Raw genomic sequence first — 115,343 nt, forward strand, 5'->3', positions numbered from 1 at the left:
GTCAACGGCGTCGCAAACGTCACCACCAGCTTTGCCTTGCGACCTGTCATTTACAAAACCGCGGTACCGACGCTACAACCCCTTTGAAGAAGGGGGATATTTTGATGGAATCAAGCATTGCGGCACCGAACGAGCTGAGCCGGTCCTTAAAATCGCGCCATGTGTCGATGATCACATTTGGCGGAATCATCGGCGCAGGGTTGTTCGTTGGCTCCTCGACCGCGATCGGCAATATCGGTCCGGCTGCGGTGCTGAGTTATGCCATTGCCGGGTTTCTTGTGCTGCTCGTCATGCGGATGATCGCGGAAATGTCGGTCGCAATGCCGGGAACGCAGACCTTCCCCGATTTCGCGCGGCAGGGCGTCGGCGACTGGGCCGGCTATATGGTTGGCTGGCTTTACTGGTATTTCTGGGTCGTGGTGATCGCAATCGAGGCGATTGCCGGGGCCAAGATCATCCACGGATGGTATCCGCAACTGGAGGTCTGGGAAATCGGTGTCGCGCTCATGGCGGTGTTGACGGCGATCAACCTGATGTCCGCAAAATCCTATGGCGAATTCGAATTCTGGTTTGCGTCGACCAAGGTTGTTGCAATTCTCGTCTTCATTCTTGTGGCCGGGGCTTATGCAACTGGCGTAACCTCGCCATCGGGATCGACGTTCGCGAACCTCACAGCACATGGCGGTTTTGCACCGGCAGGCGTGGCCGCGATTTTTGCAGGTGTTGCAACCACCATTTTCTCGCTTTGCGGGGCCGAAATCGCGACGCTTGCGGCGGCGGAATCGGAAGAAGGTTCCAAGACAATCGCGAATATGACCATCTCGGTTTCCTTGCGGATCCTGATCTTTTTCGTGCTTTCCATTTTTCTGATTGTCTCGGTCGTTCCCTGGAACGAGATTGAGGCCGGCACCTCGCCTTTTGCCCATGCGCTGCGGGAAATGGGTTACCCGGGTGCCGACCTGATCATGGAAGCCATCGTCCTTGTTGCGGTACTGTCCTGCCTGAATTCAGGGATTTACATCACATCGCGCGCGATGTTCGGCCTCGCCCGAAATGGCGATGCGCCGCAATCCTGCATCAAGCTGAGCCGGGCACGCGTTCCGGCACGGGCGATCCTGATCGCCAGCCTCTTCAGCTATTTCGCCCTTGCGGCATCCATCCTGTCGCCGGACCAGGTGTTCAACTTCCTTGTCACATCCTCGGGCGCCATCATGCTGTTCATCTATATGCTCGTGGCATTTGCCCAGTTGCGCCTTCGCGCCCGGTTCGAGGCCGAAACGCCGGAGCGGTTGCAGGTTCGCATGTGGCTATACCCCTTTGGCACATGGTTCGCGATTGCCGGGATGGGCGGCGTGCTTGTGATGATGGCCCTGTCCCCCACAAGCTCAAAGGAATTATGGGCCAGCCTGATCGTAACCGCCGCTTTCCTGCTGGGTTATTGGGCGAAAAACCATTTTGGTTCACGGTCAAAGGATGTCTGACCGAAAGCAAAAATTTTCCAGTCGGAATAAAGATTTGAGTCGCGCCAAATTCACTGACCATTGCATAAGCGGCAGACGCGTTACGCCGGAGTCCGATTATGAAACTTGAAAATGATCCTTTAGCCGCATTCTGGATGCCGTTCACGGCGAACCGGGCCTTCAAGAAAACGCCGCGGCAACTGAAGTCGGCGAAGGACATGCACTATACCAGCGACGACGGCCGGCAAATTCTGGACGGCACCGCCGGGCTGTGGGCGGTCAATGCAGGTCACTGCCGCGCGCCCATTGTGGAAGCCATCCAGAAGACCGCTGCCGAACTGGACTATGCCCCGCCCTTCCAGCTCGGCCATCCGCTGGCGTTCGAGCTCGCCTCGCGTCTCGCGACGATCATGCCCGAGGGGCTGGACCGGATATTCTTTACGAACAGTGGGTCGGAATCGGTTGATACTGCACTGAAAATTGCGCTCGCCTATCAGCGCGCCATCGGCCAGGGCAGCCGCACCCGCCTGATTGGCCGGGAACGGGGCTATAATGGCGTGGGCTTTGGCGGCATTTCGGTGGGCGGCATCGTCAACAACCGGCGGCAGTTCGGAACGCTGCTGACCGGCGTCGACCATCTGCCGCATACCCATAATCTGGAACATAACGCTTTTACCAAAGGGCGTCCCGAATGGGGCGGGCATCTGGCGGATAATCTGGAGGCGATTATTGCCCTGCATGGCGCGGAAACCATTGCCGCCGTCATCGTAGAGCCGATGGCCGGATCGACGGGCGTGCTCGTGCCACCTGTGGGCTATCTTGAAAAGCTGCGCGAAATCACCCGCAAGCATGGCATTGTCCTGATCTTCGACGAAGTGATCACCGCCTTTGGCCGTGTCGGAGGGGCGACGGCTTCGGGAACGCTGGGCGTAACGCCCGACATCATCACCATGGCCAAGGGCCTGACCAACGCCGCTGTGCCCATGGGTGCGGTTGCGGTCAGCCGCCATATCCATGACGGCGTGGTCGAAGGCGGCCCGGACGGTATCGAGCTGTTCCACGGCTACACCTATTCCGGCCACCCGCTCGCCGCCGCTGCGGGTCTTGCAACACTTGACCTCTATAAGTCGGAAGGCATTTTCGAACATGCCACATCGCTCCACGGCTATTGGCAGGACGCTGTCCACAGCCTGAAAGGCAAGCGCCACATCATCGACATCCGCAATATGGGTATCGTCGCCGGTATCGAGCTGGAGGCGCATGCCGGCGGTGTGGGCAAACGGGGAATGCAATTGTTCCACAAATGCTTCGATAACGGCCTGCTCGTCCGCGCAACCGGTGATATCATCGCCCTGTCGCCTCCGCTGATATTGGAAAAGGCGCATATCGACGAGATGATCGGCCGGATCGGGGAATTGGTCGAAACCGTAGACTAGGCCGGGTAAAAACACCGGTCAATGTGGACGCATTCATCCCAAAGAAGGCGCTAAAGTTCGCCCCTAAAATGTCGTTAAACCAGTCCGGTGGGACATGGCGACACGAACTTTCTTCCTTTGGTTTTGCTTGTGGCAAATAGTGCTTACGGGCAGCGCACATGCCCAGTCCATAACGACCTATTCCAATTCAACCGACTTTAATGCCGCAATGCCGACCACCGGCGTTGTCCAGAAGTCGGAAAATTTTGCCGCCGTCACATCCAATTATGCGGTATCCCAAACCACTCCGAACAACTGGAACGGTTTGACCATTCTGGCCTCCGGATTTTCGCCCTGGGGTTCCTCGCAATATTGCACAAGCCTCAGGGCCTGTCTTAACTGGACAACATCGCCGCCCACTACGCCCGGAATTTATGTCGCTATCGGTACGCCCGGCATAGACAATGGCACCGTGCGCTTCACACCCACCGGCCGCGCATTTGCCTTTGCGTTCAACTATTGGGACTGGAACGATGGCAGCCAACGTTCGGAGTTGCTTGTAACGCTCAGCAACGGGTCAACCTTTGTCATCACCGGCCCCACCACCGTATCCGGCAGCCCGGGCGGCTTCATGGGTTTCCGTATCGATACGGCGTCCATCTATTCCGGCATAACGATATCGCATGTCACCTGGCGCGGCATCGGGTTCAATTCCGAAATCATCGGCATCAACAACATCCAGATCCGCGAAGCCGCCCCTGTGGTTCAGGTCAGCAAAAATTCCACCATATGGGACCCGAACCCGTCCAACGCAAAATCCCTGCCCGGCAACGATGTGCTGTACGAAATAAGCATCGCCAATGCCGGTCTGTCCGCGCCGGATGCAGGATCGATATTCATCGTGGATGCCCTGCCGTCGCAGCTGTCCTTCTGGAACGGCGATATCGACCAGGGCGGTTCGGAAACCTACGCGACCGTTGCACCCATCGGTTTCAACCAGACAGGCGGCGCAACCTTGTCCTTTGATCCCAGCACCGACCTCAGGGTCGCGTTCGGAGCAACGGCGCCGACCACATTCAGCCAGTGTTCAACCCTGCCGATGGATTCAAGCTACCGGTCCGATGTCAAATTCCTCTGCATCCGGCCCAGCGGCACCCTAAACGCAGGCCCCGCCGTCCCCCAAATGAAACTGAAATTCCGCGCCCAGATCAAGTAGGCTGGTTGAGGGTGTGCAGGCGCGAAGTTAACGTTCAAACTTCACCGCAAATCCAATTGATTGGAGCGACACCCTGCCCCCTGTCGCCAACAGTTTAAGCTCGTCACATCGGAAAAACGAGATACCGACATACCCCGCAATTTTGTCACTATATTCGGGAGGCTTTTTGCTCCTAAAAAAATCTTCCAACTCCACTACCAGTTTTCCAGACCGATCCCGAAGTTGCAGATATTGTGTTGGATCATAACTGGTGTCTGCCCGGTAACTTCCCTTCTGGAACTCTTCATATGTCACATTACCGGTTTCGGTGATCAGCAATTCATCCCCGCGCCACGGCAATCGTTCGGAGATTCGCATGCTTGGATTGAAGTGCAGGCCAGCGCGGTCGACGCAAATTGGCGAACCATCCTGACGGTAATGAATGACCAGCTTCTCCCTTTTGCGTAACAACTGTTTCCCAAGGAATATCGTACTTCCGTCGGAGAAACTGGCCTTCTGAAAACCGATCCCGTACGGTTCAATATCGGCCTTGGGATTGAAGTCGCTGCAACCCGAAAGGAGGAGAACAATTGTAATAATTGGACTTCCTACTTTCATGATCAATCCCCGCCACTTGGCCTGTTAGATTTGTTGGCACCAGTCAGAACGTTTGGAAATCGAAAATTCCAGAAATGTATCGTGTAGCAAGATAGCAATATTCATCGCTCGCGTAATGTTTGCAATGTTGCCGGACCCAACGGATCAAATTTGGCAGCTTTGTTGAGAGAAGCGGACGTCAAAGAATTACATAACAGTCAAAATGTGATGTTTGTCTTGCTCATACCGATGCCATCTACCCAGATTAAATAGGTTTTACCGCGTACCGCAGAAAGGGCAGCGACCTCCTGCCAACCTGTAGGTGTCTCACCCACGCGAACAGAGGCGAGGTCGAGACACTGAATGTCGCCTTTCACCTCAATAAGCCAAACTGCGTGGTCCCGCTCCCACGATTCAGGTTCGTACAATCCAACTTCGCGGACACACGGGGCCTGCTTATCGCTGAAAATGAATCCCCAGTCTTGGGATAACTTGATATGTTTTCGACCAGCAACGTCCACCACGGAGACATCAATGTTGGGTGGCGAACACGACAATAGCAAACCCAAAGCCCCTAGGATTATGGTATATCTGGCGCTGGTATTCACAGATCTAACCTACCTTTAACTGAAAAATGCGTAAGTTTATCGTCTCCGGAAAACCCGCTTTAACTGCTGAATGCCCCAAAAGCCGACCTCTATTCAACTGATGAACGAACGTCAGGTAACGATAGCTGGAGCTTATGAGACGAAAGTCCGCAATGTTGTGGAAAGCTGCCCTCAGTCCAAGCCGTTTGGAAGCTTAGTCGCGCACCAAGGGCAGTATGAAATTGTGATGACCGAGTGGCCCCCGTCATGGATAATAAGCCCGTAGCTATCCTCAGAATAATCGATGAGGCAATCAGGGCAATCAAATCGGTCTGGATGCATGTCACAAATATTCTCGACATTAGAGTGCATCATTTCACAACAGTGTTTGGTCATGTTGCCATTTTCCCAGATTTATTGATTGACCGCAATCTAGTGCTATCGTGGCCATCAGGCCCGATTAGCCAGTGCTCTTTCCAACCAGTGTATGCGTTTAAGCCATTGCTTCGACATTTTAGCTGACGGAGCGATGCTTAATCGCATGCGCGACCTCTCGATCTCAGACAGCAGTTCTTCATAGCTGAGTTTATCAAGCTCATCGTCGCGATGGGGAATGGCTGACCTTTTACCCATGGGACAAGTGTATGCGACGGATCAAACGTCCGCAATGTTGTCGTTTCCGGAAAGTCCGGTTTAGCAGCTTTGTTGTGGAAAGCGGACCTAAGCGTTGCGACTATAAATCGCTTCGACAGAGGGGTCTTGTTCCATCTGGAAGATCAGATGACACGGATGATTTCGCTTTTGCCACCCCGGCAACTGAAGCACCCAGACAGTGATGAGTTCGAACACCCACGATCTGGGATCGGTGAAAAGATTTGCCGCGTTATTGACGACAATGACCATGCCCGACTCACGCTGGCTCAACGTTTCGAGGTCATCCATGAATCGATACCACCCCAATATCCCCGTAGGAGGGTGTGGTTCATAAGGCGGATTGTCCGTCCGCAGTTGCCGCCCAAGTGAATTTAGCGCTTCATATTCATTCACTTTGGTAGCATCGAGATACGCCCACACTATGCCCCGCTCCGCCAGCGTCTCGGGGCCTACATAGTCGGCCGGATCATCGTCCGACGCGGCGCGCCGGAAATGAACGCGTCCGCCAAAGTCAGGGTGATCTAGATACTCGTATGCCATCGATTACGGCTGCTACAGCATCTTCAGAACATCCGCTACGTTATCGTGTCCTGACAGTCCGACTGTAACATCCGCCCTCACCCAAAGCCGCCAAAGGCAACTTGCCCCCTAGAAATGTAGGAAAAGATTTGAGAGCATCCCGCGGCATTCGCGAAAGCGGGTGCGGCTCTTTGAACTGTTGACACTTCGTGCATATTCGGACGACCGGGCCGCGTTAATTTAAAGCAACAAAGGATACATTTTCACGATGCGTTTGCGTGTCTTTTGTATCTTTAAGTCTGGCTGGATCAGAGGACCAGAACGATTTTCCCCACATGGCGCTTTGTCAGGAACGCCTCCTGCGCTGCGGCGATGTCGGTGATGGGATAGGTGGCGGCGACCAGCGGTTTGATTTCGCCGCGTTCGATATAGCCGACAAGATTGGGAAACACCCCGGGCTCCAGCACGGTACAGCCGATGAGGCGGAGGTCTTTCAGGTATAGCGTCCGCAAATCAAGGTCGACCACAGGGCCGGAGATAGCGCCCGAAACACCGTAACGCCCGCCGCGTTTCAGGCTGTTGAGTATGGGTCCGAACTGTTCCCCACCGACGATATCGACCGCGGCATCGAAATATTCGGGGCCGAAAAGCGATTCCAGATCAGCATCGCGCGGGACGACCTGGTGCGCGCCGAGGCCGCGCACCGTCTCTGCCTTTGCATCGGCGGCCATGGCGGTCACCTCTGCACCGCGCCGCTTTGCAAGCTGGACTGCGGCCGATCCGACACCGCCCGATGCCCCTGTGACCAGCAGGCGTTCGCCCGCCTGCAAACCGATGCGGGTCAATATGTTTTCGGCGGTGGCATAGGCGCAGGGAAAGCTTGCGAGTTCCACGTCGGAACAGGCGGATTCGATGCGGTGGGCGTGGACAGAGGGAACCCGTGCATAGTCGGCAAAGCCGCCGTCCACTTCCGAACCGAAATAGCGGATATCGAACGGGCTGCTGCCCCTGAATACCGGTTCGACCAGCACCCGCTGCCCTATTCGTACCGGATCGACGCCTTCGCCCACGGCGACGAGTTGGCCGCAGGCATCCGCGCCCTGTATGCGAGGAAAGGTGAATGCGGCGCCCGACCAGCCATCGTCGCCGGCGCCTTCGATACCGGTGGCCGCGCCCGCATCGGTCGCTTCGGCAACGGCCTTTGAATACCAGCCGATACGGGTGTTGATATCGGTATTGTTCACCGCCGCCGCGCCTATGCGGATCAGGACCTCGTCCGTACCGGGTTGTGGGACGGGAACATCGGTTCGCCATTCCAGCCTGTCATAACCGCCATAGCCGGTTAGCAAGACGGCGCGCATGACGGCGGGGACGGTCATTCGGCCCGCTCAAGCCCGAACTGGTTCAGATACCATTTCTGGAATTTGATGACGCTGCCTTCCTGATCGGAATAGCGTCCGGGACGGTAGCGGGTGGACATGATGCCGGTCTGGTTATTCTCGGTAATGACCTTGTCCTGCGTCGTGGTGGCATGATAGCCCCAGGTCATCTTGGGAATATCGACCTCGTCCTCCCCGGCCCGGCCATCGACAATCCAGATCATCTCAACATCGGTTTCCAGCGCGCTGCGCGGCGTGAACTGGAACAGGATCGCAAAATGATCGTCGGCGACAATCTGGCTGAAGGGGCTGAAACTCAGGTGCATCCGCCCGCCATCGGCTTTGGTCCGCTTGCCCATCAGGGGTGCCGGTGCCGACCCGTCCTGCGTTTCCGATGACCAGCCGTCTTTGTTCATACGCTGCATCATCAGGCGCAGATGGCTGCTGTCGGGGGCATCGTCGATATTGCCGATGGGACGCCCGGCGGCGGCAGCGCTTGCCTCCCATGCCTGTAACTTGGGGGTGAAGCTTGCAATGGCGTCGGCGGGTCCCGAACTTGGCCCTGCCCCCACCGCCACGATCGATTCCGCGGCATGCATCGAACAGAATTCGGGATGCGACGGGACGCAATGATAGCATTCGAAGAAATTCTCGACGACCAGCTTCCAATTGGCGGTGGTGGGATAGCTTCCGGCATGGGCGATACGGGCGGTATCAAAGCCGTGATAGTCAAGGATCGGGCCCATATCCCCAAAGGTCGCGTCGAAATCGACCGGCTCGTCCTCGCTCATATTGATGAAGATCAGGCCGTGGAATAGCCGGATATGGCACGCAAAAAGGCTGTTTTCCGCCTTGTCGAAATCCTCCGGCATAAGGCGCGCGGAAAGAAGCTTGCCATCCAGACCGAAGGTCCACGCATGGTAGGGGCACACCAGCCGCGGTGCGTTGCCGCTGTCCGCCTGGCAAATGGTCGATCCGCGATGGCGGCAGACGTTGAAAAAGGCGCGGACGCTGTCGTCATTTTCGCGGATGACGATGATCTGTTCGGCCCCGACGCGGAACAGGAAATAATCGCCCTTGTTCGGAATGCGGGAGATATGCCCGGCCAGCAGCCATTTCCGGCTGATGATGGTATCCATATCGGCCTTGAACACGGCATCGCTGCAGTAAAATTCCTGGTCGAAACTATATCCCACCCGGGTATTGGCGGCGAGCCTTTGCATCAGTTGGCTTTGCGTTTCAGTCATCAGATTTTTATCCGTGCGTTGCTGGGGTCGTAAAGGGGTTTGAGCGAGGCGAGAGCGGGATAGCGCACACCGGCAATCTCGATTTCATAATCATCGGCACCGATGGTACCGACGACGCCATTATCGGGGGCGGTAACATAGCCAAGTCCGCAGGCGCCGCCCAAGCTATGGGCATACATGCCAGACCGGATATAACCGGCGATCCGGTCACCCTGCCAGATGGGCTCATTATGGTAGAGCATAGGTTCCGGCGATTTCAGCAGGAACTGGACGAGCCGCTGTTTCAGCCCCGCCTCCTTCTGCCGCAACAGGGCTTCCCTGCCGATAAAGCCGCCGGCCTTGTCCATCCTGACCGCAAAGCCTAGCCCAGCCTCAAGCGGCGTGTCTTCGTCGGTAATGTCATGCCCCCAATGGCGGTAGGCCTTTTCCATCCGCAGCGCGTTAAGGGCATGGTATCCGCAATGCTTCAGCCCGAATGCAGTGCCCGCCGCGACAATCTCGTCATAGACGCCCGTCATGAATTCGGTCGGAATATAAAGTTCCCAACCCAGCTCACCCACATAGGTTATCCGCGACGCACGCACGAGGGCGTATCCCAGCTCAATCTCCTGCGACGTGGCAAATGGAAACGCTTCATGCGACAGGTCATTGGGACAGATCGACTGCAATAGATCACGCGCACGCGGACCCATGATCGAAATCACTCCCATGGCCGAGGAAATATTGGTCAGGACAGCATGGGCGTCTTCCGGAATTTGCCGCTTCAGCCAGTTGAAATCCTTGACCTCTGTTTCGGCGCCCGTGACAATCAAATAGGCGGTTTCAGACAGGCGCGTGACCGTCAAGTCCGCCTCAATCCCGCCCTTTTCATTCAGCCATTGGGTATAGATCAGGCGTCCGGGGGCGACATCGATGTCATTAGCACACACCCGATTGAGGACGGCCATCGCGTCCCGCCCTTCCAAGCGGAACTTGGCGAAGGAACTCTGGTCGAACAACCCGACGGCCTCGCGGACCGCCTTGCACTCCGCGGCGTTTGCCTCAAACCAGTTTTGCCGCCCATAGCTATATTCATAACGCGGTATACTACCCGGTTCGCCATACCAGTTGGGCCGTTCCCAGCCAAAGGCTTCACCATAACAGGCACCCGCTGCAACCAGGCGGTCATGAATCGCAGACCGGCGAACACCGCGCGCGGTTTCATATTGTTTGAACGGATAATGGGTTGCGTAGAGCAGCCCAAGGCTTTCGGTCACCCTTTCGCGCAGATATTTGCGGTTGATCTGGAAAGGCATGTTCCGGCGGATATCAACCGTCCACAAATCGGCAGGCGGGATGCCATCGCGAATCCAGTCGGCCATCACCTTACCGACGCCCCCTGCCGATTGAAGACCGATGGAATTCAGTCCTGCCGCAACAAAACAGCCTTTCAACTCGGCACTCTCGCCCAGATGGTATCGGACGTCCGGAGTAAAGCTTTCAGGACCACAGAAGAATTTCTGGATGCCGGCTTTTTCCAGGGCAGGCACACGGCGCATCGCATCCATCAAAAGCGGTTCGAAATGTTCGAAGCTGCCCGCAATTTCGTCGAAGCAGAAATCTTCGGATATGCCGTCCATCCCCCATGGCCGTGCATTTGGTTCAAATGCTCCGACCAGAAGCTTCCCGGCGTCATATTTGTAATAACCGCAATAATCATAGTCGCGCAAAACAGGCAGGGTGGAATCGATCCCCTCCACCCCTTCGAACAACACATAATAATGCTCGCAGGCATGCAACGGCGCAGTTACTCCGACACTGGCTGCCAAATCCCTGGTCCACATGCCGCCGCAAATGACGACATAGTCGGCGTCGATTGATCCCGTCTCGGTATCAACTCCCGTTACCCGTTCGCCATCGTGCCGAATTTTGGTGACTTTGGTATTCTCGAAAATGCGTGCACCGCCCGTTCTCGCACCTTTTGCCAAAGCCTGCGTAATATCTACAGCATTGGCATAGCCATCGCTGGGAATATGGATGCCGCCGACAACATCGTCGACATTAACGATTTTTGCGAGATCTTTGATCTCTTGCGGCGTGACCACATGGACCGGCAGATCAAACACCTTGGCCATAGAGGCGCTGCGCTTCAGTTCTTCAAAGCGCTCGGCATTGGTGGCCATCGAAATAGAACCGCATTGGCGATATCCGGTCGCCTGTCCCGTTTCTGCCTCCAGCCCACGATAAAGTTCGCCGGTGTATTTGGCGAGCTTCGTCATGTTAATGGAAGGCCGCAATTGCCCGACAAGACCCGCGGCATGCCATGTGGTACCACTCGTCAACTGTTTACGTTCGAGCAGGACCACATCGTCCCAGCCGATTTTGGTTAGGTGATAGGCAATTGAGCAGCCGATGACCCCGCCACCTATAATGACGACACGTGCCTTATTGGGTAGTTCCGCCACGTCTTAAACCTTCATTTTTGCATTATCGGGATCATAGGCAGGATGCTCCAGCACCCTAGCCGAACGGCGCTCTCCTTGAAGGTAGATATCGAAGGTGGAGCCCGGCGTCGCATGCTCCAGCGGCACGCATGCAAAGAACAGGCTTTTGCCCACGCGATGGCCATAGCCCCCCGATGTCGTCAGCCCGATGCAATTATCTCCAATCAGACAAGGCTCTGCACCGCGCACATCGACATTGCTGGCATCCACAGCGCCATAAACAATACGGAACCGGTCCGGGGCATCTATCGTAGCCTGTTTGCCTACGAAATCTTCTTTTTTGAAGTTGATAAATCGCGGCATGTCAGCCTCAATCATCGTCAATTCGTTAGTCAGCTCGCTCCCCCACGCCTTATAACCCTTTTCCATGCGCATCGTGTTAGCGGCGTAGAGACCGTAGTTTACGATGCCATATTCCTGCCCAGCTTCCCAAACGGCATCGTAAAGCGCGGGGAGTTTATCCATTGCCGGATGCAATTCCCAACCAAGTTCGCCCGCATAGGACACTCGAAGCGCCCGCATCTGGTTGCCTGCAACGATAATTTCTTGTCCGCTCAGCCAACGGAAACCGTCATTGCTCAGATCTGCATCCGTCAACTTAGCAAGCACATTTCGAGACCGCGGGCCATTCAGCACCAACACGCCAAGATCCATTGTCACATTGCGGAATGCCACATCTTCATGCGGCAACTTGCTCTGGATCAGAAAATCCCAATCGCGTTGTTCGGCAGCCGCAGCAGACAGGCAGTAGAAGTGATCATCGGCGAGGCGCGTTACTGTCATTTCGCCATAGATGCGGCCCTGCTTTGACAGCAGGTGCACAAGGCCGATACCGCCCTGCTTCTTTGGCATGCGGTTGGCACAAATACGATTGAGAAATGTTTCAGCGTCCGGTCCGTTCACTTCATATTTGGCAAATCCGGAAAGGTCGAGCACGCCGACCTTTTCCATTACAGCCCTCACCTCAGCCGCCACCATATCGAAGCTGTTGGTGCGTTGATATCCGCCCTGCTCTGCCGCGCCGTCAAGCGCGAAATATTTCGGCCGCTCCCAACCATAGGTCTCCCCATAAACGGCACCTGAGGCCCTTAGCTTTTCATATAGCGGGCTGGTTTTGCATGGTCGTCCGTCCGGTTCTTCCTCACCCGGCAAACGGGTCGTGAAGGTCATGCGGTAATCGAGAAATACCTTGTCCCGACTATAGTCCTCGTCCGCAAAAGGCCCGTAACGGCGGGGATCAAATTCGGTCATATTGATGTCGGAGTCGCCATAGACCATCCACTGTGCAAGATATTTTCCGGACCCGCCGCCTTGCGCAATACCGAACGATGTGCCGCAACAATGCCAGAAATTTCTGAGTCCAGCAGCAGGTCCAAGCAGCGGTCCACCATCCGGTGTATGCGGGATGGCTCCATTGACGATCCTGCGGATTCCAACCTCGCCGAAAACCGGCATGCGTTCAATGGCACGTTCTAGCCATTTCGAAATACGATCCAGATCGTCAATGAACAATTCGCTCGTCGACTCCCATTCGGGATGCCCTTTGGGCGCCCAAGCCTCGGCAAGCCCCACATTTTCATATACGCCAATCAGACCGCTTTTCTGTTCCTGCCGGAAGTATCCAGAAACATAGGGACAGCGCATAACCGGAATTTCCTCGTCCCGCTCCAAAAAGGCAGGAATAGGATCTGTGACAATATAGTGATGCTCCATGTTCGTCACAGGAATATCGATGCCCGCCATTTGCGCGACTTGGCGGGCATAGCAGCCAGCGGCATTCACCACGATCTCGGCGCGTACGATACCCTGTTCGGTCACAACATTCCATTCACCCGATGGCAGTTGGGTCAGTCCGGTTACGCGGTTTTTGCGGACAATCTTAGCGCCCATATTCTTAGCGCCGATAGCAAGTGCGTTACAGATGCCGGACGGATCCGCATGCCCATCACCCGTTGTCCGTGCACCAGCAATAACACCATCAGTTGTCACAAAAGGATTTATCCTGCGAATTTCTTCGGGATCGATAATTTCCATGTCGAACCCGACAATTTTGGAAAATCCGTGAATATATTTAAACCACGCCAGTTCACGCTCATTGGTTGCAAGGCGGATACCGCCCGACTTGTGCCAACTCACATATTGGCCTGTCAGACTTTCGAGGCGCGGATAAAGCTCGTTGCTATACGCATGGATTTTGGCGAGATTAAAGCTACCGGTGATACTGGGGCACTGACCCGCTGCATGCCAGGTGGAACCCGATGTCAGCTCGTCCTTTTCGATTAGCAAGCAATCCGTCCAGCCAAGTTCGGCAAGATGATACAACAGGGAAGCCCCCATGATGCCGCCACCGATAATGACAACTCGTGCGTTGGTCTGCATTTAAACTCCGTCTCTCCAGCGACATCCGACTTTTTCGATATGTGAAGACATCCCGGAGGAATGACAAATGTGCAATTCGCCGCGACTGGTTCAAAAAATTTCATCGTTGCATGCTAAGCCCCTACCGAAATCAATGCAAAACGTCACAGCGGAGTCATAGTGCTGCTCCATCATTCGATTGATAGCTTATCAATCCAGCGTTAGGGCCGACTCGAATGTCTACAATATCCATTTCGCTTCCGAAGGCTGATCCGCAGGCCTATTTGCTTTGCGCGATGCGTGCCGTCTGGATCGCAGTCCCGTTACTGTTTCTCTTGCCCTTGCACCTCGTCTGGCACATTCTTAAGCTGCCCTCTCCTTGGGCAATGCTTTTTTTGCGAATTGCTGCGCGCGCCTTGGGAGCACGAGTTAAAGTATACGGAACCCCGTTGCGCCGGGATGTTTTCTTTGTTGCCAACCATCTTTCCTGGCACGACATTCCGATATTGGCTGGGATTACTGGCACGGCTTTTGTCGCTCAGGACGGTGTTCGCGACTGGCCGATTATCGGCTGGCTCGCTACGCTAAACCGCACCATTTTCGTAAGCCGGACCGAAAAGCAGAATGTCGCTGGACAAGTAGCCGAACTGCGGGAGGCAATTGCGGAAAACTGGTCTGTTACCCTGTTCCCGGAAGGCACCACCTCGGACGGTCGGCAATTGTTGCCTTTCAAACAGTCGCTTTTTGCAACTCTCGCACCACCGCCTAAGCCGATGCTCATCCAACCGGTATTACTCGATTTCGGCGATGCTGGCCCGGATATTGCGTGGCTCGGCGAAGAGACCGGTTGGGAAAGCGCTTGGCGTGCTTTTACGCGACCCGGCACCTATGAGGTCGGCGTCCATTTTCTCGAACCATTTGATCCGGCAGAATTGGCCGATCGCAAAGCGGTATGCGCCCTTTCAAGGGCACGCCTGGCGTCGGCTTTGTCTTCAACGCTGGGATACACAGTTACGTGACACGCCAGGAAAGTGGCGGTGCAATAGTTGTCGGAATTGAAAAATAATTCACCCGATAAGCCAAATTTTTCAATTGTTGTCCGCGACCGCTGCGGCTCTAACTTCCTTCCAAATTATGCAATTGCCGTGCCGTCCAGCGCCTAATTCTAATGGTGGTCTAGGACGACATTTTGGGGGATGGACGGGACGCTCACATGAAAATTGGATTTATCGGTCTTGGCAATGTCGGTGGGAAATTGGCGGGCAGCCTCATCCGGAACGGCCATGACGTCACCGTCCGTGACCTCGATGACCGTCTGGTTGCAGAATATGTTAGTCGCGGAGCAAAGTCGGCCTCGTCTCCTAAAGAACTTGGGGAAACAGTCGATCTGATCGTGACATGCCTGCCTTCACCCGCAGCAAGTTCCGCAGTTGCCGAAGGCGCAGACGGCTTTCTTCAGGTCATGCAACCGGGTCAGGTTTGGCTGGAAATGAGCACAACCGACTACAGCGAAATTATACGCTTAGGTGCCCTGGTCGAAGCGCGAGGCGCGATGTTTATGGAATGCCCCGTCTCGGGTGGCTGCCATCGTGCCGACACCGGAAACATCGCAATATTTGCAGGCGGTCCAAGGGAAGCTTTTGAATTCGTTCTACCCGTCCTAACCACCATGGGACGGAGAATACTTCATACCGGGGCGCTGGGAACGGCATCCCAATTGAAGGTAATGACCAATTATCTGTGCACGGTACATCTGGTGGCATTGGCCGAAGCTTTGACGACCTGCAAAGCGATTGGACTTGATATGAACACGACCTATGAGGCGATCCGTATCTCCTCCGGGAATAGTTTCGTCCATGAAACCGAAAGCCAGGTCATCCTGAATGGCAGCCGCGATATCAACTTCACTATGGACTTGGTAAGCAAGGATGTGGGCCTGTTCGACAAAATCGCCCATGAAGCGAATGTGCCGGTGGAGCTGTCACCGCTGATTGTCAAAATCTTCAAGGAAGGCGAAGCCGCCTATGGTGCACGGGAATTTTCACCCAACATCATCCGTCGGTATGAAGAGCCGTTAGGTATAAAGGTTTTGGGCACAGGTTTCCCCGCCGAAATGGTTGATGATGAACCCGAAGAGCCGGGATATGAAGTGGTGCCGAAGCGTTAAGCTGCGGCCGTCCCAAGGCTCGCTTCAACATTTTTCGTAATCCAGTCCATAAATGTCCGGATTCGCAAATTTTCTTTCATATCGGCGCGGCAAATCAATCCCCATGCGCCAGGACAGATAGCTTTGTGATCCACAGGCTGAACCAGGCGGCCAGTCGCCAGGTCCTGATCAACAAATGGACCATTTACCAACGCCACGCCTTCACCATTTAACGCCATTTCAAGTGCGACAGCCAAGGTATCGACCATGAGATATGGAGCCGTCGGCTCAAACTTCTCGCCCGCTGATACAAACCAAGTTTCCCAATTCTGAACCTCAGTGTAAATCGCAACCAGCGGTTTTGACATCAGTGCGCCCGCACCAGAATTGGGACCCAATGTCTTGGCGACATCCGGGCTACACACTGGGAACAGCGCATATTCGTAAAGCGGAACCCAGTGATATTTGGCGGGATCCGGTACAGTTTCACAATAAACGAGCCCGACATCGGCATGCACATCATCGAATTCCCACTCGACCGCACATGTATTCAGCGTCAGCTTAATTTCTGGATGATCGGCCAAAAACTGCGGAACACGTTTTGCCAGCCAGCGAATGGATGCCGTTACATATGTCTGCACCCGTAAGGGTTTGTCCAAAGCGCTCCGGTGAACTTCTTCGACACCTTCCAAAAGGGATTCAAAGGCGGCACGGACATAAGGATAAAGCACCCTGCCTTCTTCAGTCGAAACAATATGTCGCCCTTCTTGGGCAAAGAGACTTACGCCTAAGGCATCTTCAATCAACTGAACCTGATGACTGACAGCGGGGTGTGTAAGACAGAGCTCATCCGCAGCATCCCGGATACTCTGGTGTCGTGTCGCCGCCTCGAAACCCTTGAGCGCCTTCAGCGGCGGCAATTGTCGAAGATCTATCTTTGGATGCATCGCCCTTCCCTCCCCGGACTCGCGTTGCATCGGAATTAGCATAGCCGGGGAGAACTGGTAAATTAATTTAACGCATCAATTTGCGTCCGCGAGGACCATTTCTGCACCTTTTTCTGCCACCATGACAGTCGGCGCATTTGTATTGCCCGAGGTAATCGTCGGGAATACGGATGCGTCGATAACGCGCAAGGCAGACAAACCATGCACTTTTAGGCGCGCATCAACGACTGACGAAATGGGATCTGGCCCCATCATGCAGGTGCTCGTCGGATGATAAACCGTATCGGCTCGAGCGCGAAAATCGGCGAGCAGAGCTTCGTCGCCCTCTACATGGGCGCCAGGGATGAGTTCTTCGGTAATGATGTCGGCCAATGGGCGCGTTTTCACAAGCTGGCGCAGCAATCGGTTGCCCGCCAGAACATCGTCGATATCGTCCTGCGTAGCGAGATAATTGGGATGGATCATTGGATATGTTTGCGGATCGGGGCTCGCGAGTTCAAGATGCCCCCTGCTCGTCGGGCGACATGGATTGTGCGAGAGCAAAAAGGCCGAAAAGGGATCGGGGTTCAATAGCTTTCGTTCAGACAGCGGCGTCTTGGTGTAGCTGACGGGGCTAAAATAAAGCTGCAAATTGGGGTGAGCTTTCTTCGGATCACTGCGAACGAAGCCGCCACTCTGATTAACACTAAGTGACAGCGGACCGGCACGGTCGGCCATGTAGCGCAGGCCAGCGCGTATCTTTCCCATCAGGGGATGCAGCAAGTCGTTCAGCGTTGCGGTGCGCACTTTGTAGAAATATGAGACCGCAATATGGTCTTGCAGATTTCGACCGACTGCAGGTGCGTTCACAACCGGCTCTAATCCGAGATTTGCAAGGTGTTGCGCGTCACCCACGCCCGACAGCATGAGCAATTGAGGCGAGTTAATCGCGCCACCTGACAAAATAACTTCCCGGCGCGCCTTCGCCTCGCATACACGCCCCTTATGGGCATATTCAACGCCTACTGCACGGCGACCGCTAAACAGGATGCGGTGCGCATGCGCGTGAGTAAGGAGCGTCAGCGAACGTCTTTTCCGTGCTGGATGCAGAAAGGCATTGGCAGTTGATGCACGCCAACCGCCTTTGGTATTGATCTGGTAATAGCCGACCCCTTCGGGCTTTCCGCCGTTAAAATCGCTGCTGGCCGGAAAGCCAAGCGCCTGCGCCGTTTCAACGAAGCTGTGGCAAACTGGATGCACATAGGGCGAAATATCGGTCACATGCTGCGGGCCACCTCGTCCGTGGTGTGCGCTATGCCAGTCAAAATCCTCCGATTTCTTGAAAAAGGGCAAGACATCGTCCCAGCCCCATCCGGGATTTCCAAGAGCTTTCCAGTCGTCAAAATCTCTGGGTTGTCCGCGCACATAGACCATTGCATTGATCGACCCTGACCCGCCAATCACTTTGCCACGCGGCCAATAACTTCGCCGTCCGTCTAATGCCTCAACAGGTTCGGTATCGTACATCCAGTTGATGCGCCGGTCAAAGAAGGTCCGGCCATAGCCAATGGGCATTTGTATCCAGATGGAGCGGTCGCTACCTCCGGCTTCTAGGAGAAGAACCGTAAAGCGCCCGTCTTCGGTTAAACGGTTGGCAAGGACACAACCCGCCGTCCCAGCGCCTACGACAATATAATCAAATTCTTCGGTCACCGGACTGGATGCTGCGTCATTTCGAGATGGAGCATGGTACCGGTGTAAGGATTTGCATTGGCCACATCCTCGTTCAATTCGACACCAAGACCCGGCTCGGATGAGGGGATAACATGTCCATCTTCAAAGCGGATGGGTTTATTCAATATCGCACTATGGAAGCCACCCCATGATTCAATGCTTTCCAGAATGAGGAAATTGGGCGAACAGGTCGCAATCTGGATGTTCGCAGCGCCTACGACCGGACCGCAATAGAGATGCGGCGCAATCTGCACATGATCAACTTCGGCCATGGACGCGATTTTCTTTGCCTCCAATATTCCACCAACGCGTCCCAGATTCATTTGCAGGATCGCAGCCGCCCCCACCCGGAGCAAACGCGCAAAATCATATTTGGTCGTCAGGCGTTCGCCGGTTGCGATCGGGATAGACGTTGCACGCGCAACTTTTGCCATTTCCTCTGGCGCATCAGGCGGAACGGGCTCTTCCAACCATAGAGGATCATGCGGCTCCAGACGCTTTGCAAGGCGGATAGCTCCGGCAGCAGTCATCTGGCCATGCGTCCCGAACAAAAGGTCCGCTTTTGTGCCAACGGCCTGACGCAATTGACAGGCAAATCGCTCACACAAATCAAGCGCCTCGAGCGACAACTGCCGTCCATCAAATGCCGAATAGGGTCCGGCTGGATCGAACTTAAGCGCTGTGAAGCCCTGTTCGAGATATTCCGCCGCCCGTGTCGCGGCCAGATCGGGATCATGATAGACGTCGCTCTTATCACCGGGTCTTGGGTAGATATAGGTGTAGGCACGCAGCCGTTCGTGCACTTTCCCGCCCAGCAACTTGTAAACCGGTTTGCTGGCCTCTTTGCCGATAATGTCCCAACAAGCCATCTCGAGCGCGGACAAGACACCCATTAATGTCAGGTCCGGATGCTGGGTAAAACCGCTGGAGTAAACACGGCGCCACATGTTTTCGATATCGTGCGGATCTTGGCCGACTACATAGCGCGCAAAGACATCCTCAATCATCTGTGCAACCAGATGCGGATCAAAAGGAACGCAATAGGCTTCGCCGATACCGGACACGCCGCTGTCCGTCGTCAATTTTACAAAAACAAAATAGCGTCCGCCAAAATGGGGTGGCGGATTGCCGACGACGAACGTCTGGATGTCAGTCAGCTTCATCCTTCAAAGCCGTTTATGACTTTAATCTCGAGAAAGTCATGAAGACCCCACTCTCCCCACTCCCTTCCGTTTCCGGATTGCTTATAGCCTCCGAATGGCGATGCATAATCCTGGCCGGCACCATTAATGCTGACCCCGCCCGCGCGCATCCGGCGGGAAACGCGTCGAGCACGTTCCAGATCGCCACTCTGCACATAGGCAGCGAGGCCATACGGCGTGTCGTTGGCTATCTCGATCGCGTCAGCCTCATCCTTGAAAGGGATCATTACCAGCACGGGACCAAATACTTCTTCCTGCGCGATCGTCATCTTATTATGGACGCCTGCAAAAACGGTCGGCTTCACGTAATAGCCACGGTCGAAGCCCTCGGCACGTCCAACGCCGCCCGCGACGACCTGTGCACCTTCGTCGATACCAATCTGTATGAGGCGCTGTATCTTATCGAACTGCAGCTTACTGACGACGGGACCGAAATGGCGTCCCTTTTCCATAGGGTCGCCAAGTTTGGCTGCCTTGGCAACTTCAGCCGCTATCGCAACCGCTTCGTCATAAACCGATGCCTCCACCAGCATACGCGTTGGCGCATTGCAGGACTGTCCAGCATTTTCAAAACAATGCAACACACCCCGCTTAACCGCAGCGGGCAAGTCGGAGTCAGCAAATACGATGTTGGCTGACTTACCACCGAGTTCCTGAGACACGCGCTTGACCGTATCGGCAGCCGACTTGGCAACTTGGATTCCCGCCCGGGTAGACCCTGTGAAGGAGATCATGTCGACTTCAGGATGACTGGTGAGTGCATCACCAATAGCAGGACCAGTGCCGTGCACCATATTGAAAACGCCTGCCGGAAAACCTGCCTCGTCGATGAATTCAGCAAAAAGCTGGGCCGATAGCGGAGCAACCTCGCTGGGCTTCAAAATCATCGTGCATCCGGCAACCAAGGCCGGGCCGATTTTTGCAGCGAGCTGGTTTACAGGCCAGTTCCACGGTGTGATCAAAACGCATACGCCGATGGGTTCACGGACGAGCCGGGCGTTACTGCCGATCTTGCGCTCCCATTCCATTTCGCGCGCGGCAATGATTGTTTCTTTTAGGTGACCTGGGCCACATTCGGCCTGAGCATTGTAGGACAGGTCATAAGGCGCGCCCATCTCGGTCGAAATCGCCGTTACCATTTCATCATAGCGACGTTCAAATATCGCGATCAGCTTTTCGACTAAGGCGATACGCTGATCCAACGTAAGTGCTGCATAGTCATCAAAGGCGGCACGTGCGGCACGGGCGGCCCGATCCACGTCATCATGCCCGCAGACCGCTACCGTCGCACAGATTTCTTCCGTTGCCGGATTTATTGCCGTCACCAAATCGGTCGACGTGGCCGGAAGAACCCATTCGCCGTCTATATAAGATTTCAACACTGCTTCAGACATAGCCGCATGCTCTCTTCTGATCTTCGATAATATATTTCTCGGCACGCCAATAATGCCAAGCGGCCCACAAGCCGGTAGGCGCCAAAATCAGTTGGGCCAAACGCAACGAATCGGCATCGGCACCCGAGGGTCCTGCAAAAAAGTCACTGAGCGACCCGACGATCCAGGGGGCAACAATGAGGTTCAGTAGATTTGCAATCAGAAGCGAAATCGCGATCGCCATTGCCCGCATTTTTGGTGCTGCAAGATTTTGACATAAAGCCATTGCCGGACCGATGTAGAAATAGATCGCGGGGATGAAGAGCCACCACATAAACTTTGCGAAAGCTAGGTCATGTGTATAATATGCTAGAAACGATGGCAGGGTAGCAACAGCCGTCACGACAGCCAAAAGTCGGGAGATTTTGCGTGGGTCCGTATAGCTGGGCCGTGCAACAACATAGGCTGTAATTAGCGAAGCGCCGATCCCACCGACGAGATAGATTTCACCCAGCAATGACCCGGCCGCGCCCTCGTCCATTCCATAGGTGCGTTGAAGAAAGAGAGGCGTGAACCACATTAGCCCCCAGCCCCAAAACGCCGAAAGTCCGGCACCGGTCATGGCATGTACTGCTGATTTTTGCGACCATATGAACTTTAACGTTTCCATGACGGTCGGCGCTTTTTCTTCATCAACAATATCCAGTCGGCCACGCTTGGGTTCTTTAATGGTCACCATGATGATAAGCGCCAGCAAGATACCGGGAATTCCCAGAACCATAAAAGCCGAGCGCCAGCCGTGAATTGTTGATACCATACCTGCGATATCGGTTCCTAACCACGCTCCGATAGGTGCACCCAGTGCGAATACCGTCATAGCCATTGAACGTCGGTTTGCTGGAAAATAGTCGGCAATAATGGAGTTGCACGCAGGTGTGCCGCCCGCCTCACCAATGCCCACACCAATCCGTGCCAACAGCAAATCAATGTAACCACGGGTAAAACCAGTCAGAGCTGTCATGAACGACCATACAGCGACCGATGCCGCCAGCAGGTTTCGGCGATTTGTGCGATCACAGAGCCAGGAAAGCGGTATCCCCATGGTAACATAGAACAGCGCCAGAGGTATCCCCAACGATGCTGCTCCTGTGTCTGTAAGGTTCAGTTCATCGCTGATAGGGCCAAGTAGGGTCGACAGAACATAACGGTCCGCGATACTTATCGTATAAACCAGCATCATGATAATGAGGACGTACCACCTCTGTCCCAATGTCGAGACTTCGTCGGCATTGACCGGTGTGGTCGGTGCATTACTCGCCATTATTCTCTCCCCCTCAGGTAGATGCCAATTGCGGCCCTAATATTGTACGTAATGGGTCAAGGTGGTTGCTGAAATGCTCCCATTGATCCACGCCGCTTTTAAAAATCGGTTGGCGCACCTGTTCCGAGCTCGCTGTACGGACAGCACGCTCGGTCTGGTGAAAATTGATGCAAGCGTCTTCGAAGGGAAGCTCGCAATAATTGAGAAGTCGGCGGACTTGCGTTTCAAGGTCGGCGACAACATCTTCGTAACGGACACGCAGGATTTTGCCCGGCAGAACTTGATCCCAATGGTCCATCAGGTCGACATAGTCCCGATAATATTGCCCGACTTCATTCAGACCGTAAGTGAACTCCTGTCCTTCTGCGAAAAGCTGTTTGAAACCCGAAAAACAGCACCCCATGGCACCGCGCCGCGCATCAATGATTTTCGCATTGGGCAAAATCATGTGGATCAGCCCTATATGACGAAAGTTGTTTGGCATTTTATCAATGAAATAGGGTGTGCCTTCCTTGCGATAAACGCGTGTATCGCGGATAAACTCTTCACCAAATTGAAGTAAATTTTCTGGCGTCAGGTTGCCCAGATTACCTGGATATTCGGGTTCTTCGCCCACCAACCGTTGCCGATCCAAGCGATAGGCAAGCGCGAAAATGTTCGGTAACTCCATCGTGCCTTCGACCTGACTATGTGAAGCCAATATCTGCTCTAGCAAAGTCGAACCAGCACGCGGCAATCCAACGATGAAAATAGGATCGCGCGCCGGGCAACCTGCGCCGGAATGGCGTTCCAGCAGTTCGGCAGTTACCAAGTCACGCTGCAATTGCATTTCTTTGGTCAGCCGCGCGGGATCATATTTCAGCTCTTCGCGTTTCAGGCGGTTTCCACGTTCATAATATTCAAATGAACGGTCATATTCGCCCCTGTCTTCCAACGCCTTTCCTAAGGCAAAGCAAAGGTGGTAACGGTCATCCAATGCTGTCACGGGTGACGCTTCGCGTGCCTGCATCTGTGCAATTTCATCGTCGGTGAAACGGTAAGTTTTAAGATTGGCCAGACTCCAGAATGCATCTCCGCAATCAGGCCTAGCTTCATAAGCCCGGCGATAGGCCGAAATAGCATCCTCCTGCCGGCCGACTGTTTTTAGCGCATGTCCATATGTCAGGTTGATTCCAGGATTGTTCGGCATGGAACCTAGCAGTGCTTCATAAACGAGCATCGCTTGGTCGAAATTGCCCACCGCCAGATTCTCGTTGGCGAAAAGCATTTCAAATTCCGGATTACCCGGCTCTTTTTCCCGCAATTCCGAAGCTTCGGCGAGAGCCTGTTCAAACTTCTGCCGTTTGCGTAAAACCTTCACATAATCGAAATGCGCGCTGACATTTTCAGGCTCCAGAACCTTGCATGATTCAAGCAGGAACTCCGCTTCGTCATATGCATTGAATTTCATGCCAATCTCGGCGAGCAACCGCATTGCCTCAATATGATGTCCGTTGCGTTGCAAAAAAGCACGGCAAAGCTGTTCTGCTTTGAAAATGCGCCCTTCCTGAATGAAGCTGGCCACGCTCAACAATTCAGGTGGCAATTGGGAAAGATGCGTAAATTGTGCACGAGCAAAATCAGCCGGACCATCGCGACCCGCAGCACCGTGCATCTCGCTCAGCATTCGCCAACTCGCCACCAGAGCACCATTGTGCGTTACTGCGCGCTGGTAGGCCGCGATGGCATCTTCACGCCGCCCGCTGTCCCGCAGACAATGTCCCCGTTCCTGCCAGGCCCGGCCATAGGTCGGATCGATGGCAATAAGTTGATCCAGCGTCGCAAGCGCCGCCGGGATATCCCGCGTCATCCTCTGGGCCACTGACAAAGTATATAGTGCATCAATATTTTCCGGCGCGGTGCCGAGCACCTGACGGCATGCAGCCATTGCTTCTGCCATCCGAGCATTTTGCAAATGCGTTCGCGCTTCGCGCAAAGTCGCGTCGATTGTTTCCGGCGAAGCCTCCGCCAATATTGTCACACGACCTCCTGTGTAGTGACGAACAGTGGTGGGATTACTGCCGCACTTCGTGCATCGGACGCAATGCCGAAATGGGATTGTGACGGGGCATCTGCATTTTTAGCAGATGCCCCGACCTTGTCGTCAGATCTTGTAAGAGAAACGAAGACCAATTGTACGTGGCCGTGACGTTGTTGTCCGCAGCTCACCGTCATTGCCACTCTTATAAAGTTCGGGCCGTTCATCGGTCAGATTGTCACCAAAAAGCTCAATCCTCCATTCATCCTTCGACACGCCGAAGGCGGCCGAGAAGGTAGCGTAGGAATCAAGCTCCTGTGCCGCCTGAATGGGCGCAATCACATCACCCGGACGGACGAGGACGCCGTTATAAGTTACCGGAATCGACGGGGCATATCCGAGTGTAGGGTTGGATGCCTGATACCGGATGTCGACATTGTCGATAACGTCCGAGATGCTCTTGCCCACATAATGGAACCCGACTTGCGCGAACGGAGCGAGGCCTGATGCCAGTTCCTTCTCCCAGAAAAGCCGGGCATTGAACTGGAACTTGGGGCTCAGTGCGAGCGGTCCGCCCAAAGGACGCAAGACCTGCGTATTCTTGCGATATTTGGTCAACTCGGAGTCGTTATACGAGAATGCACTGTTCAAAGTGAGTTCGTCGGTTGCACGCCAGGTAATATCGCCTTCAAGCCCCCGAATACGCGCATCAACCAGGTTGGTGGTGAATGTCTGGTTCGAGATGTTCTGGTCGAATACGGTAATCTGGATGTTGCTCCAGTCGATCTGGTATGCGGCAACATTAACCTGCAGACTACGATTCAGCAGCGCAAACTTACCACCGATTTCGTAGTTTTTCACCTTATCAGGCACATAGGTGCCCAAGCGGACGAAGTCTGCGTTCGTCGGGCAGATCGCACTTGGGACGCGGCAAGGACGACGGTTAAAGCCACCCGGACGGAAGCCATCCGAATAGGTTGCATAAACCAGCGAACCATCGCCGATACGATAGGTCAGGTTACCTTTGAACAAAACGCCGGTGTATTTCGCAGGCGAAGCATCGGCATAAAGCTGGTTCAGGTTTGCACTGACATTGTAGAAGGCCGGCGGCGTTGCCGATGGCGAATAAGTGCCGGTCGCAGGGTTATACACCCCACGTGCTCCACCGAAGCTGCCATTGGACGACCCGTTAATGGATGCCTTCTCATTATAGTAACGCAGACCGCCGGTAAGGGTCAGTTTTTCCGGGATGATATCGAAGGAAGCTTCACCATAAGCGGCGAACTGTTTGTCCTTACGCTGGATATCGTTGAAGAAGCCGACCTTAACCGGACGTACACTGGTGTCATTTGCGTTGACCGACGCGTTTGGCGCACGGCGGTAGATGAAGCCGGCGGCTTCCTGCAGATAGGACCAGTCGGTGTTGTCGAACAATTTATTATTGTCGTAGAACAAACCAAATGTACCGCGGAGCCGTTTGTCGGCAGGGGTCGTAATCCGGAATTCCTGCGTGAAGCGCTTTGTCCGGTTACGAACCTGATAGCTCTTGTTCGGAGCGTAGCAGGTGTTGCCGATGTTCCCGTTATATGCAGCGGTATAATATACGCCGCGATCGCATTCATAATAGGGCAAATACAGACCGATGTTCGAGTAACCGGCATAGTCGGCAACCTGAGTTGCACGATGGTTCATATATGAACCGGTGTAAATCAGATCGAGCGCGCCCAGACGTCCGTTGATCGTAAGTGTCGAAAGGTCAACCTTGTCACGCAACGAGTTTTCGTTGAATTTCGTGACCTTCAAATCGCCGACGTCAGGCTCAAAATCGAACACGCCGTCGGTGTCCAGCTCCTGGCGGACGTGCATGAGGTCAAGCGACCAGTCATCAGTGACCTTCCAGGTCAGCGCGAGACGCCCGCCGCGATAGGTCGCATCGTTATAGTTCTTTTCAACGAACTTGTCGTTGTTGATCACTTGCCGGGTCGGCGGCGTATAGAGGCTGCCGGTGCAGTTCGGAACAGCAGTAGTAGCCGTTGCCTGACAGGACTGGATAGCCCGCATAACGAGAAGTGGGTTACCTGTTGGCAACCGGCCTGCAATACCGACATTTCCGTTAAACGGCATTTGGAATGTGCCGGGGACGTTGTCGATGTAACCGCCCTGCCGATCGGTATAGAATACGGCACGCAGTGCAAGCTTGTCCTTGATGATCGGCACGTTGATAAAGGCGTCGCCGGCTACGCTTTCGTCACCGCTTTTGGTGAATGCATAGCTGGCGTTGAAGCCGGCATGAAACTCGCTCGTGTCCGGCTTGTTGGTGATGTACCGAACGGCACCACCCATGGCGCTTGCACCAAATAGGGTGCCCTGCGGACCGGCAAGCACTTCGACGCGCTGCAGGTCAACGGCATAGAGGTCAAGGTTACGACCAACGAGCGAAGCCGGCGCATCATTTACATAGAGCGCCACGGTCGGTTGTGCACCAGCAGTACCGGCAATCTGAAGGCCGGGAGAGTCCGTCGATAGTCCGCGGATAAAGATCGAAGAGGCACCCGGGCCGCGCGAAGCCGAGCGCACGTTAGGCAGATATTCAATCAGCTTGTCGAACTTGGTGATGTTGAGATCGCCCAAGGTATCACCGCCCAGTGCTGTAATCGCAAGAGGAACCCTGTTTGCAGATTCTTCACGCCTCGTCGCGGTGACGACGATGTCTTCGATGCCACGATCGTTTTCTTCGGCCGCTTGCTGTGCAAAGGCCGGTGCGGCACCTGCACCGGCACCAAGCGATGCAAGCACAATCGCCGCAGTCGATATCTTTAAATAGGTTTTCAATTTTCTTCCCCTCAACCATCCCCCGGCAATGCGGGGTTTGCAAATCTCCGCAGGCAGACTGAAACTGGAGTCCCCCTCAAGCAACTGACCAAATTTTCATGATTGGTAAAATAAATTCCGTGATCAATCACATCATCTACATGTTGCGATTAGAAGGGCTAATATATGCGTCAGGATATAGATAGCGCGCAAAGGCGGCGCTAGGCGGTCACCGGATTGAGAGGGTATAGATGATGGTGCAAACGGGGGCAGACTTTGTTCTTCTAATAGCTTGCGAAGACCGCAAGGGCATTGTTGCCGCAGTGGCCAACTCCATTGCAAGTCAGGACTGCAACATCATCGAAAGCTCTCAATATGGCGACGCCAGTACCGGCCGCTTCTTCATGCGTGTTGCTATCTCCTGTCCGGAAGACATGACGTCGGAACGTTTTACTTCTGCATTTCTTCCAGTGGCCACTGCCTTTCGCCTTGACTGGCGGATTTATGACCTGCGTAAAAAGCTGCGTGCGATGATCATGGTCAGCCAGGGCGGTCACTGCCTGAATGATCTTTTATACCGGACGTCGACCAAAAGGCTGCCGATGGAGGTGACCAGCATCGTATCCAACCATATGACTTGGAAACGCCGCGCTGACCATGAAGGTATCAACTTTCATCATTTGCCAATCACACCCGAAAACAAGCTGGAGCAAGAAGCCAAATTGCTTGCTATGGTGGAAGAGCAGCAGGTCGATCTGATCATCTTGGCGCGTTACATGCAGGTTCTATCCGACCAGCTGTGCCGGAAGCTGGACGGACGTGTCATCAATATCCACCACAGCTTCCTGCCCGGTTTCAAAGGCGCAAAACCTTACCATCGCGCTTATGAACGTGGGGTCAAAATGGTCGGGGCGACAGCACATTATGTCACTCCCGATCTGGATGAAGGACCCATTATCACGCAGGATGTGTCCGTCGTCGATCATGCCGATACCGTCGAGGACCTCATTGCTCAAGGTCAGGATACCGAAAGCCGAGTTCTGGCACGCGCCGTCAAGTTACATCTGGAACACCGCGTTATGCTGAACGGAAACCGCACAATTGTTTTCAAATAGTTGAATCGCGTTTATGCAAATATGAAACTGCATTATTCGAATTGGAGAAGACCGAAATGAAGACCCGCGCTGCCGTAGCTTTTGAAGCGAAGAAGCCATTGGAGATTGTCGAGCTGGATCTCGAAGGACCTAAGCCGGGCGAGGTTTTGGTTGAGATTATGGCGACTGGTATTTGCCATACGGATGCCTACACGCTCGATGGACTGGACAGCGAAGGTCTTTTCCCCAGCGTTTTAGGACATGAAGGTGCAGGTATCGTGCGCGAAGTGGGTGCGGGCGTCACCAGTGTAAAACCCGGCGATCACGTCATTCCGCTTTACACCCCCGAATGTGGCAAGTGCAAAACCTGCCTGTCAGGTAAGTCAAACCTGTGCACGGCGATCCGCGCAACGCAGGGCAAGGGTTTGATGCCAGACGGGACAACACGGTTCAGCTATAAAGGACAACCGATCTACCATTATATGGGATGCTCAACCTTTTCGAATTTTACGGTTTTACCGGAAATTGCTGTTGCGAAGATCCGTGACGACGCGCCTTTCCAGACAAGTTGCTATATCGGCTGCGGCGTGACGACGGGCGTAGGCGCTGTCACAAATACCGCAAAGGTCCAGCCGGGCGACAATGTGATCGTCTTCGGCTTGGGCGGCATCGGTTTGAACGTGCTGCAGGGCGCAAAAATGGCTGGAGCCAACATGATTGTCGGCGTCGACATCAATCCGGCGCGTGAAGAATGGGGCAAGAAATTCGGTATGACCCACTTCGTCAATCCCAATGATGTCGAAGGCGACATTGTCCAGCATCTAGTCGCGCTGACGGACGGTGGAGCGGAATATACGTTCGACTGCACAGGTAACACTACAGTGATGCGGCAGGCACTCGAAGCATGCCACCGCGGTTGGGGCACGAGCATCATCATCGGTGTCGCCGAAGCTGGCAAAGAAATCAGCACACGTCCGTTCCAACTTGTTACCGGCCGCAACTGGCGCGGGACAGCCTTTGGCGGGGCTAAGGGCCGCACGGATGTCCCGAAAATTGTGGATCTCTATATGGACGGAACGATCCAGATCGATCCAATGATCACGCATGTTCTGTCGCTTGATGAAATCAACAAAGGCTTCGACCTTATGCATGCCGGAGAAAGCATCCGAAGCGTCGTCGTTTACTGAATGGGTTCGCTAGCCGACATTCTGGCCGAACATGCAGGGCGCGAAGGCGCGTTGCTTCCCATTTTGCATGATGTGCAGAAAATATACGGCCATGTCAGCGAAGATGCGATGCGGGAGATTGCCCACGCCCTGAATTTGACCCGCGCCGAGGTCTATGGTGTAGTCAGTTTCTATCACGATTTCCGAACAGAGGCAGAAACTCGACCTGTTCTGAAGCTCTGCCGCGCAGAAGCCTGCAAAGCAAGGGGTGTGGAGGCATTGGTTTCGGTTGCAGAGGACCAAACCCGCGTCAAGGTTGAGCCTGTCTATTGCCTTGGACTTTGCTCCGTAGGTCCTGCCGCACTGGTTGGTAAAACTGTGCACGCTCGTTTGGATAGCACGCGGCTCACGGCATTGCTGGCCAACCTATGAAAATCCGTGTTTCTGACGATGCCCTTGCAATAGCATGTGGTGCCGATACCGTAGCAGAGGCTTTTGCGCGCTCGGGCGCCGCAGTGGAACGCGTGTCGAGCTGGGGAATGCATTGGCTTGAGCCATTGGTGGATATTGATGGTTTGGGCTATGCAAATGTAACTGCCGATCAGGTTGTAGCCATATTGGCAGGCGAAGTGGAATCCATCGGACTAATCGCAGAACATCCCTTCCTCACCCGCCAAACCCGCCTTACGTTCGCGCGAGCCGGTAAGACGCGACCGACATCGCTGGACGATTATTATGCCAATGAAGGCTGGCTAGGACTCGCCAAAGCACGTGCCATTGGTGCGGAAGCGACGGTAGAAGAAGTACTGGCATCGGGGCTACGCGGCCGCGGAGGCGCAGGGTTTCCTGCAGGCATTAAATGGAAGACAGTCGCATCGGCCCCGGCGGACACCAAATACATCGTTTGCAACGCGGACGAAGGTGACAGCGCCACATTTGCCGATCGTATGATCATGGAGGGTGATCCTTTCATGCTGATCGAAGGCATGGCCATTGCCGCTTTGGCGGTGGGCGCAAATAAGGGATATGTGTACATCCGGTCAGAATATCCGCATGCCATCGCAAAGATGGAAGCGGCCATTGCGGCGTCCGCGCATCTTATAGCGCCATTCGTCGTTGAGGTCCGCGTTGGCGCCGGTGCTTATGTATGCGGCGAGGAGACATCCCTGCTGAACAGCCTCGAGGGCAAGCGGGGCGAAGTGCGCGCCAAGCCGCCCCTACCCGCGCTTGAGGGACTTTTCGGCAAACCGACTGTCGTCAATAACGTCCTGACTTTGGCCGCCGTTCCCTGGATTTTGACGCATGGCGGCGAAGCTTATGCATCCTTCGGCATGGGGCGGTCCAAAGGAACAATGCCCGTCCAGTTGGCGGGGAATGTTAAATATGGCGGGCTTTTTGAGGTTGGCTTTGGCATCACGCTCGGCGAATTGGTCAATGATATAGGCGGCGGCACCGCAAGCGGACGGCCGGTCCGTTGCGTTCAGGTCGGCGGACCGTTGGGGGCCTATATTCCCCCTTCCCGTTTTGATCTGCCATTCGATTATGAAGCTTTTGCAGAAGCTGATGCCCTGATCGGTCATGCCGGGATTACTGTTTTTGACGACACTGTCGACATGGCTCAAATGGCGCGGTTCGCCATGGAATTCTGTGCAGTAGAAAGCTGCGGAAAATGCACCCCCTGTCGTTTGGGTAGCACCCGCGGCGTCGAAACGCTGGACCAGATAATCGCAGGCAAGAATGTCGAAGCCAATCTCGCTCTTTTGACCGATTTGTCCGAGACCATGAAATTTGGTTCGCTCTGCGCCCTTGGCGGCTTTACACCCTATCCGGTGATGTCGGCGATAACCCATTTTCCGGAGGATTTCCGGTGAGAAAACTGGGTGCTATCCTAGCCGGGGGGAAATCAACTCGTTTCGGAAGCGACAAGGCAGCCGCAATGTTCAACGGGCGTCCTTTGATCGACCATGTTGCCGAGGCTCTGTCGACGCAAGTCGATGCTGTCATCATCTGCGGTCGAGTATGGCCCGGCATGCAATGCGTGGCCGACCGCCCCCATGCGGATATGGGTCCTTTGGGGGGCTTGAATGCAGCATTGCATTTTGCCCGGGACAATGGCTTCGGTCATGTCCTTTCCGCTGGATGCGATATGCTGCCCATCCCCGAAATCCCGGCCCCTGAGGATCCGGAAAAAGCCTGCTTTGTCGACGGCCATTATCTGTTCGGCCTCTGGCCTGTGTCACTCGCGGCCACATTGGACCGGCATTTGGATCAGCAATCCAACCTCTCGATGCGGCACTGGGTCGACACCATTGCCGCGCATGCGGTCCCTGCAACCAGCGTTCATGCAAACTTCAATACACCGGCCGATTTGGAAGAATATGCCTGCAAATTGGCGGGACAAGGGTGATGAATTCCACGTTTTCGTGTAAGGTGACTATATGACCTATCAGCCGCAAAAAGATTTCGGCACACCGGCTAGCGGGGCGAACGAACTGGTAACGTGCACCATTGATGGTCGGCAGGTCACCGTTCCGGCAGGCACAAGCGTGATGCGCGCGGCAGCGGAACAGGGCACTTCAATCCCCAAGCTTTGCGCCACCGATAGTTTGAAGAGCTTCGGTTCTTGCCGCCTGTGTCTTGTGGAAATTGATGGCCGTCGGGGTACGCCCGCAAGTTGCACCACGCCTGTCGAACCGGGGATGGTTGTTCGCACACAAACGCCGCATCTGCAAAAATTGCGTAAAGGCGTGATGGAACTCTATATTTCGGACCATCCGCTCGACTGTCTGACATGCGCCGCAAATGGCGATTGTGAGTTGCAGGATCAGGCAGGCGCGGTTGGTCTGCGTGATGTGCGTTATGACGTGCAAAGCACCCATTTGGGTCAGGAAAAAGACCATTCGAATCCCTATTTCGACTTCGACCCCAGCAAGTGCATTGCTTGTTCGCGTTGTATTCGCGCTTGCGACGAGGTTCAGGGAACGCTTGCCCTAACCATGGAGGGTCGGGGATGGGATTCTAAAATATCGGCGGGGCTTGCATCCGATGATTTTCTAGGATCCGAATGTGTATCTTGCGGCGCCTGTGTGCAAGCATGCCCGACCGCAACTCTTGTCGAGAAAAAAGTTGTCGAGATAGGTACGCCCGAACGCAGCTTCGTTACCACATGCGCCTATTGCGGTGTGGGGTGCACCTTCCGTGCCGAAATGCGCGGTGAACAACTGGTCCGCATGGTGCCATACAAGGACGGCAAGGCCAACCGGGGACATAGCTGCGTCAAAGGACGTTTTGCGTGGGGCTATGCCCAGCATCAGGATCGCATTCTGAAGCCGATGATCCGCAAATCCATCAACGATCCATGGCGTGAAGTGGAATGGGACGAGGCATTTGCCTACACCGCGTCAGAACTCAAGCGCATTGCGGACACTTATGGCCGACATGCCCTCGGCGGGATAACCTCCAGCCGGTGTACCAACGAAGAAACCTTCTTGGTGCAGAAACTTGTCCGTGCAGGCTTCGGGAACAACAATGTCGACACCTGCGCGCGCGTTTGTCATTCACCCACAGGTTACGGGTTGAAAACAACCTTCGGGACCAGCGCAGGTACTCAGGATTTCGACAGCGTCCAGGAATGCGATGTCATTCTGATAATCGGCGCCAACCCGACAGACGGCCATCCGGTTTTCGCAAGCCGTATGAAGCGGCGGCTGCGTGGTCAGGATGGACGGCCGCCTGCAAAACTGATCGTGATCGACCCCCGGCGAACCGATATCGTGCGCTCGCCCCATATCGAAGCAGAGCATCATCTGCCCCTACGCCCAGGAACCAATGTTGCAGTACTGACGGCAATGGCGCATGTCATTGTTAGCGAGAAGCTTATGGACGAAGCCTTCATCCGCGAACGCTGCGACTGGGATGAATTTAGCCACTGGGCCGAATTTGTGTCGCAGCCACGCAACAGCCCCGAAAGCTTGCAGCCGGTTACCCTGGTCGATCCTGAAGAGTTGCGTGCAGCAGCGCGCCTTTATGCCACCGGCGGTAATGCGGCGATTTATTACGGATTGGGTGTTACCGAACATTCGCAAGGCAGTTCGACGGTTATGGCGATTGCAAACCTCGCAATGGCGACCGGGAATATCGGACGCCGCGGTGTCGGGGTTAATCCCCTGCGCGGCCAGAACAATGTGCAAGGTGCCTGTGATATGGGCAGTTTTCCGCACGAATTATCCGGTTATCGGCATATCAGTGACGGCCCGACCCGGCAATTGTTCGAAAATGATTGGGGTGTTTCGCTTGACCCGGAACCCGGACTACGCATTCCTAATATGCTCGATGCCGCGGTAGATGGCGTATTCAAGGCGCTTTACGTACAAGGCGAAGACATTTTGCAGTCCGACCCCAATACCAAACATGTATCCGCAGGTCTGGCCGCAATGGAGTGCGTCATCGTGCATGACCTATTCCTCAACGAAACGGCTAACTACGCCCACATCTTTTTGCCCGGATCAACATTTTTGGAAAAGAACGGCACATTCACCAACGCAGAGCGGCGGATACAGCCCGTGCGCAAGGTCATGTCGCCGATCAACGGTCTTGAAGATTGGCAGGTAACGCAGCGCCTTGCGCAAGCTATGGGGCTGGACTGGAACTACCAACATCCATCCGAAATCATGGACGAAATTGCCCGGCTTACGCCAACATTTGCTGGTGTTTCCTTTGCGCGCCTCGATGAAGAAGGTTCGCTGCAATGGCCGGTCAACGATGCCGCACCAGATGGATCGCCCATCATGCATGTTGATGGATTTGTCAGGGGCAAAGGCAAATTTGTCGTGACCGATTATGTCCCGACCGATGAAAAGACCGGTCCGCGTTTTCCGCTTTTGCTTACAACCGGTCGCATCTTGTCACATTACAATGTCGGCGCGCAGACGCGGCGCACTGAAAATGTCGCATGGCACCCTGAAGATCTTCTCGAAATACATCCGGTCGATGCCGAAGATCGTGGCATCAAATCGGGCGATTGGGTCAAACTTGCGAGCCGCGCGGGCGAAACAACATTGCGCGCCACGGTCACGGACCGGGTTGCACCGGGAGTCGTTTACACCACCTTCCACCATGCAGTCACGCAGGCGAATGTGGTCACGACAGACTATAGCGACTGGGCCACGAACTGCCCCGAATATAAGGTGACGGCAGTCCAGATCAGCCCCTCCAACGGTCCCACAGACTGGCAAGAAGAGTATGAAGCTCTTTCCGAACGGGCCCGACGGATTGCAACCAAGGTTCCGGCGGAATGACCAGCCTTGAACGCCTTGTGTACATGCTCAACCAGATTGCGGCCAATCTGGCGACGGAAGACGACGCTGTGACCGCGACTGCCGAGCATGTCCGGCAATTCTGGGATCCGCGGATGAAGCAGATTATTAGTGAGAGCGACCGGCAAGGGCTTTCTCCCGTAGCATCAGCGGCTGTGCTGCGCCTGGCACAATCACATGCCTCGACCTGAGGACGGTGCAAGGACTCTGCACTTTGCCGTCATCAAACCCGATGGCAGCGCCTCCACTCAGCTTGAACGGGACACAATAATCGAGGCAGCGGTTGCGATCGAATATAACGGTATCGGCTATGCCGTCATGATGGCGACACCCATTGATCTCAAGGATTATGCTGTAGGTTTCAGCCTTTCCGAAGGTTTGATCGATAACCCTGACCAGATTTTGGCCGTTGATATTCATGAAGCCGAATTGGGCTGGATTGTCCGGATAGAGTTGCCCAATGCCAATGCCGAAAAAGTTATAGAGCGCGCTCGACAACGAGTTTCCGAAAGCAGTTGCGGACTCTGTGGCATGGATAATCTGCACGAGGTCATGCGCGCTCTTCCGCCGATCCGGAGCGCCATCGAGGTTTCAGATACCGCCATTTTCAAAGCCCTGTCGTCCCTGCGTGAGCACCAGACACTGAATAGATTAACGGGATCGGCGCACGCGGCGGCGTTTTGCGCGCCGGACGGGTCAATTCAGATGACACGCGAAGATGTTGGCAGGCACAATGCGCTCGACAAGCTGATCGGTGCACTCGCTGTGGCAGGGATAGCGCCGGCATCGGGATTCATTCTGTTGACCGCACGTTGCAGCCTTGAACTGGTGCAAAAGGCGATAGTTGCCCAATGTCCGATGCTGGTGACAATTTCGGCGGCGACTGACCTAGCCATTCGTGTCGCGAAAGAGAACGGTTTAAGGTTGGTCAGCCTTGCGCGTCCAGACGCGGCTCTGGTCGCAATGCCCCAAACCGGCTGATAAGCCAGCTCCGGATCATCGATATGGCGGGATCAGCCAAATCATCGGCGTGCAGTTTCAGATAATAGCCATAACCGTCTTCGATGATCGCTTCATACGGCATCACAAGCCGTCCGTCGGCAATTTCCTGTGCAAACATGTCTACGTCACCCAAGAACACGCCATTGGCGGTCATCGCATATTGGGCCGCGGCGATAGTGGTATCGAAGGCTAGGCCGCCCTGTGTCGACACGGCAAGCCCACATTGCCGCAAATAGGCCAGCCAAAGAAGGTCGCGTGGTTCGCCATCCAGTTTAAGATGCAACAATTCCTGACTGCCGAGAAATTGCTCCAGCGATTTTCCTTCACTTGCTTTAGCTGTTTCTGCTGAGCAAAGCGGAGCCACGCGGACCATCCAAAGCAAGTCGGTCACACGGTCATCGACATTGGGCCGGTCATAGGCGATGGCCATATCGAAATCGGTGGGTGGAAGTCCGGTGACATGTGCGCTCGATACATCAAGGCGGATATCCGGATGCTCAGCCCGAAAATCGCGCAGCATCGGAAGAAACAATTGCTGCAACAGGGACGGCGGCACATGCAATCGCAACGAACGTCCGGTCATTTCATCATCACGGATTGAATTCATCGTTTGCTCAAGTCGGTCCAGACATTTGCTCACTACAGGCAAAAGCTCTTCACCTGCGGCAGTTAGCGTCAGCCGCGACGCATCACGAATAAATAACTGTTTTCCAAGTAATTCTTCAAGGCCACCGACATGTCGGCTCATCGCACTTTGCGATACGGAAAGGGCGGACGCGCCACCGGTAAAACTCAAATTCTGTCCCACGGCCTCGAACGCGCGCAAAGCGTTGAGTGGTAACCAGCGGCGATTGATTGTGCTACGATTGGAAATGATCCTGGCCTTTCAACGTAACGGGACAAAATTGAACAAATGGTGCCCTACATTTTGACATAGGGCTATGCGAAAATGCGATTTTATTACACCGCTCAACTGGACCATTCCAGCATTGGAGAGAATTGAGCAAGGGTCAAATCATGGATTTGAAGCGGATAGAGTCGCTGTTCGGGCAGCGTCGCGAAGGGCATACTTTGCCGCAGGGTTTATACACGGAACAGAATAGTTTCGATTTCGACATGATCGCAATCTATGGCCAGAGCTGGTTGATGGTAGGCTTGGAATGCGAACTGCCTAAAACTGGTAGCTATATTTCCATGATGGTCGGGCGATGGCCGGTGCTCATTACGCGTGACCGAAATGGAGAAATCCGTGCATTTCATAACAGTTGCCGTCATCGCGGATCGATGATCTGTTCACCGGGGAGCGGCACTTCACCCAAACTCGTATGCCCCTACCACCGCTGGACTTATGATCTGGATGGATCGCTTTTTGCCGCAGGGCGCATGCCGGATGATTTTGACAAAAGTGCGCATGGCCTGAAGCCTGTTGCGATCGAATGTATATCGGGGACGATCTTTATCTGCCTTTCCGATACGCCGCCCCCGATCGATGATTTCCGGGAGAAGCTGGAACTCTATGCCGCGCCGCATCAGTTGAAAAACGCAAAACTCGCATTCGAGAGCGTATTGGTGGAAAATGCCAACTGGAAACTGGTGATGGAAAATGGCCGCGAATGCTATCATTGCAGCACCGGCCATCCCGAGCTCTCCAAGACCTTCCCGGTCGGCATGTCGAAGCATTTTGACAGCGGTCAGGACCCGCGTGTGATCGCCTTTGAGCAGGCGATGGATGCGCATGGCTTGCCCCAGACTCCGGTCGAAGGCCATTGGTGGCAGGTGGCGCGCTTTGCCCTGAACGAAGGCTGCGTTTCGATTTCGGGCGATGGGCAGCACCTGTCCAAAAAACTAATGTGTGAAGCAAATGGCGGCGACATTGGTTCCATGCGGTGGGCCGTCGATCCCCATTGCTTTGTCCATTGCACAGCTGATCATGTTTTCATGTTCAGCGCCATGCCTGTCGGGCCAGAAGAAACGCATGTAACCGGCAAATGGTATGTCCACAAAGACGCTGTGGAAGGGGTCGACTATGATGTCGAAAAGCTTTCCGCCCTTTGGACCGTGACCAATTTGGAAGACAAGCAACTTGCGGAGAACAACCAAATTGGCGTTCTGAGTCCCGGCTACACACCTGGACCTTATTCGCAGGAAGCCGAAATGCTCGCGCAACGATTTACCGACTGGTATTGCGACAAGGGGCGCGCATATATTGCGGCGCATGCCAATGGATAAACCAAAGGGGATGCGCCCCGAAACGCTTGCTGTTGCCTATGGCTATGAAGCGCAAATGGGGATGGGATCCGTAAAGCCACCTATCTTCATGACTTCGACTTTTGTGTATCCTTCGGCACAGCACGCCAAGGATGTGCACGAAGCCTATTTCGATGGCACTGGGCCGCTCGTCGGGCAGACCAACCACATCTATTCGCGTCTTGGCCACCCCGGCCTGGACTTTCTGGAAAAGCGACTTGCCGCAATTGACGGTGCGGAAGAAGCCGTCGCCTATTGCAGTGGCATGGCCGCCCATTCCAGCATTGCGCTGGCTCATGTCCGCACAGGCGATAGTGTACTGCACGGCCGTCCGATCTATGGCGGCGTCGATATGCTGTACAACAGCATCATGCCTCAATTCGGATCGCATGCGACAGCTTATCTGGACGGTACGGATGAAAGCGATGTGCGCAACGCGGCACAGGCGGCAATGGCGAAAGGCCCATTGAAACTGATCATTGCAGAAACGCCTGCCAATCCGACGGCCGCTATGGTTGATCTGGATCTGATGGTCCGGATGGCAGACGAAGTAGCTGGTGTTCAGGGCCATCGCCCATTGGTTGTCGTTGACAACACCCTGCTCGGTCCATTTGCCCAACGTCCCATCGAACATGGTGTCGACCTGTGCATGACCTCACTCACCAAATATTGCGGCGGGCATAGTGACTTGCTGGCGGGTGGTGTAAGCGGCCGGAAAGACCTTATCGATCAGTTGCGGATGCAACGCACAACCTGGGGCAATCATCTGGATCCCTACACATCCTGGCTGGTCCTCCGATCGTTGGAGTCTGTTGCCGTCCGTACCGAACGTGCCATGTCCAACGCCCGATCGGTCGCCGAATTCTTGCGCGAACATGCCAAGGTCGCCGGAGTTACCTATCTCGGCTTTCTCGAAGAGGGCAGTAGGCCACGCGAAGTATATGACCGCCAGTGCAAGGCAGCGGGATCGACATTCTCTTTCCATCTTCATGGAGGAGAAGCAGAGGCGTTTCGTATGCTCGACAATCTAAAATTGTTGAAGGTTGCAGTCAGTCTCGGTGGTTCGGAAACGTTGATCTGCCATTCGGCAAGTACAACCCATTATGCTGTACCGCCCGAACAGAGGCGGGCCGGCGGAATAACCGACGGGACAATGCGATTGTCGGTCGGGCTCGAGCATGTGGATGATCTGATCGCCGATTTGGCGCAGGCACTGGAGGCGGTGTAATGGAATTGAATTTTACCGGAACAGATCTCTGCGCCATCAATGGCACGCGCAGCGCGCCAGAGGCGCATTATGAACTGGTTGTCGTTGGTGCGGGGCCTAGTGGCGTTGCCGCCGCCATCGACGCGGCAAAGGCAGGCACCAAGGTACTTCTGGTCGATGAAAATCCCGTATCCGGCGCGCTAATGGGTAATGACGTCCCGCTCTACTTCGGCGGACGGATGACGGCAGCGACCCAAAATAGCGAACGTATGCTGGAAGCTATTTTCATGAGCATGCCCGAACTCGAAACGGCGATGGAGGCCGGGGTCGAACTTCTGCTGGGGACAACCGCATGGGGTGTTTACCGCAACGGCCCGGGGGTCGCCAGCCTGCCAGAACAAGTAGTCGGCCTTGCCGATAATGAACGATCCTGGCTCGTGGGTTTCGACCATATCACGCTCGCGACCGGAGCACGGGATCTTTCATTCGCCTTTCCCGGCTGGAATCAGCCGGGCGTCATGGGTGCTGCGGCTTTGCAGATGTTGCTGACGAGATATGACGCCTTTGCGGGACGCCGTATTTTGATACTGGGATCGCATGATCTTGCCATCGAAACCGCGCTACTGGCGCATTCGCGCGGTGTCGAAGTAGCAGGTCTGGTCGAAGTTCGCGGAGAGCCGCAGGCATCTCCTGCCCTGCAAGCAAAACTTGCCGAGACGGATATCGCACTACATCGCGGCACCGCCATCACGTCGGCCAAGGGCGGTATTGATGGCGTTGAATCCGCGATGCTATCCAACGGCGAAGAGGTGGTGTGCGATACCATATGTGTGGCGATAGGGCTGGTGCCTTCCATTGAGCTGGTCGACGCCATGCATAGCGGGCGTATGCTGGATCCCAACCGCGGGGGCTATATTCCCGCCGGCGAAGCAACAGTTTCTGCTGTCGGTGACTGTGCCGGTCTTGCCGCCACCGGATTTGATCACATCGCCTATCGTATGGAGTGGATGCAGGCCCTAACCGCCAACAGCACCGACGATACCATTATTTGCCAGTGCGAAGAAGTTACGCGCGCAGACCTGATCGGTGTGCAGCCACCCAATTATCTGGCCCGCCCTGCCCCCATGTGCGCCCGGTCGCTCGAAACCCTGCTGCAGGATGGCCCTGCCAATCCCGACCAGATCAAGCGCCTTACCCGCGCCGGTATGGGCGTGTGCCAGGGTCGTCGCTGCAGAGATCAGGTCGCGATGTTGCTCGCGCTCGAAGCTGGAAAGCCCTTTGGTACAATTCCTCTAGCAACGCACCGCGCACCCGTTCGCCCGTTGCCCATGAAAATCATGGCCGACTGGAACGAGCCCGAAGCCATGTCGGCAGCGTGGGACGTCTGGTTCGGTATACCGACCCAATGGGTACCGGTTGAAGATATCGGCACGCAATATGAAGGGGAGCATCGCCAGATGCTTTATACGGGGATGTACGAATGAGCGGGTCGGACGTAGTTATCGTTGGTGGTGGCGTCACGGGTTTAAGCGCAGGCTGGTGGCTGGCTCGCTCGGGCGTCAAGGTCACTGTCCTCGACAAATTCATTGTCGGTTGGGAAGCGTCGGGCCGCAACGGCGGCGGAGCATCGCATTATCAAAGTCCGCTTTTCGATGAAGAGCAACGTCTTTGGCCGCAGATGGATGAACTGCTCGGCTACCCGACCGAGCATCAGAAAGAGCGGATCATCATCGCGATGACGGAACGGCAGTGGGAGCAATATCGCTTCGTTGCCGAACGCCACCACCGCCTAGGCCATCCGGTCGAGGTGCTGGACGTCAAGCAGGTACAAGAAGCGGTACCGTTGGCGGGCGATAATTGTTTTGGCGGTGTCCATTATAAATTCGGCGGGCATGCGAACCCGCAACGCAGCGTTCAGGCCTATGCCTGGGCGTTGCAGGACCTCGGCGGAAAGATTGTCCAGCATAGTCCGGTTACCGGCTTTGAAACTGCGGGCGGGAAAGTAACCGCGGTCAAAACCGCGACAACAACCTACGGCTGCGATGCGGTGGTAGTAGCTGCTGGCCCGCAAATCCCGCAATTGATGGCGCAACTGGGCATAGACGTGCCGCTTGCCCCTGCCCGTGCGGAAATGATTATCACCGAACCTGCACCCATGATGCCCATCGGCGGTGTGGACGGGCATAAACTTTATGGCCGTCAGACGATGCGTGGCAATCTTGCTTATGGTGGCGGTCCGCACGAATGGATCGATGTTGATGCAACAGGCCCCAAGGCCCGGCCATCGACGCCGTTGATGCGCAATCTTGCCAGCCGTCTGGCTGAGCTGTTGCCAAAGGCTGCGCATCTGAACATCATTCGTAGCTGGGCCGGAGTCATTGAAAACTCACCCGATGGGCGTCCGATTATCGACCGCCTTACCAGTCCTGACAATGTCGTTGTTGCATCCATGTCGGGCGTCGGATTTGGCCTGTCGCCGGCATCGGGCCACGCCATACGCGACCTCGTAATTGACGGAGCCTGCTCCTTTGCGAACATCGACATGCTGAAGCTGTCGCGTTTCGACAATCTGGAATCCGATTGGCGCCAAAAGCGCGGGTGGATGCCGATTCCATGAATCGCTATTCGGCTTTCGGATTATTGCGGGGTGCTTTGAACGGGCAGAAGCATTGGCAACCTGCATGGCGCGATCCGGAGCCGAAGGCGCATTATGACATAATCATCATCGGTGGTGGCGGACATGGTCTGGCGACTGCTTACTATCTCGCCAAGGTCCACGGCTTGCGCAACATTGCTGTGCTGGAAAAAGGCTGGATCGGCGGCGGAAACACTGGACGTAACACCACGATCGTCCGGTCAAACTACCGTTTGAAACCCTTGCACGACTTTTTCGAGTTCGGCCTGAAATTGTGGCACCACCTGAGCGACGAGTTGAACTACAACGTCATGTTCAGCCCGCGAGGCGCGATGTTTCTCGGCCATAGCGATGCCGATATGGTCAAGCTGGCCGAGCGTGGGGACGCCATGCGCTGTGATGGAATTGATGCCGATCTGATGACACGGGACGAGGTCGCAAAGCTTGAACCGTTGCTCGACATGTCCCGCAGCGCCCGATTTCCTATTGAAGGCGGATTGATTCAGCGGCGCGGCGGAACGGCGCGGCACGATGCAGTTGCATGGGGATATGCGCGCGGGGCCGACTCCTTCGGAGTGGACATCATCCAGAAATGCGAGGTCACCGGGTTTGTCCGTAACGGTAATGCGGTCGTCGGCGTAGAAACTACACGCGGACGCATCGGCGCAGGCCGGGTGGGGATTTGCGTCGCCGGACACAGTGGCCATGTCGCAGGGCTTGCCGGTCTGAAACTGCCCATTGAATCGCAAACATTGCAAGCCATGGTGACTGAGGGCGTCAAACCGATGATCAACAGCGTCATCATGTCCCAATCACTGCATTGCTATATCAGCCAGTCGGACAAGGGCGGCATAGTCTTTGGCGGCGATCCGGACAACTGGCCGAGTTACGCGCAACGTGGCCACCCGATGGTGATGGAAGGTGCCATTGCGCAAGGATTGGCGCTTGTCCCTTCCTTGTCCCGATTGCGGATGGTGCGCACATGGTCAGGCGTAACTGATATGAGCTTCGACGGATCCCCGATCATCGGGGAAACACCGGTCCGCAACCTCTATCTGAACGGTGGCTGGTGCTATGGCGGTTTCAAGGCAACGCCTGCATCGGGATGGACCTACGCGCACACACTTGCCACGGGATCCCCCCATCCACTGAACGCGCCATTCTCGCTTGAACGCTTCATGACAGGGGCGACAATCGATGAAACAGGGACCGGCCCGATGCCGAGCAGCCGCTAATGATGTTAATCCACTGCCCCCATTGCGGCCCGCGTGCACAGAGCGAATTTGTCTATGAGCGGACCGTTGATTCTGTTGCTCCGACGGATGCAACCACCGATCAGGCCATGCAGACGCTATTCACCCGAAATAACCCGCGGGGCGTTGATGACGAGATTTGGCGCCATAGCTTTGGGTGCCGCGCGTGGATGGTTATCACCCGCCACCGTGTCACAAACGAGATTTCGCACGTCCGCGCGGTCGGGCCGGAGACGCTGCCATGACCGGCCCTTCCCGTCCAAGCTCCGCAACAGACATCAACTTCACCTTCGACGGAAAGCGCTACAGCGCACGTAGGGGCGATACGCTCGCTGCCGCATTGCTGGCCAATGGGATTGGTCTGGTCGGACGGAGCTTTAAATATCATCGTCCCCGCGGCATCATGACCGCCGGTGTTGAAGAACCCAGTGCTCTCGTAACCGTGGGTGAAGGTGGGCGGACCGAACCGAACACACGCGCTACCGATGTTTTTGTCTATGACGGGCTGGTTGCAAACAGCCAAAATCGGTGGCCCAGCCTGTCACTTGACTTCGGCGCCATATTCGGACTTGCGGCCCCATTATTCTCGGCAGGCTTCTACTACAAAACCTTTTTTGGCTCGGCGAAGCGATGGATGTTTTATGAACATTTCATCCGCAAAGCGGCAGGTCTTGGCAATGCGCCGACGGAATCCGACCCGGATCGTTTCAGCCAGCGCGCCGCCTTCTGCGACGTCCTGGTCGTGGGTGCAGGTCCCTCCGGTCTTGCAGCAGCAGTGGATGCCGCTGAAGCTGGACAGCGCGTCATACTGGTTGAGCAGGACGAAATCCTCGGGGCTTCGCTTATCCGTGATCCGCAAGAACTGTATAGCGTATGGGTGCAAAATTGTGCAGAACGCATTCGCGCAGCAGGCGGCCGCATCTTAACGCGCACTACCGCGTCCGGATATTGGGAACATGATCTGGTAACATTGACCCAGAGACTAGCCGAGCCCGGGCAAGTACCACACAATGGTGTCGCGCAGCGGCTTTGGCATGTGCGCGCCGGTCAGGTCCTTTTGGCGACGGGCTCTATCGAGCGGCCTGTTGCCTTTCCTAACAATGACCGGCCCGGTGTGATGCTGTCTCAGGCGGTGCGGACTTATGTCCGGCGATACGGCGTCTGCCCCGGACAGCGGGTGGTTATCGCAACGAACAATGACGACGCCTATCTGACCGCCCATGCCTTACAGGAGGCTGGTGCGCAGATTGTTGCCATTCTCGAAGCCCGCCCTGCTCCGGCCGGTCAGGGACAAAACCTCCCCGTTTTCAACAACGCCCATCCACTGTCCACCAAGGGCGCACGCCATTGTTTGAAGAATGTTTCAGGCAGCGTGGACGGCGTAACAAAAAGCTGGGATGCCGATTTGCTTGCGGTTTCCGGAGGATTTACGCCCGTTGTCCATCTGCATTGCCAGGCCGGTGGGACGCTGGAATGGAATGATGCGGCACAAGCCTTTGTCCCCGCGCAGTCCCGACAGAATGTCAAAACCATCGGCGGCGCAGCGGCCCCTGCCCCTGTCTTTAATGCAACCCCCGTCGCTCCGGCAAAAAAGAGCTTTGTCGATTTCCAGAACGACGTAACGCTGGCCGATGTCGATCTTGCATGGGCCGAGGGATACCGGTCGGTCGAACATCTCAAACGATATACCACCTTGGGCATGGCCACCGATCAGGGCAAGACCAGCAATATGGGCGCGCTGGCACGTCTTGCAGAAAAGCAGGGCGTCGCGATACCCGAAGCCGGCCTGACGACTTTCCGCCCGCCCTACACGCCTGTTACCATGGGTCTCTTTGCAGGTGCCGGGGCGAAAGACGCGGGCGCTCATAAGCGTCGGCTGGCCCTTTACGACGTGCATGCCGCCAAAAACCCGATCTGGCAGCCGCTTGGCTATTGGTTCCGGCCACGTGCTTATCCGATGGCGGGCGAAACGCTGGCCGACGCTGCGATGCGCGAAGCCCGATCGGTACGCACAAGTGCTGGGTTAACCGACGTATCCACTTTGGCGAAATTCGAAGTCAGCGGACCCGACGCTGTGGCGCTGCTGGAAACCATATGTGCCACCACCGTCGGGAAACTGGCCGTGGGGCGTGGACGCTATACCTTCATGCTGCGCGAAGATGGCTTTGTTTTTGATGACGGTACCGTCTGGCGCATTGACGAAAACCGCTATCTGTTGACCAGTTCCACTGGTGGAGCAGACCGGATGGCGACACATTTGTCCTATGTGCGCAATTATCTCCATCCGTCCTGGCATGTTTCGGTCGTCAATGTACAGGAACACTATGCAGGCATCGCGATCGCAGGTCCAAAAGCCAAATCGGCGGTGGCGAAGCTAATTGGCGAAGAACCTCCCCGTCACATGTCAACCATATCCGCAAAGATTGCAGGCGTTTCGGTTCTGGTGCTCGCCGCGAGCTATAGCGGGGAACGTGCCTTTGAAATCTACGTTGATGCGCGAAACGCGGAACCGGTCTGGACGCATTGCGAAACAGCAGTGATCGCGGAAGGAGGATGCCTCTACGGTCTGGAGGCGATGGAGTTCTTGCGCATTGAAAAAGGCCATCTGGTTGTAGGAGGAGAAATCGACGGACGCACGACACCGCAGGATCTCGCGCTCGACAAGATGCTGAACAAGGCGGGCGGATTTATCGGCGCATCCGGTCTCGGCCGTTCGGCTCTATCCGAGCCCGGTCGCCGACAGCTTGTAGGGCTTGAAGCGATTGAAGGTTCCATTCCCGAAGGTTCCATGCTGGTCACCGCAGATGGAAAATCTCCCGAAGGCCATGTGACGGCATCGGCATTTCGCATAATGGAAGGCGGGTCTATCGCTTTGGCACATTTGGCAGACGGATTTGATCGCCATGGAGAGGAGTTGATAGCCACTTCGCCAACCCGGGGACAAAGGGCACGTGTTCGCGTGATTGCGCCACATTTCTATGACAGCGCGGGGGAACGCTACCGTGACTGACGTAACCGTTTCGATCTTGCCGTCTGCGCCGCTGTGGGCGCTGGAGATATGGAGCAATCCCGACGCCGTTGCGGCGCGCTTTAAAGCAGCGACGGGCTTTGCCCTCCCCAAAATGGGATCATCGGATGGCAGTGAAGCCTTACGCCTGATCCGGTACGAACCAACTGTCTGGCTTGTGGAGGGCGATGCGTCAGCATTGCCGTCAATCCTAGCCAATGACGGTACTCAGACGGCAATTGGCGGCGGCATCGTGCGGATGTTACTCTCGGGCAAAGGCTGGCGGCGCTTGTTGATGGAAGGCGGCGTGTTCGATGCCGAAAGCCCGGCCTTTACCACCGGTTCAAGCGCGGCAACCATTATCGATCATGTCAACATCCGGCTGCATGTGCACAGCGACGACGCTTGCCTCGCCTATGTGCCGCTCAGCTACGCGCGAGGGATCCTCCATTTCTGGGAAGAGGCGGCAAAGGCTCTGGATTAAGAGCTATTTCGCTGGCGGTGCATGGCGCAATTCCATGCCACGCGCATGGCGCCGCTGGAATCCCTTCCACAATGTCGCCTCAGGTGAACCGGGACTATATGCCCCCCACGGAGTTCCTGCCAGCGCATTCCATTCGCCTGTGTCGGAATCGGAATCCTCAACAGTGAGATAGCTTTGTTTGTCGATATCCCCGCGAAGATGGACCGCCAAAAACGCGGTGATGAAATGCAGGTTGATGGCGTTAATGCGGTCCTGCCGCCATATCGGATCCTCGAACCAGTCCATATCCCATACCGAACCGCGCATTTCTTCGGGTACGGGATTAAGTGCGATGGAATGTCCAGCTTGCTTGTAGGTCAGCAGATAACGTTCTGCATTGATCGCCGCGCCGAAAACCGCAAGCGCACCGCTTTTATAATCCACAACCGGGTCCTGATCGCCCTGAATAAGCAATAGCGGGGCGGTAATTTCCTTCAGGCCTTCTGCGCCCCACGCACTTTTGGGCATTCCTCCTGCCGGTGCCAGTGCAACGATTGCTTTGACGCCGGGTACCTTCAGGCTTTCGGCACCTTTCGTCCCCCGCGCGACTTTCTTCAGCCATCCGCCTGCAACCAGAGACATGTTCGGACCGTCCGGATCCAGGCCCGCACCGCCAGAAGTCAGAACGCCATAACCCCCCTGTGAATAGCCAATGAGCGCTACTTTGGCGGGATCGATCTGATCCCCCAGATCCGTGCGGAGCCGCGCGGTTACAAATGCAATGTCGCGGGGCCGGTAAAAATTGGGCGCCGCCCGTGTGGTTGCCGAAGATGTATAGGGATTGGGGTCCTGATGATGGATTGCAGCAACGACATAACCCTTGGACGCCAGATTTTCTGACAACCATGTCATCACTGCCGGATTGTTGCTGTACCCGTGGCTGATTATAACCAGCGGGTGGCCGTGCCCTTGTGCCACGGCATTGGCAATGGCCATACCTTTTTGTGAAAAGGCGACCGGTTCGCGGGGTGGTTCACCCCATAATGAATCGCGATACACGACCGGTGTTGCGTCCGCTTTGGGTTCCTGCGCTGGGTACCAGAGCGATACGCGTAACGGACGATCCCGCATCACGACGGGTGCTTCGACGCCGACCGCATTTTCGACGTCAGGCTGTTCCTTGTGAATGAAGGTCAGCGTCCGGTAGCCGACATGTGAAGGGCCCATAAAGGCGAGCTCAGGTGCATCCACACCGGGTTTACTTGGGACTTGGGCTTGAACCGGTAGCGCGCATAAGACCAACGTCCAGCACAGCAGAGCACGGATCATGCAATCAACTCATGATCTTCGGCATTCATATTAGGCCAGCTTAGCTGATGCGCCATCCAGGGATATTGTTCGAACACCGGCGGAAAAGTCTTTTCCTGCAGGACCTGCTGACACAAGCTGGCCGTAAGACGCGGAATATCACCAAGCTCGTTGGTACGCGCGACAACCTGCACTGAGCGCGAAAAGCGTCCTCTCCGCATGGGTTCGGCGCGCAACTGCGGGAACAATTCCTGCACGGATGCAAAACAGACCGGCGTCGTGATAGTCCAGCCAAGGCCCGCCGCTACAAGCGCCATCTGCTGGTGCGAGGATTCGACCTCTACAATCTGCGGGAGCTTCAGTTTCATGCGGACAATCTGCCGCTCGATCTGTTGCCCTGTTCCTGTCAGACGCGAAAAGCGGATGAACGGAAGGTAGGACGGTACACCTACTATATCGAGCGGTTCGTTAAAGTCCTTCGGGAAAACCAGAATGAAGCTTTCTTCGAAGATCGGATGAAGCTCGACTGTATCCCGATGCTCCAGATTGAAACTGCCCGTCACCAGCATATCGATGTCGCGGGCCAGAAACTCCCCTTGGTGCTCCAGCGATATTCCGGACCGGATATTCCAACGGTCCGCCCGGGAGCCAAGCTGGCTTAAAATCGGGGCAGTAAGCTGATTTGCAAGGCTGAAGGACATCGCGACAGTCACGCTCGATATGGGCAGATTTGCCCCCTCGCGCACTTCGTCATAGGCCATGCGGGCATGGGCAATCAGCTTTTGCCCACGCGCAAAAAGCGACTTTCCACTCGCCGTCAAACCGAGTGGCCGCATAGTGCGATCAAATAGCGGAGCGCCAATGCCGGTTTCGAGTTTCGCAATGGTCTGCGATACGGCAGATTGCGTCACCTGAAGATGGTTGGCGCATTGCGACATCCCGCCAAGTTCGACGGTCATCACAAATACCTCTAACGCATGTAAATCAAATTCCTGCGGCAATTTCACGCGGCTGCCCTCCCAAGCGCGCTTGCCAGAAAGCTGGCTAGCATTACCTCGGCTAATGGCTAATCGACAGCGTTGGTAATAGTGTCATGCATTTTCGATATACGCCCATAATTTTTCAGTGGCGTTGCATGGATACATCACTTTGCAGGATTTCCCGCGCTTCTATGCCCTTCCCCGGCTGTCGCCGTTCCCGCATCAGAAGCAAAACTGTCGATATAAAGGCGACGAAGCTGAGCAACGCGAACATCAATAGCATCGCGTCATAGCCTTCGGGATTGTCGGGTCCGGCATCGAATAAATCGTTGAGATGCCCGGCCCCATAATTTGCGGCAGCAAGGCCAAGCGACTGGATCATGTTGATCAACCCGAAAGCGGTCCCCACCCGGTGTTTTTCCACAAGCATCGCCGTAGAAGGCCAGATGACCGCCGGAATGACCGAAAAACTAAGCCCCATCAAAATGGTCGTCACCCACAAACCATAATCGGTGGTCACCAATAGGACGAAGGTCAGCGGCATCAAGGCGGCGGCAAATGTCAAAAGACTTGCGCGCCGTCCGATCCGGTCAGCAAGCAGCCCAAACAGGGGCGTGGCAAAAATGGCGGCAGCGAAAACATAGGAATTGGCCGTCCCCGCATCAGCAAGGTTCATACCCTTCACATCCATGAAATACTGGATCGAAAATGTGGAGCGGAACGGGAAAAACACACTCGCGAAAAGGACATTGAGCCATAAAATATACCAGAAAGAACGACTGAATCCGGTCAGATCCTTTAACCGGAAACGTTCCGATTTCTGGCCGACCGCGCGAAGCTGAGGCAGTTTCCTGTCGATAAGATAATAAATAAAGGCGGTTAGGACACCGGTGGCCGTCAGCCCTGCCGCAAGCCATAGGGGCGCTTGCCAGCCTTGGGCATATACTTCTGCAAACCAGCTTGTCGACTTGTCCGCGCTATAGGATCCGACACGCGCCATCGAGAAAAACAGGGCAATAGCAAGCGCACCGCCGCCCAGATGGAACCATTGGGCGATCCCGACCAGCAAGGCGATATAAAGCGTCTCATTACCCAGTCCGAACAGCAGTCGTCCCACCAGCATCAAACCATAAGGTTCGCCCACAGCCGTCAAAGTCGCACCAATGGTACAGATGAATGATGCGATCAGAATCGCTTTGGCGGCACCGATGCGGTCGATCAAAATGCCGCCGATCAATGCCAGTGCGATATTTGGAAGATTGAACACAGCGTTGAGCAGGCCGATCTGGCTTTGCGTAAAGCCGCGTTCATCCCGCAACAGTCCGGCAACGGGCGCGATGGAGTCATAGGTGTAATAGCTACCCATGATCGTAAGTGCCGCAAGCGCCAGCATGAACCATTTTACATGATCGTCCCGCATGAACCCGCTCCTAGGCAATTCGCGCACCTTGTCGACGCAGTTCCTGTTGCAGCATGACAATATCGATTTCGCCAAACCCCCGGTCCGTTTTGACGCCGAGGGCAGCGGCAACGCCCGCACCCTGCCCCGCAACGGCGCAGCACATCATATTGCGGACAGCGGCATGGCTGATCTTGTCGCCGCCGATCGTTCGTCCTGTGACGATCAAATTGCGTACCTTTTTGGGTAGCATGGCGCGGTAGGGGACGTGGAAATAGCGGCCCGTCGTGGGCAATATCAGGTAGCCATAGCCGTCGATGAATTCCGGGAAGATGCCGATGCTGTCGCTGAACCGCGCTTCTCCCTGCACATCGGCGGCAGTCATATTATAGGCGGCATCGATTTTACGCGTATCGCGGATACCAAGCGTCATGCCGAAATTGCGGAGCTTTGCATCCTCGCACCCCGGCATGAATGCCTTCAATGCGTTTACGGCGTGCATAGCCTGTTTCCGCCCTTCCATTTCCCCGTGGGTCAGCGCGTCAGGATCTGTGCCGTCGAGATAAAGATGGCACATGTTCAGATAGGTCAAATCCCCCTGGTCCGACACAGTGCCCCATGTGCCTGCCATGGTCCTAACACTATCCGGGATCAGCCCGGCCTCCAGCGCTTTCTGAAAGGGCTTGCGCAGGAATGGCGAGAACATCGCGTCTTCTTTTCCGGATGTCGTAACTTCCCATTCACCTCCTGCGGCCCAGTCGCTATAGGTTTGCGGATCCGATTTGACCGCGTCGATAAAGCGCGCCTTATTGACGCCGCACATGGAGAACATGACGGACACCGACATCATCTCGTCAACCGGATGCTTATGGGTCGGTGCGCCAGCGCGATAGGCGATGTCGGCATCGCCGGTGGCATCTACCACGCGCTTTGCCAGAATAGCCTCGCGTCCCGCCTTGCTTTCGACGATAACGCCGCGGATCGTATCGCCATCCATGATAGGTGCCACAAACAGACGGTGCAACATCGGGATAACCCCGGCCTCTTGCACCAGTGTGTCCGCAACGAATTTAAATCCTTCCGCGTCCAGACTGTGGCTGATTGACTGCGGCTCGGGCATGGCCGCGCCCATTTGCTTGGCGCACTCTTCAAATTCGCGGCCAATGCCTTCGCTGTCGATGGTTTGCGGATGGCGATACCAGGCGAAGCCTTCGACGCCGACCTGCGTTATGTTGCCGCCAAAGCATCCATATCGTTCCAGCAATACCGTTTCCACGCCCGCCCGTGCCGAAGCCAGTGCCGCCGCAAGTCCTCCGGGACCGGAGCCAACGACCAAAACATCCGTTTCACGGATAACATCTATCTGGCGTGCAGGCTCATGGATGACCTGCTTCATCTCTGGGCCGTTTCCCAATTGTCGGCCACATAATAGGGTGCGTTTGACGGGGCGAGGAGTGGCTTGCCCAAGATATGATCCGCTCCCTTCTCGCCGATCATGATTGTCGGGGCATTCAGATTTCCTGTGGTGATCGACGGCATGACCGAACTGTCAACAATCCGCAATCCATCCACGCCGATGACCCGCAACTCGCTGTCGACGACAGCCATCGGATCGTCGGCTGCCCCGATTTTGCACGTCCCGCATGGGTGATAACCGCTTTCGATTTTTTCCCGGATGAAGGCATCGATTTGGTCATCTGTAACAATATCCGCGCCGGGCGCGATTTCTTCGCCGCGGAAGAGATCAAATGCCGGCTGGGCAAAAATCTCGCGCGTCAAACGGACGCCAGCGCGCATTTCGGTCCAGTCATCCGGGTGGCTCATATAGTTGAAGCGGATTACCGGTTTGTCCATTGCAACGGCAGATCGCAGCGTGATGCTTCCCCTGCTTTTGGAACGCATGGGGCTGACATGCGCCTGAAAACCATGCCCTTCGACCATCGACTTGCCATCATAGCGAACCGCAAGCGGGAAGAAATGATACTGGATGTCGGGATATTTTATACCCGCCCGGCTCCGAATAAATCCGCAGCTTTCAAAATGATTGGTCGCCCCGAGCCCTTTGCGCGTCAAAAGCCATTGGGCCCCTATCAGACCTTTGGCGAACCAGTTCATATAGGGATAAAGCGACACCGGCTGTTTACAGGCAACCTGAAAATAGAATTCCAGATGATCCTGCAGATTGGCACCGACGCCGGGGCGGTCGGCGACGATGTCGATGCCGTGACGACGCAGTTCCGCAGCAGGCCCAATTCCCGACAGCATCAGCAATTGGGGGGAGTTTATCGGACCGCCCGATAAAATGACTTCGCGACTGGCGCGGGCGACATGGGGTTGTCCTGCTCTCCGATAGCGTATGCCGACGGCCCTTTTTCCTTCCATCACGATCTCTTCGGCCATGGCGTGGGCGACAACGGCCAGATTGGGACGTTTCATGGCCGGCCGCAAATAGGCTTTAGCGGCGCTGCATCGTGCGCCGTCGCGCACAGTCATATCCATCCGGCCAAAGCCTTCCTGCTGCTCGCCATTTATATCGGATGTAATGGGGTAGCCAGCTTGGGCCGCCGCGTCGATCCACGCCTGATAAAGCGGATTACGCATCGGGCCGTAGCGGGTGTCGAGCGGCCCGTCGCTACCCCGATAGCTGTCGCCACCTTCGTCGCGTCGCTCCGCGCGCTTGAAATAGGGAAGAACATTGGCATAGCCCCAACCCTGCGCGCCCTGTTCCTGCCAAAGTTCAAAATCGAGCGGATTGCCACGCACATAGACGAGGCCGTTTATTGATGACGACCCACCAAGCCCTTTACCGCGCGGGGCATGCATCCGGCGTCCGTTCAGATGGGGTTCCGGTTCGCTTTCATATTGCCAGTTATACTTGCGCGTATTCATTGGGATGGAGAGCGCGCTAGGCATCTGGATAAAGACAGACCTGTCTGACCCGCCATATTCAAGCACCAGCACCCTGTTCTTGCCATCGGCGCTCAACCGGTCGGCCAGCACACACCCAGCCGAGCCAGCACCGACGATGATGTAGTCATAAAGTTCAGCCATCAGCGGTTTCGATTGCATCCTGATGCGCAGACGAACGGTGCAAGGCCAGCAAACCCTTCAATGTCCCGACACACATCAATAGCAGAACCCCGGCAAGCGGCAGGCCTGTGGCAATCGCACCGGCCTGCAACGATGTCAGACCGCCACTGAGCAGCAGGACGATACCTATTCCGCCAACGGCGAAGAGCCAGATCGTTTTCTGCCGCAAAGGCGTGTCGGTCCTGCCACCTGCGGTCATTGTATCGATCACCAGAGTTCCGGAATCCCATCCCGTAACAAAGAAAATAAGTATCAACGCAATCGCGACAACCGAAGTAAATTGCGCCCAGGGGAGCGACGCGAGCAGGACAAAAAGCTGCGTATCAATCGACGCTTTTGCCAGTTCGGCACCATTTCCTGCGACAATATGTGCAATGCTGGCATCGCCGAAGATAGTCAGCCAGATGATGCCCAGCATTGTCGGCGCAATCATGGCCCCGGCGATAAATTCACGAACGGTACGGCCGAGGGAAATTCGGGCCATGAACATGCCCACAAAGGGCGCCCAGCTTATCCACCACGCCCAATAATAGACCGACCAATCATTGTAGAAACCCGTATCCGTCCGGCCAACGGGGTTGGAAAGTGCCGGCAACAGACCAAGATAGGTAACGCTATTACGCCCGAGATCGGCCAGCAATTGAAGCGTAGAGCCGGTCGACAAGACAAAGACCAGCAAAGCAAAGGCGACCCACATGTTTACCTCGCTCAATATGCGTATCCCCCGGTCAATGCCGCCCCGCACAGATAAGAAGGTGATGGTAGCCATGACGCCAATCAGCATCAAAATAGTCGGTGATGAATTTGCGACGCCGTAGAGATAGCTTATTCCTGCCATCGCCTGTTGCGCGCCAAGCCCCAAGGATGTGGCCAGTCCGAAGATGGTGGCGAGCACCGCCAGTATCTCGATCACATCCCCGGCCCTGCCCCACACCGCCTTACCGAAAAGAGGGTAGAATGCCGACCGCATCGACAGAGGCATTTTATAGTCAAAGCAAAACACCGCCAGAGCCAGACCGGTGACGGTAAAGATCGCCCAAGGGTGAAGGCCCCAATCGAATATCGTCGCCGCCATCGCCAATCCCCGCGCAGCCTCCGGATCACCGATAGCACCACCCAGGGGCGCACCTGATCCTCCGGCCATGGATGTTGTGAAATGGGTGACGGGTTCCCCAACGCCGTAAAAGACAAGGCCGATCCCCATCCCTGCGCCGAACAGCATCGCAAACCAGGATAGCCGGGAATAATCAGGAGTCGCACCCTTGCCGCCCAACCGGATCGAGCCGAGCGGTGAAATCGCGACAATGACGCAGAAAAGCAAAAGCACATTGCCTGCGGACATGAAGAACCAGTCGAAACGCGCAACCGCCCCACTGCGCAAGGCAGAGAAGAAATCGGCGGAAGCCTGTGGCGCGACGATGCTGAAAAGAATGACTATCAAAGATATCAGGGCAGTGGGCACGAAAACGGCCGGATTGATGTGCATACCCAGCCAGTTACGGTTCGACTTTCCGTACGCGCCAAGATCAATCGCTTTATCCCAATCCGCCAATATATCCCCCCTAAAGCACGATATTGTCAGTGATGCGCCGCCGTCGTGAGCGACGCCCAGAGCCAGGGCGCAAAGCTGCGCCAGACTTCGACATGGAACCGGTCCTCGCCCAACCGTAGCAATATGATTTCCACCGTTTCAAAAATGGTCCGGGTTGCCCGGCCAGTTGCAAATTTATCGAGATCAAGCGGGCAGCGAGTGCGCAGTATCTCGGCGCTGCGCGGACCTTCCACGACAAGGCAGATTGCCCGCTCGCTAATGTCGACGAGCGACACCGGCAGACCGGCACCGCTGACCATATTGTACCCTGCGGGTGCGCGAAGCAGCCATTCGTCCGGGCCGAGACAGGCAATCCCCTCTTCCGTCGCACCGATTTTCTTTGGGACCTTGACGCCCAGCAACGTCTCGAGCGCCTGCGCCTGACGGGCACGCAGCGAATAGCGTGTCATTGGTACCGCCAGGCTAATCGAAATGCCCTCACCGATAAAAGGCGCGAAAGGAACCGGTTCAGTGCGTGCTAGATTATCAGACATGCAGACGCGCTCCTTCTGGATCGTAAAACACCATCGACGTTACGGTCGCTCTAATCACGCCGTCGGGCATCGGAACATAGATTGTTTCCCCCATGATTGCATGGCCGTTGGCAACAAGCCCGATAGCGATCGAGCGCCCCAGCGTTTCGCTCCAGTAGGAAGAGGTCACATGTCCGATCATGGTCATGGGAACAGGCTGCTTTGGATCTGCTACAATCTGCGCGCCTTCTTCAAGGACCATATTGGGGTCTTCGGTCAGCAAACCGACAAGTTGTTTGCGGCCCGCAGCAACAATATCCGGTCGGGCAAGCGAACGACGTCCGACAAAGTCCGGTTTTTTCTTGCCGACGGCCCAGTCCAGTCCGGCATCATAAGGCGTAACCGTACCGTCTGTGTCCTGTCCGACAATGATGAAGCCTTTTTCCGCACGTAGAACATGCATCGCCTCGGTACCATAGGGTGTAATTCCATAGTCGGCGCCATCGGCCATCAACCGTTCCCAAAGCGCGCGGCCATAGGCGGTGGGAACGTTTATCTCGAAGCCCAGTTCACCGGTGAAGCTGACGCGGAAAAGGCGTGTCGGTACTCCGCAAATCAGGCCTTCGCGGACAGTCATATGCGGAAATGCCTCTGGCGAAAGGTCGATGCCTTGTACCAGCGGCTCTAGCAATTTGCGGGCATTGGGCCCCTGCAGCGCAATGACCGCATATTGCTCGGTCGTGCTCGTCAGCCAGACGTTGAGATCAGGCCATTCCGTCTGGAGATAGTCCTCCATCATGTTGAGCACCCGTGCCGCGCCGCCGGTGGTCGTGGTCAGGTGGAAACGGTCCGGCGCTAACCGTGCCGAAACGCCGTCATCGGTGATGAAACCATCTTCCTTGAGCAGAAGGCCATAACGGCAGCGACCGGGCTCAAGCGCCTTCCACGGATTGGTATACATGCGGTTCAAAAACTCGGCCGCATCCGGGCCGACGACCTCAATTTTGCCCAGGGTTGATGCATCAAAGATCCCGACGCCGCCGCGCACCGCGCGGCATTCGCGGTTGACTGCTGCATGCATATCTTCCCCGGGCTGCGGGAAGTAACGCGCCCTGCGCCATTGTGCGACCAATTCGAACACCGCGCCATTTTCTTCGGCCCAGCCGTCGATATTCGTGGTGCGTGTCGCCTGGAACAGCGCACCCTTTGCGTGGCCAGCTAGAGCGCCAAAGGTCTGGGGCGTATAGGGCGGACGAAAGGTTGTAAGGCCGATATCGGGAACCGCCTTTGCCAAAGCGGTCGAGGCAATTTGAAGACCATTCAGGTTTGATGTTTTTCCCTGATCCGTTGCCATGCCATTGGTGGTGTATCGTTTGATATGCTCGATCGACCGGAACCCTTCGCGCACCGCCAAATTGATGTCCTTGGCGGTCACATCATTCTGGAAATCGACAAAGGCCTTGATCCGTGCCTGATCCCTGAGTGTCGGCAGAACGTCGAAAACGGCCCCTTTGCCAAAATCCCAATCGCCGGCGCAGGCCCCGATACTGCGGCAATTTTCGTTGGCCTGATCCGGCACATAAGCGCCCAGATCATCGCGCCATTTCAGACTTCCCTTGCTGTGTGACCACAGATGGACGCTGGGTGTCCATCCGCCTGCCATCAATAGCGCGTCGCACGGGATGGTGCGGCGGGCATTGCCGTTGTTGGCACATATCTCAATGGAATTGACCTGATGCCGTCCACTCACACCAATGACGCTGTGATCAAGATGCACGCTAATGCCCAGTGCCGCAGCTTCTGCTTTCAGATCTCCATCCACATCCGTGCGGGCGTCAATGATGGCAGCAATCGCAATTCCCGCCTTCTTCAAGGCAAAGACATCATGCCAGCCACTGTCATGCACGGCCATCAGGGCAAGGGATTTACCGACGGCGACACCATAGCGGTTTGCAAATGTCTTGGCCGCAGAAGACAGCATGACGCCCGGCGTATCATTGCCATCGAACACCAATGGACGTTCTATAGCGCCTTGCGCCAACAGCACTTCGCCCGCCCGAATACGCCACAGTTTTTCGCGCGGACCATCGCTGTTTTCCGGCAAATGATCCGTCAACCGCTCGACAGCCCCGATGAAATTGTCATGGTAATAGCCAAAGGCCGTCGTCCGCGTCAGGATCGTGACTTTGGCCGCCGCGTTCAACGCCTTCATGCTGCGCTCAAGCCAGGGCCACAATGCCGGATCGGCAAGTGCGCCGCCGCCCGCCTCATCCTGTTCATCGATCAAGATGACGCGTTTTCCTGTGCCCGATGCCTCCAGCGCTGCGTCCAGACCTGCAGGTCCCGCGCCGACAATCAGCAGATCGCAATGCGCATAGGTTGCGGTATAGGTGTCGGGGTCATTTTCCGTCGGTGCGTCCCCCAAGCCCGCCATTTTGCGGATGGCAGGTTCATAGAGCCGCTCCCAAAAGGAACGCGGCCACATGAAGGTCTTGTTGTAAAAGCCTGCCGGAAAGAACATTCCAAGCCGGTCGTTGATTGCGCCAAAGTCAGTCTTGAGTGAGGGCCAGCGGTTCTGGCTGCTGGCGTTCAACCCGTCATGCAATTCCACATTGGTCGCACGCAGATTTGGTGTGAAACGCCCGGGACCACGATGGATCGACACAAGGGCGTTAGGCTCCTCGTTGCCCGCAGCCAGCACGCCGCGTGGCCGGTGATATTTGAACGACCGCCCAAAAAGCGTAACGCCGTTGGCCAATAGGGCCGATGCCAGCGTATCACCGGCAAAGCCCTGATAGGTTTTTCCGTCAAACCGGAACGTGACCGGCTTGCTGCGGTCGACACGGCCACCGGCAGGCAAACGATAGCCGCTCATTTGCGCGGCTCCCCAGCCTTATAGGTTGTTTCGAACTTGTCGGTCACGGTATCGCGAACGGCATTGAAAAAACGGCCGCAGCCATGGGTATGCCGCCAGCGTTCATGATGCCGTCCACGTGGATTGGCGCGGAAGAACAGGAAACGCTCCCATTCCTCGTCGCTATAGCTGTCGGGGTTTGCGGGGCGAGCGATATGCGCCTGACCGGCATAGGCAAATTCGATTTCGGGACGCTGTTCGTCGCAATAGGGACAATGGATCAGGATCATCAGTGTGCCACCGCCGCTGCTGCCGCCTCGTCGATCAACCGGCCGTTGCGGAAACGGTCGAGATTGAAGGGCGCATTGATTGGATGTGGCTCGTCCTTGGCCATGGTATAGGCCAGCAGATCTCCTGCCCCCGGCGTGGCCTTGAACCCGCCTGTCCCCCATCCGCAGTTTACATAAAGGCCCTTGACCGGGGTCTTTCCTAATATGGGCGACCGGTCAGGCGTCACATCGACGATACCGCCCCATGTCCGCAACATTCGCACCCGCCGGTAAATCGGAAAAATCTCGCAGATCGCGGCCAGAGTATGCTCGACAATATGCAAGGCGCCGCGTTGCGAATAGCTGACATATTGGTCGGTCCCCGCACCAATCACCAACTCGCCTTTGTCCGACTGGCTCATATAAGCATGGACCGTGTTCGACATCACGACACAGGGGAAAGTCGGCTTGATGGGTTCGGACACCAATGCCTGCAGCGGATAGCTTTCGAGCGGGAAGTCGAGACCTGCCATCTGCATGACGACCGAGGTGTTTCCTGCCGCCGACACGCCCACCCGTTTCGACGCGATATATCCGCGCGTGGTTTCAACACCCTCGACCGCTCCGTCGGTGCCGCGGCGGATGCCGGTGACTGCACAATTCTGGATGATATCCACGCCAAGCGCTGCTGCGGCACGGGCGTAGCCCCACGCTACGGTATCGTGCCGCGCCGTTCCGCCCCGACGCTGCAACGCGGCACCCAACACGGGGTAGCGGGCATCAGGTGATATGTTGAGCGGCGGGCAGTAAGCCTTGGCCTCTTGCGGTGTCAGCCATTCATTATCCACACCGTTCAGCCGGTTGGCGTGGATATGCCGCTTGATGCTCTGGATGTCGTGCACATTGTGCGCCAGCATCATGACGCCGCGCTTGGAGTACATCGTGTTGTAATTGAGTTCCTGGCTCAGGCCGTCCCACAGCTTTACGGCATGGTCGTAAAGATGCGCGCTCTCGTCATAGAGATAGTTGGAACGGATAATGGTCGTATTGCGGCCTGTATTACCCCCGCCAATCCATCCTTTTTCGAGCACCGCCACATTGGTGATGCCATATTTCTTCGCGAGATAATAAGCCGCGCCCAAGCCATGCCCGCCACCACCTACAATGATGGCATCATATGACGCCTTGGGGGCGGCATCGGGCCATTGTTCGGGCCAGTCCTTATGCGCGCCCAGGGCTTTGGCGAACAGGCTGAAGGCGCTGAAGCGTGTCATCGCGAACCTTCCGTCAACGGCGCATAGGCGATGAACATGGTACACCCGCCCTTGCTACCGGCACGGTGCATGGCGCCCGGCATCCTCAGCAGGAAATCTCCGGGACCATAGCTTTCATCGTCATCGAAAAAGTCACCGTCCATCACATAGATTTGTTCGATCTCGTCATGCGCATGCAGCATGCCCAAAGGACCGGGCGCAACCTTCATCAGCATTGTCCGATATCCCCTTGGGTCGTCCAAAAGCGATCGGATCATTTCACCGGGGCGTTCTCCCGGTTGCCAGTCCCCGGCAGACAATTTGACGGAGCCTTGTGACGGCAACTGTGTCATGCCCCCTCCTGCTGCAACGCTTTCAACGATGCAGCCACGTAGAAATCCTTGAAATCCTCAACCAGCTTCTCTTCAACAGCATAGGGCCCCTGACGGTAACCGTCGGAACTGATCCCCTGATGGTTCAGCATCGAAAAATGGCCATCCTGTATGTTCGTAGTGCGCCATAAGGCGGCAATGTGGTCAGGATCATAATCCACGCCTTCGACTGCATCTTCATGCACCAGCCAGCTTGTCCGCAACATCGTCTTGTCGGCCGCCACGGGAGTGAGGGAGAATGTGACAACATGGTCGCAGCAGAAATGATGCCAGCTGTTCGGCTGGGTCCAGACCGAAAGGCTTGAGCTTTCCGGTTCGGTAAAGGGACCGATCAGTTTCTTGCAAGCCAGCTTTCCGTCGATGGATTGGGTCACCGCACCATTGGCCAGCGGCAGTCGCGCCATCCGGTGCCACCATCCATCCGGAAATTCGATGAGCTCGCGGAAAATACCCAGATCTTTCCACTGCGCACGCTTCGCCTCCACCATGGCATCAAAGGCGGCGTCATCCACCACATCGGCTTCGCCATCCTCGGGCAAGCCTTTGCCGAAACCATAAGTGCCGAGCACGCTGATCAGTTCGGGATGTCCCGCGTCGCAATGATAGCATTCGCGGTTATTTTCCATCACCAGTTTCCAGTTGGCATCCTCGATGTAATTGTCTTGGACGACGACCTTCAGACGTTCGATGTCATAGATTCCAATCTGGTCTTCAATATCGGCCTTAACCCGTTCAATAGACGGTGGATTTTCGTCCATGCAAATGAAGATTAGACCGCCGACATTTTCCAGCGCGACCGGATTCAACCCGTAATCCTGCTTGTCGAAATCCTCTGCCATACTGCGCGCGGCAAGCAATTTTCCATCAAGGCCATATGTCCATTGATGGTAAGGGCACATCAGCCGCGGTGCCCGACCGCGCTGCTCCACACAGATTTTCGCGCCACGGTGACGGCAACTGTTCCAGAAAGCGCGGATTTCATTGTCGCGCCCGCGGACAATGATGATCGCATTATGCCCCACCTCGAACACGAAATAATCGCCGGGATTTTTGACGTGCGCGGCCGTGCAGGCATAAAGCCAAACGGATTTCAGCATCATCTGTGTGTCGAAATGGAAAGCCTCTTCGCCCACATATAGTTCGCGTGGCAAAGTGTGGCCTGCCCGATCCTGCTGCAACAATGCTTTGATGGTGTCCAAACGCAACATGGCCTAGCTCCTGAGCGCCGCATTATCCGGATCGAAGGGCGAATCTTCAATGATCGTCGCGCGGTAACGCGTTCCGAGAATTGCGATTTCAAGTTCGGTTCCGGTCACCGCCAGGTCTGGCCGGACAATCGCCAGCGCCAGCGATTTGCCTACACGCCAGCCATAGCCACCGGATGTTGCGCGCCCGACAATTTCGTCGCCGAGATAAATCGCCTCTGACCCGCGTGCATCGGCATCGGTCACGCCATGCACCTCCATCGTGACCAAAGCATTGGCAAATCCCCTGGCCTGCCAGGCGAGCAACGCATCTTTTCCGTGAAAGCCAGGCTTTTTCAGGCTGACAAAGCGGTCCAGTCCGCTTTCAAAGGCGGCATATTCGACCGACAATTCGCGCGGGATCAGCTTGTAGCTTTTTTCAAGCGCCATCGAGGTCATGGCCCGAATACCGAAGGGCTTGATGTTGAATTCAGCCCCGGCAGCCATCAGTTCGTCAAAGATATAGTTCTGCATTTCGATGGGATGATGGATTTCCCATCCCAGTTCGCCGATGAAGTTGACCCGTAGCGCCTCGACCTGCGCGAGGCCGATGCTTATTTTCTTGCCTGTAAGCCAGGGGAAGGCTTCGTTGGAAAGATCGGTATCGGTCAATTTTTGCAAAAGCGCCCGCGATTTCGGTCCGGCCAATACCAGTACACCCATCGACGTTGTCAGCCGTTCGAAATTGACCGACCCGTCTTTTGGCATCGCCTTTTTCAGATAGTCATGGTCGTGCCGTTCATAGGCGCCCGCCGATACCAGATAATAACGCTGCGGTGCCATCTTGTAGACGGTGAATTCGCACCGGACCCCGCCCTTGTCGGTCAGCAAATAGGAAAGCGTAACCCGGCCTACTTTTTTGGGAACGGCATTGGTCAGCAACTGGTCGAGCCAGGCTTCGGCCCCCGGTCCTGAAATCTCGCATTTGGCAAAGGCGCTCATATCCTGAATGCCAACATTTTCATGCACATGGCGGCATTCATTGCCAACATGTGTGAAATAGTTCGAACGCCGGAATGACCATTTTTCGCGGACTACTTCGCCCGGAACAACGGGGTGATTATCGTTCAGCAATACATCCGGCTTGTCGAGATCGGTTTCCGACAGGGCATAGCCCTCCGGTGCAAACCAGTTGGGCCGTTCCCAGCCAAATACGCTGCCAAAGACAGCGCCCAGATCCTTCATCCGGTCATAGCAAGGCGTACGGCGCAGGGCACGCCCCGCCTCGCGCTCTTCGTCAGGATAATGGACAGTGAAAACCTTGGCATAGGCTTCCTCATTCTTTTCGATCAGGAAGCCGCGCCCGGCATAATCGCCAAAGCGGCGCGGATCGACGCCCATCATGTCGATGGTCGGTTCACCATCGACAATCCAGTGGGCAAGCTGCCAACCCGCGCCGCCTGCGGCGGTGACCCCGAAACTATGGCCTTCATTGAGCCAAAAGTTTTTGAGGCCCCATGCCGGTCCGACGATGGGCGACCCGTCGGGCGTATAGGCAATTGCGCCATTGTAAACTTTCTTGATTCCGACTTCGCCAAAGGCCGGAACGCGTTTCATTGCAGCCAGTATATATGGCTCAAGCCGCTCCAGAGCGTCGGGAAACAGCTCATATTCACTGTTGGCCGCCGGTCCGTCGACATAGCAAGCCGGCGCACCGACTTCATAAGGGCCAAGCAGCAGGCCGCCTGCTTCTTCGCGCATATAATAGCTGGCGTCGGATTCACGCAGCACGCCCATTTCAGGCAGTCCGGCCTTTTTGCGGGCCATGATGTCGGGATGCTGTTCGGTGACGATATATTGGTGCTCAACGGGGATCACGGGGATATCCAGACCAACCATCGCCCCTGTCGCCCGCGCAAAATTGCCGGAACAGGAAACGACATGTTCGCATGTTATGTCGCCCTGATCCGTCGATACCAGCCACTCACCATTGGGCCGCTGCGTGATCGCGGTCACGGTCGTATTGCGGTAAATCGTGGCACCGCGCTGTCGCGCGCCTTTGGCCAGGGCCTGGGTCAGATCGGCGGGCTGGATATAGCCATCGTCGGGATGTTGGATGGCGCCGATCACGCCATCAATATTGGCAAGCGGCCAGATTTCCTTGACCTGTTCAGGGGTGAGGAAATTGACGTTTACGCCAATCGTGCGCGCAACGCCGGCATAATAGTGATATTCATCCATGCGGTCGCGGGTCGTCGCCAACCGGATGTTGGTAACTTGCGAAAACCCGGCATGCAGGCCCGTTTCTGCTTCGAGGCTCGGGTAAAGTCCGACAGAATATTGGTGGAGCTTGCCAACGGAATAGCTGAGGTTGAACAACGGCAGCAGGCCAGCCGCATGCCATGTTGAACCCGAAGTCAGTTCCTTGCGTTCCAGCAGGACGACATCGCTCCACCCCATTTTGGCAAGATGGTATAATGTGCTGACGCCCACGACGCCGCCGCCAATAACCACTGCCCGTGCCGTCGTCTTCATGTAACCCCACCCTAGCTTCGATGGGTTTGCTATGTCAGAACAGTCCCGCGCGCAGCAATGCTGTTGAACCGCCAGACGGTCTATATCGGCTATTCTAATAGCTGCTATTAGCTATAATGAAGTTAGAGCAGCGATTATCCGTTCGCGGCTTCGGTGTCGTATTTCAGTTCCAGATAACGTCCACGGACCGCCAGCTTGTCCAGTTCGCCCCGTGAAATCTGGCCAGTCATTGTCTCTATTTCGCGATCAATCAGTTTCAAACCGTCGACAAGCTGCTGTTCGGGGGTTTTGCCGCCATGTTCCTTGCGCTTCAGGCTATCCGGTATGCGCTTATATCCATTGATCAGTTCGGGCAGATGCTCACCCACCAATTTGCGAACTTCGCGCGCCGCGGGGTCATTATCGTCCAAAGTCTGCAACTGGGGGGCCAGTTGATCGAGGCGTATGCCGATATCCTGCATCAATGTGACGGCAGGCGCCGGAAGCGCGGGCCGCTGCGATTCCAGCCATATTTCTGTCTTACCGGCCAAAGTGGCCAGATCTGTCTGGCGCAGACTTTCCGTGGTCGGCATTGGCATATCGGGATAACGCATCAGAAGATATGCCGCCGCCGTGCCGACAAGACCGGTGATCATCACGCCCCAAAAGCCGATGCCGTCAATAATTGCACCGACAATGCCAGCCCCGACCAGGACAGCGCCTACCGCAAGCGCGGCCTTGCTGACCTTGCCCCAGAAATGCGCACGGCGCAGGGCCTGCGACTTGGTGCCAATCGGCGGCATACGCACATTGCGCAGCGCACGACGGCTGCTTTCAAGGATTTCGTCGGATTGCGAAGCGGGGCTGGTCATTCAAATCCTATTTTCAGTTTTCCAACGAGGCGAGAAGTCCGCTGTCCTGCGAGGATTGAAGGGCCTGTGCCTGCCCTTCGGCGCGGGCAATATAGCCTTTCGACTTTTGCACTTCCTGCTCCAGCGCCTCCGACGTCTGCTTCATACTGTCGAGGGCCTTCAGCTTGAACGTGTCGATTGCATCCATGGTGTCATAGATGTTCTGGAACGCACGGCTCAATGTTTCGAGCGGTATCGTCGCGCCTGCGGCTTGTTCATGAATGCGTGCGGTATTGTCACGCAGCAACTGGCCTGTGGAATCGATGATATTGGCCGTTGTCGTATTCAGCGCGGTAATCTGGTCGAGCACGAGCTTCTGGTTTGTCATGGCCTGCGCCACGGTCACCGCCGTCCGCAACGCACCAACCGTGGTCGTCGAGGCGCGGTCGACGCCCTTTACCAGTTCGACATTGTTTTTCTTGACGAGGTCGAGCGCCAGATAGCCTTGCACGGTCACCGCCATCTGCGTCAGTAAATCCTGCGTACGCTGGCGCACGTAGAAAAGCGCGCTTTCCTTGATGGCGCGTGACTTTGCCGGGTCGGAGAGTTCCAGCTCTGCCGCTTTTTCCTCAAGCTTGGCATCCAGTTGCTTGGACATGACGATCATCTGTTCCAGCTTGCCCATGGCAACCCAGAGATTTTGCCGCTCCACATCAATGGCGGCATTGTCCATCAGCAATTCGTCCTTGCCGTTACCCAGCCGTCCGAGGATCGAACTGATATGGGTTTGCGAACTCTGGTAGCTGTCGAAATAATTGCGCAACTTGCTGCCCCAGGGGATGATGCCAAAGAGCTTTTCCTTGGTCATCAGATTGCCCTTTTTCGAAGGATCCAGATCTTCGACAACGCGGCGCAGTTCGGCAAGGTCGGCACCGACACCTGAATTTTCGTCCATCCGCCGGATCGGCTTGTCAAGGAAACGGTTCGACTGAGCCGAAGCCTCCATGATTTCCTTGCGGCCCATATTGGTCAACTGGTCGACGCGCTTGCCGAATTCCGGGCTGTTCACATCCTGCGCGATCAGATCGGCAACATAGGCTTCGACGCGTTCTTCCAGCTTCGACTTCTGCTCGTCCGTGACCGGAACCAGTCCAGCGGCCTGTTGCGGGGCAACTGTCGGCACAGGATCAGGGGGTGTCAGCTTCAATTCGCTGACGGTCTGGGTAACGGTTTCAGTCGACATGGTTACTTTCCTCTGTCTATCAGATACGCAACAGATGGAACGAGTGCCCGACCTTTTCAAGCACTTACGTCCCCAGCTGTATTATTTTTCTAATACAGCGCCTCGTCCATCCATCAATGTGGCTTCGACCAGAGGCGATAATCCTTCGACAACGCGCGTCACGCCTTTCGCATTGGGATGTACATTATCCTTGAGCATCAACGACTTATCCATCACGACGCCTTCGAGAAAGAAGGGATAGAGCTTCGCCCCATATTGTGCGGCAAGTTCGGGATAGAGCGGGTTGAAGGCACGGGCATAATCCGCCCCCAGATTCGGCGCGGCAAGCATACCGGTCAGCACGACCTTGATCTTGCGTCGTTGCAGTTCTTGCAACATCGCCTCCAGATTGGCGCGCGTTTCCGCCGGTTTGATCCCGCGCAACATATCGTTGCCGCCAAGGCCGAGAACGACCAGATCCGGTTTGCGATCGAGATTGTCGAGGACAAAGTTAAGGCGCGTCCGTCCCGCTGCGGTCGTATCGCCCGATACACCGGCATTGTGCACACGGGCATTGATGCCGTCTTCTTTAAGTGCAGCCTGCAATTGGGGGACAAGGCCTTCATTCGGGGCCAGCTGATATCCGGCAAACAGGCTGTCGCCAAAGGCAACTATCAGTTTTTCACCGCCAGCCTGCTCGCCAGCAGCCATTTCGATCGGTTCATCTTCTACAGGATTATTCCCGCATGCCGCCAACCCTTGGATTGCGACAAGAAGCACACCATATATCCAAAAACCTCTGCTCATAAGGACATCTCCTTGCACGCTCCTGTTAACTTGACATCTGATATGGCAATCCGCGCATCAAATGTCACCCTCAGCCTTGGTAGTAATGATGCTGCCGTGTCGATTTTACGCGGTGTCGACCTTGAGATACCTTATGACAGCAGCGTCGCCCTTCTCGGCCCGTCAGGTTCAGGTAAATCGTCGCTGATGGCAGTGCTTGCGGGACTGGAACAGGCAAGCGGCGGAACTGTGCTGGTCGACGGGCTGGATTTCCGGCAACTGAACGAGGATGAACTCGCCCGCGCGCGTCGTGGACGGATCGGCATTGTGCTGCAGGCATTCCACCTGCTTCCCACCATGTCGGCGCTCGAAAATGTCGCCATTCCCATGGAACTTGCCGGAATTGAAAATCCCTTTGCCCGGGCCGAGGCAGAGTTGCAGGCCGTGGGACTGGGGCATCGCCTGACACATTATCCGTCGCAGCTTTCGGGCGGGGAGCAGCAGCGGGTGGCGATTGCACGTGCCATGGCGGCAGCACCGAAGATTATCTTTGCGGATGAGCCGACCGGAAATCTGGACGGCACGACCGGAGCTTCGATTGTCGACCTTCTTTTCGAACGCCGTGCCGCCCTGGGGGCGACGCTGCTGATCATCACGCATGACCCGGAACTTGCCCGCAAATGTGATCGGGTTATCGCCATGCAGGACGGCCACATTGTGGAAAGCGCCGCATGAGCCTTTCGCTTGCCGCCATCTGGCGCATTTCCCGACGTGATCTGTCAACGCGGATCCGCGGACTGCGTTTGCTTGCCATCTGCCTGTTCCTTGGCGTTGCTACCCTTGCCGCGATCGGCAGTCTGACTGCCGGGATCAGCGAAGAACTGTCCCGACGCGGGCAGACCATATTGGGGGGCGATGTCGAAATCGGCATCGCCCAGCGGCAGGCCACTGCGGACGAGCTTGCCGCCATGCGCAAGGTTGGCGCGGTATCCGAAACGGTGCGGTTGCGCGCAATGGCCATCGGCGAGGATAGCCTTCTGGCCGAACTGAAGGCCGTTGATGGACTCTATCCCCATTATGGAAAACTGAGGCTTGCCGGTAACGGTACGGCAAAGACGCCCGAAAAGGGCGAAATCTATATCGGGCCCACCCTGTCCGACCGGCTGGATATCAAACAGAATGAGACGGTCCGCTTTGGCGAAGCGATGTTCAAGGTCGCCGGTATCATTGCCGAAGAACCAGATCGTCTGGGCGAAGGGTTCACGCTTGGCCCCGTGGCAATCATCAATATGGCGTCGTTACCGGATACAAAACTGATCCAGCCGGGCAGCATGTATGAAGCGAAGTACCGCATCAAACTGCCGCCGCAACAGGATGCCACCGCGATTGCCAAATCGCTTGAGGCGCAGTTTCCGTCGGCAGGTTGGGAAATTACCGACCGGTCCAACGGCGCGCCCGGAACGCGGCGTTTCATTGAACGGATGGGCCAGTTTCTGACACTGGTCGGTCTGGCGGCGCTGGTTATCGCAGGGATCGGCGTCGGCAATGGCGTCGGGAGTTACCTCGCCAGCAAACGTGCCAGCATCGCCACGCTGAAAGTGAACGGCGCCGATAGCGGCATCATTTTCCGCATCTATATGCTTCAAATCCTCGCCGTCTCTATCGCGGCTATCTTCGTCGGGCTTGCCGTTGGCAGCGTCATGCCCTTGGCAATCGGCTGGGTTGCGGGCGATATATTGCCCGTTGCGCCGGGCTATACCCTACACCCCCTGCCTCTGGCCGTCAGCGCGCTTTACGGCTTGCTCATCGCCATTGCCTTCGCGTTACCGCCCCTGGCGCGCGCGCGCACGGTTCCCGCAGCGGGGCTGTTCCGTTCCCTTGTGGAAGGGGATTCCCGCATCGACCGGCGCAGTCTGGTCTGGGTAATCGGCGCGATCATCGCCATCATCGCCATTGCCGTCGGAACTGCACGAGAGCCGCTCTTTTCACTCGCATTCGTTGGCGCGGCGTTCGGTTTGCTTCTGCTGCTCACCGGTATTGCCTGGCTGCTGCGGTTCATCGTGGTTCGCCTGCCCCGTCCCAAAGCACCGCTTCCCCGTCTGGCGCTTGCCAATTTGCACCGGCCCGGCGCACAGACTCAGGCTCTGGTTGTGGCACTTGGACTCGGGCTCACGCTGTTTGTTACGCTGGCGACAATTCAGACGAGTATCGGCAACGAAATCAAAAACAGCATCCCCGAACGGGCACCCAGCTTCTTCATTCTCGATATCCCGCGCGACGGCGCAGAGCGTTTTACAGACATGGTCAAGGACGCCGATCCCAAGGCAAACGTGAACATGATCCCGGCGCTGCGCGGGACCATCGTTGAATTTGGCGGCCAGCGCGTAGACCAGTTGAAGGAACTGCCCGAAGGCGCATGGGTGCTGAACGGCGATCGTGGATTAACCTACAGCGCGGAGCTTCCCAAGGGCAGCGAAGTGGTCGCCGGCACATGGTGGCCCAAAGATTATAAGGGGCCGCCGCTCATCAGCCTCGAAGCCGAAGTCGCAGCCACGCTGGGCCTGAAGGTCGGCGACAGTATGACCGTCAGCCTGCTCGGCGTCGAGGTGCCTGCAAAAATTGCCTCCTTGCGGACGGTAAAATGGGACAATTTCGGATTGAATTATGTGATCGTCTTTTCGCCCGGCAGCCTTGATTCCGCACCGCATAATATGGTCGCCACCGTAACGGTTTCAAAACCGGCCGAAGCGGTTCTGGCAAAGGCCTTGCCGCCTGCCTTCCCGTCTGCATCGCTGATCGAAGTGGGTGAAGTCACCGCACAGATTACCACGCTTCTGTCACAAATGGCGCAAGCCATTGCCGCCGCCGCATCCATTGCGATTTTGGCCGGTATCGCCGTTCTCGTTGGGGCGATTGCGGCCGCCCGGCAATCACGGATTTATGACAGCGTCATCATGAAACTTCTGGGATCTTCGCGTGGCCAGATATTGGGGGCGCAGGCGATGGAATATGGCATTCTCGCTTTGGTTCTTGGTGTGTTGTCGCTGGGGCTGGGAATGGCCGCAGGATGGTATGTCGTGGTCGAGATATTCGATTTCAGTTTCGCGCCCGATCCGCTCATTCTGGCGATTACGCTCGTGGGCGGGGCCGGCATCACCTTCATTCTGGGGATAGTGGGCTCGCTTCCGATCCTCGCCGCACGCCCGGCCGAGGCCTTGCGCAGCCTTTAATCGCGGGCGAGACGCTTTGCCAATGGTGCGGAAGCGATCAGCTGCAGCTGGTGGTAGAGGATGGTGGGAACAATCATCAATCCCGCCAGCGTAGGCGGAAAAAGCAGCGCCGCCATTGGTGCACCGATTGCAATGCTCTTGTGCGCCCCTGCGAACAGCAGGCTGATGCGGTCGTCGTGCGAAAATCCCAAGGCCCCGCCAATCATCCACGCCGCGCCAAAAGCGATGCCCAGAAAGATGCCCGCAAAGAACAGCAGGTAGACGAGCGACAGGCCATCAATACCCGCCAAAGCCCCGCTGGTGACGGCGGCACCAAAGGCAACATAGACGGCCAGCAGAATAACGCCGCGGTCAAAAAAGGTCAGCAGATAACGCTGGTCCGCCGCCCATTTGCCGAACCATTTTTGCATTGCTTGCCCGATGACGAACGGCAGCAGCAGCATGGTGATAATCTTTACCACGACATTCCCCCCAACCGCTGCGCCCGAGGCGCTGCCCAGCAGCAGGGCAAAGAGCAACGGTGTCAGGAATATGCCCGAAAGATTGGATAAAGCAGAACCGATGACCGATGCGGCGATATTGCCCCTTGCGAGTGATGTGTAACTGACAGCCGACTGCACCGTGGATGGCAGGATGGCCGCATAGAGCAGGCCGGCCGCGAGCGATGCGGGTAAAAACTGGGCCGCAATCCTCGACAATCCGATTCCGAACAGAGGCATTAACAGGAAGGTGAAGGCCAGCATTGTCCCCTGCAGGCGCCAGCCCAGCATGGCCCGTGCAACCTCCTGACGTGGCAATCGCAAGCCATGCAAGAAAAACAGGACGAAAATTCCCGCAAATGATATATTCTGTGCCCAGGGAAGTGCTTCGTCGGACAGCGGGATCATCCATGCAACCGCGAGCGTAGCAAATAGCAGCAATACGAAATTGTCGGGAAGGAATTTTCGGAGCACGTCGGGCCACTATTGTTAAAGCAGCCGCCTGATGGCTCAAAATTGGCAGAGCAGCAAGCGCGCACTTTACCACATATACAAAGTCATGCTATGTATATCGGGAATTTTTGGAAAAGGACTGATTCAATGGGCATATGGAACCGTAAACTCGTGCTGGTAACTTCGTCGGCAATTCTGGCATTTGCCGCTGTGCCCTCATATTCCGCTGGCGGCGGCGGGGGTGGCGGGGGTGGCGTTCCGAGCCAGTCCGCACCCGAATACGACCCCGCGGTCGACTATCAAAAGGGCGCGACCGCCTTTCGCGCCGGACAATATGCCGACGCGGCAAAGTCCTTCAAACGTGTTGTCGGCGCAATGCCCCGCAACGCCCAGGCCCAATATCTTCTGGGTGCCAGCTATATGGCGCTCTCGGATTTCAAAAAGGCCAAGGGTCCGCTCGCAGCGGCGGTGCGTTATGACGACAAGTTGATCGAGGCCCGTCGGGATCTCGGCATTGTGCATGCCAAACTTGGCGCCGCCGACAAAGCCGGCGAGCAGGTCGCTGCGCTGAAAGCCATGGCGTCCAACTGCGGCACCGGATGCCGTGACGCCGCGCGCCTGAATGACGCCATTGCCAAGGTTGAGGCGGCAGTTGCTGCTGGCAAGACGGCTCTCGGCCCTGTGAAGCCCGATGTCGATCTGGCCCAGGCGATTACGGCGGATGCCGTTTATGTACAGGCGGTCAGCCTCATCAATGAAAAGCGCTATGAAGAGGCGATTGCGCAACTGGACAACGCCCTTTGGGCCGCTGGCCCGCACCCCGATATCCTCACCTATCTCGGCTTCGCAAACCGCAAGCTTCATAAATATGACGTGGCAGAAGGCTATTATCAGGCAGCCCTTTCGATCGCACCGAAGCATCGCGGTGCGCTGGAATATTATGGCGAACTGAAGCTCGAACGCGGAAATGTCGCCGGAGCCAAAGCACATCTGGCGCAACTGGAAACAATTTGCGGCTTCGGCTGTCATGAGGCCGACGAACTGCGCCGCTGGATCAAGGAAGCCGGCTCATCCGCAGGCTAAGCGCGACCTTCGCGACCATTTTACTGGGCGGAGCGGCCTTGGCGGCCTCTCCGTCCGATTTCCTGCAATCATTCTGGTGGACCGCACAGGGCGAAGAACTTGCCGCTGCGAGCACACAGCCCTCCGCTTGCCTCGCGATCAGTGCACAGGATGCCGAACGGGTCAGCGCCGGGCAGGCGCTTTTTAACACCCCTGCCCTGCTCGGCGGACAGGCGGCAAAGGCGGGACTGAACTGCGCCAGTTGCCACGTCAATGGCCGCAACAATCCGTACTTTTTCGTGAAAGGTTTGTCAGGCCAACCGGGGACGGCCGATGTCACGACGGCATTTTTCAGCATGGCGCGCGCCAATGCCGTACAGGATCCGGTCAAGATCCCCGACCTGGCCCAGCCCGGCAAAATATCCCGCGCGCCGGGGGATCCAGCTTTGGAACGCTTTATACGCACGCTGGTCGTCGATGAATTTTCGGGCAAAGAACCAAGCGCCGCAACATTATCCGCACTGGCCGCCTATGTGCGCGCCATAGTGCCTTGCCCGGAGGACCGGCTTCAGAACCGCAATGTCGGGGACCAGATCATGCTGATCGCTGCAGCGGTCCAGGGCGCACAGGACATCCAAAACCGCAATGACCGCGCCACCCTTCACCTGCTGGTGCGCGCCATCCGTCACCAACTGGGCCTGATCCACGAACGTTACAACGGCTCTCGCCTGACCCAACAACGTCAGGCGCTGCTCGACAGTTCGCGGGCGCTGGAACCGTTGGAGGATCAGGACGACCTCGCACAGATCACCCCTGCCCTCCTCGACTGGCACCGGAATTTCGAGGAAACTCTTGTGCCAAAACTGCTGGCAACAGAACGCCATTCGCTCTACGCGACCAAAGTTCTTCGGACGGAACTGAGAAAGCGACGACCGTAGGGCTCTAATCTTCCTTAGTTCAGAAACCTTTTCGCCCAACAAAAAGGGCCGATAGCAAGCTTCGCGAAATCAATTGCGCTTGCGATTATCGGTCTTGGTCCGACGGTAAATAGCGGAGTTCTTCGATTTGTTGAGCGGTCCGTAAGCCTGGATCGGTTGCGATCACCTCAAGTGAAGCCACACGCTCTTGCAGGTGCGCAATCATCGAACGCAATCTCTGATTTTCCTCATCAAGAGATTCAATAGTTTTTTCAGGCTTTGAGGCAATGTCGACATATAATTCGACAAACCCGCATTCGTCACAACGCGACCCGCGCAAGTCGGCGGCGCGAAAGCTTCCTGTCATGCTTTTCCAGAACCCTGGTTTGCCCTCCATCCAGCGAATTCGCGTCCCCGTATCGGGAAGGTAACCGTAACCCGTTGACATACGCCCGCGACATTTTGGACAATCCGCCATTCAAGTGCCTCCAGCTGGATTCACCAATAACACAGTTAAGAAATCGGGCAATCAAACAGCATACAAATATCAGATCAGAAAATTTGGTTCAATTTTATCACATAACAATTCTATCGGATCAGAATGTCGCACCATTTCTCAAATTGTGCATGTCGCTACATCTGATTTAAACACCAGTCCCGTCGTAAGTACGGCTCTAAATACATTATACCCACCGGTATTCGGGAAAAATGCATGAAAAAAGAGCTGCGGTTTGCCGTCCATGCCCGGTGCAACCGACGCGTGGCCGGGCCCCCACCAATTTGGACGAGATTTAAGTAAAGGCTCAGCTTGTTTGACATAGGGACCAAGCGGATTGTCTGCAACGGCCACGCCAATTCCATAAGCGGGCGTCCCAAAATCATTACCTGCGTAAAAGAGCCAGTAACGTCCTTCCTGCTTCGTTACCCATGGACCTTCAATCAAATGCCCTTCCCATTCTAGGTCATTTGCAAGTACGAGCGTTTCGTGACCAATAAGTTGTCCCGTTTCCGACAATAGCTGGCCGTAAATCGGCGTACTCATTGCTTCACGGATTATCGCGGCATCTGGTTCTTCAGAAAGCACCGCTTTAACGTGGCTCCAGTTGTCGAGCACGGCTTCGATCAGGGGCTGCATAAAGAAAAACCGCTCCATCGGCCGCCGTGTTTGGGCGAAGGGAAGAAGTGCGGCCACGACTATCGCGGTTTTACGATCGGTGGGTGCGGTAAAAAGTTGCTCAATCAATTCGGGGCGACGCCCCAATAATCCCGCCAGAGGGCGCGGCCACACACCATTAGTATCTCTTTTCCAGAACAGATAACGGTCGCCATTTGTGTCGATGAATATGTGACTGTCGATCACGCCCCCACTCATTACGGGCTGAGTTCCCGCGTCCACCGCGCCCTCGCTTTGATATGCGAAGCCATCAACCAACGGATCGCCTCGGTCGCGCCAAGGCCCTAAAGGATGGTCTGCTTTAGCAAGACCAATTGCCAGCACATTATCATGCTTTCGCGCCGTGTAGACCAACCAGTATTCGTCACCTATTTTTGCCATTTCAGGCGCCCAAAAATCCGCAAATCCTTTGCCTGTAGCCGCCCATGAGGGCGTCTCGCCTTCGGCAAAGACAAAACCTTTATGCTCCCAAAATTCCAGATCAGCGCTGAATAGAATTGGAAATGCGTCGGCCCCATCGTTTGAGGTAGCAACGAGCCAATAGCCATCTTCCGTTTTCAGCACGGCAGGGTCGCCATAGCCCGCATGTGTTCGTGGACTGAGATTTTCCGTTACCAGTGGCTTCCAGTCCGCAGGTTCGCCCGCACCGATATGGGGCCCATCGAGAACATGTGGCGGACGGCTGCCAATGTCTTTGGCCAAGGTCGCAAAAAAACGCTGATACTCGGCATGGGAACCGTTCGCGATCAAATAGATAAATTCGTCTTCATCGGACTTGACCGTTACTTTTACCCCGTCGCCTTCCGCAATGGCGCTGACGGCAAAATGCTGATTCGTGTTCATAAAGCTCGCATTACCTACTCGCCTCGGTCTAGGAAAGTCTCTAAATATGATTTATATGATATAATTATCTTAGGGAGGATAAGTGTTGATGGACACGGATTATGATGTCGCCGAGATCATGGGCGGAATTTATGGCGCTGGTATCATTTCGCTTGTTGCCGCATATGATGTCGCGCTGATCGATCAAGTTCACAGGAGCATATTGCGATTGTACGATGCCGCACGCGCGATCGACGGCGGGGCCTTACCTAGAGGCCCCGAACGCTGGTATGTCGAGGTTGCCCCCGAAAGTATCGACAATTTCGTGGAAATCGTATCGCATCCTTGGTTCCTTGCGGTTAGCGAGGCAATTTTGGGGCCAGCATGGTCAATTGTCGAAGTCGGATTTGACATTCCGTTCCCCGGCGCAGAAATCCAGCCATGGCATCGTGACTTTGCCGCGCCTGATGCAACACTAAACGGTAGGCGGATTAACTCACTCGCCTTCAATCTGACCGCTGTTGATACGACAGCCGAGATGGGACCGTTTGAAATTGCACCTGGCACACAGTGGGACCGCATTGACGAATGCCAGCAGGGTATGTTTCCGGCGCCCACCCGTTGGCAACGTTATGAAGCACGCGCCGTCAAGAAACTATCTCAGCGTGGTACAATTTCCGCGCGGTCCGCTCTAACTGTCCATCGCGGTACTGCAAATCGTTCCGGCCATGCGCGGCCGGTTCTGGTCATAGGCGTCGATGCGCCCGATGCGAACAATTCTGCACATCACGATCTGCAAATGACGCGAGGATTTTTCGATGCTCTTCCCGATATTCTGACAGGACGTTTTCGTTGCAGATTGGTCGACGAAATAACTCCGGTGCGTCAAAAACATGTTATCGAAGGTCTAATAGATCACCCGCCGCACGGATATTGACCATGAGGCCAAATTGAGCAATACATAATATATATATGATAATTGGGGAGCGGAGTTGACCAGCCTTTCATTGATCGATGTGCGAAAATCATATGGCGCTACTCCTGTTCTAGACGGTGTGACGCTGGAGATGGGCGATTGCGAGTTTATTGCTTTTCTCGGCCCCTCTGGAAGCGGAAAATCGACACTATTGCGGATCATAGCCGGACTGGAAATGGCAGATTCGGGTGAAGTCTGGCTCGAGGGAAAGCGCATAGACGCGCTGGCGCCAGGTGGCCGTGGGGTAGCGCTCGTTTTCCAGCAATATGCCCTCTACCCGCACATGACAGTGCGTGAGAACATGGCATTCGGATTACGCAACGCGAAAGTTCCCAATACCGAGATCGCGGCGCGCATTACGCAAGCGGCGCAAACGCTTGAAATCGATCAGTTACTGGATCGCAAACCCGGTCAGTTATCCGGTGGACAACGCCAGCGTGTTGCGATTGGACGCGCGATCGTAAAAGAACCCAAGCTTTTTCTGCTCGATGAACCGTTATCCAATCTGGATGCGGCACTGCGTAACCGCACACGGGTTGAACTGGCCCAGTTACGCCAACGCGTTCGGGCAGCCGTGATCATGGTTACTCACGATCAGGCCGAAGCGATGACCCTGGCTGACCGTATCGTAGTGATGAATGATCGCAAAATTCAACAGGTTGGCGCACCGATGGAAATATACGATCGGCCGGCGAACCGCTTCGTGGCCCGATTTGTCGGTTCGCCTGCAATGACAATACTACCGGCGCAAGGCCACGCAGCAAGCGGCGGTTATGCGCAAGTTCAGTTGAAGAACGGCACCTTGATTCAAACAAGGGTGAGTACAGCCGATTTGCCGGATGATGGGGAGATCGAAATAGGCTTGCGTCCAGAACATGTCACTGTAACCGCCCCCGGATCAGGTACGATCGATGGCGAGGCCGTAATTGTCGAACGGCTCGGTGATCGCACATTGGTATATGCCAGGTTGGACGACGGTTCCGAAATCGTTGCCGTTGACCGAGGAGACAGCAGCGTACGAATGGGAGTCCGGGTCGGTCTCCAGATAGACGGCGCGTGCGCACATTTATTTGATGCAGACGGTACTTGCCACCATGCTGAACGCGACCAGTTATGATGGAACGTCGTGTTTCGGGAATGGTTTTCGTCCTTCCGTTTATAGGGCTTTATTGCTTCCTGCTGATCCTGCCATTTGTGATGGGTCTGTGGATCAGTTTCCATCGCGCCGATCTGTTCGGTTCGCGCCATTGGGTCGGCCTGGATAATTATGTACGATTGTTTGCCGATCCTGTTTTTTATCAGGCTATGGGGACCACGTTCACCTTGGCTGTACTGATAGTACCAGCATTGACGCTGATCACCCTTCTTCTGGCCCTGGCGCTAAACCGAGCGTCCCGGTCAGCCGCGATTTTCCGAGGCCTGTTTTTTTCCTCGTCGGTTCTTTCCGTAACCATCGTGACGCTTATCTGGCGGTTCGTACTCACGCCAGATTCAGGACTTATAGCCAAGCTTCTGACAGCGATGGGCATAGAACCACTTCCCTTCTTAAGTGATCCCAATCTGACAGTGCCCGCATTAGCCATCACTACAATCTGGTGGGGGCTTGGCTTGCCAATGATGCTCTTTTTAGCAGGACTACAGCAGATCCCGCAGGACATGTACGAGGCAGCATCGCTGGACGGTGCAAATCGGTGGACGACATTTTTCCGGATTACTCTTCCGTCACTTCGGCGGACCACCATTCTGGTGATAATGCTCCAAACGGCGGCACAACTGCAGATCTTCGGACAAGCGCAATTACTAACGCAGGGCGGACCGAGCGGCAGCTCTCGCCCCATTGTTCTATATATTTATGAAGTCGCTTTTGGCAGATGGGAGCTCGGTTACGCAATCGCTGCAGCAGAGGTGCTTTTGCTCCTCATCCTCGCACTTATGCTTGCGCAATATTGGTTGTCGACGCGAGGGGAGGAGGTGCAGCGATGACAACAGCCGCGCATAACAACCGCCTTCCTTTGACTGCGCTTTTCGGGGTTTTGCTGGGTGCCGCAATCATGGTTGCACCGCTTGTCTGGACTTTGTTGCTCTCTTTAAAAAGCAACAGCGAGTTGATGCGGGACAGTTCGGCTGCATTTTCGGCGCCCTACACGCTGGAAAACTACCGGGCGATCCTGGTTGGTTCGGATGTACCACGTTGGCTGCTCAACAGCATCATTGTGTCATTAGGCACAACCGCGGCTGTACTGATGCTTTGCTCACTTGCTGGTTATGGCTTTGCCCGTCTCGACTTCCCTTTCCGGCGCACATTGTTCGTGTTCGTGTTGCTTGGTCTGGCTATTCCGGAACAAGCGGTAATTTTGCCAAGGCATCAGCTTTTTGCAACTTTGGGATGGCACAATAGTTATCCGGGCCTCATCCTTCCGGGGCTCGCCGCGCCATTTGGCGTGTTCTTCATGACCCAATATTTCCGGGCCATTCCAAAGGATCTTGATGAGGCGGCAATGCTAGATGGTGCCTCTCGTTTGGACGTTTTCTGGAGGATATTGCTTCCGTTGACGTTACCGGCCCAAGCCACGCTAGGCGTGTTCACTTTTCTCGGATCTTGGAACGATTATTGGTGGCCACTTATTTCGGCAACTACGAGTGACAAGTACACACTGACCGTCGGGCTGGCTGCTGCACAAATGAACTACGCCCAAACCAGCGGCTTGGGCTTCTTGATGGCTCAGGCGGTGTTCGCATCGATCCCGATCCTGATCGTCTATATCATATTCCAGAAACAGATTGTGCAGGCCATGGCGGGAGCGGCGGTGCGATGAAGATCAAACTATTGCTCGCCACATTGGGTGCCATATTGCTCAGTGGTTGCCAAAGCGATGATGAGCGTCCTACCTTAGTGGTTCAGCGATTTTTCGGGGAATGCGGTGCCGTTTACGGCAAAAGCATTGATGTCGGTAAAGCGGAAACGGAATGTGGCATTGTTACCACCATGCTTAATCGCTTTGCCGCCGAAAATCCGGATATCAATGTTAAAGTAAATATCGTCGCATGGCCGGGATATGCGCAACTGTCTGCCCAAATCGCTGCCGGAGATCCGCCTGACCTGGTCACAATGCACCAGTCGGTTATATCGGATTACCAGGCACGCAGCCTTCTGGAACCTCTGGACGAGATGCTAGCTGATGCAGGGATCACCACCGAAATGCTGACTCCGGCGGGTCAACGGGGAACGATTAAGGATGGACGATTGTACGCCCTTCCCTGGGATACGATCGGTCGTCTGTGGCACATTAACACCGCCTTGATGGCTGAGGCAGGTCTTATGCGGAATGGCAAGCCGTTGCTACCACGAAACCCTGAAGAACTAATCGACCACGCCCGAAAGTTCAAGGCTGCCACGGGAAAACCTTATCTGGTTCAGGCCCAAGTAGCAGCGCCCGATTATCTTGTGGCAAATCTCTATACATATTTGCTGGCGCAAAATGCTGTAGTCTTCCCCGATGCACGCCACATCCGGCTGAATACGCCCGAAGCACGCAAAATAGTCGGGCTTTATCGGACGCTCAACGAAGAAAAACTAACGACGGTCGCACAAGATTTTCCGTCGGCTACAGCTAATTTTGTCAATGGTGGAGGCGGGATATTCCCAACAGGTACATGGATGATCGGTCCATATGAAGAAGCGGCACGGTCGGGAACCAGTGCCCTTAAAGGCTATGCTGTGGCCCCCTTCCCGCAGCTTTGGGGTCAATCCGCAGCATTTGTCGACGGCCATGGCTGGGTCGTACCCAAGGACGACCGCTCATCCGCCGAGCGCAAAGCGATTGTGCGCTTTCTCTCCTTTCTTGCGCGTTACAATTCCGATTGGACACGTACTGGACATTTGCCCGCATTCAATGCGGTTCTGAGTAGCTCTTCCTTCACGCAACAGCCGCATCGCCGCGATATTGCTACAATGGCAGCGACCGGCCAGCAGTTACCCGGATTTGTCCAACGGCAATCCGCGATACAGGGCCTTATTGGTGAGGAATTGGAAGCGGCGGTATCAGGCGTAAAGCCAATTGATCGCGCATTGGCAGATGCCGAGCGGCGAGTGAACGAGTTGCTGTCTCAAATCTAACCCGCAAAGGGCTGCTCTGCAATTCCGGTTACGCCAGGATTAAAAGCATGCAACCCGCCCGCACCCGGTTGCGCTACAAGTTGGGCCTCGGTGAGATCACGCGACGCGGAACTGATAAACAACTTATCAAGGTCGCGTCCGCCAAATGCCACACTGGTCGGTTTCTGAACCGGTACGGAGTATTCCGACAGAAACTCCCCGTTGGGCGAATAGCGACGCACGCACCAGCCATCCCAAAATGCGATCCACAGGCAATCCTCGGCGTCCACGGTCATCCCGTCGGGATATCCGTCTTCATGAGTAAACTGGAGGAAAAGGCGGCGCCCAATCGGATCTCCGCCCGTATCTAAATCGAAGGCGTAGACCTTCTGAATCGCACTATCGGTATGATACATGGTTCGGCCATCGGTGGTAAATGCAGGACCGTTGGTAACGCGGTAGCCGGTATCGATTTGCTTCCAAGTCAAGTCTCGGTCCATTCGATAAAGCGAGCCGCTGGCCTGCCGTTCGTGCCTATCCATGGTTCCCGCCCACAACCGGCCCTTCCGATCCACTTTCGCGTCATTGAAGCGGTTATCCTTTATCGTGGGCTCCGGATCGGCTATCGGGCTAATTTCAAACTTCTCGCTGATCGCGACCCATCCATCATAGGATCCACCGATATAACCACCTCCCACGCGAGGAACGATCGAGCAGAGTTTTGTCGTCAGTTCACGGGTCGTAGCGCCCTGGTCTTCGGACCAGCGGAATAATTTGCATGAATTAATGTCGATCCAGTAAAGCGCCTGCTCATGTTCAACCCAACATGGCCCTTCCCCGAGATTGGCGCGAAAATCAGCAAGCAAATCCACGTCAGGCGGCGTTTTCGGCATCGGCAATAAGGTGCATCACGTCTGCAATCAGTTCCGTCATCGCTGCTTGCGCGGCAAGCGGATCCCGATTGGCAATCGCATCAAGCACCGCCTTATGTTGCGGCAAACTGGCTGTGCGCCCTTTAAACCGGTTGGTAAACCGGATTGAGCTCCGTAACGCGGTTGTTACAACATCACGGAACTGGGCATAAAATGGATTGGCCGATGCCTGTAGAATGGCGACGTGAAAGGCAATATCGGCCTCGAGCGGATCATCCTCATCCTGTTCCGCAGCTTCCATCCTCGCAAAACCAGCCCGAATTGCGGCAAGTCCTTCGGCACCATGCGCTTTTGCAGCCAGAGCTGCGGCCGCAGGTTCAATGGCCACGCGCAATTCGGAAAACTGGCGCAGCAAATCGAGCGAAAACTTTCGATCAAGCAACCAGCGCAGCACATCGATATCGAACAGGTTCCAGCGATCCGTGCCTTGTACCATTGTACCTTTTCGGGGACGCGCCGTCAGCAAACCCTTCGCACCGAGCATCTTTACTGCTTCGCGCACGACGGAACGGCTGACCTCATATTGCTTGGCTAACTCAGCTTCTGTCGGAAAGCCTTGGTTATCAAATTGGCCCGTCACAATGGCCTTACCCAGCATGTCCAGCATGCCATAAGTCAGATTGCGCCCCATCGCAGCCGATGTATTAAATTCCGTAAACTCAGCCATTCGAAATATCCCCTGCCGGATTGTGCCCCGGTCTCCATTCGATGCAGCACGGTTTAGCGGATAATTCACACAAAATCTCCCACCAACTTGCGTTTTCCGATAAGAAATGCATCCGCTACGATCCGAAGCGGTTCGGCATCAATGAAGCTCTTGCCGGCATTAACATGATCAGAAAAATCTCGGTATATGGAGGAATATTCGCCCTCCACAGGCAACAATTGCGGCGTACCGTCAATCAACAATTTTGCACCACCTTCAACAAGCTCGACCTGCTCGCCCGATTCAAGTTCGATGCTGATCGACCATTGTTCCTTCCCCATGCCCCGCCAATCCATATCCGCCACCCGGTCGTCACCGTCAAATTTCAAACGCGTCGCAATGGGTGCATGGCGGTTGGCGGGAAAAAGCAACTCGGCACTTCTTACTGATAGAGGTACAGAAAGAATGCGTGTTAGGATGGAAAGGCCATTAATGCCTGGATCGAAAACGCCAAACCCACCGGGTTCCCATATCCATTGCTGGTCGGGATGAAATTTTCGAACATCTTCGTGCCACACCAAGGATATCCGTTTGACGGGCGCGCCCGCCAATACTGCTTTAGCGGGCGCAACGCCCGCAGCGTGTTGCGAGTGCCAGGCCGTGTAAATCAGCGAACCATGCTTCTTTGCAAGCGCGACCAATTGATCCATCTCACCTAAGGTTGCTGCAGGAGGCTTTTCCAAAAGTACGGACAGACCTGCGGCAATTGCTTGCGAAGCAAGTGCGAAACGCGGCTTGGGTGGAGTGCAAATTGCTATCGCGTCGACACGGCTGGGAAGAGCGGTCATCATTTCCGCTATTGTATCGAATTTGGGGCAACCAATATCTGCGGCTGACCCGTGTGACACGATTGCTGCCAATTCATAACCTCCATGGGCACGAATTGCCGGCAAATGTTCGTCACGGGCTATTTTACCAAAGCCAGCAATTGCAATGCGGATAGTCACGCGCGCTACTCCCGGATTGCCGCGATAAAGGCTGCAGCATTTCTGGCGACCTGCGATGCTGAATAGCCGGGCCGGTAGAGGGCTCCGCCAAGCCCGAATCCGTCTGCTCCCGCCGACTTCCATTGAGGAACTCTGTCAGTGGTGACCCCGCCTACGACCAAAACGGGCATGTCGGTCGGCAATACCGCCCGCTGTGCTTTTAAAACTTCCGGCGTCGCAGCTTCGGCGGGAAAAAGTTTAATCGCGTGGGCACCAGCATTGATCGCAGCGAAGGCTTCTGTCGGACTGAAGTATCCCGGAATCGAAACAAGGTCTGCAGAACACGCAGCCTCGATTACTTCCGGATTGCAATTCGGTGAGACAATTAGCTGTCCGCCCGCGGCGGCAATATCCGCTATTTGCTTCTTATTGAGAACAGTACCCGCACCTATCAACGCACGACCAGCGCAATGATCGGCAAGGCGGGCGATGCTCGCCAACGGATCGGGTGAATTCAGCGGAACTTCGATCATGGCAATGCCCTCGCTGATCAAGGCGTCAGCGACATCCGCCACTTCATCCGTACGGATGCCGCGCAATATTGCGATGACCGGGCACTCGGCCATTCTGGAGAGAAATTCACTTCGGGCCTTTGTCATGATGCGTTTTCCTGCACTACGCGGAGATGGTCGACAATCGCCTGCATACCTGCGACAAAAGCATCGTCATCGTTTACGATATGAGCGCGAAATCGGGCTCTCTCGAACGCCCGTAAATAGAGCGTGGATAGCTGCTGGTTCCCAACAATCGCAATCATATCGCGAGGATGGCCGGCAGCCAGCCCTGCTCTCACATCCGAGCCGATCAGCAATCCGCTGGCAAAAGACGCACCATCCAGTTCGCGCGTCGACAAGAGATATTGTGATCGAACTTGGAATAATGATGACAGCAGATGTGCGCCATTTAATGCCAAATCAACTCCTTCGTCGAACGAATGATTTGCTGCCGGTTCATTTTGCATCTGCGATGACAGTACACTATCACGGCGAAGTAAGCTGAAGATTTCTCCCGTCATCATGGTTTGTACACCTGCAATCAAGCCATCTTGCAGGCGCACCCATTTGCTATGTGTACCCGGATGACAAACAAGGCCATCGGCAGCGACAGTGCCAAGCTGTAGTGCTCCAAACGCCTGAACTTCTTCACCACGCATTACGTCTGCGTTTCCGTCAATTTGGCAAACGCCTGGTACGATACCAATCGAACCGCCCTGCATCCAGAATATGCCTTTTGCCAAATCAGCAAGATCAGTGGGGCAAGATTTGTAAGGCACCTGATGCCATCCTTTGTCCGAACCAACCATGCCGGCAAGCAACATGGGGTAATCGCCAAACCTGCTACGCAGATCGCTTGCCGAAACCTCAAATCCCCCTTTTGGAACTGACAGCAGACCTTGGTTATCCGCATAGCTTTCCAGTTTGCCATGCGTAGGATCAATCAACCAAGCACGGCGGTTTGTGGTCCCCCAATCGACGGCAATGTATCGTTGCTGGCCCCACACTAACCCTTTGTCCCATCTTCTTAATCTACAGAAAAACGAACCCGGATGATTAACTTGGTTCTACTTCTGGTTGCATTGTATGTATTATCATATAAATATGTAAATAGATTTTGTCACGAGGGATAGCGCGCTCAATATGAAAATCGTTCGTATAGAAACCTTCCACGTTCCACCCCGCTGGCTGTTTGTCAGAGTGGAAGCAGACAATGGACAGTTAGGTTGGGGCGAGGCGAGCCTCGAAGGACATGCCGAAGCAGTTGACGGCGCACTTGAGGCGCTGCGGGATAGGTTCGTTGGTGCGGATCCGCGACGGATCGAGGATATTTGGCAAATCGGCTACCGTGGAGGCTTCTATCGCGGAGGCCCTGTGTTGATGTCCGCGATTTCCGGAATGGATCAGGCGCTTTGGGATCTAAAGGGTAAACATTACGGCGTCCCGGCATGGGAACTTCTGGGCGGATATGTCCGCGATAAGGTTCGGGCTTATGCCTGGATTGGAGGCGATCGGCCCGACGATATCGCAGAGGCGGCGCAAAAGCGTCGCGCACAAGGCTTCTCGGCCGTGAAAATGAACGCCACTTCCGAGATGGGTTACATCGGGGCACCACAGTTCGATGACGTTATCGAACGTGTGCACGCGGCCAAGAGTGCAGGACTGGACGTAGGGGTCGACTTTCATGGGCGTCTTCACCGGCCCATGGCAAAGCAATTGGCACGGGCACTCGAGCCACTGGGGCTTCTTTTCATCGAGGAGCCGTTGCTTTCTGAAAATCCCGAGGCTTTTTCAGCCTTCGCCGCACTGGTCAGCACGCCGATTGCCATGGGCGAACGGTTGTATTCCCGCTGGGACTTTAAGCGCTTTTTTGAAAGCGGCGTAATTGACATCATCCAGCCGGATCTCAGCCATGCAGGCGGCTTGACCGAATGTCGCAAGATTGCCGCAATGGCGGAAAGCTACGACATCGCGGTTGCACCGCATTGTCCGCTCGGGCCTCTCGCACTCGCCTCCTGTCTGCAGCTCGCCGCATCGTCGCCAAATGTTGTAATCCAGGAAATGTCGCTGGGGATCCATTATAACGAAGGCCACGATCTGCTGAGCTTTTGCCAGAACCCAGACGTACTGACACCAAATGCCGGGTATCTGGCGATTCCAACCGGCCCGGGATTGGGCGTGGAAATCGACGAAGCGAAAGTGCGTGCTGCCCACGAAACCCGTCATCGGTGGCGAAATCCGATCTGGCGGCACACAGATGGAAGTGTGGCCGAATGGTGACGCTCGGCAAGAATCAATCTGTTCAATCAGATTTATCATATAAATGCTTGCATCACACTTTGATGCTGCTTTATGATGCCAACAGAGAACCGCATTATTGCGATAAAAAAGAGGGGATGAACAACCAATGCGATTGAAGACTATAGCTCGCTGCACAGCATCGCTCGTCGTGCTGACTCTTTCTGCTACAAGTGTCTGGGCGCAGGACGCCACTGCGCCTGACCAGGACGACGCTGCCGCCGAAGACACGATCGTGGTTTCCGGCCTTCGCGCGTCACTTGAATCCGCGCAAAGCACTAAGCAACGATCGGATAAAATCGTGGATTCGATTGTTGCTGAAGATATCGGCAAGCTTCCCGATGTCGCTGTTTCCGATACCGCAGCACGTATTCCCGGAATTCAGGTGGAGCGGCGTGGAGGAGAAGCCAGCCGTGTGCTTGTCCGCGGGCTTGACCGGTTCAATTACACCACAACCTATAATGGCCGGGAGATTTTCACTGCCGAAACCAGGTCGGTAGCGCTACAGGATTTTCCGGCAGGAGGGATCAGCGCAATTGACGTGTTCAAGACATCAAGCGCAGATCTCGTCGAACCGGGCATTGCCGGATTGATCAATGTCCGTTCGCGAAGGCCGTTTGACTTTGAAGATTCAGAAATCGCAGGTTCGGTCTGGGGTGTTTATCCGGACAAGTCCCGCGACCTCGAACCGAATGCACAGTTGCTCCTTTCCGACCGGTGGGATGCCGGTGACGGCGAAATCGGAGCGCTGATCAATTTTTCATACACGCGCATGCACTATCGCGATTCAGTGCGTCGTCATGGCTTCTTTATCGCCGATCTGGCGGGCGCACGCTCTCCCGACTGGCCGGAAATCCAGTATGCAGAAGCCGAACGCTGGCGTCCCTCGATTAATGGCGCGATCCAGTGGCGTCCGAACCCCGATGTCGAAATTTATGTCGAGGGTCTGTGGCAAGGCTATCGTGAACGCGCAACCGACCGTATGTGGGCACAGCCGTTGTGGGGCGGTGCATCGTACAGTAACCTTGTTATCAATAACGGTCAGATCATCAGTGGCACCGTTACCAATCCGACCGCATGTTGCGGTGGCAATCATACGTGGGGATTCCAAGGCGCGACCAAGCGCGATACAAATACTTACCAGTTCGCAGTCGGCGGACGTTGGGATGCGGGACCGCTACGCATCACTGCCGATATCGCACGCACAGACAGCACGTTCGATCTGCGTACCGAAAGTGTCGATTATGAAATCAACACGAAAAACTATTCGGTCGACTGGTTCACAGGTCGGCCGGGTGGATCAGGCCCGACTTTCCAGATCCGGGGCGTCGATCCAACCAACCCCGCAATTTACAATTATCGCGGATTTTATGAAGATTATCTCACAGCAAAAGGCGACGATTGGCAGGCCCGCCTTGATTTTCAATATGAGCCGACCGGGTTAGACTTCCTCCCGTCACTCAATTGGGGATTACGGTTCGTCAACCGCGACGCTTCATCGCAGGCCGGTGATTTTTACTGGAATCTTCGAGACCGGGGTATTCCGATCAGTGCTGTGCCTCTGGAATATGTGCTCCAACCCAGCGGTTTCCGGGGTGATAAAAATGCGCCATTCCCGGTTAGCTGGTTCGGACCCACTTTCAACAGCGTACAGTCTAACCTGACCCAACTTCGGCAGTTTAACATCACGCTGACAGGAGCCGGTTCAGTTGACGGCCCGCCTGTCGATCCCGGACGCACGTTCAACATAAATGAGAAAACCTACGCGGGATATGCGCAGGCGAATTATGAGTTCGACATGGGTAGCGTTGTCGTTGACGGTGAATTGGGTTTGCGTGTTGTACGCACAGAAACCGAAACCAATGGAACCCTGTTTTCCACAACCGGACCGACAGCGGTCAGCTTTTCGACAGCATACACCGACTGGTTACCTAGCGCGAACATGCGCGTTCAATTCACTCCAGCGGTCCAGGCACGATTTGCCTTTACCCAAACCCGCACTCGTCCGAATTTTGCACAACTGAATCCGGCACTGAGGCTGGCTCCGGCGACCCCCTGTGCGCCGGGTCAAACCAATTGCATCCGCACCGGTTCTGGAGGGAACCCATTCCTTCAGCCACTTGATTCCGACAATTATGACGCCAGCCTTGAATATTATTTCTCGCGCACAGGATTTGCGTCGCTCGGAATTTTCCGCCGGGACATGCAAGGATTTATAGCAAATCGTGCCTTTGAATTTCCGCAGCCAGATCCGGAAACAGGCCGTACACTTGTGATTTCAGGACCGGTGAATACACGCGAAGCGCGGATCAAAGGAGTTGAAGCGCAAGTATCCGGATTCTTCGATTTCCTACCCGGCTGGATGAGCGGGTTCGGAGCGCAGGCAAATGTTACCTACATCGATGCGAAGGCGGAGTTTGGCTTTTTCTGCCCCGCAACGGCAAATGCACCATGTGTTGCCGGTCCGGGCGCACCTAATGCCGCAACCTTGCGCACGCGCATACCTGATGTGTCTCGCTGGACCTACAATCTGGTCGGTATGTATGAACGCGATGGATTGACACTTCGCCTTGCATATAACCATCGGAGCAGTTTCCCCGAGGCCGATCGGGCCGAACGAGATGGCTTTTTCACGTTGCAAGGCCGTGGCAATGCGGTCTCGCGTCTGGATTGGTCCAGCAGCTATGCCGTGACCGACAAGGTAACACTCTTCTTCGACTGGACCAACATTTTGAATGACCCGTTCAAATCAGATATCGTTCGGGTGAATTATCCCGGCGGCGTGCCAAGCGCTGAAGAGATTTTCCCGATGGTCGTTCGTCAGGAAGAATCGGTTTTGTCCGGCGGGGTTCGTTTCCGCTTCTAAACCTGAAGCCTGTGGCGCAACAGTGTATCTGCCTTCAGCCGATGCCTGTTGCGCCCCATGCAGTATGAGCTCAAAGATTTTCATATGAGCGACCATGACATTCAGAAGATAGTCATTGTTGGCGGTGGAACAGCCGGGTGGATGGCTGCGGCAGCCCTCGCTTCACTGCTAAAAGCCGGCATCAACATATGTTTGATCGAGTCCGATGACATTGGAACGGTCGGCGTCGGCGAAGCAACAATTCCTCCTCTCATCGCATTCAATACGATGCTCGGCATCAACGAAGACATGTTCCTCAAGGCAACGATGGGCACGTTCAAACTTGGCATCGAGTTTGTGAATTGGGGTGCCTGTGGTGAACGCTATTTCCATCCTTTTGGACCCCATGGTCAGGATTTTCAGGGCATAAATTTCCACCAGCTTTACTTGCGCGAGGCACAATCACGCAACATGCCGCCTATACAAAATTGGTCTATGAGCGCATCGGCCGCCGCACTTGGCAAATTCGCCCGGCCCGGACCAGATGCACGTCTTCCATTGTCGCAACTGGCCTATGCTTTTCATTTTGATGCCGGATTATATGCTGCATTTCTAAGACAATTGGCCGAGGGTCGGGGTGTCAGCCGGATAGAAGGCAAGATTGTGGATGCCGGACTCGCAGACAACGGGGACATCGCCAATGTCAGACTGGACGATGGACGGATCGTAGAGGGTGAACTTTTTATCGATTGTTCCGGATTTCGGGGCCTGTTGATAGAAGATAAACTCGGCACCGGATATGATGACTGGAGCCAATGGCTACCTTGTGACCGCGCCGTTGCGGTGCCAAGTAAGCTTCTTGGTCCGGCGGACCCGTTTACACGTTCGACAGCCCATCATGCCGGATGGCAATGGCGAATTCCCTTGCAGCACCGCATGGGCAACGGCCTCGTTTATTCAAGTTCCTTTTTAGACAGCAAGGATGCCATCTCCTTGCTACTTTCCGCTATTGAAGGTGATGCCCTTGCCACTCCTCGACAGCTTAGCTTTACCGCCGGGCGACGCCGCCGGGCCTGGAACAGGAATGTCGTCTCGTTGGGACTTTCAAGCGGATTTGTTGAACCACTTGAATCGACCAGCATCCACCTGATCCAGAGTGGCATCGCAAAACTACTGGCGCTGTTCCCTGACCGCCGTTTCGATCCGTTAGAACGCGACGAATACAACCGGCAAATGCAGGCAGTTTTTGAAGATGTTCGCGATTTTGTGATCCTGCATTACAAAGCGACCCGGCGTGATGACAGCGAATTTTGGAATTATTGCCGTACGATGGATGTGCCGGACAGTCTGTCGACAAAACTCGATCTTTGGAAATCAAAAGGACGCCTCTTTCGCGAGGGTTTTGAACTGTTTGGAACAGCAAGTTGGGTCGCAGTGTTACTGGGCCAAGGGATTGTGCCTGCGGAAACAGAGCCTGCGGCTTTTGCAATTGATCCGGCTATGACAAGCGACGCGCTCGAAAAAATGCGCACAAGTTATACCCGGATGGCCGAACATTTGCCCCGTCACGAAGACTTCATTGCGCAGGTGTGCGCCGCAGGCTGACGCCAATTTGGGGCACTCCATCTTTCCAGAGAAGCGGTGCGATGTACAGATATCGGCGATTGTCAAAACGCCGACATCCTTTGGTCGCGGCCCAGCCGTGAAAAGCGATGAATTGCTTGCCGCCAACGTCGAAAACAGATTGATGGCCCGGCCCGCTCAGACAGCCTGCCTTCCGGTCATTATAACTATACAAAATGGGGTTGGACGGAGAATCCGTGCAAGGTCCCATGGGGCCTTTGCAAACCGCATATCCTATGGCGTAAGGTGACAGGCGCTGGTGTTTTTCCCAGCCAAAATGATTTGCCGAATAGAAAAGCGCATATCCGTTTGCATGCCGCACCATAGTGGGGGCTTCGATTACATGCGCTTCCCATTCCGTGTCGTTACGCAGCAATGAAACCGCCTCTCCTTCGACGCGCATCCCGTCGGAACTCAAGCGCTGCACAAAGATGTCGGTCTTCTTCCCAAATTTGGGATTATTACCGTCATTTTTGAAGTACAGATAATTTGCGCCATCCTCATCTCGAAAGGCATGGCTATCGATTGTACCGCCAATTTCGGTTTGGCACACAAGTGGTTTTTCATCACGCGACGTAAACGGACCGAAAGGACTGGCACTGAAAGCGGAACCGATACACTGTAAATCGCTTGAACGGTCTTTCGCCGTGAAGTGCAGAACGAAGCCGTCCTTCGTACGCAAAACCTCTGGCGCCCAGGTGAAGCCGCCCCGCGCCCAGGGCGGCAAGACGGGCATCGCATCATGCAGTTTGCCTCCCTCTTCCACTAACGTCCAATCGACGAGATTTGTGGAGCGGGCCATCTGCACATTTGCGCGATCGCCTTGGGCGTTCGTTGCATACGCCAGAAACTCGTCGCCGTGGCGCATGACAAAAGGATCGGGAAAATCAGTCGTAAATGCGGGGATGAACGGCGGATTGTTTGCCAATGTCGGCTGCAGCGCCAAAGCAGCAAAAGGTGCGAACAACAAAGCAAATTTTCTCACATCATCTCCTCTGTTTGGGCCCGGCCAATTGTTTCTTTCAATATAGATCTCGGGTTAGATTGCTAAACCCTATAAATTATCATATAAATCATCTCAAATAAAAAGAGGCAACCAGTGCAGCAATTCGGCATCGAGCGATCCACTTTCGGTTATTTGAAAGACGGCACGGAGGTGGAACGATTCACCTTACGAAACAAAACCGGCGCCAGCGCCTGTGTTCTGACTTACGGTGCAACGTTGCATGCGGTACGTGTACCCGATCGGCATGGCATCTACGAAGATGTCAGCACAGGTTATCCAACTTTAAACGACTATCTGTCGAAACCACAATTTTTTGGATCTACCATAGGTCGCTTTGCAAACAGGATTGCGCATGCAACCTTTTCGTTGGACGGAACCACATATCAGGTTCCGGCCAATGACGGTCCGAATTCCCTGCATGGTGGTAATGAGGGATTTGACAAGCGCAACTGGACAGTTGCGGCTGTCGACAACGAAACAGTTTCCGTGACTTTTCAGTTGATCAGCCCTGACGGTGATCAAGGTTATCCCGGCACGCTAAACGTAACAGCAACTTACCAACTTGATGACAACAACCGGCTTTCGGTAGAATATACCGCCCGCAGTGACGCGCCTACGATCGTCAACCTCACAAACCATGTTTACTGGAACCTTAGCGGCGAAGGATCGGGCTTTAGCGCACTCGATCACCTTCTTTCCATCAACGCAACGTGTTTTCTGCCAGTCGACGGGGCGCTCATTCCCACCGGCGAAATCCGGGATGTCGCGCAATCTCTTTTTGATTTCCGCAAACCCCGCCGAATTGGCGAATATGTCCGCGATGCTCGCGATCGGCAAATTGCAGTCGGGCTTGGCTACGACCACAATTGGGTATTGGACGGGGGGCGCACCCAAAGGCCGCGGCAAATCGCACAACTCGAAGATCCCCACTCGGGTAGACGCATGACCTTATCTTCTACCGAACCAGGCTTGCAGTTTTACTCCGGCAATTTCCTCGATGGCACTACCAGCGGAAAAAGCGGCAAATTTTATCGCATGGGTGACGCAATTGCCCTCGAACCACAAAATTTCCCCGATGCACCGAACCAGCCGCAATTTCCCGCATGCCGCATCGGGCCCAACGAAACCTATCGTCACACTATCGCCTGGCAATTTAGCCTGATTGATTGAAAGAGCCCTATGGTCACAAAGCCGACAAGCCTACTGTTCATCGCTACCTTCTTTGCCATAATGCTTACAGGTTGCGCGACAAGTGGGAGCAAAACGACCCCTGCAATCACAAATCCGGTACTGGATGCCAATTTTCCGGACCCCACCATCATCAGGGCGAGCGATGGCTATTATTATGCTTATGCCACGCAAGGGGAAGTTGAGGGCGTGATGCACAATGTTCAGGTGGCCCGGTCGAGAGAACTTGCCTCATGGGAGCGCTTGAACGATGCATTACCGCAGAAGCCGGCGTGGGCGCGACAAACTCAGGACATCTGGGCGCCGCACGTCGCAGAACATGATCGTCGCTTTTTTCTCTATTATTCCGCCAAGCCAGACATTGCTCTTGTGGATGGGAAAAGCGGACTCTGTCTCGCAGTTGCGGTAGCGGATGACCCGCAAGGACCATTTCGCGATATAGGCAGTCCACTCCAGTGCGGCGACAGTTTTATCAACATTGATCCGATGTCGTTTGACGACCCCCAGTCGGGACAGCGTTTGCTCTATTGGGGCTCCGGATTCGGACCAATCAAGGTACGCGAACTTGCCGCCGATAGGGTTTCCTTCTCCAAAGACGCCCCGGTAATCGAACTTGTTCCCGTCATTGCTGACAACAATCCTGACAATTATCAAAGGCTTGTCGAGGGCGCATGGGTCATGCGTCGTGACGGTTATTATTATCTGTTCTATTCCGGAGACAACTGCTGCGGACCCAATGCGCATTACGCGGTTATGGTAGCCCGATCGCGCAAAGCGACCGGACCATTTGAGACTCTGGCGCAGGCAACGGGTGCGAAGAACAGTGTGATATTAGAGGCTGATGACCGTTGGATGGCGCCCGGGCATAATAGCATCATTGAAGACACAAACGGGCGCACCTTTATCGCCTATCATGCCGTGGATCGGTTGCGTCCACGGACAGCCGATCTTGACGAGGTAAATAGCCGACGCGTCCTGCTGATTAGCGAAATCCATTGGGTTGATGGTTGGCCGAGAGTCGCAAAGCCGACCTCTCAAGTGCCTTCCAGATGAAGGTCTCCGCCAAACTGCAGGGCACGAAATTTGCCGTAAAGGGGCGGATAATGCTCCCACCATTGTCGTTATTGGCGTGCACCAAACCCCAACAAGGCCATTGTGCCAAAACAAGCGCGCCAGGAAACAGCGCTTCGGGTTAAGCTACACACTCCACATGGGGAAAAGCTGGACCATTACTTAATCACAACTCACCGTAATTGGCAGATTATATGCTATCCCGGCGACCAACCCGTGCCATAGAGGGCGCATGTCCGGACGGGACATGTGCAGTTACAGCGAGATTATTTTGTCATCCCTTTTTGAATTCTCTGCCTACCATATCATCCTTGCAGCGGTCGGCTGTGCCATTCTTTTTTCAAACTGGATACCACGCTGGATCTCTGGAAGGGAGCCGGCTGCGTCTGCTTTGCTGATTGCCTTCGGATTTCTGACCGTTGAACTGACGCCCATCGCCGCTGCTCCCTTCAATCCGATTGCCGCGCCCAAAGCATGGGAAATGATAAGTGAGCTTTGCGTGGTCATCGGGTTGTTCGGTGTGGGAATCCGGATTGACCGACTTCGAGTCTGGAAAAACTGGAAACCGACCGTCCTGCTACTGGCGGTCGCGATGCCCGTGACAATTGCATCGGTCGCATTGATCAGCATGGCTGCTGGCTTGGCACTTGCTACCGGCCTTTTATTGGGTGCCGTTCTAGCCCCGACCGACCCTGTTCTCGCTTCGGACGTCCAGGTGGGACCACCCCTTGAGGGGGGCGAGCATCCGGTTCGATTCACGCTGACGACGGAGGCAGGTCTTAACGACGGCCTCGCCTTCCCTTTCCTCTATCTGGCCATGGCGTTGATCGCGGCTGGCGGCTGGTCGGCTGGGCTGATCACGGAATGGCTGCTGGTCGACGTGGGTTATCGCATAGCGACGGGTGTGGTCATGGGGCTCGCTATTGGCTGGGTGGTCTCGAAACTCCTGTTCGACTTTCCAAGCCATAACGCATTGTCCGAAACAGAATCGGGCTTGATGGCCTTCGCAGGCGTGCTCATGGTTTATGGCCTGACCGAGTTGGTGGAAGGTTACGGTTTCATCGCGGTATTTGTCGCAGGTCTGACGTTACGCAGATCCGAAACCACTCATAATTATCACGCCAAACTCCATGATTTTGTGGAGGCGCTTGAACGCGCCCTGACCGCTCTGTTGCTGGTAGCGCTTGGCGCGGCGCTGCCATCCGTCCTTCCTTATGTAACATGGCAGGTCATCGCGATATCGGTGGCACTCGTCTTTGTGATTAGGCCGCTGTTCGCCTGGATGTCGCTCTCGGCAACGACTTTCACATTTCGTGAGCGTTTGGTTGTGGCATTTTACGGAATAAGAGGGGTCGGTTCGATCTATTATCTTGCCTATGCCGGAACGCACGCGGAATTGCCCCATGCCCCGCAACTATGGGCCATTGTGGCCGTCACGATCATCATCTCCACGGTCGTGCACGGTTTCTCAGCCGGAATGGCGATTGACCGCGTCACCACTGATTCAAAAAGCGGCGGCAACAACTGAAGATCAGGATTTGTTTTTCGACGCATTTTTGCGCCGCGTGTCCCAACCTTTGCGCGCTGCGGCACTTCGCTGTTCACTCGAGCCCGATTTCTGTGCACGGCCACCTCGGCTGGATGAAACCTTCGTCTCTTTCTTTCCACGGCCAGAACCGGACTTGTTACCCCCGCCCGACTCCTTGTTCACCGTGGCCCATGCTCTTCCCGCTGCCTCTTTTGCGGGCATACCGCGCTTCTCATAGCTTTCCTCGATATGCGCGGCCTTGCGCTTCTGCTTATCCGTATAGGCGTCCTTGTCTCCGCGGGGCATCTCGTCTCTCCTAATCTAGAATGACCGAACTCTCGACACGTCCCTGCATGTCGCGGATCAGTACAGTGCAACCGCCTTCCGTCGCTTCGGGCAGCAACCGCATTGCCATTTCCTTGCTGAGGAAAATGCTTTCCGCGCGCTGCGATCCCGACTTTTGCAGGCGCCATCCATCCCATTCCTGATCTGGAAGTAGGTCATACATCATCGTCGACATGCCATTTGCCTTTTCTCGTCATCTGATGACCGGTCCAATCTTCTAACCGCCAACCTTGTTCCCCCGCTTGGTAACTTTATGATTTGCATTGCTTGTGAAGCGCTAACCAAGCGCGGGTTTAACGAAACGGTTGGTTTTGGGCGGGCATCCCTATCGCTTCATAAAGGGTCAGAGCGCCTTTTCGGCCAGTCGGGAAGAGTTTCGGAACGGAACAATGCCGCTGACATCCGGTTCCAGAATATCGACAGGAAAGGACCCAATCATGAAGACATTTCCAGTGCTCACAATGGCCGTCGCCCTCGCCGCCTGCGGTGGGACCGAAACGACAGACAACGCCGGCAGCGTAACCGACTCCACCGTGCAAACGCCCATGACGGCAGATGCAGGTACCACAAATTCCGATAATATGACCGATGGTACTGTACCTACCGACGCCAATGGATATCTGGCGATGGCGGGGTCTGGCGACATGTGGGAAATTGAATCGTCCAAGGCACTTATTGCCAAGTCACAAAATGCAGATCTTAAGAAATTTGCCCAAATGATGATCGACAATCACACACAATCGACCGAAAAGCTTAAAGCAGCTGCCAAAAGCGCGAATGTGACGCCCCCGGCTCCTAAGCTTGATGCGGAACAACAGCGCATGCTGGATGAATTACGGACTGCCGATGCGAACTCGATTGATATGATCTATATGCGGCATCAAGCCACAGCGCATCAAAAGGCGCTTGCGTTACATCAGGGTTTTGCGGCCAATGGCGACAACGACGCATTGAAAAAGGCAGCTGGAGAAATTGTACCAGTGGTTGAAAGGCATATCGCCGAACTCAGCCGAATGTCAGCATCAAGCTAATGAAAGTGAAAGGGTGTTGTGACGCCCTTTCTCATTTCACATGTCAGTCCTCGACTTCCTGCTTCTGTGTGTCAGGCGACAGTTTCCGGCTGAACGGAGAAAGTATCTGCAGGGTCAAAAACGCAAAAAGGGATAACATGACGGCGACATCATAGCTGCCGACACCTACCGACACGCCGATAGCCCCGGTCACCCATAGGCTCGCCGCTGTCGCCGTCCCGCGCACCGCATTTTTCTGCTGCAAAATAGCCCCGCCACCAATGAAGCCGACACCGGTGATGATACCTTCGAACAAGCGTGCCAGAGCCTCAGGTTCGTCCTGCATCAGATGCTCTGCCCCTTGAATAAAGCCGCAACTCGCAACCGCCACCAACGGAAAAGTTCGCAAGCCCGCGCTTCGTTCTTCCTTTTCCCTGTTCCATCCGATCGGAAAAGCGAGAAGATATGCGATCAAAAGAGATATCGCATGGGGACCGATTTCGAAGTCATCCAGCATGATATCGCACACTCCGGCTCCGCGTCTCGTCTGCAGTCCAGCGCATTATCCGATTGAAGTATAAATTTGCCCATTGGACAGTGAAGGGCTGGTGAATTGCCTCCCCGGCTGCATGCAATATGCCGGTTCGAACTCGCCATAATCACAGGTGATTTCGGTTCCCTCAGCAATATCCACAATGGCAAATGCTATGTCCGACCGGGTGAAGTCAGTATTTGGGCGCTCACTATGGTTCATGAAACGTCCATTGTCTGTCTCGATCACCAGCAGAGAACGATCATCCATATGACTGTAGCCATAGCGTTCGACATAATCACGCTGGACGGGGCTTAGTCGAACCAGTTCTTCTGTCGTAAAAACTCTCTCAAAGACGGGATCAAATCGCCAGATTTCCTGACCTGCCTTGATGGGTTGGGCCGCAAAAATACCGACACCTTCGATTTGGCTGGGCGCGACATATGTCTGGACAAGCATCATGTTTGGAACCTCCCTCTTGGAATAATGAAAGGCTAGAACAACAGAGCGCGGAAAAGGTTCAATTGGAAAATATTGTCTAGATTGATTTCATTGAAAACGATTACGATTGAATTCATCAAGTAAACACAGGCATTTACAGATGATATAATCATTTCCAGTTCTTGAATTTTGGGAAATTGGACTGGAACATTCCTGAAATTTATTTGTTTCAGATTTATCCAACATCAAGGAATTGTCATGTCTATCCTAGATAAAATCGTTGCCGCCGTAACTCCACCGGAAACGGATTATGAACGCCAGGAAGCCCGGGACATCGCCCGGCGCAAAGCCGACAAGGCACCATGGCTTCGGATGGTACTTGACCATCATGAACAGATTGATGGGGCTTTCGAACAGGTGAAAGCCTCTTCAAGTGCCGGACAACGTCTTGTCGCACTACGCCAGTTGACCGAACTGCTGACCGCCCATTCTATCGCGGAGGAAGGCGTCATTTATCCGGCGTTGTCCGATAACGGTGAAACAGGTCACGCGACGATGGCTTACACCGAACAATCCGCGGCTAAAATGCAGATCGGGTTGCTGGCCCATATGGATCCGATGAGTCAGGACTTCATGGACAAATTCGGACATCTGGAAGGCGCCGTGAAGCATCATGTCTATCAGGAAGAAAGCAAGTGGTTCATCGATCTCATCGATGACGCGCCTCAAGCGGATCATGATTGGATATCTGAACGTTATGCCGAAGAGTTCAACCGGTATATGCACGGTGTGAACGATGCGGAAGAAGTGCTGGATGCGCCGCAATATACAGGAATCAACTGAAAACGATTGAGTGGTATTCCAATGACTTCCGTACAACCTGCCGTCCATGAAGATGCCCTGCCTGGTGAAGAAGCGAAGTTGAACCCCAAACCGGACTGGGAGCCGCGCTATCCCGGGTCAAAAAGACTGGATGGTAAAGTCGCGGTCATTACGGGCGCAGACAGCGGTATAGGCCGAGCGGTTGCCGCGCTTTATGCGCGGGAAGGCGCGGATGTAGCCGTGCTCTATCTGTGCGAACATGAAGATGCGGCCAAAACGGTCGCGATTGTTGAGCAAGAGGGCCGAAAAGCTATCGCCATTTCCGGTGATGTCGGTGACGCCAACTGGTGCAAACAAGCTATTGCCGACATAATCGAAACCTTCGGACGCATCGATATATTGGTCAATAATGCGGGTGAACAGCATCCGGACAAGGATATTACCGACATCACCGAAGCCCAGCTTCGCCGAACGTTTCAGACTAATATTTTTGGAATGTTCTTCCTCGTCCAGGCGGCACGTCCGCATCTAAAAGAAGGTGCGGCAATCATCAATTGCACCAGTGTCACAATGTATGAAGGATCGGAAGAACTGCTCGATTATTCGAGCACGAAAGGCGCGATAACGGCGTTTACGCGTAGCCTGTCGGCCAATCTTGTCGGCGATGGAATTCGGGTTAATGCCGTTGCGCCCGGCCCGATCTGGACACCGCTCAATCCCTTTGGAGGGGCAAGCAAGGAGAAGCTTGCATCCTTCGGCAAGAAGACCCCGATGAAGCGACCCGGCCAGCCAAATGAAGTGGCACCGAGCTTCCTTTTTCTGGCTTGTGACGATTCCAGTTACATGTCGGGACAGGTGCTCCATCCAAATGGTGGCACGATCGTCAATGGCTAATCCATCTGCCGGGCAAATCCTCTTCGCGGCACGCCCGCTAGTCTGTGAATCCATACCAAAAACTCGATAGGAGCAGCCGAATGGAAATGATTGAACGCATAGCGCGTGTGCTGGCGGGACAGTATTTGAGCCGAGATACATCAGGCAGAGCCGGTGCTGAGCATGCTTCCATCTGGGTGGACGGGAACTGGACCGAGTTTAAAGACGATGCGGTTGCGGTACTTAAAACTATGCGCCAACCGCCAACTTCCGTCACTAATGACAATGACGCGGCACTATGGGAATTGGTGATACAGTCGACCCTTGAGCAGCATGGATCGGCAGCGGGCGATGGTGATGATTTCCGGAAGCCTGCAACCCGCGATCCCATTTTATCGGACAGACGCGAACAAGGCATCGCCCAGACTGGCGAGGAAGATCCTCTATCGGGGATTGAGGACCCGATCGTCGCAGCCGCCGTGAGCGAGCTGTCACACAAGAGTCCCGCCGAACCGTTGATCCGCAACAATGGTACAGACACCATGAATGACAATGCCCCTGCAAATCCGGCAACAGGCGTGGCGACGTCCAACTATGATAGCGGTTTTGCACCGGTTGGCAGTTCGGATGGCCATCAGAGCACAGAGCACATGGTGACAGAAATCTATCGCCTGCGCAGCCTGGCCGCTGCGTTGGCAGATAGCGTCGAAGTCTGTGAAAAGGTGGCCCGCGAGGGTGAAGAGATTTTCCGGTCAGTCTTTCTCGACAAAGCGAAGGAACGTCGGGAAATGGTCAATGAATTCAATGCCCGCATCCTCGCGCTGGGCGGTAAGATTGACGGTGAGTCCGACTATATTCCCGACTTCACTCTATCACATCTTGAATCCCCCGCCGCCTCTGGCACGATGATGAACGCGCTTGAGACGCATGAGGCCAATCTGCGCGCACTTTTCCTGACGGCCATCCATGAACAGAGCGGAGATGCCGAGGCTTTCTTGTCGACCCAATATCTGGTGATCCAGCGTGCCGAAGAAGAATTGAGGCGGTTACGAGCCGAAGTGGCCCCACAATAACATTATCACCTATGCCGGTTCAGCTCCTCTGCTGGACCGGCATAGGAATGTCCGGCATTTAGCGCATGGCTTTTCTACGCCCCCTGCTTGTCGCGAACAACGCGCTGGAGATCAGCCAGCTTACCGACAGAATGATCGTAAACACCCCGCCTCGAAAATCGCTGCCCAATATTCCTGCAAACAGGCCAATGGCCGCTTGGGCAACACCTGCCGCAAGCATGGCGGTGGGCAAGATAGCGCGGTGCAGACGCGAAATGCAGGCTCCTAGGACTGCAATCAGAAGCACGACGCCAAACCACAGGTTGACGGGATTATCTTCATTGCCGATCATGCCAACCGCGAGGTTTGACCAGATCACCATGAACCCTGCCAATATCGCAAAAAACGCCCCCAGCCGCGAAAGCCAGTTGGCGGTCAGACGGACCGTCAGTTCGACCAAACCTCCGACGGTAGCGAAAATGATCGCCGCAACCAGAAAATCGGTTTCGTCCCACTGTACCTCGTGGGTGAATTGCATCGCGATCAGCGGGGTTATCAGCAAGGCAACCGCGCTGCCCCAACCGATTATTCGCCATAAGGGAACCGGGCGAGCGGCGAAGTGTGCCGGATTGGTATCATGCATATCAATTTACTCCAGTAAATCAGGAGCACGGATATCTGTCAGCAAGGACAATGAACGTCCTGAGGCGACAGTGACAATTTACTGAAAAATGGCTTCAAACCCGCTTCATAGAAATAATTATGTTTTAAATCATGAATTTAACAATCGGACCGAAACTATTCGGAACGGCTGGAGTTACCTTGAAACGATAATCGGAACTGGCCTTCGTTCCAGCTTATGAGCAATCGCTGATGGCGTGAGCAGAATATGATGGACGGGCTATATTGAAGGCGTCGTCGCTCAACATGTCGAATGATGCAGGTAAATTTAGTGATGCGCGGATACGCAAAAGGGGCGAGATTGCTGTGGCTGTCGAAATCCGTGTGCCGTGCGGGATACGAACCAAAGGTTATCTGATCGATCTTTCCGAAAGCGGATTCCGGTTGGAATGCATGAGTGTTCTCGATTCGGATCGCTCTTTCTTTCTGACAATCCCGACCTTTGCACAGCTCGAAGCCAAGGTCGTTTGGCGGAATGAATATATTTATGGATGCGAGTTTTTGCAGCCGCTGCATACAGCCATTTTTGAGCATATACTCCAGAAGCATCCGGTATTTGGCCAGCAACCCTAAAGCCGGACCCCCACACCGGAGGCGAAGATTAATCTGCGGCGAAGGCGGAACTGCACAGACGGCTTTGGGTTACCTTCCTTGAGGAAATGGAAAATGGGATAAGGAGGTTCTGGTGCACGAAACCGGTCGGTCGCCCGTGAGTGGAGAGGTGCTGCAACTCCGCCAGCTTCTGCTTAGCCGTTCGAAAGCGTTTCTGACCTTTTCCATGGGCGAGCGCAGCGTTGAAATCCTCAAAGGCAGTGACGCGTTGTGGGCGATCATCCGCAGACGCGATAGGGGCGGCATCGCTTTGCGCCTTGCACATTGTCCGGGTGGTATAGGCAAGGTGCGGAAACTGCGTGCGCGGGCGAATGCGCTGCCAGAGATCGAAGTAGAAAGCGCGCTCGGTCGCCATCGCATTGTCCTTGGCTCCAACACGGATGATCTCTCGGTCCTGCGTGCGACCGTCACCCTGGAACCTGCTTTTCCTTTGCTGATCCCCTTTCATCCGCGCGATCTTTATCCCCTTGATGCCCAGGATGACCCGCTGGCCGCACAGGGCACGGTGGAAGCTGCGCAACGAGGGGTTAATTCCGGGCTATGTTATTTCCATCTGGACGAGCCCGCATTTGGCACCCTGCTCTATTTCCAGAATTTGACGGCGTTGAACGACTATTTCAGGGAAACCAGGACAACGCCGGATGCAGCTGTTGGGGGGATTTGGCCAGAACTCGGATATCTTCCACCCTCGCCACCACAAAGCGGTACCCCGCCGGTCAATCCCCTACCCGCGCACAGGGCGATTACGATGAGCGACGCCATCCTCGTCTTTCATGACGATCCGGCGTGCGATGAACAGGGTGGCGCGCGCCGGTTTCTGCAGATGCTTGGCGTTGCATATCGGCAACTTGACCTTCCCCCGACCGATTTTCGCGACTGGGTCGGCCGTGCGGAAAAGACACTCGGCGATCTGGAGACCGCGCCTGAGGCGACCATCCGCCACTACGGTCATGTCTATATCCACCCTTATACGGCGTCGGAATATCCCGACATCATGGTCCAGATGTCGATTATATCTGCCCTTCGCGATTACGCAGCATGGACGAAGAAACCCGTCGCCTTCGGTGCCGAGCTGGAAAAAGGCCTCGTTAAATTTCACGATACCCAGCTGGGAACGATGCGTCGCTATTTACCCAATGTCGGCAAAGACAAGGACAAGATGGCAGTCGACAGCTGGTATTTATACCACCCTCTCCTCAACCTTGGCCGGCTGGCGCTGGAAGGTGACCGGAGGGCAAAAACGCTTTTCCTTTCCTCGCTTGGTTACGCGACCAAGGCAGCCCGGCATTTCAAATATGCGTGGCCGATCCAGTTCAAGGTGGATGATTTCCGCGTTATAGTCGAAGCGCGCAATGATGATGGGCTGGGTCAAACCGATGTGGGCGGCATCTATGCCTTTGTCATGTTGCAGGCCTATGAACTGACGGACGACAGCCATTATCTCGATGAAGCGCGCGCGGCTATCGACGTGGCGAACGGGATGCGATTTGAACTTAATTATCAGGCCAATCTGACGGCATGGGGCGCGTCGGCATGCCTGCGCCTGTGGCGCATCACCAATTGCGAATATTATATGCGGCAAAGCTATGTCTATCTGGCGAGCTTTTTTCACAATTGCGAAATCTGGGAATCGGAAATCGAACATGCCCAGCACTACCGGAATTTTCTGGCCGCAACCTGCCTGCACGATGCGCCTTATATGGCCATTTACGAATGTTTCGACAGTTTCGCCGCGTTTGAAAAATATCTGAAAGACAGCGGCCCCGATCTGGACCCCGCCGCCCGCATGTTGATCAGCGAATATTGCAAATATGCGCTTGACCGGGCCTGGTTTTATTATCCCGACGCCCTTCCCAAAGAGGTGCTGTCCGACAAGGTTCGTAACGGCCATATCGATCGGTCGCTCTCTTTCCCGCTGGAAGATCTTTATGGCGATGGCCAGCCCGCTGGCCAGGTCGGCCAGGAAATTTATGGCGCCGGCGCAGCCTTCGTTTTTGCAAGCCGCTCGTTCCATCCTGTCGAAGATGCGCCTTTTCTGATTTTCTGTGACCATTTCCCGGTTTCGAACGAGCGCACATCGGCACGATCCCTCAGCTTTGGCATTGACGGCGGCAGCACCTGCAAAGCAGCATTCAGCGTCGTGCGGACTACCCGCAAAAGGCTGCCCGCCTTGACATTGAAGTCCGCCTCCGGCGAAGAAATAGCGCCCGCATATGAGGGCGCGGACCGTGTTGACTTTAAAATCCCCGCAAGCGGACAGGTGTTGCTGGGTTGGTGATGGGAACAAAAACCCCGGGCAACCATTTACTCTGGATGGATATCGGGATCGGCCACATACAGGATGAACTCGGTTATTTGTCCGCTAGGCTCTTGAAACTGGCACAGCGCCGCGGTTTGGAAATCATAACAGTCGAAAGTTGTACAGGCGGCCTGCTATCCTCCTACCTGACGGATGTGGAGGGATTGTCGCATGTCTTCAACCGCGCCCTCATCACCTATTGTGACGAGGCAAAGACCGACCTTGCGCACGTTCCTGCAAAGCTGATCGATGAACATGGCGCGGTATCGGAAGCTGTCGCGCAAGCGATGGCATGCGGCGGACGCAATCTGGTGAGCAAGGATTGTATCGCTATCGCGGTTACCGGCTATGCAGGGTCTTCGCCGGACGGTGGCACACCAGGTCTGGTATATATTGCCGTTTCGACGCCCTACGCCGTGCAATGCCAGCGATTTCAATTTACCGAAGATTGTCGCGACGACATCCGCCGCGCGGCTGTCCGGGAGGCATTGAAAATGGGCCTCCACCTATTGGCCGACGATCCGCATTACTGAATTCTGTTTTTTTGCAAGGCCATGCGGCGGAAAGCTAATGTTCCGCCGCACGTGCTTGCTATCAATAATCGGAGTTCAGGTCCGGGTTACCGGCACCGTACGTTGCCACGCTCAATCTCTCGACCCAACAGGGCACCTGCACCCGTACCGATTATGGTCGCAATGATCTTGGAATCACCCCGACCAATATTGTTACCAAGCAAACCGCCTACCGCGCCGCCAATGATTAAACCGGTGGTGCCGTCGGGCCGGCGACAATAATAGCGACCGTCGCGGCCCCTATAGATGCGGTCATTCCTGCCGATGCGGCGGACCTGATAATAGCGTCCGTCGCGATAATAGCGGTCGGCGTCATATCGGCCATAATAGGGATCGGGACGGTTCCAGTCGAGGCGACGATATTGGCGCCAATCACGAATGGCCTGCCGGCGTTCCCGTTTTGCTTCCTTCACATCGCGACGATATTCACGCTCGGCCTGTCGGACATCACGTTGATATTCACGGTCTGCCCTGCTTTGCGCCGTCGCGGGTTGGGTAGTTAGGGCTATGGCGGAAATAAATACCGCCGAAAGTAATTTGCGCATCTCCGTCTCCTTTCGTTCGTAGAGATGGAGGAAACACACGCCCGCAAGCCGATGTTCCATGAACGAAAAACTACATTCCGTTCATTTTTGCGTCATCCTTTTCCAGGGCAACCCCGACGCATGTACCGGGAACTTTAACGGCAACCGGCTGTTCGGTCTCGACATAGTAAAAGGGTGCCTGATGAGAAGTTTTGCTTTGGTTGTCGCAATAGTGTTGCTGGCGGGGTGCGGAAATAAGGATAGAGACAAGGACAAGGAAGCCGGCTCACCACAAGGCCGGACCGAGGCATTGACCAATGCCGACAGCCTCGAATTTGTGGAAGTGTCGAACGATACTCCCCTTTACGTGCCTGGCCTTGACATGTTGCAGATACAGGTGGTTCTCGATCGTATCGGCTTTTCCCCGGGCGTCATCGATGGCAAAGATGGGCAGTCGCTCTCGCTTGCAATTGGCGAATTTCAAAGAGCTAACGAGCTGGACCAGACTGGTGAGCTAGACACAGCGACCAAAGCCGCCATGTCGAAATTTCTGGTTCCTGCAACACGACTGGTCCGCATTCCCGCAGCTTTTGCCAAAGGTCCCTTTGTCGGCAATTTTCCCGATAAGCCGGAAGATCAGGCAAAATTGCGGACGCTTGGTTACAGGGATATGATCGAGGCTCTTGCAGAACGCTTTCATACCACGCCCGATACTTTGATTGCACTGAACCCAGAACAAACCGATTTCGCCGCAGGCACGGTGTTGCGCGTTCCCAACATAGCCGATGTTGTGATCACACCATTGAATAATGATGAGCGCGGATGGACAGGCACATTACAAAAGCTTGGTGTTGCGTCCGGTCAACCACGGGTGGACAAGGTCGTCGTGGACAAATCCGATGGCATTTTGCGTGCTTACGGCACCGACGATAAATTGATCGCTTCCTTCCCCGCGACGATGGGCAGCAAGCACGATCCCCTGCCTTTGGGCACTTGGAAAATAAAGGGCGTCGCCCGCAATCCGGAGTTTCATTACAATCCCGAACTCTTCTGGGACGTCAAGGATTCCGAGGATAAGCTGCTGCTGCCGCCTGGTCCCAATGGTCCGGTAGGCGTTGTGTGGATTGACCTGTCCAAGCCGCATTATGGCATTCACGGCACCAACGAACCGCAGACCATTGGACGCGCCGAAAGCCATGGCTGTGTGCGTTTGACGAATTGGGATGCAGCAAAACTCGCGGGCATGGTCAAACCGGGCGTAACGGTGATTTTCGAGAAGTGATGTTCAAGTTCCCCGGTGGATTTGGTTGCAAGGTTGTTCGAATGTTGCGCCGCAACACATATTGCGTTAAGGGCGCGCCAGAATCTGGTGGCGTGTTGCTGCCAAAATGCCCTCCCAAAAGGCCTATTGCACATGTCTTTGCGTAACATCGCCATCATCGCGCACGTCGATCACGGCAAAACCACCCTTGTTGACCAGCTTTTCCGCCAGTCAGGTACATTCCGCGACAATCAGCGCGTCGAAGAGCGCGCCATGGATTCCAACGATCTCGAAAAAGAACGCGGCATCACCATTCTTGCGAAATGCACGAGCGTTGAGTGGAACGGCACGCGCATCAACATCGTCGACACACCGGGCCACGCCGACTTTGGCGGCGAAGTGGAGCGTATTCTCAGCATGGTCGATGGCGTCATCCTGCTGGTCGATTCATCCGAAGGTGCAATGCCGCAGACAAAATTCGTGACCGGCAAGGCGCTGGCTCTGGGCCTGCGTCCTATCGTGGTCGTCAACAAGATCGACCGTCCGGACGAGCGTATTCAGGAAGTGCTGGACGAAGTATTCGACCTGTTCGTGTCGCTCGATGCGACCGACGAACAGCTTGATTTCCCCGTGCTCTACGCTTCTGGCCGCAATGGCTATGCATCAATGGACCCGAGCGCGCGCGAAGGCACGTTGACGCCGCTGTTCGAAACCATCGTTTCGCACGTTCCTGAGCCCAAGGCCGACGTTGATGGCGAATTCAAGATGCTGGTCACCTTGCTGGATCGCGACAACTTCCTGGGCCGCATCCTGACCGGCCTCGTGCTTTCGGGTACGGTCAAGGTCAACCAGCAGATCCACGCACTGAACCCCGATGGCAAGATTGTCGAGGCAGGCCGCGCGTCGAAGATCATGTCGTTCCGCGGACTGGAGCGTATCCCGGTCGAGCAGGCGCAAGCGGGCGATATCATCTCGATCGCAGGTCTGACCACCGCGACCGTCGCCGATACGATTGCCGAGCCCAGCGTCACGGAGCCGCTGCACGCACAGCCAATCGATCCGCCCACGCTGTCCATGCGCTTTTCGGTGAATGACTCGCCCATGGCGGGCCGTGAAGGCACCAAGGTGACAAGCCGTATGATCCGCGACCGCCTGTTCCGCGAAGCCGAGAGCAATGTCGCCATCCGCGTCACTGAATCCGAAGATCGTGACAGCTTTGAAGTTGCCGGCCGCGGCGAACTCCAGCTTGGCGTCCTTATCGAAACGATGCGCCGCGAAGGCTTTGAACTTGGCATCTCGCGCCCGCGGGTTCTGTTCCGGGAAGATGAAGCCGGCAACCGGACCGAGCCCTATGAAAGCGTCGTGATCGATGTCGATGACGAACATTCGGGAACCGTGGTCGAAAAAATGGCCCTTCGTAAGGGTGAAATGACCGACATGCGTCCCTCGGGCGGCGGCAAGACCCGCATCATCTTCAGCGCCCCGTCGCGCGGCCTGATCGGCTATCATGGCGAATTCCTGTCCGATACCCGCGGAACCGGGATCATGAACCGCCTGTTTGAAAAATACGGCCCCTATCGCGGTCCGATCGAAGGGCGCAAAAATGGCGTGCTGATTTCGAACGGCAATGGCGAAGCTGTCGCCTACGCCCTCGGTCCGTTGGAAGAGCGCGGTATCCTGTTCGTATCGCCTGGTGAAGCCCTGTATGAAGGCATGATCATCGGTGAAAATGCAAAGCCGGAAGACCTTGAGGTCAACCCGATGAAGTCGAAGCAGCTTACCAACTTCCGCTCGACCGGCAAGGACGATGCCATCCGCCTGACCCCGCCAAAGGTCATGACGCTGGAACAGGCCATTGCCTATATCGACGATGATGAAATGGTCGAAGTGACGCCGAAGAATATCCGCATCCGCAAAGCCCTGCTGGATCCGCATGAGCGGAAAAAAGCTTCGCGGAAAAAAGAAGCAGCCTGATCTGCCGCATTGCAAACTCCAAAACAGGAAGGGCGCCGGAATTCCGGCGCCCTTTGTTTTTGGCTGTTATCTGCCGAACTTAGAAGCGGAACGAAGCCGTCAGGCGGATATTGTGCATATCGAAATCACTGTCGTTACGCTTCATATTCGTGCCTGCCGCATTGGTAAGCAGGAACGGATTGGTCGCAGGCGCGCTTCCCGGACCAACGGCGACCACGAAGTCATCATCGACATAATTGGTGTAGAGATATTCGAGACCCAGCGAGAAATTGCGGGCAATCTTCACCTCGGTACCGCCGCCATAGCTGTAACCCCAGCTGCTGGTCTTGCCGTTGGTCGTGAAGCTGTTGGCACCGTTGCTGGTAGCAAAGCCGTTGTCGATCTTGGCATAGGCTGCACCACCTGTTGCATAGAATAGCGCGCCGCGTGCAGCAAAGCCGAGACGGGCGCGCGCACCGAGCGAATAGTCGAGTTCACGGGTGAAAGTATAAAAGGCAGGGGTCGTGCTATAGGCGGTTACGCTGTCGCGCGATTTGGATTTGCCGCCGTCGAGCACGACGCCAAAAACGATGTTGCCGTTCTGGACATCATAGCCTGCGCGGGCGTAATATTCGAGGCCGTCCTTGTCACCGCGGCATCCGTCGATTGGTGTGGTGCCATTGGCTGCGCCACCACAGAAACCGGGGGAAAATGCATTGGCACCGGCTACAGTATTGACGGTATCGCTATAGTCGCCGTCGAGATTTGTGTCGAACGCAACGCCTTCGTTACGGTCGTTATTCTGCGCGCCAAGACCGATGGAGCCACCGATATAGCCGCCTTCCCACTGTTCGTCTTCAGACTGGGCAAAAGCAGGGGTGGCGAGGAGCGCGAGCGATGCTGTCGCCAGCATCAAGGGAGAGGAGAATTTCATAAGCTTGTCCTTTTCGTGTCCGTAAATGACGCGGGACAAACACGGCAAAGGCGCTTTGGTGCCAGTTAGAGGCAAATAATTTTGCTTTGTGTCGCAAAAGACACGCGTAAAACCCGGCAAAACGGGCCGAAAAACCTAAAGGAACGCGCCCGCCGCGACCCCGCTCGCCCATGCCCATTGGAAGTTATAGCCGCCTAGCCACCCGGTCACATCAACCGCTTCGCCGATGCAGAAGAGTCCGGGGACCGTGCGTGTTTCCATGCTCTTTTGCGAAAGGCCGTCCGTGCTGATCCCGCCTGCGGTGACCTCGGCCTTGGCATAGCCTTCGGTGCCGTTGGGCACAAAAGGCCAGTCGGACAGCAACCGTTCCGCCTCCTCCAGCCGTTTGTCGGACCAGTCGGCCAGATTGCCTCCCTCCCCAATCCGCTCCGCCAATATGTCGGCCAAACGGGCGGACAGGGCAGCGGACAGGGCCGAGCGGATCGTGCTGCGCGGTTTTTCGCGCTTCAGTTCCCGCAACCAGCCGCTTTTCCGGTCGGGCAGGAAATTGATCCCGATCGGCTGGCCATGCCGCCAATAGGATGAAATCTGCAGGATCGCGGGTCCCGATAGCCCCTTGTGCGTCAGCAAGGCTGCTTCGCGAAAATGGACCTTGCCGCAACGCGCGTCGACATCGGCGGACACACCGGACAGTTCCCGGAACAACACATCGTCACCGCCCAGCGTGAAAGGAACGAGCGCAGGCCGTGGCTCCACGATTTTCAGGCCGAACTGGCGCGCTAGATCATAGGCAAAGCCGGTAGCCCCCATTTTCGGAATGCTCGGCCCGCCGGTCGCAATGACCAGCGCCGGGGCGGATGCCTTCAGACCGTTATAGACGATATGATACAGCCCGTCCGCCCGCCGTACGTCGGACACCGGCGCATGGAAGGCAAAATCGACCCGCCCGCCATATTGTGCGGAACGGTCACATTCCGCCATCAGCATTTCGACAATCTGCCGGGCGCTGCCATCGCAAAAAAGCTGCCCCAGCGTCTTTTCATGATAGGCGATGCCGTGGGCCTGCACCATTTCGATAAAGTCGGAAGGGGTAAAGCGCCCCAGCGCCGACTTCGCGAAATGCGGATTGGCGGACAGATAGCGTTCCTGCGCATTGGCGCTGGTCGCGTTGACATTGGTGAAGTTGCACCGGCCGCCGCCCGATATCAGGATTTTCTTGCCGGGTCCGCTGGCATGGTCGATCACCAGCACATGGCGGCCCTGCTGCCCTGCGGTTAGCGCACACATCAGCCCTGCCCCGCCTGCCCCCAGGATGATTGCGTCATAATTGCCGGATTTTGCCATAGAATGCCTCTGCACTGCTCAGCCGATATTGCCAAGCGCGAAGCTTTGCGGCAAAGGCGCGGCCTATGACCGACACAGCCGATATTCCGCCCGATCATCTTTCGATCAATCCCATGAGCCCCCATTTCGATGGCGACCTTCTTTCGCGAGGCGTCGGTATCCGCTTTAAAGGCGAGCGGCGCACCACGGTGGAGGAATATTGCATTTCGGAAGGCTGGATCAAGGTTCAGGCCGGCAAGGCGCGCGACCGCAAGGGCAATCCGCTGCTGATCAAGCTGAGCGGGCCGGTGGAAGCCTGGTTTGAGGATCTGGGCGACGACGCACCCGTCGCCAAGGCTTAAGCGCCCGGTTTAACGCCGCGGGAAAAGCGCGATAAGCTTGGCGAATTGATCGTCAAGCGGATCAAGCTTGTCATCCGGCGTATTACCCAACCGCACGATCGTCAGGCGATGTTGCGGCGATACAATCACAAACTGGCCCAGATGGCCGAGCGCGGCAAAAACGTCCGATGGTGCTTTGCCGGGAAAGAGCACCTGGTCCCGCCCGTCATTGCGGGGACGGTTCAACCAGATATGCGCGCCATAGCTATTGTCGTTCGGGCTCGGCGTTTTCATGAATCGCGTCCAACTCGTGGGAAGAAGCTGCGCAGCCCGGACCGAGCCATTGTTCCGCAGAAATTCGCCGAACTTCGCCCAATCGCGGGCGGTTGCGTGGATCATACTGCCGCCGAGCATGGTTCCATTCCGGTCAAACTGCGGAAAGGCGCTGGTCATGCCCAGCGGTTCAAAAAGGCGCCCGCGCGCATATTCCAGCATCGCATCACGCCGCACTTCCGGATCCTTGCTCTCGGTCAGGGATCGGGTCATGATATCGGCCAATATGTTGCTGGTCGCGCTGCTATATTCGAACTTTTTGCCGGGGTCGGCCTCCAACGGCCGGGTTTCGGCGTAGCGGGCGACATTTTCGCGCCCGTCCAGAAACAGCATGCGCGGCGTATCGGCATCAAAAATCTCGACGTCGCCTTCCGCCATTTCGGTATGGTCAAGGCCTGAGGACATATGCAGCAAATGGCGGAGGGTTATCGCCGCCCGCCCGTCGCGCGGGGTCTGCCATTCAGGGACAGGTGCCGGTTCGTCCAGCGCCAGCCGGCCATCTGCAACCATCAGGCCTACCAGCGTTGCCGTGACGCTCTTCGCCATGGACCAACTGATCAGACGCGTATCCGGACCATAGCCCGGCGCATAGCGTTCGGCGATGACGCGCCCGCCCTGCATGATCACCAAGGCCCGCGTTTCGGAAAGCGCCGGGTCTTCGAAAAAAGGCGCGATGGCATTTGCGAGCCGATCTTTGCCGACAACGGCGTCATCGGCGATGAAGGTTTCACCGGGTCCGGCCGCCTTGGCCACGGGTTCCTGTGTGCAGGAACCGAGGGCGATTGCGGCGATGGCACAAAAAGCGGTTGCGGCGGCGGTGAATTTGTTCCTAGGCATGGCGCGTACCGATGCACCAGATGGAGGCCCTATGGCAACCGCAACTTCAAAGCCGACCGCGAAAGAGCCGAGCATTTTGATGCGCAGGGTCCGTTTGGCCGCGATCGCGATTGCGACATTGCTTGCTTTATGGGTCGTCTGGAATTGGGGAACTATCAAGGGTCAGGCGAAAGTCGGCGCAGCCTATGGCGCGCATATCGCCTGTTCGTGCCGCTATATCGAAGGCCGAAGCATGGACAGCTGCGTCACCGACAAGGAAGCCGGCATGGAAATGGTCCGGCTTTCCGACGATCCGGAAAACAAACGCGTCTACGCAAGCGTCCCCCTCCTGGCCGAGGCAGTTGCCGAACGGCGCGGCAATTTCGGATGTGTGCAGCTCAACGCAAAAGAGATTGAAGCGCTCTGACCCCAACCGGTCAGGCGGCGCTGACCAGTTCTACGGCAGTCGTTTCCTCGATCCAGCCACCACCCAGCACGCGTTCGCCATCGTAAAAGACCGCAGCCTGCCCGGGGGCAACACCATATTCGGGCGTATCGAATGTCAGCCATTCGCCATCCATGCGCGCAGGCACCGGCTTTGCCATCGACCGTACTTTGGCAAGCAGCGGGCGTCCCTCTACATCCGCCAGCCAGTTGGCCTCGACAATCCGCGCCGCCTGTACAGCCAGTGCCTCGCGCGGTCCTACAATCACCCGTTGTGTCGCGGGATCAAGCCGGATGACATAAAGAGGCACGGGCTGCCCGCCGATTTCCAGACCTTTGCGCTGTCCGACCGTATAATGGATCATACCCTTATGCTGACCCAGCACGCGGCCATCGAGATGGACGATATCGCCACTTAGTTCCGCATCGGGGCGCACCTTGCGAACGACCGATGCATAATCGCCGTCGGGCACGAAACAGATATCCTGACTGTCCGGCTTCATCGCAACCACGAGACCCAGTTCCTGCGCAATGGCGCGCACCTGTGGCTTGGGCATGCCGCCTAACGGAAAACGCAAATAGTCGAGCTGGTCTTGCGTCGTCGCGAACAGGAAATAGCTCTGGTCGCGTGCCGGGTCTGCGGCGCGGTGCAACTCGGCACCCGCCGGCCCTTCGACGCGGCGGACATAATGCCCCGTCGCAAGGCAATCCGCGCCCAGTTCCTTGGCCAGCCGGAACAGATCGGTAAATTTGACACCCATATTGCAGCGCACGCAGGGTATCGGTGTACGCCCCGCCATATATTCATCGGCGAAATGGTCGATGACGGATTCGCGGAACCGGCTTTCGTGATCGAACACATAATGGGCAATGCCCAGCTTGTCGGCAACGGCGCGGGCATCGCGGATATCCTGCCCGGCGCAGCATGCCCCGGCCCGCTTCACCGCGCTGCCATGATCGTAAAGCTGCAGCGTAACGCCCACGGTTTCGGCCCCTGACCGCGCCGCAAGCGCGGCGACGACGGACGAATCAACACCGCCGGACATGGCAACCACGATCCGTTTCCCCGCCAGATCGGGGCCCAATTGAAAATCGTTCAGATAAATATCGTCAATCATTTGACAGGCCACATAGGGGCAGCAGAACGAAAAGGCCAGTTTTCCGTCATTACTTCTCAATATGGAACAGCATTTAAGGCAAAATGATAATTACCGTTAACCTCGGCTAACATCCTCTGAATAGCGCCTTTACCCCATGTTATAAAATGGTGGGTAAAGGGGGTGTCATGGAAATGACATTCCCCCACACGGCACTGAGTCAAGATTCGGTCGACCGCAAAAATGATTATGTGGCGATGTTGGCGATGGCTTCTGCGCGCCAGGCGAATAGCCGTACCGTGCGGATCGTGCGACGGGCCGCATCGGGCATGGACGCAGGGGGGGACTTCATTACCCGTCGCATTAATTTTTTCGCCACCAAGGATCGTGCAAAAGTGGGGGTATGCGGCGCTTTTGCGCAGAAAATTAATGCGGAACCAATATGTGAAGCGGACGTTTACCAATCCGATTCAGCCTATATCAAAGACCATCGCCTAGAAGACGAAGCAACCGGGGTACAGTTAACCCATGCGGGGCATGGAGTATCGAGGACGTTATGATTGAGAACCAAAAAATTCGCCCGGCACAAGTGATCGGCCCGTTGGGAGAGCCGTTAACATTGTCGAGTCTTCCACCGGCCGGGACCACGCGCTGGGTTGTACGTCGCAAGGCTGAAGTCGTTGCAGCCGTCAATGGTGGTCTGTTGTCCATCAACGACGCATGTGAACGTTATGGCTTGACGCTGGAGGAATTTGCTTCCTGGCAGCGTGCCGTTGACCGGTCGGGTATGCCCGGTCTGCGCGTCACGCGTATCCAGCATTATCGCGACCTGTACGAGCGCCAGCAAAAATACTAAGAAATGCATGCTAAGCATCTGAAAACCCCTGCACTTCGGCGCGGGGGTTTTTCTTTTGCCGGACAAGTTTACAATTTCGCGGTCTATTCCATGTAGCGTTCCCGCCCGACCGCGTTATTATCTTCCCGGTGCCAGTTCCCTTTGTGAACGGCCGAGAGGAGGTAAATCATGGGTTGGTTAGTTGCAATTATTGTGGGCGGCATCGCCGGCTGGCTGGCGAGCAAGGTGATGAACCGAGACGCGTCGATGGGCATTTTCTGGAATGTGGTCGCAGGATGCGTCGGGTCGGTGGTCGGCAATCTGATTGCCAACCGCTTCGGTATTGTGGGCAGTGTGCAGCAATTTTCGCTGACCGGGCTGATCGTCGCCTTCATTGGCGCCATCATCGTCCTGGGTGTTTTGAACCTGATCCAGCGCGGCCGCGTCCGCTAAAATTTCTTCATGAAACCACATAGGCCGCGCAGCGATTCTGCGCGGCTTTTTTATGCGACGTCGTTCGTCGAATAGTGTAGGTATCCGACTGTATTGTTGTTCAAAGGCAATGACGGTACGATTAATGAAAAATGGGTCGTTCAACGAAACCTAAACGCACGCCTTGCAGGCGGTGACTTATTAGGGTAATACAGTTCTGCAAAACTGCTGGCACTGTATAGCATTGCCCCGCGATCAAATTTGGAAAGCCGATATGAATTACGAAACTACAATGACCGGAACGTTGGACGGCGGGGTACTCGCAGAGCGCGAAAACACAAGTCGTCGGCGGATTACCATCGCCTTGATCGTCGTGGCCATTTTGGTTGTCATCGGTGCCGCCTATTATTTCATGGGCGGTAGCGGCACTGCCGCACCCGCGGACGATGCGGAAAATGCGCAGGCGCAGACGGTTACGGTCGTTGCGCCGGGTCGTGACACAGTCGTCCGCGCGATCAACGCTACCGGCACATTGGCCGCCCGCCGTGAAATTCCGGTCGGCGTTGTCGGTGAAGGTGGCCAGGTGACGCGCGTGTTCGTCGATGCAGGTGACTGGGTCCAGCGTGGCCAGGTTCTCGTTTCGGTCGACCGGTCGGTGCAGGTGCAGCAGGCTGCCGCACTTGAGGCACAAATTGGTGTCGCCCGCGCTGACTTGCTTTTGGCGCAGAACGAACTGGACCGCGCACTTCAACTGGTGGATCGCGGCTTTATTTCCAAAGCGGATGTGGATCGCAAGACGGCGACTCGCGATGCTGCCCGCGCCCGCGTCAATGTAGCCACGGCACAATTGGGTGAAACCCGTGCCCGCAATGCACGGTTGGATATTCGTGCGCCTGTTTCGGGCTATGTGCTCGAACGCAATGTGGAAACCGGCCAGACTGTTTCG

102 protein-coding genes (2 of these 102 cut by a window edge) are annotated in these 115,343 nt (G+C 55.5%); 52 read left to right on the forward strand and 50 right to left on the reverse strand.

Translation table 11 applies throughout. The features are described from left to right. From FOM92_RS06155 to FOM92_RS06170, 4 genes are all read left to right on the forward strand, one after another. Positions 1-87 carry the 3' end of an Lrp/AsnC family transcriptional regulator gene (locus FOM92_RS06155; protein WP_143775885.1) on the forward strand. The gene continues 393 nt to the left of window position 1, outside the view, so only the last 87 of its 480 coding nucleotides appear in the window; the start codon falls outside the window, past its left edge; it ends in the stop codon at positions 85-87. Between the two features lie 17 nt (positions 88-104). Next, a complete protein-coding gene (locus FOM92_RS06160) occupies positions 105-1,481 on the forward strand; it encodes an amino acid permease (RefSeq protein WP_143775886.1) in 1,377 nt (458 codons plus the stop codon). A gap of 98 nt (positions 1,482-1,579) precedes the next feature. Next, on the forward strand, positions 1,580-2,896 hold the full coding sequence (gene aptA / locus FOM92_RS06165) for an omega-aminotransferase AptA (RefSeq protein ID WP_143775887.1): 1,317 nt from the start codon (positions 1,580-1,582) through the stop codon (positions 2,894-2,896). A gap of 139 nt (positions 2,897-3,035) precedes the next feature. After that, complete coding sequence (locus tag FOM92_RS06170) at positions 3,036-4,091, forward strand: hypothetical protein (protein ID WP_170226796.1); 1,056 nt, start codon at positions 3,036-3,038, stop codon at positions 4,089-4,091. Positions 4,092-4,118: 27 nt separating this feature from the next. On the opposite strand, the gene FOM92_RS06175 is transcribed toward FOM92_RS06170, so the two are convergent. The 7 genes from FOM92_RS06175 to FOM92_RS06205 all read right to left on the reverse strand — a co-directional run bounded on the left by FOM92_RS06175 (position 4,119) and on the right by FOM92_RS06205 (position 13,915). Next, positions 4,119-4,688: a hypothetical protein gene (locus FOM92_RS06175; RefSeq protein WP_143775889.1), complete on the reverse strand. Its 570-nt coding sequence runs from the start codon at positions 4,686-4,688 to the stop codon at positions 4,119-4,121. A gap of 758 nt (positions 4,689-5,446) precedes the next feature. Then, entirely contained in the window at positions 5,447-5,650 is a 204-nt protein-coding gene (locus FOM92_RS16235; RefSeq protein ID WP_143775890.1) for a DUF6980 family protein, read from the reverse strand. Between the two features lie 324 nt (positions 5,651-5,974). Beyond that, positions 5,975-6,448, reverse strand: coding sequence for a hypothetical protein (locus tag FOM92_RS06185; protein WP_143775891.1), 474 nt, complete (start codon positions 6,446-6,448; stop codon positions 5,975-5,977). A 287-nt stretch (positions 6,449-6,735) separates the two neighbouring features. Continuing rightward, positions 6,736-7,806 (reverse strand): alcohol dehydrogenase family protein, encoded by a 1,071-nt coding sequence (locus FOM92_RS06190; RefSeq protein ID WP_143775892.1) that lies wholly within the window; start codon positions 7,804-7,806, stop codon positions 6,736-6,738. Continuing rightward, on the reverse strand, positions 7,803-9,053 hold the full coding sequence (locus FOM92_RS06195; protein WP_143775893.1) for an aromatic ring-hydroxylating oxygenase subunit alpha: 1,251 nt from the start codon (positions 9,051-9,053) through the stop codon (positions 7,803-7,805). The genes FOM92_RS06190 and FOM92_RS06195 overlap by 4 nt, the downstream gene beginning before the upstream one ends. Further along, positions 9,053-11,497, reverse strand: a complete 2,445-nt coding sequence (locus tag FOM92_RS06200; protein ID WP_143775894.1) for a GcvT family protein — start codon at positions 11,495-11,497, stop codon at positions 9,053-9,055. Before FOM92_RS06200 ends, FOM92_RS06195 begins: the two co-directional genes overlap by 1 nt. Positions 11,498-11,500: 3 nt before the next feature. Then, positions 11,501-13,915 carry an FAD-dependent oxidoreductase gene (locus FOM92_RS06205; RefSeq protein WP_143775895.1) on the reverse strand — a complete coding sequence of 805 codons (2,415 nt, stop codon included), beginning with the start codon at positions 13,913-13,915 and terminating at the stop codon, positions 11,501-11,503. A gap of 215 nt (positions 13,916-14,130) precedes the next feature. Here FOM92_RS06205 and FOM92_RS06210 point away from each other — a divergent pair, with 215 nt between their 5' ends. Next, positions 14,131-14,913 (forward strand): lysophospholipid acyltransferase family protein, encoded by a 783-nt coding sequence (locus tag FOM92_RS06210; protein WP_246087164.1) that lies wholly within the window; start codon positions 14,131-14,133, stop codon positions 14,911-14,913. Between the two features lie 194 nt (positions 14,914-15,107). Next, positions 15,108-16,061 carry an NAD(P)-dependent oxidoreductase gene (locus FOM92_RS06215; RefSeq protein ID WP_143775896.1) on the forward strand — a complete coding sequence of 318 codons (954 nt, stop codon included), beginning with the start codon at positions 15,108-15,110 and terminating at the stop codon, positions 16,059-16,061. Here the strand turns inward: FOM92_RS06215 and FOM92_RS06220 are convergent. The 7 genes from FOM92_RS06220 to FOM92_RS06250 form a co-directional block, all read right to left on the reverse strand. Next, positions 16,058-16,960, reverse strand: coding sequence for a LysR substrate-binding domain-containing protein (locus FOM92_RS06220; protein WP_170226797.1), 903 nt, complete (start codon positions 16,958-16,960; stop codon positions 16,058-16,060). The genes FOM92_RS06215 and FOM92_RS06220 overlap by 4 nt on opposite strands. Before the next feature lie 102 nt (positions 16,961-17,062). Beyond that, entirely contained in the window at positions 17,063-18,679 is a 1,617-nt protein-coding gene (locus FOM92_RS06225) for a GMC family oxidoreductase (protein WP_143775898.1), read from the reverse strand. Next, entirely contained in the window at positions 18,676-19,863 is a 1,188-nt protein-coding gene (locus tag FOM92_RS06230; RefSeq protein ID WP_143775899.1) for a mandelate racemase/muconate lactonizing enzyme family protein, read from the reverse strand. The genes FOM92_RS06225 and FOM92_RS06230 overlap by 4 nt, the downstream gene beginning before the upstream one ends. Beyond that, positions 19,860-21,296, reverse strand: coding sequence for an aldehyde dehydrogenase family protein (locus tag FOM92_RS06235; protein WP_143775900.1), 1,437 nt, complete (start codon positions 21,294-21,296; stop codon positions 19,860-19,862). Before FOM92_RS06235 ends, FOM92_RS06230 begins: the two co-directional genes overlap by 4 nt. Next, entirely contained in the window at positions 21,289-22,596 is a 1,308-nt protein-coding gene (locus tag FOM92_RS06240; protein ID WP_143775901.1) for a spinster family MFS transporter, read from the reverse strand. The genes FOM92_RS06235 and FOM92_RS06240 overlap by 8 nt, the downstream gene beginning before the upstream one ends. A gap of 13 nt (positions 22,597-22,609) precedes the next feature. Next, positions 22,610-24,616 carry a tetratricopeptide repeat-containing sulfotransferase family protein gene (locus FOM92_RS06245; protein ID WP_246087165.1) on the reverse strand — a complete coding sequence of 669 codons (2,007 nt, stop codon included), beginning with the start codon at positions 24,614-24,616 and terminating at the stop codon, positions 22,610-22,612. Positions 24,617-24,739: 123 nt separating this feature from the next. Further along, entirely contained in the window at positions 24,740-27,445 is a 2,706-nt protein-coding gene (locus FOM92_RS06250) for a TonB-dependent receptor (RefSeq protein WP_170226798.1), read from the reverse strand. Positions 27,446-27,678: 233 nt separating this feature from the next. Here FOM92_RS06250 and purU point away from each other — a divergent pair, with 233 nt between their 5' ends. From purU to fdhD, 8 genes are read left to right on the forward strand one after another with little or no spacing between them, the layout of a single operon-like run. Next, positions 27,679-28,539, forward strand: a complete 861-nt coding sequence (gene purU, locus FOM92_RS06255; RefSeq protein WP_143776347.1) for a formyltetrahydrofolate deformylase — start codon at positions 27,679-27,681, stop codon at positions 28,537-28,539. 56 nt (positions 28,540-28,595) lie between these two features. Then, positions 28,596-29,705 carry an S-(hydroxymethyl)glutathione dehydrogenase/class III alcohol dehydrogenase gene (locus tag FOM92_RS06260; protein ID WP_143775903.1) on the forward strand — a complete coding sequence of 370 codons (1,110 nt, stop codon included), beginning with the start codon at positions 28,596-28,598 and terminating at the stop codon, positions 29,703-29,705. After that, positions 29,706-30,116: an NAD(P)H-dependent oxidoreductase subunit E gene (locus FOM92_RS06265; RefSeq protein ID WP_143775904.1), complete on the forward strand. Its 411-nt coding sequence runs from the start codon at positions 29,706-29,708 to the stop codon at positions 30,114-30,116. Beyond that, entirely contained in the window at positions 30,113-31,555 is a 1,443-nt protein-coding gene (locus FOM92_RS06270; RefSeq protein WP_143775905.1) for an NADH-ubiquinone oxidoreductase-F iron-sulfur binding region domain-containing protein, read from the forward strand. Before FOM92_RS06265 ends, FOM92_RS06270 begins: the two co-directional genes overlap by 4 nt. Further along, positions 31,552-32,091, forward strand: a complete 540-nt coding sequence (gene mobA, locus FOM92_RS06275; RefSeq protein WP_170226799.1) for a molybdenum cofactor guanylyltransferase — start codon at positions 31,552-31,554, stop codon at positions 32,089-32,091. Before FOM92_RS06270 ends, mobA begins: the two co-directional genes overlap by 4 nt. A gap of 31 nt (positions 32,092-32,122) precedes the next feature. After that, entirely contained in the window at positions 32,123-34,981 is a 2,859-nt protein-coding gene (gene fdhF / locus FOM92_RS06280) for a formate dehydrogenase subunit alpha (RefSeq protein ID WP_143775907.1), read from the forward strand. After that, positions 34,978-35,190 carry a formate dehydrogenase subunit delta gene (locus FOM92_RS06285; protein WP_246087167.1) on the forward strand — a complete coding sequence of 71 codons (213 nt, stop codon included), beginning with the start codon at positions 34,978-34,980 and terminating at the stop codon, positions 35,188-35,190. Before fdhF ends, FOM92_RS06285 begins: the two co-directional genes overlap by 4 nt. Continuing rightward, positions 35,177-35,980: a formate dehydrogenase accessory sulfurtransferase FdhD gene (gene fdhD / locus FOM92_RS06290; RefSeq protein ID WP_143775908.1), complete on the forward strand. Its 804-nt coding sequence runs from the start codon at positions 35,177-35,179 to the stop codon at positions 35,978-35,980. Before FOM92_RS06285 ends, fdhD begins: the two co-directional genes overlap by 14 nt. Here fdhD and FOM92_RS06295 read toward each other — a convergent pair. Beyond that, a complete protein-coding gene (locus FOM92_RS06295; RefSeq protein WP_143775909.1) occupies positions 35,928-36,827 on the reverse strand; it encodes a LysR family transcriptional regulator in 900 nt (299 codons plus the stop codon). The two genes, fdhD and FOM92_RS06295, sit on opposite strands and share 53 nt — an antisense overlap. 191 nt (positions 36,828-37,018) lie before the next feature. Between FOM92_RS06295 and FOM92_RS06300 the strand changes: the two genes are divergently transcribed. Genes FOM92_RS06300 through FOM92_RS06335 form a run of 8 tightly spaced genes read left to right on the forward strand, consistent with a single transcriptional unit; the run spans position 37,019 to position 46,834 of the window. Further along, a complete protein-coding gene (locus tag FOM92_RS06300; RefSeq protein ID WP_143775910.1) occupies positions 37,019-38,230 on the forward strand; it encodes an aromatic ring-hydroxylating oxygenase subunit alpha in 1,212 nt (403 codons plus the stop codon). Then, entirely contained in the window at positions 38,223-39,476 is a 1,254-nt protein-coding gene (locus FOM92_RS06305) for a cystathionine gamma-synthase family protein (protein ID WP_170226800.1), read from the forward strand. Before FOM92_RS06300 ends, FOM92_RS06305 begins: the two co-directional genes overlap by 8 nt. Continuing rightward, entirely contained in the window at positions 39,476-40,939 is a 1,464-nt protein-coding gene (locus FOM92_RS06310) for an FAD-dependent oxidoreductase (protein ID WP_143775912.1), read from the forward strand. Before FOM92_RS06305 ends, FOM92_RS06310 begins: the two co-directional genes overlap by 1 nt. After that, positions 40,936-42,072 (forward strand): NAD(P)/FAD-dependent oxidoreductase, encoded by a 1,137-nt coding sequence (locus FOM92_RS06315; RefSeq protein WP_143775913.1) that lies wholly within the window; start codon positions 40,936-40,938, stop codon positions 42,070-42,072. The genes FOM92_RS06310 and FOM92_RS06315 overlap by 4 nt, the downstream gene beginning before the upstream one ends. Continuing rightward, positions 42,069-43,325: a sarcosine oxidase subunit beta family protein gene (locus FOM92_RS06320; RefSeq protein ID WP_143775914.1), complete on the forward strand. Its 1,257-nt coding sequence runs from the start codon at positions 42,069-42,071 to the stop codon at positions 43,323-43,325. Before FOM92_RS06315 ends, FOM92_RS06320 begins: the two co-directional genes overlap by 4 nt. After that, complete coding sequence (locus tag FOM92_RS06325; protein WP_143775915.1) at positions 43,325-43,588, forward strand: sarcosine oxidase subunit delta; 264 nt, start codon at positions 43,325-43,327, stop codon at positions 43,586-43,588. Before FOM92_RS06320 ends, FOM92_RS06325 begins: the two co-directional genes overlap by 1 nt. Then, positions 43,585-46,353: a 2Fe-2S iron-sulfur cluster-binding protein gene (locus tag FOM92_RS06330; protein WP_143775916.1), complete on the forward strand. Its 2,769-nt coding sequence runs from the start codon at positions 43,585-43,587 to the stop codon at positions 46,351-46,353. The genes FOM92_RS06325 and FOM92_RS06330 overlap by 4 nt, the downstream gene beginning before the upstream one ends. Continuing rightward, entirely contained in the window at positions 46,346-46,834 is a 489-nt protein-coding gene (locus tag FOM92_RS06335; RefSeq protein ID WP_170226801.1) for an aminomethyltransferase family protein, read from the forward strand. The genes FOM92_RS06330 and FOM92_RS06335 overlap by 8 nt, the downstream gene beginning before the upstream one ends. Before the next feature lie 3 nt (positions 46,835-46,837). Here FOM92_RS06335 and FOM92_RS06340 read toward each other — a convergent pair whose 3' ends face one another. The 16 genes from FOM92_RS06340 to FOM92_RS06415 all read right to left on the reverse strand — a co-directional run bounded on the left by FOM92_RS06340 (position 46,838) and on the right by FOM92_RS06415 (position 67,000). Further along, positions 46,838-48,142: an alpha/beta hydrolase family protein gene (locus FOM92_RS06340; protein ID WP_143775918.1), complete on the reverse strand. Its 1,305-nt coding sequence runs from the start codon at positions 48,140-48,142 to the stop codon at positions 46,838-46,840. After that, the gene (locus FOM92_RS06345; protein WP_246087169.1) at positions 48,139-49,128 is read right to left on the reverse strand and encodes a LysR family transcriptional regulator; all 990 of its coding nucleotides are present in this window, start codon (positions 49,126-49,128) and stop codon (positions 48,139-48,141) included. The genes FOM92_RS06340 and FOM92_RS06345 overlap by 4 nt, the downstream gene beginning before the upstream one ends. Before the next feature lie 115 nt (positions 49,129-49,243). Then, a complete protein-coding gene (locus FOM92_RS06350) occupies positions 49,244-50,521 on the reverse strand; it encodes an MFS transporter (RefSeq protein WP_143775920.1) in 1,278 nt (425 codons plus the stop codon). Between the two features lie 10 nt (positions 50,522-50,531). Next, the gene (locus FOM92_RS06355) at positions 50,532-51,896 is read right to left on the reverse strand and encodes an FAD-dependent oxidoreductase (RefSeq protein WP_143775921.1); all 1,365 of its coding nucleotides are present in this window, start codon (positions 51,894-51,896) and stop codon (positions 50,532-50,534) included. Continuing rightward, positions 51,893-53,551 (reverse strand): choline dehydrogenase, encoded by a 1,659-nt coding sequence (gene betA, locus FOM92_RS06360; RefSeq protein WP_143775922.1) that lies wholly within the window; start codon positions 53,549-53,551, stop codon positions 51,893-51,895. The genes FOM92_RS06355 and betA overlap by 4 nt, the downstream gene beginning before the upstream one ends. Beyond that, positions 53,544-55,142: a BCCT family transporter gene (locus FOM92_RS06365; RefSeq protein WP_211347353.1), complete on the reverse strand. Its 1,599-nt coding sequence runs from the start codon at positions 55,140-55,142 to the stop codon at positions 53,544-53,546. The genes betA and FOM92_RS06365 overlap by 8 nt, the downstream gene beginning before the upstream one ends. Positions 55,143-55,168: 26 nt before the next feature. Next, positions 55,169-55,675, reverse strand: coding sequence for a sarcosine oxidase subunit gamma (locus FOM92_RS06370; protein WP_143775923.1), 507 nt, complete (start codon positions 55,673-55,675; stop codon positions 55,169-55,171). Continuing rightward, on the reverse strand, positions 55,668-58,529 hold the full coding sequence (locus tag FOM92_RS06375; protein ID WP_143775924.1) for a 2Fe-2S iron-sulfur cluster-binding protein: 2,862 nt from the start codon (positions 58,527-58,529) through the stop codon (positions 55,668-55,670). The genes FOM92_RS06370 and FOM92_RS06375 overlap by 8 nt, the downstream gene beginning before the upstream one ends. After that, positions 58,526-58,798, reverse strand: a complete 273-nt coding sequence (locus FOM92_RS06380; RefSeq protein WP_143775925.1) for a sarcosine oxidase subunit delta — start codon at positions 58,796-58,798, stop codon at positions 58,526-58,528. Before FOM92_RS06380 ends, FOM92_RS06375 begins: the two co-directional genes overlap by 4 nt. Then, on the reverse strand, positions 58,798-60,051 hold the full coding sequence (locus FOM92_RS06385; RefSeq protein WP_143775926.1) for a sarcosine oxidase subunit beta family protein: 1,254 nt from the start codon (positions 60,049-60,051) through the stop codon (positions 58,798-58,800). Before FOM92_RS06385 ends, FOM92_RS06380 begins: the two co-directional genes overlap by 1 nt. Next, positions 60,048-60,383, reverse strand: coding sequence for a cupin domain-containing protein (locus tag FOM92_RS06390; protein WP_143775927.1), 336 nt, complete (start codon positions 60,381-60,383; stop codon positions 60,048-60,050). Before FOM92_RS06390 ends, FOM92_RS06385 begins: the two co-directional genes overlap by 4 nt. Next, on the reverse strand, positions 60,380-61,630 hold the full coding sequence (locus tag FOM92_RS06395) for an aromatic ring-hydroxylating oxygenase subunit alpha (protein WP_143775928.1): 1,251 nt from the start codon (positions 61,628-61,630) through the stop codon (positions 60,380-60,382). The genes FOM92_RS06390 and FOM92_RS06395 overlap by 4 nt, the downstream gene beginning before the upstream one ends. 3 nt (positions 61,631-61,633) lie before the next feature. Beyond that, positions 61,634-64,141 carry a GcvT family protein gene (locus FOM92_RS06400; RefSeq protein ID WP_143775929.1) on the reverse strand — a complete coding sequence of 836 codons (2,508 nt, stop codon included), beginning with the start codon at positions 64,139-64,141 and terminating at the stop codon, positions 61,634-61,636. Between the two features lie 134 nt (positions 64,142-64,275). Further along, on the reverse strand, positions 64,276-64,992 hold the full coding sequence (locus tag FOM92_RS06405; protein ID WP_143775930.1) for a hypothetical protein: 717 nt from the start codon (positions 64,990-64,992) through the stop codon (positions 64,276-64,278). Positions 64,993-65,005: 13 nt separating this feature from the next. Then, positions 65,006-66,214, reverse strand: a complete 1,209-nt coding sequence (locus FOM92_RS06410) for a toxic anion resistance protein (RefSeq protein WP_143775931.1) — start codon at positions 66,212-66,214, stop codon at positions 65,006-65,008. An 81-nt stretch (positions 66,215-66,295) separates the two neighbouring features. Beyond that, positions 66,296-67,000 carry an arylesterase gene (locus tag FOM92_RS06415; protein ID WP_143775932.1) on the reverse strand — a complete coding sequence of 235 codons (705 nt, stop codon included), beginning with the start codon at positions 66,998-67,000 and terminating at the stop codon, positions 66,296-66,298. Positions 67,001-67,042: 42 nt separating this feature from the next. Here FOM92_RS06415 and FOM92_RS06420 point away from each other — a divergent pair, with 42 nt between their 5' ends. Both FOM92_RS06420 and FOM92_RS06425 read left to right on the forward strand, forming a co-directional pair. After that, on the forward strand, positions 67,043-67,714 hold the full coding sequence (locus FOM92_RS06420; protein WP_211347354.1) for an ABC transporter ATP-binding protein: 672 nt from the start codon (positions 67,043-67,045) through the stop codon (positions 67,712-67,714). Further along, positions 67,711-70,209: an ABC transporter permease gene (locus tag FOM92_RS06425; RefSeq protein ID WP_143775934.1), complete on the forward strand. Its 2,499-nt coding sequence runs from the start codon at positions 67,711-67,713 to the stop codon at positions 70,207-70,209. The genes FOM92_RS06420 and FOM92_RS06425 overlap by 4 nt, the downstream gene beginning before the upstream one ends. Here FOM92_RS06425 and FOM92_RS06430 read toward each other — a convergent pair. Next, on the reverse strand, positions 70,206-71,162 hold the full coding sequence (locus FOM92_RS06430) for a bile acid:sodium symporter family protein (RefSeq protein WP_246087170.1): 957 nt from the start codon (positions 71,160-71,162) through the stop codon (positions 70,206-70,208). The genes FOM92_RS06425 and FOM92_RS06430 overlap by 4 nt on opposite strands. Before the next feature lie 126 nt (positions 71,163-71,288). On the opposite strand from FOM92_RS06430, the gene FOM92_RS06435 reads away from it, so the two are divergent. Both FOM92_RS06435 and FOM92_RS06440 read left to right on the forward strand, forming a co-directional pair. Beyond that, positions 71,289-72,224 (forward strand): tetratricopeptide repeat protein, encoded by a 936-nt coding sequence (locus tag FOM92_RS06435; RefSeq protein ID WP_170226802.1) that lies wholly within the window; start codon positions 71,289-71,291, stop codon positions 72,222-72,224. A 38-nt stretch (positions 72,225-72,262) separates the two neighbouring features. Then, the gene (locus FOM92_RS06440) at positions 72,263-73,141 is read left to right on the forward strand and encodes a hypothetical protein (protein ID WP_143775936.1); all 879 of its coding nucleotides are present in this window, start codon (positions 72,263-72,265) and stop codon (positions 73,139-73,141) included. A gap of 85 nt (positions 73,142-73,226) precedes the next feature. Here FOM92_RS06440 and FOM92_RS06445 read toward each other — a convergent pair whose 3' ends face one another. Together FOM92_RS06445 and FOM92_RS06450 are read right to left on the reverse strand one after the other, a co-directional pair. Next, positions 73,227-73,598 carry a hypothetical protein gene (locus FOM92_RS06445; protein WP_143775937.1) on the reverse strand — a complete coding sequence of 124 codons (372 nt, stop codon included), beginning with the start codon at positions 73,596-73,598 and terminating at the stop codon, positions 73,227-73,229. Between the two features lie 138 nt (positions 73,599-73,736). Next, the gene (locus FOM92_RS06450; protein ID WP_143775938.1) at positions 73,737-75,137 is read right to left on the reverse strand and encodes a family 43 glycosylhydrolase; all 1,401 of its coding nucleotides are present in this window, start codon (positions 75,135-75,137) and stop codon (positions 73,737-73,739) included. Between the two features lie 88 nt (positions 75,138-75,225). Here FOM92_RS06450 and FOM92_RS06455 point away from each other — a divergent pair, with 88 nt between their 5' ends. The 5 genes from FOM92_RS06455 to FOM92_RS06475 are packed head-to-tail and all read left to right on the forward strand — an operon-like array spanning position 75,226 to position 80,209. Continuing rightward, positions 75,226-76,053: a phytanoyl-CoA dioxygenase family protein gene (locus FOM92_RS06455; protein WP_143776351.1), complete on the forward strand. Its 828-nt coding sequence runs from the start codon at positions 75,226-75,228 to the stop codon at positions 76,051-76,053. Between the two features lie 55 nt (positions 76,054-76,108). After that, positions 76,109-77,209, forward strand: a complete 1,101-nt coding sequence (locus tag FOM92_RS06460; protein ID WP_143775939.1) for an ABC transporter ATP-binding protein — start codon at positions 76,109-76,111, stop codon at positions 77,207-77,209. Continuing rightward, complete coding sequence (locus tag FOM92_RS06465) at positions 77,206-78,075, forward strand: carbohydrate ABC transporter permease (protein ID WP_143775940.1); 870 nt, start codon at positions 77,206-77,208, stop codon at positions 78,073-78,075. Before FOM92_RS06460 ends, FOM92_RS06465 begins: the two co-directional genes overlap by 4 nt. Continuing rightward, entirely contained in the window at positions 78,072-78,908 is an 837-nt protein-coding gene (locus FOM92_RS06470; RefSeq protein WP_143775941.1) for a carbohydrate ABC transporter permease, read from the forward strand. Before FOM92_RS06465 ends, FOM92_RS06470 begins: the two co-directional genes overlap by 4 nt. Beyond that, complete coding sequence (locus FOM92_RS06475) at positions 78,905-80,209, forward strand: ABC transporter substrate-binding protein (RefSeq protein WP_143775942.1); 1,305 nt, start codon at positions 78,905-78,907, stop codon at positions 80,207-80,209. The genes FOM92_RS06470 and FOM92_RS06475 overlap by 4 nt, the downstream gene beginning before the upstream one ends. Here FOM92_RS06475 and FOM92_RS06480 read toward each other — a convergent pair. From FOM92_RS06480 to FOM92_RS06500, 5 genes are all read right to left on the reverse strand, one after another. Then, on the reverse strand, positions 80,206-81,060 hold the full coding sequence (locus tag FOM92_RS06480; RefSeq protein ID WP_211347355.1) for an SMP-30/gluconolactonase/LRE family protein: 855 nt from the start codon (positions 81,058-81,060) through the stop codon (positions 80,206-80,208). The genes FOM92_RS06475 and FOM92_RS06480 overlap by 4 nt on opposite strands. Before the next feature lies 1 nt (position 81,061). Continuing rightward, a complete protein-coding gene (locus FOM92_RS06485; protein ID WP_143775944.1) occupies positions 81,062-81,787 on the reverse strand; it encodes a FadR/GntR family transcriptional regulator in 726 nt (241 codons plus the stop codon). Between the two features lie 65 nt (positions 81,788-81,852). Further along, on the reverse strand, positions 81,853-82,773 hold the full coding sequence (locus FOM92_RS06490) for a Gfo/Idh/MocA family protein (protein WP_246087171.1): 921 nt from the start codon (positions 82,771-82,773) through the stop codon (positions 81,853-81,855). Positions 82,774-82,778: 5 nt separating this feature from the next. Then, on the reverse strand, positions 82,779-83,411 hold the full coding sequence (locus FOM92_RS06495) for a 2-dehydro-3-deoxy-6-phosphogalactonate aldolase (RefSeq protein WP_143775946.1): 633 nt from the start codon (positions 83,409-83,411) through the stop codon (positions 82,779-82,781). Next, complete coding sequence (locus FOM92_RS06500; protein ID WP_143775947.1) at positions 83,408-84,313, reverse strand: 2-dehydro-3-deoxygalactonokinase; 906 nt, start codon at positions 84,311-84,313, stop codon at positions 83,408-83,410. The genes FOM92_RS06495 and FOM92_RS06500 overlap by 4 nt, the downstream gene beginning before the upstream one ends. Before the next feature lie 136 nt (positions 84,314-84,449). Between FOM92_RS06500 and dgoD the strand changes: the two genes are divergently transcribed. The 3 genes from dgoD to FOM92_RS06515 all read left to right on the forward strand — a co-directional run bounded on the left by dgoD (position 84,450) and on the right by FOM92_RS06515 (position 90,054). Continuing rightward, complete coding sequence (dgoD, locus tag FOM92_RS06505) at positions 84,450-85,586, forward strand: galactonate dehydratase (protein WP_143775948.1); 1,137 nt, start codon at positions 84,450-84,452, stop codon at positions 85,584-85,586. 127 nt (positions 85,587-85,713) lie between these two features. Next, positions 85,714-88,470 (forward strand): TonB-dependent receptor, encoded by a 2,757-nt coding sequence (locus FOM92_RS06510; protein WP_143775949.1) that lies wholly within the window; start codon positions 85,714-85,716, stop codon positions 88,468-88,470. 84 nt (positions 88,471-88,554) lie between these two features. After that, positions 88,555-90,054: a tryptophan halogenase family protein gene (locus tag FOM92_RS06515; RefSeq protein WP_143775950.1), complete on the forward strand. Its 1,500-nt coding sequence runs from the start codon at positions 88,555-88,557 to the stop codon at positions 90,052-90,054. Here the strand turns inward: FOM92_RS06515 and FOM92_RS06520 are convergent. Beyond that, positions 90,026-91,057, reverse strand: a complete 1,032-nt coding sequence (locus FOM92_RS06520; RefSeq protein ID WP_246087172.1) for a glycoside hydrolase family 43 protein — start codon at positions 91,055-91,057, stop codon at positions 90,026-90,028. The two genes, FOM92_RS06515 and FOM92_RS06520, sit on opposite strands and share 29 nt — an antisense overlap. A 114-nt stretch (positions 91,058-91,171) precedes the next feature. Between FOM92_RS06520 and FOM92_RS06525 the strand changes: the two genes are divergently transcribed. The 3 genes from FOM92_RS06525 (at position 91,172) to FOM92_RS06535 (ending at position 94,865) form a co-directional block, all read left to right on the forward strand. Next, complete coding sequence (locus FOM92_RS06525; protein ID WP_143775951.1) at positions 91,172-92,248, forward strand: aldose epimerase family protein; 1,077 nt, start codon at positions 91,172-91,174, stop codon at positions 92,246-92,248. A gap of 9 nt (positions 92,249-92,257) precedes the next feature. Beyond that, positions 92,258-93,319 carry a glycoside hydrolase family 43 protein gene (locus FOM92_RS06530; RefSeq protein ID WP_143775952.1) on the forward strand — a complete coding sequence of 354 codons (1,062 nt, stop codon included), beginning with the start codon at positions 92,258-92,260 and terminating at the stop codon, positions 93,317-93,319. 250 nt (positions 93,320-93,569) lie between these two features. Beyond that, entirely contained in the window at positions 93,570-94,865 is a 1,296-nt protein-coding gene (locus tag FOM92_RS06535; RefSeq protein ID WP_246087173.1) for a cation:proton antiporter, read from the forward strand. 3 nt (positions 94,866-94,868) lie between these two features. Here FOM92_RS06535 and FOM92_RS06540 read toward each other — a convergent pair whose 3' ends face one another. Continuing rightward, positions 94,869-95,171, reverse strand: coding sequence for a plasmid stabilization protein (locus FOM92_RS06540; protein ID WP_143775953.1), 303 nt, complete (start codon positions 95,169-95,171; stop codon positions 94,869-94,871). A 10-nt stretch (positions 95,172-95,181) separates the two neighbouring features. Further along, complete coding sequence (locus FOM92_RS06545; RefSeq protein WP_143775954.1) at positions 95,182-95,385, reverse strand: DUF2188 domain-containing protein; 204 nt, start codon at positions 95,383-95,385, stop codon at positions 95,182-95,184. A 262-nt stretch (positions 95,386-95,647) separates the two neighbouring features. On the opposite strand from FOM92_RS06545, the gene FOM92_RS06550 reads away from it, so the two are divergent. After that, positions 95,648-96,241, forward strand: a complete 594-nt coding sequence (locus FOM92_RS06550) for a DUF4142 domain-containing protein (protein ID WP_170226804.1) — start codon at positions 95,648-95,650, stop codon at positions 96,239-96,241. 43 nt (positions 96,242-96,284) lie between these two features. On the opposite strand, the gene FOM92_RS06555 is transcribed toward FOM92_RS06550, so the two are convergent. Both FOM92_RS06555 and FOM92_RS06560 read right to left on the reverse strand, forming a co-directional pair. After that, the gene (locus tag FOM92_RS06555; RefSeq protein ID WP_143775956.1) at positions 96,285-96,737 is read right to left on the reverse strand and encodes an MgtC/SapB family protein; all 453 of its coding nucleotides are present in this window, start codon (positions 96,735-96,737) and stop codon (positions 96,285-96,287) included. A 45-nt stretch (positions 96,738-96,782) separates the two neighbouring features. Then, on the reverse strand, positions 96,783-97,214 hold the full coding sequence (locus FOM92_RS06560) for an SET domain-containing protein (RefSeq protein ID WP_143775957.1): 432 nt from the start codon (positions 97,212-97,214) through the stop codon (positions 96,783-96,785). A 237-nt stretch (positions 97,215-97,451) separates the two neighbouring features. On the opposite strand from FOM92_RS06560, the gene FOM92_RS06565 reads away from it, so the two are divergent. The 3 genes from FOM92_RS06565 to FOM92_RS06575 all read left to right on the forward strand — a co-directional run bounded on the left by FOM92_RS06565 (position 97,452) and on the right by FOM92_RS06575 (position 99,961). Beyond that, positions 97,452-98,036 (forward strand): hemerythrin domain-containing protein, encoded by a 585-nt coding sequence (locus tag FOM92_RS06565; RefSeq protein WP_143775958.1) that lies wholly within the window; start codon positions 97,452-97,454, stop codon positions 98,034-98,036. A 21-nt stretch (positions 98,037-98,057) separates the two neighbouring features. After that, the gene (locus FOM92_RS06570; protein ID WP_143775959.1) at positions 98,058-98,909 is read left to right on the forward strand and encodes an SDR family oxidoreductase; all 852 of its coding nucleotides are present in this window, start codon (positions 98,058-98,060) and stop codon (positions 98,907-98,909) included. 80 nt (positions 98,910-98,989) lie between these two features. Further along, positions 98,990-99,961, forward strand: a complete 972-nt coding sequence (locus tag FOM92_RS06575; RefSeq protein WP_143775960.1) for a ferritin family protein — start codon at positions 98,990-98,992, stop codon at positions 99,959-99,961. A gap of 58 nt (positions 99,962-100,019) precedes the next feature. Here the strand turns inward: FOM92_RS06575 and FOM92_RS06580 are convergent, their stop codons facing one another. Beyond that, entirely contained in the window at positions 100,020-100,583 is a 564-nt protein-coding gene (locus FOM92_RS06580) for a hypothetical protein (protein WP_143775961.1), read from the reverse strand. A gap of 284 nt (positions 100,584-100,867) precedes the next feature. On the opposite strand from FOM92_RS06580, the gene FOM92_RS06585 reads away from it, so the two are divergent. The 3 genes from FOM92_RS06585 to FOM92_RS06595 all read left to right on the forward strand — a co-directional run bounded on the left by FOM92_RS06585 (position 100,868) and on the right by FOM92_RS06595 (position 104,065). Continuing rightward, a complete protein-coding gene (locus FOM92_RS06585) occupies positions 100,868-101,194 on the forward strand; it encodes a PilZ domain-containing protein (protein WP_143775962.1) in 327 nt (108 codons plus the stop codon). Between the two features lie 112 nt (positions 101,195-101,306). Continuing rightward, entirely contained in the window at positions 101,307-103,511 is a 2,205-nt protein-coding gene (locus FOM92_RS06590; protein ID WP_143775963.1) for a hypothetical protein, read from the forward strand. Beyond that, complete coding sequence (locus tag FOM92_RS06595) at positions 103,511-104,065, forward strand: CinA family protein (protein ID WP_246087174.1); 555 nt, start codon at positions 103,511-103,513, stop codon at positions 104,063-104,065. Before FOM92_RS06590 ends, FOM92_RS06595 begins: the two co-directional genes overlap by 1 nt. An 86-nt stretch (positions 104,066-104,151) precedes the next feature. On the opposite strand, the gene FOM92_RS06600 is transcribed toward FOM92_RS06595, so the two are convergent. Continuing rightward, positions 104,152-104,649, reverse strand: a complete 498-nt coding sequence (locus FOM92_RS06600; protein ID WP_143775964.1) for a glycine zipper 2TM domain-containing protein — start codon at positions 104,647-104,649, stop codon at positions 104,152-104,154. Between the two features lie 181 nt (positions 104,650-104,830). On the opposite strand from FOM92_RS06600, the gene FOM92_RS06605 reads away from it, so the two are divergent. Together FOM92_RS06605 and typA are read left to right on the forward strand one after the other, a co-directional pair. Beyond that, positions 104,831-105,910 carry a L,D-transpeptidase family protein gene (locus tag FOM92_RS06605; RefSeq protein WP_143775965.1) on the forward strand — a complete coding sequence of 360 codons (1,080 nt, stop codon included), beginning with the start codon at positions 104,831-104,833 and terminating at the stop codon, positions 105,908-105,910. A 132-nt stretch (positions 105,911-106,042) separates the two neighbouring features. After that, positions 106,043-107,863 carry a translational GTPase TypA gene (gene typA, locus FOM92_RS06610; RefSeq protein WP_143775966.1) on the forward strand — a complete coding sequence of 607 codons (1,821 nt, stop codon included), beginning with the start codon at positions 106,043-106,045 and terminating at the stop codon, positions 107,861-107,863. 79 nt (positions 107,864-107,942) lie between these two features. Here the strand turns inward: typA and FOM92_RS06615 are convergent, their stop codons facing one another. Together FOM92_RS06615 and FOM92_RS06620 are read right to left on the reverse strand one after the other, a co-directional pair. Beyond that, entirely contained in the window at positions 107,943-108,776 is an 834-nt protein-coding gene (locus FOM92_RS06615) for an outer membrane protein (protein WP_143775967.1), read from the reverse strand. A gap of 135 nt (positions 108,777-108,911) precedes the next feature. Beyond that, entirely contained in the window at positions 108,912-110,120 is a 1,209-nt protein-coding gene (locus FOM92_RS06620; RefSeq protein WP_143775968.1) for a BaiN/RdsA family NAD(P)/FAD-dependent oxidoreductase, read from the reverse strand. Positions 110,121-110,185: 65 nt separating this feature from the next. Between FOM92_RS06620 and FOM92_RS06625 the strand changes: the two genes are divergently transcribed. Then, positions 110,186-110,461 carry a DUF3297 family protein gene (locus FOM92_RS06625; protein ID WP_143775969.1) on the forward strand — a complete coding sequence of 92 codons (276 nt, stop codon included), beginning with the start codon at positions 110,186-110,188 and terminating at the stop codon, positions 110,459-110,461. A gap of 9 nt (positions 110,462-110,470) precedes the next feature. Here FOM92_RS06625 and FOM92_RS06630 read toward each other — a convergent pair whose 3' ends face one another. Then, a complete protein-coding gene (locus FOM92_RS06630; RefSeq protein WP_143775970.1) occupies positions 110,471-111,610 on the reverse strand; it encodes a serine hydrolase domain-containing protein in 1,140 nt (379 codons plus the stop codon). A gap of 31 nt (positions 111,611-111,641) precedes the next feature. Between FOM92_RS06630 and FOM92_RS06635 the strand changes: the two genes are divergently transcribed. Next, positions 111,642-112,016 carry a hypothetical protein gene (locus tag FOM92_RS06635; RefSeq protein ID WP_342778166.1) on the forward strand — a complete coding sequence of 125 codons (375 nt, stop codon included), beginning with the start codon at positions 111,642-111,644 and terminating at the stop codon, positions 112,014-112,016. Between the two features lie 10 nt (positions 112,017-112,026). On the opposite strand, the gene mnmA is transcribed toward FOM92_RS06635, so the two are convergent. Further along, entirely contained in the window at positions 112,027-113,151 is a 1,125-nt protein-coding gene (mnmA, locus tag FOM92_RS06640; protein ID WP_143775971.1) for a tRNA 2-thiouridine(34) synthase MnmA, read from the reverse strand. Positions 113,152-113,318: 167 nt separating this feature from the next. On the opposite strand from mnmA, the gene FOM92_RS06645 reads away from it, so the two are divergent. The 4 genes from FOM92_RS06645 to FOM92_RS06660 form a co-directional block, all read left to right on the forward strand. Beyond that, positions 113,319-113,690, forward strand: coding sequence for a hypothetical protein (locus tag FOM92_RS06645; protein WP_143775972.1), 372 nt, complete (start codon positions 113,319-113,321; stop codon positions 113,688-113,690). Further along, positions 113,687-113,986 carry a CtrA inhibitor SciP gene (sciP, locus tag FOM92_RS06650; protein WP_143775973.1) on the forward strand — a complete coding sequence of 100 codons (300 nt, stop codon included), beginning with the start codon at positions 113,687-113,689 and terminating at the stop codon, positions 113,984-113,986. Before FOM92_RS06645 ends, sciP begins: the two co-directional genes overlap by 4 nt. A 168-nt stretch (positions 113,987-114,154) precedes the next feature. Continuing rightward, on the forward strand, positions 114,155-114,418 hold the full coding sequence (locus tag FOM92_RS06655; protein WP_143775974.1) for a GlsB/YeaQ/YmgE family stress response membrane protein: 264 nt from the start codon (positions 114,155-114,157) through the stop codon (positions 114,416-114,418). A gap of 253 nt (positions 114,419-114,671) precedes the next feature. Then, on the forward strand, positions 114,672-115,343 hold the 5' portion of the coding sequence (locus FOM92_RS06660) for an efflux RND transporter periplasmic adaptor subunit (RefSeq protein WP_143775975.1). It continues 507 nt past the right edge of the window; only the first 672 of its 1,179 coding nucleotides appear in the window; the start codon lies at positions 114,672-114,674; its stop codon lies off the right edge, out of view.

This window comes from Sphingorhabdus contaminans (genome assembly GCF_007280415.1).
GTDB lineage: Bacteria > Pseudomonadota > Alphaproteobacteria > Sphingomonadales > Sphingomonadaceae > Sphingorhabdus_B > Sphingorhabdus_B contaminans.

What these genes read in the sequence shown, in the direction of transcription:
- FOM92_RS06160 (WP_143775886.1), top strand. Translation starts at nt 105, where the DNA reads ATGGAATCAAGCATTGCGGCACCGAACGAGCTGAGCCGGTCCTTAAAA.
- aptA (WP_143775887.1), top strand. Translation starts at nt 1,580, where the DNA reads ATGAAACTTGAAAATGATCCTTTAGCCGCATTCTGGATGCCGTTCACG.
- FOM92_RS06175 (WP_143775889.1), bottom strand. Translation starts at nt 4,688, where the DNA reads ATGAAAGTAGGAAGTCCAATTATTACAATTGTTCTCCTCCTTTCGGGT.
- FOM92_RS16235 (WP_143775890.1), bottom strand. Translation starts at nt 5,650, where the DNA reads ATGACCAAACACTGTTGTGAAATGATGCACTCTAATGTCGAGAATATT.
- FOM92_RS06185 (WP_143775891.1), bottom strand. Translation starts at nt 6,448, where the DNA reads ATGGCATACGAGTATCTAGATCACCCTGACTTTGGCGGACGCGTTCAT.
- FOM92_RS06190 (WP_143775892.1), bottom strand. Translation starts at nt 7,806, where the DNA reads ATGACCGTCCCCGCCGTCATGCGCGCCGTCTTGCTAACCGGCTATGGC.
- FOM92_RS06195 (WP_143775893.1), bottom strand. Translation starts at nt 9,053, where the DNA reads ATGACTGAAACGCAAAGCCAACTGATGCAAAGGCTCGCCGCCAATACC.
- FOM92_RS06205 (WP_143775895.1), bottom strand. Translation starts at nt 13,915, where the DNA reads ATGCAGACCAACGCACGAGTTGTCATTATCGGTGGCGGCATCATGGGG.
- FOM92_RS06210 (WP_246087164.1), top strand. Translation starts at nt 14,131, where the DNA reads ATGTCTACAATATCCATTTCGCTTCCGAAGGCTGATCCGCAGGCCTAT.
- FOM92_RS06215 (WP_143775896.1), top strand. Translation starts at nt 15,108, where the DNA reads ATGAAAATTGGATTTATCGGTCTTGGCAATGTCGGTGGGAAATTGGCG.
- FOM92_RS06230 (WP_143775899.1), bottom strand. Translation starts at nt 19,863, where the DNA reads ATGAAGCTGACTGACATCCAGACGTTCGTCGTCGGCAATCCGCCACCC.
- FOM92_RS06235 (WP_143775900.1), bottom strand. Translation starts at nt 21,296, where the DNA reads ATGTCTGAAGCAGTGTTGAAATCTTATATAGACGGCGAATGGGTTCTT.
- FOM92_RS06240 (WP_143775901.1), bottom strand. Translation starts at nt 22,596, where the DNA reads ATGGCGAGTAATGCACCGACCACACCGGTCAATGCCGACGAAGTCTCG.
- purU (WP_143776347.1), top strand. Translation starts at nt 27,679, where the DNA reads ATGGTGCAAACGGGGGCAGACTTTGTTCTTCTAATAGCTTGCGAAGAC.
- FOM92_RS06260 (WP_143775903.1), top strand. Translation starts at nt 28,596, where the DNA reads ATGAAGACCCGCGCTGCCGTAGCTTTTGAAGCGAAGAAGCCATTGGAG.
- FOM92_RS06265 (WP_143775904.1), top strand. Translation starts at nt 29,706, where the DNA reads ATGGGTTCGCTAGCCGACATTCTGGCCGAACATGCAGGGCGCGAAGGC.
- FOM92_RS06270 (WP_143775905.1), top strand. Translation starts at nt 30,113, where the DNA reads ATGAAAATCCGTGTTTCTGACGATGCCCTTGCAATAGCATGTGGTGCC.
- fdhF (WP_143775907.1), top strand. Translation starts at nt 32,123, where the DNA reads ATGACCTATCAGCCGCAAAAAGATTTCGGCACACCGGCTAGCGGGGCG.
- FOM92_RS06285 (WP_246087167.1), top strand. Translation starts at nt 34,978, where the DNA reads ATGACCAGCCTTGAACGCCTTGTGTACATGCTCAACCAGATTGCGGCC.
- fdhD (WP_143775908.1), top strand. Translation starts at nt 35,177, where the DNA reads ATGCCTCGACCTGAGGACGGTGCAAGGACTCTGCACTTTGCCGTCATC.
- FOM92_RS06300 (WP_143775910.1), top strand. Translation starts at nt 37,019, where the DNA reads ATGGATTTGAAGCGGATAGAGTCGCTGTTCGGGCAGCGTCGCGAAGGG.
- FOM92_RS06305 (WP_170226800.1), top strand. Translation starts at nt 38,223, where the DNA reads ATGGATAAACCAAAGGGGATGCGCCCCGAAACGCTTGCTGTTGCCTAT.
- FOM92_RS06310 (WP_143775912.1), top strand. Translation starts at nt 39,476, where the DNA reads ATGGAATTGAATTTTACCGGAACAGATCTCTGCGCCATCAATGGCACG.
- FOM92_RS06315 (WP_143775913.1), top strand. Translation starts at nt 40,936, where the DNA reads ATGAGCGGGTCGGACGTAGTTATCGTTGGTGGTGGCGTCACGGGTTTA.
- FOM92_RS06320 (WP_143775914.1), top strand. Translation starts at nt 42,069, where the DNA reads ATGAATCGCTATTCGGCTTTCGGATTATTGCGGGGTGCTTTGAACGGG.
- FOM92_RS06325 (WP_143775915.1), top strand. Translation starts at nt 43,325, where the DNA reads ATGATGTTAATCCACTGCCCCCATTGCGGCCCGCGTGCACAGAGCGAA.
- FOM92_RS06330 (WP_143775916.1), top strand. Translation starts at nt 43,585, where the DNA reads ATGACCGGCCCTTCCCGTCCAAGCTCCGCAACAGACATCAACTTCACC.
- FOM92_RS06340 (WP_143775918.1), bottom strand. Translation starts at nt 48,142, where the DNA reads ATGATCCGTGCTCTGCTGTGCTGGACGTTGGTCTTATGCGCGCTACCG.
- FOM92_RS06350 (WP_143775920.1), bottom strand. Translation starts at nt 50,521, where the DNA reads ATGCGGGACGATCATGTAAAATGGTTCATGCTGGCGCTTGCGGCACTT.
- FOM92_RS06355 (WP_143775921.1), bottom strand. Translation starts at nt 51,896, where the DNA reads ATGAAGCAGGTCATCCATGAGCCTGCACGCCAGATAGATGTTATCCGT.
- betA (WP_143775922.1), bottom strand. Translation starts at nt 53,551, where the DNA reads ATGGCTGAACTTTATGACTACATCATCGTCGGTGCTGGCTCGGCTGGG.
- FOM92_RS06370 (WP_143775923.1), bottom strand. Translation starts at nt 55,675, where the DNA reads ATGTCTGATAATCTAGCACGCACTGAACCGGTTCCTTTCGCGCCTTTT.
- FOM92_RS06375 (WP_143775924.1), bottom strand. Translation starts at nt 58,529, where the DNA reads ATGAGCGGCTATCGTTTGCCTGCCGGTGGCCGTGTCGACCGCAGCAAG.
- FOM92_RS06380 (WP_143775925.1), bottom strand. Translation starts at nt 58,798, where the DNA reads ATGATCCTGATCCATTGTCCCTATTGCGACGAACAGCGTCCCGAAATC.
- FOM92_RS06385 (WP_143775926.1), bottom strand. Translation starts at nt 60,051, where the DNA reads ATGACACGCTTCAGCGCCTTCAGCCTGTTCGCCAAAGCCCTGGGCGCG.
- FOM92_RS06390 (WP_143775927.1), bottom strand. Translation starts at nt 60,383, where the DNA reads ATGACACAGTTGCCGTCACAAGGCTCCGTCAAATTGTCTGCCGGGGAC.
- FOM92_RS06395 (WP_143775928.1), bottom strand. Translation starts at nt 61,630, where the DNA reads ATGTTGCGTTTGGACACCATCAAAGCATTGTTGCAGCAGGATCGGGCA.
- FOM92_RS06400 (WP_143775929.1), bottom strand. Translation starts at nt 64,141, where the DNA reads ATGAAGACGACGGCACGGGCAGTGGTTATTGGCGGCGGCGTCGTGGGC.
- FOM92_RS06405 (WP_143775930.1), bottom strand. Translation starts at nt 64,992, where the DNA reads ATGACCAGCCCCGCTTCGCAATCCGACGAAATCCTTGAAAGCAGCCGT.
- FOM92_RS06410 (WP_143775931.1), bottom strand. Translation starts at nt 66,214, where the DNA reads ATGTCGACTGAAACCGTTACCCAGACCGTCAGCGAATTGAAGCTGACA.
- FOM92_RS06415 (WP_143775932.1), bottom strand. Translation starts at nt 67,000, where the DNA reads ATGAGCAGAGGTTTTTGGATATATGGTGTGCTTCTTGTCGCAATCCAA.
- FOM92_RS06420 (WP_211347354.1), top strand. Translation starts at nt 67,043, where the DNA reads ATGGCAATCCGCGCATCAAATGTCACCCTCAGCCTTGGTAGTAATGAT.
- FOM92_RS06425 (WP_143775934.1), top strand. Translation starts at nt 67,711, where the DNA reads ATGAGCCTTTCGCTTGCCGCCATCTGGCGCATTTCCCGACGTGATCTG.
- FOM92_RS06435 (WP_170226802.1), top strand. Translation starts at nt 71,289, where the DNA reads ATGGGCATATGGAACCGTAAACTCGTGCTGGTAACTTCGTCGGCAATT.
- FOM92_RS06445 (WP_143775937.1), bottom strand. Translation starts at nt 73,598, where the DNA reads ATGGCGGATTGTCCAAAATGTCGCGGGCGTATGTCAACGGGTTACGGT.
- FOM92_RS06450 (WP_143775938.1), bottom strand. Translation starts at nt 75,137, where the DNA reads ATGAACACGAATCAGCATTTTGCCGTCAGCGCCATTGCGGAAGGCGAC.
- FOM92_RS06455 (WP_143776351.1), top strand. Translation starts at nt 75,226, where the DNA reads ATGGACACGGATTATGATGTCGCCGAGATCATGGGCGGAATTTATGGC.
- FOM92_RS06465 (WP_143775940.1), top strand. Translation starts at nt 77,206, where the DNA reads ATGATGGAACGTCGTGTTTCGGGAATGGTTTTCGTCCTTCCGTTTATA.
- FOM92_RS06470 (WP_143775941.1), top strand. Translation starts at nt 78,072, where the DNA reads ATGACAACAGCCGCGCATAACAACCGCCTTCCTTTGACTGCGCTTTTC.
- FOM92_RS06475 (WP_143775942.1), top strand. Translation starts at nt 78,905, where the DNA reads ATGAAGATCAAACTATTGCTCGCCACATTGGGTGCCATATTGCTCAGT.
- FOM92_RS06485 (WP_143775944.1), bottom strand. Translation starts at nt 81,787, where the DNA reads ATGGCTGAGTTTACGGAATTTAATACATCGGCTGCGATGGGGCGCAAT.
- FOM92_RS06495 (WP_143775946.1), bottom strand. Translation starts at nt 83,411, where the DNA reads ATGACAAAGGCCCGAAGTGAATTTCTCTCCAGAATGGCCGAGTGCCCG.
- dgoD (WP_143775948.1), top strand. Translation starts at nt 84,450, where the DNA reads ATGAAAATCGTTCGTATAGAAACCTTCCACGTTCCACCCCGCTGGCTG.
- FOM92_RS06510 (WP_143775949.1), top strand. Translation starts at nt 85,714, where the DNA reads ATGCGATTGAAGACTATAGCTCGCTGCACAGCATCGCTCGTCGTGCTG.
- FOM92_RS06515 (WP_143775950.1), top strand. Translation starts at nt 88,555, where the DNA reads ATGAGCGACCATGACATTCAGAAGATAGTCATTGTTGGCGGTGGAACA.
- FOM92_RS06530 (WP_143775952.1), top strand. Translation starts at nt 92,258, where the DNA reads ATGGTCACAAAGCCGACAAGCCTACTGTTCATCGCTACCTTCTTTGCC.
- FOM92_RS06535 (WP_246087173.1), top strand. Translation starts at nt 93,570, where the DNA reads ATGTCCGGACGGGACATGTGCAGTTACAGCGAGATTATTTTGTCATCC.
- FOM92_RS06540 (WP_143775953.1), bottom strand. Translation starts at nt 95,171, where the DNA reads ATGCCCCGCGGAGACAAGGACGCCTATACGGATAAGCAGAAGCGCAAG.
- FOM92_RS06545 (WP_143775954.1), bottom strand. Translation starts at nt 95,385, where the DNA reads ATGTCGACGATGATGTATGACCTACTTCCAGATCAGGAATGGGATGGA.
- FOM92_RS06550 (WP_170226804.1), top strand. Translation starts at nt 95,648, where the DNA reads ATGAAGACATTTCCAGTGCTCACAATGGCCGTCGCCCTCGCCGCCTGC.
- FOM92_RS06555 (WP_143775956.1), bottom strand. Translation starts at nt 96,737, where the DNA reads ATGCTGGATGACTTCGAAATCGGTCCCCATGCGATATCTCTTTTGATC.
- FOM92_RS06560 (WP_143775957.1), bottom strand. Translation starts at nt 97,214, where the DNA reads ATGATGCTTGTCCAGACATATGTCGCGCCCAGCCAAATCGAAGGTGTC.
- FOM92_RS06565 (WP_143775958.1), top strand. Translation starts at nt 97,452, where the DNA reads ATGTCTATCCTAGATAAAATCGTTGCCGCCGTAACTCCACCGGAAACG.
- FOM92_RS06570 (WP_143775959.1), top strand. Translation starts at nt 98,058, where the DNA reads ATGACTTCCGTACAACCTGCCGTCCATGAAGATGCCCTGCCTGGTGAA.
- FOM92_RS06575 (WP_143775960.1), top strand. Translation starts at nt 98,990, where the DNA reads ATGGAAATGATTGAACGCATAGCGCGTGTGCTGGCGGGACAGTATTTG.
- FOM92_RS06580 (WP_143775961.1), bottom strand. Translation starts at nt 100,583, where the DNA reads ATGCATGATACCAATCCGGCACACTTCGCCGCTCGCCCGGTTCCCTTA.
- FOM92_RS06585 (WP_143775962.1), top strand. Translation starts at nt 100,868, where the DNA reads ATGTCGAATGATGCAGGTAAATTTAGTGATGCGCGGATACGCAAAAGG.
- FOM92_RS06595 (WP_246087174.1), top strand. Translation starts at nt 103,511, where the DNA reads ATGGGAACAAAAACCCCGGGCAACCATTTACTCTGGATGGATATCGGG.
- FOM92_RS06600 (WP_143775964.1), bottom strand. Translation starts at nt 104,649, where the DNA reads ATGCGCAAATTACTTTCGGCGGTATTTATTTCCGCCATAGCCCTAACT.
- FOM92_RS06605 (WP_143775965.1), top strand. Translation starts at nt 104,831, where the DNA reads ATGAGAAGTTTTGCTTTGGTTGTCGCAATAGTGTTGCTGGCGGGGTGC.
- typA (WP_143775966.1), top strand. Translation starts at nt 106,043, where the DNA reads ATGTCTTTGCGTAACATCGCCATCATCGCGCACGTCGATCACGGCAAA.
- FOM92_RS06615 (WP_143775967.1), bottom strand. Translation starts at nt 108,776, where the DNA reads ATGAAATTCTCCTCTCCCTTGATGCTGGCGACAGCATCGCTCGCGCTC.
- FOM92_RS06620 (WP_143775968.1), bottom strand. Translation starts at nt 110,120, where the DNA reads ATGGCAAAATCCGGCAATTATGACGCAATCATCCTGGGGGCAGGCGGG.
- FOM92_RS06625 (WP_143775969.1), top strand. Translation starts at nt 110,186, where the DNA reads ATGACCGACACAGCCGATATTCCGCCCGATCATCTTTCGATCAATCCC.
- FOM92_RS06630 (WP_143775970.1), bottom strand. Translation starts at nt 111,610, where the DNA reads ATGCCTAGGAACAAATTCACCGCCGCCGCAACCGCTTTTTGTGCCATC.
- FOM92_RS06635 (WP_342778166.1), top strand. Translation starts at nt 111,642, where the DNA reads ATGGCAACCGCAACTTCAAAGCCGACCGCGAAAGAGCCGAGCATTTTG.
- mnmA (WP_143775971.1), bottom strand. Translation starts at nt 113,151, where the DNA reads ATGATTGACGATATTTATCTGAACGATTTTCAATTGGGCCCCGATCTG.
- FOM92_RS06645 (WP_143775972.1), top strand. Translation starts at nt 113,319, where the DNA reads ATGGAAATGACATTCCCCCACACGGCACTGAGTCAAGATTCGGTCGAC.
- sciP (WP_143775973.1), top strand. Translation starts at nt 113,687, where the DNA reads ATGATTGAGAACCAAAAAATTCGCCCGGCACAAGTGATCGGCCCGTTG.
- FOM92_RS06655 (WP_143775974.1), top strand. Translation starts at nt 114,155, where the DNA reads ATGGGTTGGTTAGTTGCAATTATTGTGGGCGGCATCGCCGGCTGGCTG.